The organism is Tsuneonella litorea (assembly GCF_025154015.1).
GTDB lineage: Bacteria > Pseudomonadota > Alphaproteobacteria > Sphingomonadales > Sphingomonadaceae > Tsuneonella > Tsuneonella litorea.
Genome location: NZ_JAOAMV010000003.1, coordinates 279,009 through 388,641 on the forward strand (window position 1 = coordinate 279,009; position 109,633 = coordinate 388,641).

General features: G+C 68.1%; 81 protein-coding genes and 1 tRNA gene (1 of these 82 running past the window's edge). 38 read left to right on the forward strand and 44 right to left on the reverse strand.

The genetic code is table 11. From position 1 onward, the window contains the following. A protein-coding gene (locus N0B51_RS07925; RefSeq protein ID WP_259961768.1) for an SPOR domain-containing protein crosses the window boundary here: on the forward strand, positions 1-1,028 show its 3' portion. Its footprint begins 346 nt before the window's first position; the window shows 1,028 of its 1,374 coding nt (coding positions 347-1,374); its start codon lies beyond the left edge, outside the window; the stop codon is at positions 1,026-1,028. Positions 1,029-1,233: 205 nt separating this feature from the next. Here the strand turns inward: N0B51_RS07925 and N0B51_RS07930 are convergent, their stop codons facing one another. Genes N0B51_RS07930 through N0B51_RS07940 form a run of 3 tightly spaced genes read right to left on the reverse strand, consistent with a single transcriptional unit; the run spans position 1,234 to position 4,017 of the window. Further along, positions 1,234-1,722 (reverse strand): VTT domain-containing protein, encoded by a 489-nt coding sequence (locus N0B51_RS07930; protein ID WP_259961769.1) that lies wholly within the window; start codon positions 1,720-1,722, stop codon positions 1,234-1,236. Positions 1,723-1,768: 46 nt separating this feature from the next. Beyond that, positions 1,769-2,986, reverse strand: coding sequence for a dihydroorotase (locus tag N0B51_RS07935; RefSeq protein ID WP_259961770.1), 1,218 nt, complete (start codon positions 2,984-2,986; stop codon positions 1,769-1,771). After that, positions 2,983-4,017 carry an aspartate carbamoyltransferase catalytic subunit gene (locus N0B51_RS07940; RefSeq protein WP_375545942.1) on the reverse strand — a complete coding sequence of 345 codons (1,035 nt, stop codon included), beginning with the start codon at positions 4,015-4,017 and terminating at the stop codon, positions 2,983-2,985. Before N0B51_RS07940 ends, N0B51_RS07935 begins: the two co-directional genes overlap by 4 nt. A gap of 106 nt (positions 4,018-4,123) precedes the next feature. Here N0B51_RS07940 and sppA point away from each other — a divergent pair, with 106 nt between their 5' ends. The 7 genes from sppA to N0B51_RS07975 all read left to right on the forward strand — a co-directional run bounded on the left by sppA (position 4,124) and on the right by N0B51_RS07975 (position 12,076). Then, positions 4,124-6,001 carry a signal peptide peptidase SppA gene (gene sppA, locus N0B51_RS07945; protein ID WP_259961771.1) on the forward strand — a complete coding sequence of 626 codons (1,878 nt, stop codon included), beginning with the start codon at positions 4,124-4,126 and terminating at the stop codon, positions 5,999-6,001. 76 nt (positions 6,002-6,077) lie between these two features. Further along, a tRNA-Val gene (locus N0B51_RS07950) sits at positions 6,078-6,152 on the forward strand. A gap of 340 nt (positions 6,153-6,492) precedes the next feature. Beyond that, on the forward strand, positions 6,493-8,106 hold the full coding sequence (locus N0B51_RS07955; RefSeq protein WP_259961772.1) for a sensor histidine kinase: 1,614 nt from the start codon (positions 6,493-6,495) through the stop codon (positions 8,104-8,106). A gap of 1 nt (position 8,107) precedes the next feature. Next, a complete protein-coding gene (locus N0B51_RS07960; RefSeq protein WP_259961773.1) occupies positions 8,108-8,722 on the forward strand; it encodes a response regulator in 615 nt (204 codons plus the stop codon). Positions 8,723-8,969: 247 nt separating this feature from the next. Then, positions 8,970-10,007 carry an N-acetyltransferase DgcN gene (dgcN, locus tag N0B51_RS07965; RefSeq protein ID WP_259961774.1) on the forward strand — a complete coding sequence of 346 codons (1,038 nt, stop codon included), beginning with the start codon at positions 8,970-8,972 and terminating at the stop codon, positions 10,005-10,007. Further along, a complete protein-coding gene (gene dgcA / locus N0B51_RS07970; RefSeq protein ID WP_259961775.1) occupies positions 9,965-10,948 on the forward strand; it encodes an N-acetyl-D-Glu racemase DgcA in 984 nt (327 codons plus the stop codon). The genes dgcN and dgcA overlap by 43 nt, the downstream gene beginning before the upstream one ends. A gap of 165 nt (positions 10,949-11,113) precedes the next feature. Continuing rightward, entirely contained in the window at positions 11,114-12,076 is a 963-nt protein-coding gene (locus N0B51_RS07975) for a transglutaminase-like cysteine peptidase (protein WP_259961776.1), read from the forward strand. Positions 12,077-12,094: 18 nt separating this feature from the next. On the opposite strand, the gene N0B51_RS07980 is transcribed toward N0B51_RS07975, so the two are convergent. The 6 genes from N0B51_RS07980 to N0B51_RS08005 are packed head-to-tail and all read right to left on the reverse strand — an operon-like array spanning position 12,095 to position 30,834. Beyond that, positions 12,095-13,357, reverse strand: coding sequence for an HlyD family type I secretion periplasmic adaptor subunit (locus tag N0B51_RS07980; protein WP_259961777.1), 1,263 nt, complete (start codon positions 13,355-13,357; stop codon positions 12,095-12,097). Next, on the reverse strand, positions 13,354-14,424 hold the full coding sequence (locus N0B51_RS07985) for a cell wall hydrolase (protein WP_259961778.1): 1,071 nt from the start codon (positions 14,422-14,424) through the stop codon (positions 13,354-13,356). Before N0B51_RS07985 ends, N0B51_RS07980 begins: the two co-directional genes overlap by 4 nt. Continuing rightward, the gene (locus N0B51_RS07990; RefSeq protein ID WP_259961779.1) at positions 14,421-16,556 is read right to left on the reverse strand and encodes an ATP-binding cassette domain-containing protein; all 2,136 of its coding nucleotides are present in this window, start codon (positions 16,554-16,556) and stop codon (positions 14,421-14,423) included. Before N0B51_RS07990 ends, N0B51_RS07985 begins: the two co-directional genes overlap by 4 nt. Before the next feature lie 28 nt (positions 16,557-16,584). After that, complete coding sequence (locus tag N0B51_RS07995) at positions 16,585-17,985, reverse strand: TolC family protein (protein WP_259961780.1); 1,401 nt, start codon at positions 17,983-17,985, stop codon at positions 16,585-16,587. 17 nt (positions 17,986-18,002) lie between these two features. Then, positions 18,003-18,707, reverse strand: coding sequence for an OmpA family protein (locus tag N0B51_RS08000; RefSeq protein ID WP_259961781.1), 705 nt, complete (start codon positions 18,705-18,707; stop codon positions 18,003-18,005). 22 nt (positions 18,708-18,729) lie between these two features. Next, positions 18,730-30,834: a DUF5801 repeats-in-toxin domain-containing protein gene (locus tag N0B51_RS08005; protein WP_259961782.1), complete on the reverse strand. Its 12,105-nt coding sequence runs from the start codon at positions 30,832-30,834 to the stop codon at positions 18,730-18,732. A 392-nt stretch (positions 30,835-31,226) separates the two neighbouring features. On the opposite strand from N0B51_RS08005, the gene N0B51_RS08010 reads away from it, so the two are divergent. Continuing rightward, complete coding sequence (locus N0B51_RS08010) at positions 31,227-31,937, forward strand: hypothetical protein (protein ID WP_259961783.1); 711 nt, start codon at positions 31,227-31,229, stop codon at positions 31,935-31,937. A 13-nt stretch (positions 31,938-31,950) separates the two neighbouring features. Here the strand turns inward: N0B51_RS08010 and N0B51_RS08015 are convergent, their stop codons facing one another. Next, a complete protein-coding gene (locus tag N0B51_RS08015; protein ID WP_259961784.1) occupies positions 31,951-33,195 on the reverse strand; it encodes a sulfotransferase family protein in 1,245 nt (414 codons plus the stop codon). A gap of 168 nt (positions 33,196-33,363) precedes the next feature. Between N0B51_RS08015 and serS the strand changes: the two genes are divergently transcribed. From serS to N0B51_RS08035, 4 genes are read left to right on the forward strand one after another with little or no spacing between them, the layout of a single operon-like run. Further along, positions 33,364-34,638: a serine--tRNA ligase gene (serS, locus tag N0B51_RS08020; RefSeq protein ID WP_259961785.1), complete on the forward strand. Its 1,275-nt coding sequence runs from the start codon at positions 33,364-33,366 to the stop codon at positions 34,636-34,638. Next, complete coding sequence (gene surE, locus N0B51_RS08025) at positions 34,638-35,399, forward strand: 5'/3'-nucleotidase SurE (RefSeq protein ID WP_259961786.1); 762 nt, start codon at positions 34,638-34,640, stop codon at positions 35,397-35,399. Before serS ends, surE begins: the two co-directional genes overlap by 1 nt. Beyond that, complete coding sequence (locus N0B51_RS08030; RefSeq protein ID WP_259961787.1) at positions 35,399-36,178, forward strand: M23 family metallopeptidase; 780 nt, start codon at positions 35,399-35,401, stop codon at positions 36,176-36,178. The genes surE and N0B51_RS08030 overlap by 1 nt, the downstream gene beginning before the upstream one ends. Beyond that, entirely contained in the window at positions 36,175-37,224 is a 1,050-nt protein-coding gene (locus tag N0B51_RS08035) for a potassium channel family protein (RefSeq protein ID WP_259961788.1), read from the forward strand. Before N0B51_RS08030 ends, N0B51_RS08035 begins: the two co-directional genes overlap by 4 nt. Here N0B51_RS08035 and N0B51_RS08040 read toward each other — a convergent pair. Then, positions 37,221-37,631 (reverse strand): DUF1761 domain-containing protein, encoded by a 411-nt coding sequence (locus N0B51_RS08040; protein WP_259961789.1) that lies wholly within the window; start codon positions 37,629-37,631, stop codon positions 37,221-37,223. The two genes, N0B51_RS08035 and N0B51_RS08040, sit on opposite strands and share 4 nt — an antisense overlap. 83 nt (positions 37,632-37,714) lie before the next feature. Between N0B51_RS08040 and rimO the strand changes: the two genes are divergently transcribed. Next, entirely contained in the window at positions 37,715-39,130 is a 1,416-nt protein-coding gene (gene rimO / locus N0B51_RS08045) for a 30S ribosomal protein S12 methylthiotransferase RimO (RefSeq protein WP_259961790.1), read from the forward strand. Here the strand turns inward: rimO and N0B51_RS08050 are convergent. The 4 genes from N0B51_RS08050 to hemC all read right to left on the reverse strand — a co-directional run bounded on the left by N0B51_RS08050 (position 39,084) and on the right by hemC (position 42,256). Next, entirely contained in the window at positions 39,084-39,659 is a 576-nt protein-coding gene (locus tag N0B51_RS08050) for an alpha-ketoglutarate-dependent dioxygenase AlkB (RefSeq protein WP_259961791.1), read from the reverse strand. The genes rimO and N0B51_RS08050 overlap by 47 nt on opposite strands. Positions 39,660-39,708: 49 nt before the next feature. Further along, positions 39,709-40,548, reverse strand: coding sequence for a mitofilin family membrane protein (locus tag N0B51_RS08055; protein WP_259961792.1), 840 nt, complete (start codon positions 40,546-40,548; stop codon positions 39,709-39,711). 104 nt (positions 40,549-40,652) lie between these two features. Continuing rightward, positions 40,653-41,330 (reverse strand): uroporphyrinogen-III synthase, encoded by a 678-nt coding sequence (locus tag N0B51_RS08060; RefSeq protein ID WP_259961793.1) that lies wholly within the window; start codon positions 41,328-41,330, stop codon positions 40,653-40,655. Next, positions 41,327-42,256, reverse strand: coding sequence for a hydroxymethylbilane synthase (gene hemC, locus N0B51_RS08065; RefSeq protein WP_259961794.1), 930 nt, complete (start codon positions 42,254-42,256; stop codon positions 41,327-41,329). Before hemC ends, N0B51_RS08060 begins: the two co-directional genes overlap by 4 nt. Positions 42,257-42,302: 46 nt before the next feature. On the opposite strand from hemC, the gene tsaD reads away from it, so the two are divergent. The 15 genes from tsaD (at position 42,303) to N0B51_RS08140 (ending at position 60,240) form a co-directional block, all read left to right on the forward strand. Continuing rightward, positions 42,303-43,340: a tRNA (adenosine(37)-N6)-threonylcarbamoyltransferase complex transferase subunit TsaD gene (gene tsaD, locus N0B51_RS08070; protein WP_259961795.1), complete on the forward strand. Its 1,038-nt coding sequence runs from the start codon at positions 42,303-42,305 to the stop codon at positions 43,338-43,340. After that, positions 43,337-44,320: an NAD(P)H-dependent glycerol-3-phosphate dehydrogenase gene (locus N0B51_RS08075; protein WP_259961796.1), complete on the forward strand. Its 984-nt coding sequence runs from the start codon at positions 43,337-43,339 to the stop codon at positions 44,318-44,320. The genes tsaD and N0B51_RS08075 overlap by 4 nt, the downstream gene beginning before the upstream one ends. Then, positions 44,317-45,846, forward strand: a complete 1,530-nt coding sequence (locus N0B51_RS08080; RefSeq protein WP_259961797.1) for a lipopolysaccharide biosynthesis protein — start codon at positions 44,317-44,319, stop codon at positions 45,844-45,846. Before N0B51_RS08075 ends, N0B51_RS08080 begins: the two co-directional genes overlap by 4 nt. Further along, the gene (locus N0B51_RS08085; protein ID WP_259961798.1) at positions 45,846-46,376 is read left to right on the forward strand and encodes a helix-hairpin-helix domain-containing protein; all 531 of its coding nucleotides are present in this window, start codon (positions 45,846-45,848) and stop codon (positions 46,374-46,376) included. Before N0B51_RS08080 ends, N0B51_RS08085 begins: the two co-directional genes overlap by 1 nt. 65 nt (positions 46,377-46,441) lie before the next feature. Further along, on the forward strand, positions 46,442-46,798 hold the full coding sequence (locus tag N0B51_RS08090) for a response regulator (RefSeq protein WP_259961799.1): 357 nt from the start codon (positions 46,442-46,444) through the stop codon (positions 46,796-46,798). Between the two features lie 59 nt (positions 46,799-46,857). After that, complete coding sequence (locus tag N0B51_RS08095; protein ID WP_259961800.1) at positions 46,858-48,033, forward strand: acyl-CoA dehydrogenase; 1,176 nt, start codon at positions 46,858-46,860, stop codon at positions 48,031-48,033. Positions 48,034-48,092: 59 nt separating this feature from the next. After that, entirely contained in the window at positions 48,093-48,734 is a 642-nt protein-coding gene (gene maiA, locus N0B51_RS08100) for a maleylacetoacetate isomerase (protein WP_259961801.1), read from the forward strand. A gap of 7 nt (positions 48,735-48,741) precedes the next feature. Next, positions 48,742-49,749 (forward strand): fumarylacetoacetate hydrolase family protein, encoded by a 1,008-nt coding sequence (locus N0B51_RS08105; RefSeq protein ID WP_259961802.1) that lies wholly within the window; start codon positions 48,742-48,744, stop codon positions 49,747-49,749. Between the two features lie 72 nt (positions 49,750-49,821). Next, on the forward strand, positions 49,822-50,589 hold the full coding sequence (locus N0B51_RS08110) for an SDR family NAD(P)-dependent oxidoreductase (protein WP_259961803.1): 768 nt from the start codon (positions 49,822-49,824) through the stop codon (positions 50,587-50,589). A gap of 76 nt (positions 50,590-50,665) precedes the next feature. Continuing rightward, positions 50,666-51,973: an acyl-CoA dehydrogenase family protein gene (locus N0B51_RS08115; protein ID WP_259961804.1), complete on the forward strand. Its 1,308-nt coding sequence runs from the start codon at positions 50,666-50,668 to the stop codon at positions 51,971-51,973. Between the two features lie 5 nt (positions 51,974-51,978). After that, the gene (locus N0B51_RS08120) at positions 51,979-53,460 is read left to right on the forward strand and encodes an MFS transporter (RefSeq protein WP_259961805.1); all 1,482 of its coding nucleotides are present in this window, start codon (positions 51,979-51,981) and stop codon (positions 53,458-53,460) included. Between the two features lie 19 nt (positions 53,461-53,479). Continuing rightward, a complete protein-coding gene (locus N0B51_RS08125; RefSeq protein WP_259961806.1) occupies positions 53,480-54,691 on the forward strand; it encodes an acyl-CoA dehydrogenase family protein in 1,212 nt (403 codons plus the stop codon). A gap of 27 nt (positions 54,692-54,718) precedes the next feature. Beyond that, positions 54,719-55,786 carry an acyl-CoA dehydrogenase family protein gene (locus N0B51_RS08130; RefSeq protein WP_259961807.1) on the forward strand — a complete coding sequence of 356 codons (1,068 nt, stop codon included), beginning with the start codon at positions 54,719-54,721 and terminating at the stop codon, positions 55,784-55,786. A gap of 77 nt (positions 55,787-55,863) precedes the next feature. Beyond that, the gene (locus N0B51_RS08135; RefSeq protein ID WP_259961808.1) at positions 55,864-57,096 is read left to right on the forward strand and encodes an MFS transporter; all 1,233 of its coding nucleotides are present in this window, start codon (positions 55,864-55,866) and stop codon (positions 57,094-57,096) included. 177 nt (positions 57,097-57,273) lie between these two features. Then, positions 57,274-60,240, forward strand: coding sequence for a TonB-dependent receptor domain-containing protein (locus tag N0B51_RS08140; protein WP_259961809.1), 2,967 nt, complete (start codon positions 57,274-57,276; stop codon positions 60,238-60,240). Between the two features lie 69 nt (positions 60,241-60,309). On the opposite strand, the gene N0B51_RS08145 is transcribed toward N0B51_RS08140, so the two are convergent. Together N0B51_RS08145 and N0B51_RS08150 are read right to left on the reverse strand one after the other, a co-directional pair. Continuing rightward, positions 60,310-61,563, reverse strand: a complete 1,254-nt coding sequence (locus tag N0B51_RS08145) for a TetR/AcrR family transcriptional regulator (protein WP_259961810.1) — start codon at positions 61,561-61,563, stop codon at positions 60,310-60,312. A 10-nt stretch (positions 61,564-61,573) separates the two neighbouring features. Next, positions 61,574-63,337, reverse strand: coding sequence for a class I adenylate-forming enzyme family protein (locus N0B51_RS08150; protein WP_259961811.1), 1,764 nt, complete (start codon positions 63,335-63,337; stop codon positions 61,574-61,576). Between the two features lie 179 nt (positions 63,338-63,516). Here N0B51_RS08150 and N0B51_RS08155 point away from each other — a divergent pair, with 179 nt between their 5' ends. The 4 genes from N0B51_RS08155 (at position 63,517) to acs (ending at position 70,480) form a co-directional block, all read left to right on the forward strand. Beyond that, positions 63,517-64,755: a serine hydrolase domain-containing protein gene (locus tag N0B51_RS08155; RefSeq protein WP_259961863.1), complete on the forward strand. Its 1,239-nt coding sequence runs from the start codon at positions 63,517-63,519 to the stop codon at positions 64,753-64,755. Between the two features lie 10 nt (positions 64,756-64,765). Next, complete coding sequence (locus N0B51_RS08160; protein ID WP_259961812.1) at positions 64,766-66,805, forward strand: 3-hydroxyacyl-CoA dehydrogenase NAD-binding domain-containing protein; 2,040 nt, start codon at positions 64,766-64,768, stop codon at positions 66,803-66,805. 136 nt (positions 66,806-66,941) lie between these two features. Further along, complete coding sequence (locus tag N0B51_RS08165) at positions 66,942-68,525, forward strand: TLP1 C-terminal extension domain-containing protein (protein WP_259961813.1); 1,584 nt, start codon at positions 66,942-66,944, stop codon at positions 68,523-68,525. Then, a complete protein-coding gene (gene acs / locus N0B51_RS08170) occupies positions 68,522-70,480 on the forward strand; it encodes an acetate--CoA ligase (protein WP_259961814.1) in 1,959 nt (652 codons plus the stop codon). Before N0B51_RS08165 ends, acs begins: the two co-directional genes overlap by 4 nt. On the opposite strand, the gene N0B51_RS08175 is transcribed toward acs, so the two are convergent. The 9 genes from N0B51_RS08175 to N0B51_RS08215 all read right to left on the reverse strand — a co-directional run bounded on the left by N0B51_RS08175 (position 70,477) and on the right by N0B51_RS08215 (position 84,886). Further along, on the reverse strand, positions 70,477-71,310 hold the full coding sequence (locus N0B51_RS08175) for an alpha/beta hydrolase (protein WP_259961815.1): 834 nt from the start codon (positions 71,308-71,310) through the stop codon (positions 70,477-70,479). The two genes, acs and N0B51_RS08175, sit on opposite strands and share 4 nt — an antisense overlap. 14 nt (positions 71,311-71,324) lie before the next feature. Then, positions 71,325-72,548, reverse strand: coding sequence for a kynureninase (kynU, locus tag N0B51_RS08180; RefSeq protein ID WP_259961816.1), 1,224 nt, complete (start codon positions 72,546-72,548; stop codon positions 71,325-71,327). Further along, positions 72,548-74,098 (reverse strand): acetolactate synthase large subunit, encoded by a 1,551-nt coding sequence (locus N0B51_RS08185; RefSeq protein WP_259961817.1) that lies wholly within the window; start codon positions 74,096-74,098, stop codon positions 72,548-72,550. The genes kynU and N0B51_RS08185 overlap by 1 nt, the downstream gene beginning before the upstream one ends. Positions 74,099-74,164: 66 nt before the next feature. Next, positions 74,165-75,964, reverse strand: a complete 1,800-nt coding sequence (gene glgX / locus N0B51_RS08190) for a glycogen debranching protein GlgX (RefSeq protein WP_259961818.1) — start codon at positions 75,962-75,964, stop codon at positions 74,165-74,167. 8 nt (positions 75,965-75,972) lie between these two features. Next, positions 75,973-77,604 carry an alpha-D-glucose phosphate-specific phosphoglucomutase gene (locus N0B51_RS08195; protein ID WP_259961819.1) on the reverse strand — a complete coding sequence of 544 codons (1,632 nt, stop codon included), beginning with the start codon at positions 77,602-77,604 and terminating at the stop codon, positions 75,973-75,975. Further along, positions 77,601-79,058 (reverse strand): glycogen synthase GlgA, encoded by a 1,458-nt coding sequence (glgA, locus tag N0B51_RS08200; RefSeq protein ID WP_259961820.1) that lies wholly within the window; start codon positions 79,056-79,058, stop codon positions 77,601-77,603. The genes N0B51_RS08195 and glgA overlap by 4 nt, the downstream gene beginning before the upstream one ends. Next, positions 79,055-80,317 (reverse strand): glucose-1-phosphate adenylyltransferase, encoded by a 1,263-nt coding sequence (gene glgC, locus N0B51_RS08205; protein ID WP_259961821.1) that lies wholly within the window; start codon positions 80,315-80,317, stop codon positions 79,055-79,057. Before glgC ends, glgA begins: the two co-directional genes overlap by 4 nt. Positions 80,318-80,342: 25 nt before the next feature. Further along, positions 80,343-82,508, reverse strand: a complete 2,166-nt coding sequence (gene glgB / locus N0B51_RS08210; RefSeq protein ID WP_259961822.1) for a 1,4-alpha-glucan branching protein GlgB — start codon at positions 82,506-82,508, stop codon at positions 80,343-80,345. Next, positions 82,505-84,886: a glycogen/starch/alpha-glucan phosphorylase gene (locus tag N0B51_RS08215; protein WP_259961823.1), complete on the reverse strand. Its 2,382-nt coding sequence runs from the start codon at positions 84,884-84,886 to the stop codon at positions 82,505-82,507. The genes glgB and N0B51_RS08215 overlap by 4 nt, the downstream gene beginning before the upstream one ends. A 253-nt stretch (positions 84,887-85,139) precedes the next feature. Between N0B51_RS08215 and malQ the strand changes: the two genes are divergently transcribed. Further along, on the forward strand, positions 85,140-86,984 hold the full coding sequence (gene malQ / locus N0B51_RS08220) for a 4-alpha-glucanotransferase (RefSeq protein WP_259961824.1): 1,845 nt from the start codon (positions 85,140-85,142) through the stop codon (positions 86,982-86,984). On the opposite strand, the gene N0B51_RS08225 is transcribed toward malQ, so the two are convergent. The 14 genes from N0B51_RS08225 to N0B51_RS08290 all read right to left on the reverse strand — a co-directional run bounded on the left by N0B51_RS08225 (position 86,981) and on the right by N0B51_RS08290 (position 100,979). Further along, positions 86,981-88,159 (reverse strand): molybdopterin molybdotransferase MoeA, encoded by a 1,179-nt coding sequence (locus N0B51_RS08225; RefSeq protein WP_259961825.1) that lies wholly within the window; start codon positions 88,157-88,159, stop codon positions 86,981-86,983. The genes malQ and N0B51_RS08225 overlap by 4 nt on opposite strands. Continuing rightward, positions 88,156-88,614 carry a molybdenum cofactor biosynthesis protein MoaE gene (locus tag N0B51_RS08230; protein WP_259961826.1) on the reverse strand — a complete coding sequence of 153 codons (459 nt, stop codon included), beginning with the start codon at positions 88,612-88,614 and terminating at the stop codon, positions 88,156-88,158. The genes N0B51_RS08225 and N0B51_RS08230 overlap by 4 nt, the downstream gene beginning before the upstream one ends. Next, a complete protein-coding gene (locus N0B51_RS08235) occupies positions 88,611-88,886 on the reverse strand; it encodes a MoaD/ThiS family protein (RefSeq protein WP_259961827.1) in 276 nt (91 codons plus the stop codon). The genes N0B51_RS08230 and N0B51_RS08235 overlap by 4 nt, the downstream gene beginning before the upstream one ends. Before the next feature lie 2 nt (positions 88,887-88,888). After that, positions 88,889-89,902: a GTP 3',8-cyclase MoaA gene (gene moaA, locus N0B51_RS08240; protein ID WP_259961828.1), complete on the reverse strand. Its 1,014-nt coding sequence runs from the start codon at positions 89,900-89,902 to the stop codon at positions 88,889-88,891. Positions 89,903-89,963: 61 nt separating this feature from the next. Continuing rightward, positions 89,964-91,211 carry an NRAMP family divalent metal transporter gene (locus tag N0B51_RS08245; RefSeq protein ID WP_259961829.1) on the reverse strand — a complete coding sequence of 416 codons (1,248 nt, stop codon included), beginning with the start codon at positions 91,209-91,211 and terminating at the stop codon, positions 89,964-89,966. 165 nt (positions 91,212-91,376) lie between these two features. Continuing rightward, positions 91,377-92,177 carry an SDR family NAD(P)-dependent oxidoreductase gene (locus N0B51_RS08250; RefSeq protein WP_259961830.1) on the reverse strand — a complete coding sequence of 267 codons (801 nt, stop codon included), beginning with the start codon at positions 92,175-92,177 and terminating at the stop codon, positions 91,377-91,379. Between the two features lies 1 nt (position 92,178). Further along, positions 92,179-92,742, reverse strand: a complete 564-nt coding sequence (locus N0B51_RS08255) for a YybH family protein (RefSeq protein ID WP_259961831.1) — start codon at positions 92,740-92,742, stop codon at positions 92,179-92,181. Positions 92,743-93,098: 356 nt separating this feature from the next. Continuing rightward, complete coding sequence (locus N0B51_RS08260) at positions 93,099-95,189, reverse strand: AfsR/SARP family transcriptional regulator (RefSeq protein WP_259961832.1); 2,091 nt, start codon at positions 95,187-95,189, stop codon at positions 93,099-93,101. Positions 95,190-95,395: 206 nt separating this feature from the next. Continuing rightward, positions 95,396-95,812, reverse strand: a complete 417-nt coding sequence (locus tag N0B51_RS08265) for a DUF6691 family protein (protein WP_259961833.1) — start codon at positions 95,810-95,812, stop codon at positions 95,396-95,398. After that, on the reverse strand, positions 95,809-96,258 hold the full coding sequence (locus N0B51_RS08270) for a YeeE/YedE family protein (RefSeq protein WP_259961834.1): 450 nt from the start codon (positions 96,256-96,258) through the stop codon (positions 95,809-95,811). Before N0B51_RS08270 ends, N0B51_RS08265 begins: the two co-directional genes overlap by 4 nt. Positions 96,259-96,331: 73 nt before the next feature. Then, a complete protein-coding gene (gene glpK, locus N0B51_RS08275) occupies positions 96,332-97,840 on the reverse strand; it encodes a glycerol kinase GlpK (RefSeq protein ID WP_259961835.1) in 1,509 nt (502 codons plus the stop codon). A gap of 36 nt (positions 97,841-97,876) precedes the next feature. Next, positions 97,877-99,448: an MDR family MFS transporter gene (locus N0B51_RS08280; protein WP_259961836.1), complete on the reverse strand. Its 1,572-nt coding sequence runs from the start codon at positions 99,446-99,448 to the stop codon at positions 97,877-97,879. A gap of 9 nt (positions 99,449-99,457) precedes the next feature. Beyond that, positions 99,458-100,543, reverse strand: coding sequence for an HlyD family secretion protein (locus tag N0B51_RS08285; protein WP_259961837.1), 1,086 nt, complete (start codon positions 100,541-100,543; stop codon positions 99,458-99,460). Next, positions 100,536-100,979: a MarR family winged helix-turn-helix transcriptional regulator gene (locus tag N0B51_RS08290; protein WP_259961838.1), complete on the reverse strand. Its 444-nt coding sequence runs from the start codon at positions 100,977-100,979 to the stop codon at positions 100,536-100,538. Before N0B51_RS08290 ends, N0B51_RS08285 begins: the two co-directional genes overlap by 8 nt. Positions 100,980-101,121: 142 nt before the next feature. Here N0B51_RS08290 and N0B51_RS08295 point away from each other — a divergent pair, with 142 nt between their 5' ends. Further along, positions 101,122-101,907 (forward strand): enoyl-CoA hydratase-related protein, encoded by a 786-nt coding sequence (locus N0B51_RS08295; protein ID WP_259961839.1) that lies wholly within the window; start codon positions 101,122-101,124, stop codon positions 101,905-101,907. A gap of 7 nt (positions 101,908-101,914) precedes the next feature. On the opposite strand, the gene N0B51_RS08300 is transcribed toward N0B51_RS08295, so the two are convergent. Further along, positions 101,915-103,018, reverse strand: a complete 1,104-nt coding sequence (locus N0B51_RS08300; protein ID WP_259961840.1) for a helix-turn-helix transcriptional regulator — start codon at positions 103,016-103,018, stop codon at positions 101,915-101,917. A gap of 44 nt (positions 103,019-103,062) precedes the next feature. Here N0B51_RS08300 and cysD point away from each other — a divergent pair, with 44 nt between their 5' ends. Genes cysD through N0B51_RS08315 form a run of 3 tightly spaced genes read left to right on the forward strand, consistent with a single transcriptional unit; the run spans position 103,063 to position 106,630 of the window. Next, entirely contained in the window at positions 103,063-103,974 is a 912-nt protein-coding gene (cysD, locus tag N0B51_RS08305) for a sulfate adenylyltransferase subunit CysD (RefSeq protein ID WP_259961841.1), read from the forward strand. Next, the gene (cysN, locus tag N0B51_RS08310; RefSeq protein WP_259961842.1) at positions 103,974-105,896 is read left to right on the forward strand and encodes a sulfate adenylyltransferase subunit CysN; all 1,923 of its coding nucleotides are present in this window, start codon (positions 103,974-103,976) and stop codon (positions 105,894-105,896) included. Before cysD ends, cysN begins: the two co-directional genes overlap by 1 nt. Continuing rightward, entirely contained in the window at positions 105,893-106,630 is a 738-nt protein-coding gene (locus tag N0B51_RS08315; protein ID WP_259961843.1) for a 3'(2'),5'-bisphosphate nucleotidase CysQ, read from the forward strand. The genes cysN and N0B51_RS08315 overlap by 4 nt, the downstream gene beginning before the upstream one ends. Here the strand turns inward: N0B51_RS08315 and fghA are convergent. The 3 genes from fghA to mmsB all read right to left on the reverse strand — a co-directional run bounded on the left by fghA (position 106,627) and on the right by mmsB (position 109,531). Next, on the reverse strand, positions 106,627-107,463 hold the full coding sequence (gene fghA / locus N0B51_RS08320) for an S-formylglutathione hydrolase (RefSeq protein WP_259961844.1): 837 nt from the start codon (positions 107,461-107,463) through the stop codon (positions 106,627-106,629). The two genes, N0B51_RS08315 and fghA, sit on opposite strands and share 4 nt — an antisense overlap. Then, entirely contained in the window at positions 107,463-108,575 is a 1,113-nt protein-coding gene (locus N0B51_RS08325) for an S-(hydroxymethyl)glutathione dehydrogenase/class III alcohol dehydrogenase (RefSeq protein ID WP_259961845.1), read from the reverse strand. The genes fghA and N0B51_RS08325 overlap by 1 nt, the downstream gene beginning before the upstream one ends. An 83-nt stretch (positions 108,576-108,658) precedes the next feature. Beyond that, entirely contained in the window at positions 108,659-109,531 is an 873-nt protein-coding gene (gene mmsB / locus N0B51_RS08330; RefSeq protein ID WP_259961846.1) for a 3-hydroxyisobutyrate dehydrogenase, read from the reverse strand. Positions 109,532-109,633: the final 102 nt, after the last annotated feature.

The following is a 109,633-nucleotide window of genomic DNA, read 5'->3' on the forward strand; positions in this document are numbered from 1 at the left end:
CCGGGGACCGCGGCTCGGCGATCGAGGTGCTCGATGACTGGCAGGACGACATTCCGGCCGGCGACCTCGGCCTCGCCTTCGCCCTCGCGGGAGATACCGCGCGCGGCGTGCAGATCCTCTCGAACGCGGTGCGGGGCGGCGACAATACGCCCAAGACCCGCCAGAACCTCGCCTATGCCCTCGCGCTGAACGGCAACTGGGCCGGCGCGCGGATCATGGCCGCTCAGGACGTCCCGGCCGACCAGCTCGACGCCCGGATCTCCCAATGGGCCGCGATGGCCCAACCCGAGGAAACGCAGGCGCGCGTAGCGTCGCTGCTCGGCACGCGCGCCGTGGCCGACGGCGGGCAGCCGGCGCAGCTGGCGCTGGCCAACACGCCGTCGCACCAGCAACTGGTTGCCGAGGCGGCCGCGCTCGCGGTGCCCGCGCCGGTGGAAACCAGGCCTGTTGCCGTCGCGAACGCTGTCGGCGAGCTTCCGCCGCTGCCCATCGACGATCCCGCCCCCGTCGGGTCTGCACCCGCAATCGCCGCGGCAGCGGTGCGCGCCGATGAGGCGCATGATTTCGAGGACGCCTTCGTACCCGCCGCGCCCACTGCGGCAACGCCGGCCCGGATGATGGCCGCCGCGGTCGAGTTCGTCTCGAAACCGGTGGTTCAGAGCACCGCGCCGCGCGCCGCCAAGGCAAGGCCGGTTGCGGGCCGATCCGCCAGCTCCGACGCCCACGCCCTTGCGGCGGGGAACCACCTGGTCCAGCTCGGCTCGTTCTCGTCCGAAGCGGCCGCTGAGCGCGCATGGGGAATCTATGCCAAGCGGTTTCCCCAGCTGTCCGAGCTCGAAATGGTGATCACCAAGGCCGTCGTTCGCGGAAAGACCTACTACCGGGTTTCGGCAGGCGGGCTTGCCCGCGCCGAGGCGGGCTCTTTCTGCTCCAGCGCCAGGCGCCAGGGCCAGGGCTGCTACGCCTGGGCCGAAGGCACCCCGATGCCCGGTGCGGTCGACGCCGGTGTGCGCATGGCCCGCCGCTAACCTTTTTTCACGAGCCATCGAGGAAGGCCTCTCCCGCACGCGGGAGGGGCCTTTTTCGCATCAGCGATAGAGTATGCCGGGCGCTACCGCAAAACTTCGGCGGGATCGGACAACGGGACAACAGACGCCATTGCAAGGCCCTCCTCCCTGCACGCGCAACCCGCCCGCCGTGTCTACTCCGATTGTGCTTCCTGAAAAGGGCGATTCAAAGCATAGCGCCCGCGATCGACGAAAGCGCGACGGCGGGGAGCACGCCGACGGCGGTCGCCAGGACATAGCGCCGCGCACCGACCGCGGCGAGCGCGCAAGCGGCCGTCACCGCAAGGTGCGGAAGACCCGCGAGGCGCAAGGCCACGAGCGGCAGTATGCCGCCGCGCTGCGCCCATCCGTCGAGCTTGGCGAGGTGGTGGCCGTACCTGGTCCGTAAGGCAGTGCGCGACCCGCGTTCGAGCACTCCGTAGAGGACGAGCGAACCGATCACCGCCCCCAGGCCCACCGCCAGGATTCCCAGCGCGCCCCCGAGGAGCGCGCCCGAGGAGAAGGAGATAGGCAGCAAGGTACCGGGCACGCCCGAGGCATAGACCGATGCGGCGAGCGCAAAGAAGCCCAGCGCGACCCAGACTTCACCGAACGGCGCAGCGAGCATCGCCTGAATCGAATCCAGCGGCAGCCAGTCCACGATCGCGCTTCCCATGCACACGTATCGCGCGAACGGCGCCGGGGTTCCCCGCGAGCAGGTTCTAGAGAGCCAGACCGCCCTTGAAGAGCGCCGTGACGCGGCCTTGCGTCGGCTGCCGGTCGAACGGCGTATTGCCCGCGCTCGCCTCCATCCGGGTCGCATCGACGATCCACGGGCGGTCCGGATCGATCAGCGCGATGTCCGCTTCGGCGCCCTCGGCAAGGACGCCGGCGTTCACCCCCAGCAGGCCCGCCGGATTGCGCGCCAGAAGGTCGAACGCGCGCGGCGTGTCGATCAGCCCGTCGCGCACCAGCGTCAGCGTCATCGCGAGCAGTGTCTCGGCCCCGGCCATTCCGGGCGCGGCATCGGCGAACGGCAGCCGCTTGTCTTCCGGGCCGCGCGGATCGTGGCCGCTGGCGATCACGTCGATCGTCCCGTCCGCGATCGCCTCGCGCACGGCCTGGCGGTCGTCCTCGCTGCGTAACGGGGGCGACAGGCGCGCGAAGGTGCGAAAATCCATCGTCGCGAGATCCGAGAGCATGAAGTGCGCCGGGGTAACCCCCGCGGTCACGCGCGCGCCTCGCGCCTTGGCCGCCCGCACAAGGTCGAGCGCGGCGCGGGTGGTGACCTGGCGCAAGTGGAGCCGGGCGCCGCTCATTTCGGCCAGCGCAATGTCGCGCGCGGCGGCAAGCGCCTCCGCTTCGGCCGGCGCGCTCGGCAGGCCAAGGCGGGTGGCCATTTCTCCGGCGGTCGCAACCGCGCTGCCGACGAGACCGGCATCCTCGGGGTGGCTGACGACCACGAGGTCGAGCATCGCGGCGTACTGCATCAGGCGCAGCATCACGCCGGAATCGGCGATCCAGCGCCGCCCGGTCGCGATCCCGCGCGCACCGGCGTCCTTCATCAGCGCGATCTCGGAGAGTTGCTCTCCGCCGAGGCCGACCGTCGCGGCGGCAAGCGGATGCAGCCACAGGTCGGGCTTGCCGCTTTTCGCGATGAAGTTGACCCGTGCCGGGTAATCGAGCGGCGGGTTCTGGTCGGGCATCAGCGCCGCTCGCGTGATTCCGCCGAAGCGGAAAGCAGGCTTGTCGACGGCAAAGACCCCCAGGTCGACAAGCCCCGGCGCGACCAGCTGGCCCTTCGCCTCGACGATCTCGTCGCCGTCGCGCGGCGCGTCGAACCCCGCGATCACGCCGCCCGCCAGCCGCACAGGGACGTCGCTGACGCCCCCCGGGGTGACGACCTTGCCGCCGACGATGGTGACCGGCCCGGGGTTCATGCCTTTTCCCCCCAACCCTCGACCCCGCGCCGACGGCGGGTCAGCACATCGAGGCAGGCCATGCGGATCGCGACGCCCATTTCGACCTGTCGGGTTATGATCGACCGGTCGAGCATGTCGGCAACGTCGCTGTCGATCTCGACCCCGCGGTTCATCGGCCCCGGATGCATGACGATCGCGTCCGGCGCCGCCTTCGCCAGCCGCGCGGCGGTAAGCCCGTACAGGTGATGGTATTCGCGCGGGCTCGGCACGAACTGCCCGCTCATTCGCTCGGTCTGCAGGCGCAGCATCATCGCGACGTCAGCACCCGCGAGCGCCTCGTCGAAATCAGTATAAGCGGCAGCGCCCATGGCCTCGACGTGGCTGGGCATGAGCGCGGGCGGCGAGCAGACCCGGACGCTGGCGCCCATGGCCTGGAGGCAAAGCACGTTCGAACGGGCGACCCGGCTGTGGAGGACGTCGCCGCAGATGGTCACCGTCAGGCCGGTGAAGTCCTCGGCCGCGTGGCCCCGTTCCCGCAGCGCATGGCGCAGGGCGAGTGCATCGAGCAGCGCCTGGGTCGGGTGCTCGTGCTGGCCGTCGCCCGCATTCAGAACCGGGCAATCGACTTCGTCGGCGATCAGCGCAGTCGCCCCGCTCGACCCGTGACGGATGACGATCGCGTCGGGCCGCATGGCATTGAGCGTGATCGCGGTGTCGATCAGCGTCTCGCCTTTCTTCACCGAACTTTGCGCGGCGTGCATGTTGACGACGTCGGCACCCAGCCGCTTTCCCGCGATCTCGAAGCTGAGCAACGTGCGCGTCGAGTTCTCGAAAAAGGCGTTGATCACGGTCAGGCCGGCCAGCAGGTCGACGTGCTTGGCGGCCCGCCGGTTCATTTCGACCCACTGTTCGGCCTCGTCGAGCAGGAACAGGATCTCGTGCCGTTCGAGCTGGCCGATCGCCAGCAGGTCGCGATGTGGGAACGCACGCGAGCCCGTGGGATAGCGCCCGGCCGCTCCATGATTTTCCGCCGATGTCATTGAAGCCATGCCCTTGGTCGAACCCCGTATGCCGGTCAAGTGCAATCGGGTGGCATTGCAGCCCCGCAATCCCTAGATCGGCGGCGACGGAATCTTCGAGGGGATCACCCAACCAATGTCGTTCGCCCGCAAGGTCTGGCACCTGATCGTCGCCGTGAAGGACGGCCTCAGCCTGGTGTTCATGCTGCTGTTCTTCTTCGCGCTCTATGCGCTGCTCACTGCGCGGCCCAGTCCCGCGGCGGTGCGCGATGGGGCGCTGCTGCTGAAGCTCGATGGTGTCGTGGTCGAGGAGAAGAGCCGCATCGATCCCCTTTCGGTGATCCTTTCGGGCACCGCGCCGACCGGCGAATACGATGTCCAGCAACTCGTCCATGCCATCAACGAGGCCGCGACCGACGACCGGATCAAGGCGGTCGTGCTCGACCTCGGCGGGTTCATGGGCGGCGGACAGGTCCACCTCCAGGACATCGGCGCCGCGCTCGACCGGGTGCGCGCGGCGGGCAAGCCGGTGCTCAGCTGGGCGACCGTCTACACCGACGATTCGCTGATGCTCGCCAGTCACGCGAGCGAGGTCTGGGTCGATCCGCTTGGCGGCGCGGTCGTGCTCGGCCCCGGCGGCAATCGCCTCTATTACGGCAGCCTGCTCGAAAAGCTCGACGTGAACGCGCGGGTCTACAAGGTCGGCACCTACAAGAGCGCGGTCGAACCCTGGATCCGCGACGGGATGTCCGATCCCGCGCGCGAGAACTACGCCCAGCTTTACGGATCGCTGTGGTCCGAATGGCAGGCCCATGTTCAGAAGGCCCGGCCGCAGGCCAAGCTCGCCCTGCCGAGCCAGCAGCCCGCGCAATGGCTCGCGGCCGCCGGGGGCGATGCGGCGACGGCCGCGAAGTCGGCGGGGCTCGTCGACACCCTCGGCGACCGGGTGGCGTTCGGCCGGCGCGTTGCCGAGATCGCCGGCGAAGACCGCTGGGACGACAAGCCCGGCGCCTTCGCCTTTACCGAGCTCGAACCCTGGCTCGCCGACAACCCGCTGCCCGACGACGGCGATGCCATCGGCGTTGTCACCATCGCGGGCGAGATCGTCGACGGCGAGGCGGGTCCGGGCACGGCTGGTGGGGACCGTATTGCCGAAGTGCTCGACAAGGCGCTGTCGGACAACCTCAAAGGGCTGGTGGTCCGCGTCGATTCGCCAGGCGGTTCGGTACTCGCGAGCGAGGAGATCCGCCGCGCGATCCTGCGGCACAAGGCGCGCAAGATTCCCGTCGCGATATCGATGGCCAACGTTGCCGCCAGCGGCGGCTACTGGGTTTCCACCCCGGCGGACCGGATCTTCGCCGAGCCCGAGACGATCACCGGGTCGATCGGCATCTTCGCGGTCATCCCGACCTTCGAGCGGGCGGCGGCGAACTGGGGCGTCAATGCCGATGGGGTCAAGACCACGCCGCTGTCGGGACAGCCCGACCTTATCGGCGGCTTGCCGCCCGAGGCGGATGCGGTGATGCAGTCGTACGTCGAGAACGGGTACGCCGACTTCATCCAGCGCGTCGCCCGGTCGCGCAAGATGACCCCGGCGCGGGTCGACGCGGTCGGCCAGGGACGGGTGTGGGATGGCGGCACGGCGCGCCAGATCGGCCTCGTCGACCAGTATGGCGGGCTCGAAGACGCGCTTGCGTGGGTGGCCGCACAGGCCAAGCTCGAACAAGGCGAATGGCACGCGCGGTTCCTCGGCGACGATTCAAGAACGGGCGACACCCTTCTGCGCAAGCTGCTGCTGGGCGACGAAGCCCGGCGTTCGTCGGGTCACGACCTGGCGGGCCTGTTCGCGCTTCGCCAGGATGCCATGGTGGCCCAGCTGACGAGCGATCTCGAGCGGCTGCTGGGGGTCAAGGGGATGCAGGCCTACTGCCTCGAATGCGCGCCGATCCAGCGCCAGGCGGCGCCGCGACGGACGCAAGGGTGGTTGGCCGGCCTTGTCCGGTTCTTCGAATGAAGGCGGCAACGCGCTTGCCAAGCGCCCGGCGCGGTGGCAAAGGCGCGCCGCTGTCCGCCCGCAAGGGACCAAGGACGGGCGCGTAGCTCAGCGGTAGAGCACACCCTTCACACGGGTGGGGTCACAGGTTCAATCCCTGTCGCGCCCACCATCCTTCCCGTCGATTGCCGGGCGGATGGAACTTCGTCATCCGATCAGGGTGCGCTGCAAGCAGGCCTGCGATGGCCCCTGCGGCTGCAGAGCGATCCTCCGGAAGGCTCGACTGTGCCGGGCAAGGTATCCCCGATCGAGGAGACGGCCGGCCGCGGGCGGGAACGGGAGGGGGGTAAGACGCCCGCCGATCGCACCGACCGGCTCCCGTCCTTGCAACGCACATCGCGCAAATCGCGTTCCCCGCTCGGTGCCGCGCAAACTCGCGCGCGCATCACGAACGATTGTGCATTTTCCGGTCAAGACGATATGAGAGAACCTGTTTGGGGGGGCGCCGATCAGTGCTGGCGAATTCGTTCCGGAACCGTATCGCCCGCGTCATCGCGGCGCTCAGGTTCGTTCTCGCTGCAGTCTTTCTTGTCGCGCTCGCCGCAGACCCGAGCCAGCCTACCCGGTACGTCCCGCTCGGCTACGCGCTGCTGATCGGATACGTCCTGACCTCTGCCATCCTGCTGCGCATCGCGTGGATCAGCTGGTGGCACGATTTTCGCCTGTCCGGCCCCGCGTTCGCGCTCGACGTGACGGTGTTTTCGCTGTCGGTCTGGTTCACCGAGAACCCGGCGATCAATTTCAACAGCCCGTTCACCGCCTTCTTCTTCTTCCTGATGTATGCTGCTGCGCTGCGCTGGAACTGGCGGATCACCGCGCTGTCGGCGGTCGTCACCGCCACTGCATACCTGCTTGCCGGGATAGCCTTGCAGATCCAGGGACAGGACATCGACATCCAGGTGTTCCTGCGCCGGTTGAGCTACATGGGCGTCATCGCGGTGGCGCTCATCCTGTTCGGGATGCAGTCTCGCTCGGGCCGCCGGGAACCGCCCTCCGGCGATCTCGTGAGGTTCGACCGGCTGGAAGCGGCGGCTCGCTATGTCGCCCGCCTGCTCGGCGCGCGTACCGTCGCGATCGTCTGGGAACCGAACGAGGAACCGGCCACTGCCGTGATCCTGCGCGAGGGGCTGCGCGAGACCCATCGCCTGGTCGAATTTCCGAGGCAAGATCAACCGCTCGTCCAGCTGTTCGAGCTTTCGCGCGGCCGGTGCCTGGCGCTGCAGTCCGACGATGGCCGCATCTCGGTTGGCAATCCGCCGCCTGATGACGGTCTCATGGCTCTCGCCGACGTCGACGAAGGTCTTTGCGCCGCGCTGCGATCGGGGCAGGGATCGCGCGGTCAGCTGATCGCCGGCGACATCGACGACCTGGCCGTCGACGATCTTTCCCGCTTTCACGAAATCGCCCGCGAGGTGGTGTCGCTCATCGAGGAACGCACCCTGGCTGAATTCGAACGCAACCGGGCGATAGTGCAGACGCGCGAAGCGCTCGCCCGGGACGTCCATGACAGCGTCGCCCAGGCCCTCGCCGGGGCTACTTTCGGGATCGAGGCGCTGCGCCTCACGATCCCCGAGGACGCGCAAGAATCCCGACGGCTGGCCGCCGACCTCAAGGCGACCCTGCGCGAAGAGCAGACCCATATCCGGGGGGTGATCGACCGCCTGCGGTCGGGTCCATCCGACACCCGGAAGACCGACCTTGCCGAAGAGCTGGCCAGCGCGGTGGAGGAATGCCGGGGGCGCTGGGGGGTCGAGATTCGCCTGGCGGACAGGGGAAAATCGATCATCGGCGCGCCGCTCGCGTTCGAATGCCGCCAGATCGTGCGCGAAGCCGTGTCGAACGCGGTGCGGCACGGCGGCGCGACCTGCATCGAGATCGAGGCCACCGCCGCCGACGGCCATCTGACGCTGGCGATCGCCAACGACGGGACCCCGTTCGGAGAAGACGAGGAAAAGGCCCAGCCCCGGACGATCCGCGAACGGGCGGAGCGCCTCGGTGGGCGGTTCGCGGTGCAAAGCGGAACTCCGGCTCGCATCCGCGTCGACTTGCCGCTAGGAAGATCGTGAGATGAAGATCCTGATTGCTGACGACCACCCGCTGATCCGTTCCGGTGTCTCGAGCGTGCTTGCGCTGGGGGGATATCCCGACGTCATTTCCGCCGCCGATGGAGAGGCCGCGCTCGCGGCGATCGGCGAGCACGCGCCGGACATCGCCATCCTCGATATCCGAATGCCCCAGGCCAGCGGCATCGATGTCCTGCGCGCCCTGCACGAGAGCGCAAGCCCGGTGCGGGTCGTGCTGCTCACCGCAGACATCATGGACGAGCAGCTTCTCGACGCCCTACGGTACGGGGTCTGTGGCATCCTCTTCAAGGACGGTGCCGAGGATCGGCTGATCGAGTGCATCGGCCAGGTGAGCGCCGGCCAGCGATACATCGACCGCGAACTGACCGAACGCGCGCTTTCGGCGTCGCTGCGGTCCCCCAGGGATTCGCTCACGGGGCTGACCCCGCGCGAACGCGAACTTGCCGGGCTGGTCGCCAAGGGCCTTCGCAATCGCGAGATCGCCGAAAGGATGGCGGTGACCGAAGGAACCGTGAAGGTATACCTCAACACCATCTACACCAAGCTCGGGATCGGGAATCGCACCGCGCTGGCGCTGCTGGTGACGGCCCAGGGATAGGTTGGCGCTCCCCCGGACACAGCCTCGCGATCCGCGGCGGCGCCCCGGCGACGGGCCCGCTGTACCGCATCGACGTTCGCGATGAACCTGCGCCACAGGACCGGCCGCCGATGGCACACGGGATCGATTTCCTCCGTGCGCTCGCAATACGGATCGAGGAAAGCTCGGACCGCCCATAACCCGGCGTTATTGCCGGCCATTCAAGCCGTATGCCGCAATCCGGACCTCCGGGCGTAAGGTGGGGACAATGACGATCCCGGGACCATACCTGCTGTATCTCGGCGACACGACCGATCCCGCGAGCATCAAGACCTCGCGCGGTTTGGCGGTGTTTCGCGGGGACGATTGCGTCGGGGAATACCGCCACGACGGTTGTCCGCTGACGGTCGGCCTGCCCCGCTTGACCATGGCGGAAGGCGCCGCTGCCGGCGCGCGGACGCTGGTGCTCGGCATCGCCAATCCGGGCGGGATCATGGAACCGGCGCTCATCGCCGACGCGCGCGCGGCGCTCGAGGCGGGCATGAACGTCGCCTCTGGCCTCCATCAGCGGCTCAATCACGTCCCGGCGCTCGTGGCGCTCGCAGGCGACAAGGGTCTTGCCCTGTTCGACGTCCGCGATCCCCCGGCTGACCTGCCGGTCGGCACCGGCCGCCCCCGCGCCGGGCGCCGGTTGCTGACCGTCGGCACCGACTGTTCCGTGGGCAAGATGTATGCCTCTCTCGCCCTGGTCGCGGGTTTGCGCGCGCGCGGGGCCCGGGCGGAGTTTCGCGCCACCGGCCAGACCGGTATTCTCATCGCCGGCAGCGGCGTGCCGGTAGACGCGGTCGTCGCGGATTTCATCTCGGGCGCAATCGAGCAACTCGCCCCCGCTCGCGACGACGACGGCTGGGACGTGATCGAGGGACAGGGTTCGCTGTTCCATCCCTCGTTCGCCGGCGTGTCGACGGGTCTGCTTCACGGCGCCCAGCCAGAGGCCCTGGTGCTGTGCCACGACCCGTCGCGGGCTGCGGTGCGCGGCCTGCCCGAGCGGCGGCTGCCCGGCCTCGCCGAATGCCTTGCCGCGAACCTTCAGGTCGCACGGCTGACGAGCCCGCGGGTTCGCGCAGCCGGCGTGTGCCTCAACACATCGCGCTTTGCCGAAAACGAAGCCCTTCGGCTTTGCCGCGAGGCCGAACAACTGCTCGGCCTGCCCTGCAGCGACCCTCACCGCTTCGGCGTGGAGGCCATCGTCGACGATCTGCTGTGCCACGAACGCTCCGCGCCCGCGCCGACCGCTTCGCGCTGAAGCGGCCCTTCCGCATTTCCCGCGGGACCAGGCTCGAGGCCGAGGTGGTGACGGTCGAGATCGCGCAAGGCGACGCAACCGGGCGCGGCGAAGGCGTGCCTTACCCCCGGTATGGAGAGAGCGCGGAAAGCGCGCTGGCAGAGATCGCGGCCGCGCGTGACCTGGTCGAGGCAGGTGCGACCCGAACGCAGCTGCTGACGGCGATGCGGGCGGGCGCCGCGCGCAACGCCATCGATTGCGCGCTCTGGGATCTCGAAGCGAAGACGACCGGCAGAAGCGTCGCCGCCATGATCGGCGCCCCTTCGCCCGCCCCGGTGACCACGGCGTTGACCGTGGGAATCGATACGCCCGAGGATATGGCCCGCGCCGCGGCGGCCATCTCCGCCGTCCCGCTCATCAAGGTGAAAGTCGATGCGAGCGATCCACTGGCGATGATCCGCGCGGTTCGCGGAGCGGCGCCGGAGGCTACAATGATCGTCGATCCCAACGAAAGCTGGGACGAGCCGCTCGTCCGCGCCGCGATGCCGGTACTGACCGAATGCCGGGTTGCCGTACTCGAGCAGCCGTGCCGGGCGGAGGACGACGACTGGCTGGCCGGTTTCCGCGGGTCGGTGCCGATCTGTGCCGACGAATCGGTGCACACCGCGGACGACCTCGACCGGGTGGCCGCGCGCTACCAGGCGATCAACGTCAAGCTCGACAAGACCGGCGGGCTAACCGAGGCGCTGGAACTCGCGAGGGACGCGCGCAACCGCGGGCTGAAGCTGATGAGCGGCTGCATGGTCTGCTCCTCGCTCGGCATCGCCCCTGCGTTCTTCATTGCCCAGACCGCCGACTGGGCCGACCTCGACGGGCCGCTCTGGCTGGCTCAGGACCGGCCGGGCGGGGTCGCCGAGAGAGGCGGATTTCTGCATCCCGCCGAGAGTGGATTCTGGGGCTGAGGCGCAGCCCGCGCCATTAGGGGTGCGGCCATGGAACCGTCGCTAACCGAGCGGGCTTTCGTCCCGTCAGGGCGCGTACCACCGCTCCAGCGCCCCCGTTCGTAACATCGTCGTTAACCCCGTTTCGAGACCGGACCCTTACGCCCGCCCATTATCCGGGGTGGCATGCGAAAGGGCCAGAACCTCCGCCTGCCATCCAGCCGCCGGGTCGTCGCCGGGCTGTCGGCGCTTGCCCTCGGCAGTCTCGCGGCACCGGCCCAGGCCGCGATTCCCGCGATCATGCTGCCGGCATTTGTCGACGGCCTGTCGGGGTGCCCGATCAGCGCGCAACCGCTTGCCCCTGCCCTGGCACCGCCGCCCGCGCTCACCAAGACGGCGGCGCTGCTTGGCGGGGCTCCGAGTGCGCTCGACGCGATCCGGGCGCAGCAAGCGGTCCTCGCCCCGGGGCCTGCAGCCCCGGCCACCCTGCTGGCCGATGCCACGATAGACCTGCCCGCACTGACCCCCGGGATCGACGCCTCGGCCCCGCTCTCGCCAGCCTGCGCGGGGCTCGTCGCCAGCCGCGCCTCGCCGCTTCCGGGACTGGGGGCGCCGCAAGCGACCGCGCCCGTCGGTCCGGACGATTTCCTCGCCAGCAAGCGGGTCCGGATCGGCCGCACCAATTTCGACAGGGACTGGAAGCGGGTGCGCGGCGAGACGATTTCGGCCGGACAGCTCAAGCGCACCCTGGGCGCCCTTCCGGCGAGCACGTCCGATTCGCTCGCGGCGGTCAATCGCTGGGTGAACCACCGCATCGCCTATACCGAGGATCGCGAGCAGTTCGGGGTCGCAGATTACTGGGCCGGTGCGCGCAAGACCCTCAAGTCCGGCAAGGGCGATTGCGAGGACATCGCGCTGACGAAGATGCAACTGCTCGCCGCCGCCGGCGTGCCGCGCGACGCGATGATCCTCACGATCGCACGCGACCTCGTGCGCAATGCGGACCACGCGGTGCTGATCGTGCGCACCGAAGCCGGGTATCGATTGCTCGACAACGCGACCGACGAGGTGCTCGATGCGGCCCCGCAGCACGATTACCGCGCGATCCTGAGCTTCGGCGACGAGGGCCGCTGGCTGCACGGGGTCTGACGTGCCGCACGCGGCGGATCACCGCTCGGTCAGCGCGGTGTCGAAGGCTTTCTCGATCGGTTTCAGCAGGTAGGTCAGAATGCTGCGGCGGCCGGTGATGATCTCGACGTCGCAGATCATGCCCGGCACGATCGGCAGCCGCTGCCCCCCCTTGGTGATGTAGGACCGGTCGGTTTCGATCAGTACCGTGTAATAGGCCTGCCGCTCCGCCTCGTCGAAGATGCTGTCGGCCGAAACCTGCTGCACCTTGCCCCGCAGACCCCCGAAGATCGAGAAATCGTAGGCCGTGACCTTCACGTTGGCGGTGTCGCCGACCTTTATGAAGGCGATGTCGCTGGGCGCAATGCGGGCCTCGACGAGCAGCTTGTCGCCCACCGGAATGACCTGCATGATCTTTTCGCCGGCGTTGACGAACCCGCCGACTGTGGTGATCTGCACGTCGTTGACGATCCCGTCGCTCGGCGCGCGCAGTTCATTGCGCTCCTGCCGGGCGGCCGCACCCCGTATTGTCTGCTCGTTGACCGCGATCCGGGTCTGCAACTCGCTGCGTTCGTTGAGCGCCTGCTGGCGAAAGTCGAGCCGCGCCGCGTTGAGGTCGGCCTGCGCCTGGCTGATCCCGGCGGCGGCGCGGGCAGCCGCCTGGCGCGCCGCAGAGAGCCGTCCCTGCGTGTCGACCAGGTCGCGCTGCGCCTGCAGCAGCTCCGTCTGCGGAACGATGCCCTTGGCGGCGAGCGGAGTGAGCATGTCGACCTGCTCGCGCGCCAGCCGGACGCTGTCCTGCAGCGACGCCGCGGTCGCCTGCGCCTCGCTGAGGTCGCGGCGGCGCTGTTCGACTGCCGCGGCCAGCGCGTTCTGGCGCGACCGCTGGGTGGCGATGCGGGCCTGCTGGAGCTGGCGTTCCTCCGCGCAATCCGCCCCTTCGCACCCGAGCGCGCCGCCGCCGGCCTCGCCCTGCAGGCGGTCGGCGCGGATCGCGAGCCGCTCGGTCTCGGCCTTGAGCTGGCCGAGTTCGGATTCCGACTGTGCGTCGTCGAGGCGAACGAGCAGTTGCCCCTTCTTCACCGACTGGCCGCCGCGCACGAGGATTTCCTCGATCACGGCGGGCGCGGCCGGCTGGACGAGCTGCGCCTTGCTCGACGGGATGACCTTGCCCATGCCGCGGGTCACCTGGTCGACCTGCGCGAACGCGGCCCATGCGACGACCAGCAGCAGTCCCACCGCGGAAATGAAGATCAGCCGCCTGCTCGCATCCCAGTTTGCATACCGTTCGCGCAGTGTCACGCAGCCGGTTCCTTCGCCGGGACGCTCTCGGCCACGCCCACCCCGGCGGCGTGCGGCGCGTTCGCCTGATTGGTGATCGTGCTCTTGTAGGAATTGCTGAGTTCCGACGGGTCGGGGATCGACATGCGCCACGCCGTCGTCGTGTCCAGCCGGCCGCCGACGTCGATCGGCGCGTGGCGGTCCTTCGCGTCGGGAACGACCGTCAGCCCCGGCACGAACGCCATCTCCGGCTCCGCCTCGATGCCGTCGACGCGCGCGTCCAGCGCGGCCCGAAGCCGGCCAAAGTCGAGCGCAGGGATCCGCTCGATGCCGGCCCAGTGGTCGCCGAACGCACCCGCGCTGCCAACCCTGCCCGGCAGACGGTAGAAAATATGGCGGCCGATCTTGGTCAGCTTGCCAAGGGTGAACGCCCAGCGCGGCACGACGTAATCGGCGTGGTAATTCGTCGCGGTCCCGACCTCGGGTTCAACCTGTCCGGCAAGCGCAGCGGCGGCCACACGCCGCGATTCCCCCCACTGCCGGGCCATGGGCGCGCGCAGCAGCGACCCGTCGCAGGTGAAGCTGAACTGGCACACCGGCGCGTTCGCGCCTTCGTAGACGACCCCGCACACCGAATTGGGATAGGCCGGGTGCCGCAGCCGGTTGATCACGACCTGGGCCACGGCGCGCTTGCCCGTTTCCGGCTCGTTCGCCGCCTCGTAGTAGATCGCCTGCGTCATGCACTTGAGCGCATTCGCATAGGCGGTCGAGCTCGTGCCGATCTCGGTAAAGGCCGGCAACCGCCCCACCGGCAAGTCGCTCGTGGGGATGAGCGCGTTTCGCTCGATCGCACTAACCCCGGTGACGACGGTCGCCTGGTCGGTGCCGGTCGACATCGTCGCGATCTGCCGGCGGACCGTGTCGCTGACGGGGACGGCGGCGCTCGCCGCCCGCTCCGGCGGCACGAAGGACGACGCACCCAGCGCGCCGGTGACCGCCAGAAGCGCCAGGACGACACGCGCGCCGATACGGCGCTGCGCCCTGCCTTCATCCGGCTCGAGGGCCGCATCGATGGTCTGCGCGTTCATGCCGGCTTCCCTGCAACGCCCGAGCGGGCGATCACGTCCTCTATCGGACCGTCGGCAACCACGCGCCCGTTGTCGAGTACGATCAGGCGCTGGCAGACCGCGAAAAGCGCCGGACGGTGGGTCGAAATGACCAGGGTCTGCCCGTCCGTCATGGATTGGGACAGACGCTCGACGAAAAGTTGCTCGGTCTGCGCGTCCATCGCCCCGGTGGGCTCGTCGAGGAACAGCAGTTCGCACGGCGTCACGAGCGCGCGCGCGAGCGACAGGAACGATCGCTGGCCGCCCGACAGGCGGCGCCCATTTTCGCCCACCGCCCGGTCGAACCCGCCCGCATCGCGCGACAGGAACTGGTCCGCGCCGGTCGATCGCAATGCGGCGACGAGCTGCTCGTCGCTCACGTCGCGGCGCCCCAGCGAGAGGTTGTCCTTGACCGAGCCGGTGAACAGCGCCCCGTCCTGCCCGACGAAGCGGAACGCCTCGCGCAGCTGCTGCGGGCGGTACTGGCGGCTGTCCACCCCGTCGACCAGCATCGCTCCGTCGGTCGGCGCGTAGAGGCCGCAGAGCACCCGTCCCAGCGTCGACTTGCCCGACGCGACCCGGCCCACCACCGCGATCTTCTCCCCCGGCTCGATCGTGATGTTCAGCCCGTCGAGCGCCGACCGCTCGGTTTCGGGATAGCGGAACGACAGGTTCTCGAGCTGGATGGTGGGCCGTTCGATCCGCCCCAGGGTGAGCGTTCCCGTTCGGCGGCGCTCGTCGTCGCCCTCGAACAGCCGCTCGATGCTGTCGAGCGTTTCCTGGGCCTGCCGGCCGCGGGTCAGCAGGAAGGCGATCTGGCCCGCCGGGGCGAGCGAGCGCGACGCGAGCATGACCACCGCAATGATCGCGCCCATCGTGATCTTGCCCGCCGCGAACAGGTAATACCCGCCGATCACCAGCGAGACGGTCGAAACCTGCTGGAAGGTCTGGGCAAGGCTGATCGCCAGCGTATTGATGTGCTTGAGGCGCTGCTGCGAATGAACGCCGACCTCGGCAAGTCGCCGCCAGCGTCCGATCATACCGCCCTCGCCCCCTAGGCTCTTGAGGGTTTCCATGCCGGTCAGCGATTCGACCAGCAGCGTCTGCTGCAGACCGACGTCGGCCTGGGCGTCCTGCGCGGCGTCGACGACGCGCTTCTGCAGCCTCCAGCCAGCGATCGCCATCGCGACGATGATCACCAGCGGCACCAGCGCCAGCCATCCGGCGATGATCGCGATCACCCCGACGAATACGAACAGGAAGAACACGTCCACGATCAGCACGATCGTGGTCGATGCGAAGAAATCGCGCACGGTCGCGTATTCTGACACCCGCGCGGCGAGCGCGCCGGTATGCCCCTTGCGGCTGTCGAGCGGGGCGGCGAGCAGGCGGGAAAAGATCTTCTGCGACAGCTTGAGGTCGAGCCGCCGCGACACTTCGTCGATCACCTCGGTCCGTGCGCGTCGCAGCATGAACTCCAGACCGAACGCGATCGCGACGCCGAGCGCCAGGACCCACAGCGTCGATTGCGCCCGATTGGGAATGACCCGGTCGTAGACGTTCATCGAGAACAGCGGCAGCGCCACCGCGAGCAGGTTGATCACCGCCGAGGCGACGAAGACGGGGGTGAAGGAGGGGAACTCCTTGCGCAATTCGCCCCAGAACCAGTGGCCGCGGCCCTTGGCGTGCCATGGAGCCTCGTCCTCGCGCTGCTTGTCGGGGTCGCCGTAGACCGAGATGAAGCGGGTGATCGGCACCGACTTGAGGTCGGCACGACGCTCCCAGGCTTCACCCGTGTAGGGACGCCAGAGAAGGACATCGCCTTCGCGCACGTCGAGCGCGACCGCGAACTCGCCGGGCGCGAACTCGACCAGCGCCGGGTATTCCGAAGCAAGCGCGGGCAGGCGTCGGCGCAAGTGCGGTTCGAACGCGAGGTCGGCGATCTCCAGCGCCGCATCGGCCTGGTGCCCGGGAAGACGCCCCGCCGCGTCACGCGGCAGGTAGTCGAGCCGCGTGACGTCGAGCGGCGGCCCGAGCCTCCGCGCGAGTTCGAGCACGCACTCGACCAGCGGGTCGGCGGTGGCGCCCTCGATCGATTCGCCTTCGATCATCATTCCTGTGTCCGTGCGACCGGTCCCGCCCCTAGTTCGGATAGACGCGGCGCTGCACTTCTGCGGGCGCCGGCGGGCCGAAGTCGAACCGGGTACGCTCATCCATGCCCGCCCCCGCGCCCGGAGCGATCTGGAGCGCGTCGAGCAGCGTGTTGGTGGCGGCAAGCGTCTGGTATTGCGCGAACAACTGCGAGAACCGCGAGGTTTCGAGCCGCACCTGCGTGTTGTAGCGGGTATTCTGCGCGTCCAGCACGTCGAGTAGCGAGCGGCGTCCGACGTTGAACTGGCTGCGATAGGACAGCAGCAGGTCGTCGCTGACCTGGCTCTGCCGCTCGACCTTGTTCACGATGTCTGACTGCGAATTCATCGTCGTCCAGGCGGTGCGCACGTCGGCTTCGGCATCGCGCTGCATCTCGTGCAGGCGATACCGGCTCTGGCTCGCCCGGCGGACCATTTCCTGGACCTTGGCCCGGTTGATGCCGCCGTCGAATATGTTCCAGCGCATCACCGCGCGCGCCTGCAAGTCGTTGGTCTCACCGCGGAAACCGTCGATGTCATCGCCATACCGGCCGCGCAGTTCGACCCCGATCGTGGGATAGAGATCGCCTTCGGCCGACTTGACCATCGCGGTCGCCGCATCGACGTCGGCCATCGCCTCGCGGACCTTCGGGTGACGGGTTCGCGCAAGGCCAACCGCCTGGTCCAGCGTGGCCGGCAGCGCCGCGGCGAGGTTGGGCGGCAGCGCGACCTGCGTGATGTCGAGCCCGGTCAGGCGCTGGAGATTGATCATCGCGTCCTGCAGGTCCTGCTGCGCCTCGATCTGGCGGACGAGCGCGGCCTGCAGCCGTTCTTCGGCCTGCTGCCGATCGGCGATGCTGATCGAACCTTGTTCGACCCCCTTGCCGAGATCTCCCACGAGCATCTGGTGGAACGTGACGTTATCTGCCGAAGCCGCCGCGACGCGTTGCTGCAGCAGCACGTCGAAGTACTGCCGCGCGATCTGCAGTGCGACGAATTCGGACCGCTCAACCACGCGCAGCGACGCGCCGTCGACGCGGGCAGCCTGCCGCAGCAGTTCGCCCCGCCGCCGGCCGAAGTCGATCAGCGTCCAGTCGACGACCCCGCCGACCTCGAGCGGGTAGAGCTCCTGATTGGCGATGCCGAGGTTGCGACGGGTCGCGTTCTCGAGCCGGCGAACGCCGGCAGACGCCTCCAAATCCACTCGCGGCGCATACAGCCCCTGCGCCTGCTTGCGCTCGAACTGGATCGCCTCGGTGTTCATCTGGGCCTGGATAATCTCCGGGTTGGCCTGCATCGCCACGGCGACGGCCTCCTGAAGCGTGGTCGGGCCGCCGGCTTCCTGCGCCAATGCCGCGGGGGCAGCCGACGCCAGCAGGATCGCGGTGGCGATCGATAGTGTAAGATTGCGCATAGTAACCCCTCGAACTGTTACCGGACACCGATTTCAACGCGGCGGTTTTGCGGATTGCGAACCCCGTCTTCGGTCGGGACTCGCGGCTCTTCCTCGCCGCGCGCCGCGGTCGTGATCGCGGATTGCGGCACCCCCATCGATGCCATCAGCGATGCGACGGCCTGGGCGCGGCGCTGGGACAGGCCCATGTTGTAGGCATTGCTGCCGGCCCGGTCGGTGTGCCCGACGACCTCGAACGCGGTCCAGCGGCACGCCGCAGCATTCTTCGAGACAAACTCGATGGTCTGCGTCGCGTCGGCTGGCGGAGTTGCGGAATCGAATTCGAAGAAGACGATCCCCGGAATTCTCTGATTGCAGATCTCGGCTGGCGGCCCCGCCACGACCGGAGGCGGAACGGGCGCCATCGGAGCCGGCACCCGGTTCATCATCCGGGCTGCAAGCTCACATTTCCCGATGCTCGTTTCATCGCGCGTAGATGATTTCAGAAAGCCCAGCGCGATGCCGCACTGCGCCTTTGCCTCATTCGCCCAGACGAACCGGGGATTGTTCGCCGACACGATCGCCGGGTCGCTCGAAAGTGCCAGCGCCGCGTCGTAGCGTTGCTGGATTTCGGCTCGCAGCGAGCCCAGGTCCAGTCCGGACAGCGAACCATCCTGCGCCTGGCCCGGCGCTGCGATCACCGCAATGGCTACCGCAGCCGTCGTTACTAGCGTCTTTCTCATCGTTACCCCCGTTCCTCGAAGTTCAGGCCTGCGCCGCCGCGAGCATGCTCGCGTCGTCGTGGGCGTCGGGTAGATTGATCATTGCGGCGAAGTCGGCACCGGAGCCGCCGATGCCCTGCATGAGCATGAAGGAGCCGGCATCGGCGATGGCACCGGCGTCCGCCCCCATCGGAATGGGTTGGCCGGCGGCGGCGAAGTGTTCGACGATACCGTCGACCAGCGCCTCTCCGCTGAAGTCCGACAGCGCACCCTCGAGCGCAGCCAGCGCGCTTCCCCCGGCTGCGTCGCCGGGAGAAGGCGCCTGGGGTGCGATCGACAGCAGCGCCTGCATCGTCCCTTCCGCGCCCATCCCGGCGAACAGGTCACCCGCAGCCTGCCCGGCCTGCGGACCCGGCGCGGCGGAAAGCCAGGCGGGGGCCGGCGCAAGATCATGGAACGCCGAGTCGTTGGCGATGAAGTGCGCGTCGCTTGTCTCACCGCCGCTCCGCTGGATCGAAGCGGAGATCGGAACCGCCTCGTGCGAGGCGAAGTCGCCAAGCGCAGGCCGCACCTGATCCGCCGCGACGGTCCCGTCCGGCAAAGGTTCGCTCCGGATCGAAAGCGGCTCGAAGACAGGCAGCGCATCGGCGTCCATTCCATCCGCCATCGCTGGCTGCGCGGCTACGGGCAGCGCGCTGACGGCAGCACCGGCCATCGCCGCGGTCGTGAGCAGCTCTGCCGTCCGCTGGGCAGACTTGGCCGCAGTTGCAAACGATGCGTCGGCCAGCGTCCCGGTCGTGCCGTCTGCACGCGTGAACGTAGAGGAGCCCGCAACGCTCACATCGCCCCCGGCGGCCTTGTACGACACGCCATCGGAAACCAGGTTGATCGACACGATGCCGAGTTCGCCGAGCGAATGAAACTCGCCTTCGTCCGCCAGCCCGTTGCCGTTCGCATCCTGCCAGACACCGAACTTGGCAAAATCCGCATCGGCAGCGTCAAGGGTATCGCCATATTGCGCCGCAAGCGCCTCGAGGTCGGTCAGGCCACCACCGCCGAACACGAATTCGGAAGCGTGGTCCGCGCTGCCGCTCGCGTTGTCGTCCCGCACGAGGATACCGTCGGCAGCATGTGCCCAGGCGGTCGCGACCGATCCGTTGCCGTAGTCGTATGCCACCCCGTCCGCGACCGAGAGGAACTGGACGCTGTCGCCGTTGAGGTCGAGTACGATCGGAGCGGGATTGAGCGTGACGGCGATGCCCGTTCCGCTGGCGACGTCTCCATCCGCGTCGACGATCTCGACCGGGATGGTGAAGTTCACCGGCGCGCTCGTCGGCACCGAGGCGCCGAAACCGGCAATCTTGAACGAGGTGCCGGGCGAGGCGTTCGAGACGATGAGGCTGTTGTAACCGTTGTCGGTGAAGACAGCGATTTCGGTCCCCGTCCCGGCGCTGCCCGATTCGCCCTCGATCCCCTTCACGTCGACCGTGCCGTCAGCGCGCAATGTCACCGTGAAGATGTGCCCGCTGATCGTGTAGTTCGTCGCGGTCGTCGTCGGCACGATGATCTGCGAACCGCTCATCGGATCGGTATAGGTGACACCGTAATACGTGATCGTGATCCCGGTGATCTGATCGAGCATGCCGTCACCGACGACGTTGTCGCTGTCGGTGTCGTCGTAGGCGGCGAAGTTGGCGACCACGTTCGTGGCGGTCGGCGAGTTGCCGCTTTCCTGGCTGAGCAGGACGCTCGCCCCGTTGACGTTGTAGTGGCTCGTGAACGTATGGTCGCGATTGGCCAGCGTCGCCGCCGCTCCGTCAGTGCCATACCCTCCATTGACCGACTTCGCCGGGTTGCCGCTCAGGTTGTTGACGAAGTCGATCCTTACACCCTCGCCGTTGTCCACCGCGTTGCCGCCGCCCACGCCCAGCAGGATGTTGCTGGTGTTGAGCGTCTGGTCGCCGGTGCCGGTCGGGGTCAGCAGGATGTCCGTCGGTCCGGCGCGGTCGAATCCCGCCCAGGGATCGTTGCCCCCCACGAACGACGCATCCGTCGGATCGAGCGACACCTTGGTCACCGAGTCCACCGAACCGCTCATCTGGATCGAGTACTGGTTGGTCGTCGGATCGATGACGACCATGAATACCTTGCCGGCCACCGGGTCGGTTCCCGTGTAGGCGACCAGGGTCAGGCCATCGGCTGACACGTCGTACTTGATCGGCGCCGCACCCGAGGTCAGACCGGTCGAGATCGTCTCGAGCGATTGCGAGAACCGCACGCTTCCCGGACCGTCAGCGCCGTAGTCGTTGGTCAGCCCGTCGATCGAGAGGTACCCGGTGTCGGATCCGGTCGCGTTGTTCGACAGCGATGCTGCCTCGGGCGAAATCGCCCGCGGCGTGTCGTCGTCGAACAGGACGTTGAGGGTGCCGGGCGCGATGCTGGGGTCGTTGTCCTGGTCGGTGATCTGGTAGGCGAGGTCGATGCTGGCGTCGTTCTCGGTGTCGTCGCCGGTCATCATGTCGAGCGTGTCGTGGAGCACCGGCTGCACCAGCGTCAGCGTGTAGGCGCCGGTCGTCTGGTCGGTGATCTCGACCGTGAACAGCGTGCCGGTCCGCCCCGTGGGCGAGCTCGTGATCGTCGCGGTCAGCAGCGCGCCGTCGGGCGATACCGTGTAGCTCACCGTCTCCTGCCCGACCATGGTCGCGGTCTGGGAGCTGAGGAACGTGAACGTGTTGGTCCCGTCGCCCAGCGTCCCGCCGAGCACGCCCTTGAACACCGCCTCGGTGCTCGCCTGGTCGAGGTCGGCGGTGCGGCCCGCAGGGGTGTTCGCGTCGATGTCGCCGGTCCCGCCGGGGTTGCCGTTCGCCAGCCCGTCGTCGTCCACCGTCGCCTGCGCGGTCCCCGCCACCGGGGTCAGGTTGCCGATCGAGATCGTCAGCGTCGCGGCGTCGAAGTCGCCGTCGGCGTCGGTCAGCGTGTAGCTGAACACGTCCTGTTCGCCGCCGCCCATGCCCGGGTCGCGGGTGTAGGTGTAGGCGCCCGTGTTCACGTTCACCACCAGCAGGCCGTACTCGCCCTGGATCGTGATCTCGTCGCCGGCGAGCGTGCCGGTGGTCCCGGCATCGGTGTTGCTCACCGCGGTGATCGAGGAACCGTCCGCACCGCGGTAGTCGTTGGCCAGCACGTTGCCCATGATCGGCGCGTAGCTGCCCGCCGCCACGCTGTTCGTGTCGAGCACCGCGTCGACCCCGTCGTCGCGGAACACGACGTTCGCCCCGATCGCCGCCGCGCCGCTCGCGGTGTCGCCGTCGTAGTCGGTCACCGTGATCCGCGCGCTCACCAGGCTCGCGCCGCCGGCCGTGCCGTCCGCGGTCAGGTACAAGGCGTCGTCGTAATCCGCCGCGGTATTGCCGTCCTGGACGTGCTCGAGCGCCACGAACTGGGTCAGCGTCAGCCCGCCATCCGGCCCGATGTCGAGCCGGAACGCGGTGTGCTCGACCATCGCGCTATCGGTATAGCGCCCCTCGATCGTGTCGCCGTCAACCGCGACCAGCGTCACCGGGTAGTCGCCCACCGCGGTCGCGAACGGCGTGGCCCCCATCGGTCCGGTGATCTCGATGCTGTAGGTCAGGCCCCCGCCCACCGCCGGGCCGTCCGCACCGAACGCCTCGGCGAACGTGATCGCAGCCCCCATCGATGTCGCCACGATCCCCGTGCCGAACCCCGCCGGCGGACCCGCCGTCGTCTCGTCGATGGTCACCCCGGCCGCCGCGGTCACGTCGCCCGACAGGCTCGGCCCGTCGTCGGCAAAGCGCAGGTTCGCGCCGATATCGATCGTCTCGCTGTCCGACGCGGTATCCCCGTCGCCGTCGGTCAGCGACGAACGCGCGGTCAGCGTGATCAGGTCGTCCGCCAGCGACGCGAACTGGTCGTCGAACGGCGCATCGGTCCCCGGAACCGGGCTCGCCTCGGGCACGTGGTCGATCTGCTGGTACTGCACCAGCGTCACCGTGCCGTCCGCCGCCACGCTCACCGAGAACACCGCCGTACCGTCGATCGACCCCGGGTTCGCCGCCGCGGTCGAGCCGACCACCGTCTCGTCGTCGAGCTGGTAAAGATAGATCGGCGCGCCCGCGCTCGACAGCCCCGACAGGCCGCCGTCGGTCTTGAGGTCCAGCACGTAGCTCAGCGTCGGCGTCGGGCCCCCGTCCGCGCCCTTCTGGAAGGTCAGGCCGAACACCCCGCCAAACGCCGCCGACACCATCCCCACCGTCGAGGTCGCGCTGTCGCTGGCGGTCGGATCGCCGTCGGTCTCGGCGTCCTGCGTGGTCAGCACCACCCCGCTCTCGGTCCCCGCCGTCACGTCGAGCGAGGGCACGTCGTCGCGCACCGTCACGTCGAAGCTCGCGGTCGTCTTGTCGCTGTCGTCACCGTCGGTGAACTGCAGCGTCACCCCCGACAGCGTCTCGGTGTCCTCGGTCCCCGCCGTCCCGTGCTTGACCGGCTGCGACAGCGTCGCCGCGTAGGTATAGGTCACCTCGCCCGGGTTCGGGCCCGCGGTCGCCCCGGTGATCGCGATCCGGATCACCTCGTCGCCGCCCACGCTGCGCCCGACCAGGTCGTCGCGCATCGTCGTCGTGTTGAACTCGAGCCCGAACGTCACGAAGTTGTCGTCGAGCGTCTTGAGCTGCGTGTCGTAACCCGCAAGGTCCACCAGCACCACCGAGCCCAGCAGATCGGCCGGCACGTCCTTGCCGTAGTCGACCACCACCGATCCGCTCAGGTCGCTCGCGCTGTTCGTCCCGGTCACTTCCGCCGGGTCGGTCTGCCCGTCGTCCGCGTTGGCCCCCGTCAGGCCGTCCTCGTCGAGCGCAAGGCCCGTCGGCGTCCCCGCCATCGGCTTGGAGTCCGGCTGCAGCGTCACGTTCACCGTCTTGGTCACGCTGTCGCCATCGGCGTCGGTCACCGTGAACGTGAAGCTGTCCGACGTGGCGCCGTCGCTCCCCGCGCCGCTCGCCGGCGTGTAGGTGAACGTGCCCGCACCGTCGTAGCTGATCGTCCCCTGCGCGGCCTGCGTGAACGTCACCCCGCTCGCCAGGTCCACCCCGTCCGCGCCCTCGAAGAAGTGCGTCCCCTCCACCAGCACAAAGTCGAACGCCGTGTTCTCGGCGCCTTGCGTCACCGTGATCGCATCCGGCGTCACCGTCGGCGTGTCGTCGTCGAACAGGACGTTGAGGGTGCCGGGCGCGATGCTGGGGTCGTTGTCCTGGTCGGTGATCTGGTAGGCGAGGTCGATGCTGGCGTCGTTCTCGGTGTCGTCGCCGGTCATCATGTCGAGCGTGTCGTGGAGCACCGGCTGCACCAGCGTCAGCGTGTAGGCGCCGGTCGTCTGGTCGGTGATCTCGACCGTGAACAGCGTGCCGGTCCGCCCCGTGGGCGAGCTCGTGATCGTCGCGGTCAGCAGCGCGCCGTCGGGCGATACCGTGTAGCTCACCGTCTCCTGCCCGACCATGGTCGCGGTCTGGGAGCTGAGGAACGTGAACGTGTTGGTCCCGTCGCCCAGCGTCCCGCCGAGCACGCCCTTGAACACCGCCTCGGTGCTCGCCTGGTCGAGGTCGGCGGTGCGGCCCGCAGGGGTGTTCGCGTCGATGTCGCCGGTCCCGCCGGGGTTGCCGTTCGCCAGCCCGTCGTCGTCCACCGTCGCCTGCGCGGTCCCCGCCACCGGGGTCAGGTTGCCGATCGAGATCGTCAGCGTCGCGGCGTCGAAGTCGCCGTCGGCGTCGGTCAGCGTGTAGCTGAACACGTCCTGTTCGCCGCCGCCCATGCCCGGGTCGCGGGTGTAGGTGTAGGCGCCCGTGTTCACGTTCACCACCAGCAGGCCGTACTCGCCCTGGATCGTGATCTCGTCGCCGGCGAGCGTGCCGGTGGTCCCGGCATCGGTGTTGCTCACCGCGGTGATCGAGGAACCGTCCGCACCGCGGTAGTCGTTGGCCAGCACGTTGCCCATGATCGGCGCGTAGCTGCCCGCCGCCACGCTGTTCGTGTCGAGCACCGCGTCGACCCCGTCGTCGCGGAACACGACGTTCGCCCCGATCGCCGCCGCGCCGCTCGCGGTGTCGCCGTCGTAGTCGGTCACCGTGATCCGCGCGCTCACCAGGCTCGCGCCGCCGGCCGTGCCGTCCGCGGTCAGGTACAAGGCGTCGTCGTAATCCGCCGCGGTATTGCCGTCCTGGACGTGCTCGAGCGCCACGAACTGGGTCAGCGTCAGCCCGCCATCCGGCCCGATGTCGAGCCGGAACGCGGTGTGCTCGACCATCGCGCTATCGGTATAGCGCCCCTCGATCGTGTCGCCGTCAACCGCGACCAGCGTCACCGGGTAGTCGCCCACCGCGGTCGCGAACGGCGTGGCCCCCATCGGTCCGGTGATCTCGATGCTGTAGGTCAGGCCCCCGCCCACCGCCGGGCCGTCCGCACCGAACGCCTCGGCGAACGTGATCGCAGCCCCCATCGATGTCGCCACGATCCCCGTGCCGAACCCCGCCGGCGGACCCGCCGTCGTCTCGTCGATGGTCACCCCGGCCGCCGCGGTCACGTCGCCCGACAGGCTCGGCCCGTCGTCGGCAAAGCGCAGGTTCGCGCCGATATCGATCGTCTCGCTGTCCGACGCGGTATCCCCGTCGCCGTCGGTCAGCGACGAACGCGCGGTCAGCGTGATCAGGTCGTCCGCCAGCGACGCGAACTGGTCGTCGAACGGCGCATCGGTCCCCGGAACCGGGCTCGCCTCGGGCACGTGGTCGATCTGCTGGTACTGCACCAGCGTCACCGTGCCGTCCGCCGCCACGCTCACCGAGAACACCGCCGTACCGTCGATCGACCCCGGGTTCGCCGCCGCGGTCGAGCCGACCACCGTCTCGTCGTCGAGCTGGTAAAGATAGATCGGCGCGCCCGCGCTCGACAGCCCCGACAGGCCGCCGTCGGTCTTGAGGTCCAGCACGTAGCTCAGCGTCGGCGTCGGGCCCCCGTCCGCGCCCTTCTGGAAGGTCAGGCCGAACACCCCGCCAAACGCCGCCGACACCATCCCCACCGTCGAGGTCGCGCTGTCGCTGGCGGTCGGATCGCCGTCGGTCTCGGCGTCCTGCGTGGTCAGCACCACCCCGCTCTCGGTCCCCGCCGTCACGTCGAGCGAGGGCACGTCGTCGCGCACCGTCACGTCGAAGCTCGCGGTCGTCTTGTCGCTGTCGTCACCGTCGGTGAACTGCAGCGTCACCCCCGACAGCGTCTCGGTGTCCTCGGTCCCCGCCGTCCCGTGCTTGACCGGCTGCGACAGCGTCGCCGCGTAGGTATAGGTCACCTCGCCCGGGTTCGGGCCCGCGGTCGCCCCGGTGATCGCGATCCGGATCACCTCGTCGCCGCCCACGCTGCGCCCGACCAGGTCGTCGCGCATCGTCGTCGTGTTGAACTCGAGCCCGAACGTCACGAAGTTGTCGTCGAGCGTCTTGAGCTGCGTGTCGTAACCCGCAAGGTCCACCAGCACCACCGAGCCCAGCAGATCGGCCGGCACGTCCTTGCCGTAGTCGACCACCACCGATCCGCTCAGGTCGCTCGCGCTGTTCGTCCCGGTCACTTCCGCCGGGTCGGTCTGCCCGTCGTCCGCGTTGGCCCCCGTCAGGCCGTCCTCGTCGAGCGCAAGGCCCGTCGGCGTCCCCGCCATCGGCTTGGAGTCCGGCTGCAGCGTCACGTTCACCGTCTTGGTCACGCTGTCGCCATCGGCGTCGGTCACCGTGAACGTGAAGCTGTCCGACGTGGCGCCGTCGCTCCCCGCGCCGCTCGCCGGCGTGTAGGTGAACGTGCCCGCACCGTCGTAGCTGATCGTCCCCTGCGCGGCCTGCGTGAACGTCACCCCGCTCGCCAGGTCCACCCCGTCCGCGCCCTCGAAGAAGTGCGTCCCCTCCACCAGCACAAAGTCGAACGCCGTGTTCTCGGCGCCTTGCGTCACCGTGATCGCATCCGGCGTCACCGTCGGCGTGTCGTCGTCGAAGTCGATCGTCAGCGTGCCCGTCTCGCTGTCGGCAACCGGATCGCTGTCGCTGACAATGAAGGTCAAGGCGACCGAGACGTTGTTCTCGGTATCGTCGCCTGCCTCTCCATCGAGCGTGGGATGCATGATCGGGTTGATGAGCCTGACCGTGTAGGCGCCGGTGTTCACGTCGGTGATCTGGACGGTGAACAGGACGGTGTTCGCCCGCGCCTCGCCTGCGGAAACCGTCGCCGTCAGGGTATGTGTCGCTTCGTCGTAGGTGAAGTCGACCGCCTCGGTGCCGACCATGCCGCTGCCCGCGGCCGGTGCCAGGCTGTAGGTCAGCGGCGCGTCGTTCGCCCCGGGCTGGACGGAAAGTGTCCCGGTCCAGACCGCCTCGCTGGTGGTGCCCGTACCGGTCTCGCCGGCGTTCTGGTCGTCGTCGGTACCACCGGGATTGCTGGCCGCATTGCCGGCCGGCAGGCCGTCGTCGTCGATCCGCGCAGTGGCGTCGTTCGCGACCGGAGCCGAGTCCGGCTGCAACGCGACGGTCACGGTGGCGGTGGCGGTATCGCCATCGCCGTCGACGACCGTGTAGGTGAAGCTGTCGCCAAGGCTGTCGCTGCCCGCCCCGGCAGCCGGCGTGTAGGTGAAGTGGCCCGCGCCGTCGTAGGTCACGGTCCCCTGCGCCGGCTGGGTCCACGTCACCTTGGACAGATCGACCCCGTCGGCGCCCGCGGCGTAGCTACCCGTGATGTCGACCAGGAACGCGGCGTTCTCCGCATCCTGCGTCACGGAAACAGCCGAGGCGGTCGGAGCGTCGTCGTCGAAAGTGATCGTCAGCGTCGCAGGAGCCGATGAGCCGTCGCTGTCGGTGACGGTGAAGCCGATCGAGGCCGTCGCATCGGTGCCGGCTGGATTTTCCTCGTTCGGGCCGCCGTCATGGAGAATGTTGCTCACCAGCGTGACGCGATAGGTCCCGGCGTTCGCATCGGTGATCTGAACGGTGAACAGCGTCGTTCCTGCGCGGTCCTGCGCGGTCCCCCCGGCATCCTGCGCGGCAACCGTCGCAGTCAGCGTGTCGCCCGAAACGGTGTATTGCACGCGCTCGGTCCCGACCATCGCGAAAGAACCGTCGACACCCGCCGCGAATGTGATCGTCGCAGGCGAATCGCCACCGTCGGTGAACGTCAGCGTGCCGGCGAAGGTCGATTCGTCATTGTCGGCGAGCGCATCTCCCGCGTCGGTTTCAAGGTCGAAGGTGGTGGAGGCGGGGTTGCCGCCGGCCAAACCGTCATCGTCGAGCGCCGCCTGCGCCAGGCCGCCGGTGGGTGCGTTGGCATCGGTGATCGCAAAGGTGATGCTGGCGGTCGCCGCATCCCCGTCGCCGTCGGTGACGGTGAAGCTGGCGACTGCGCCGACCGGGTTGTCGAGCGGGTCGGCGGCGGTGAACGCGTAGGTTCCGTCGGCCTTGACGATGATCGTGCCAACCGGGACTGTCCCGGTCGCATCGTAAAGCGTGATCGCCTGGCTATAGCCATCGGCACCGAAGATCAGAGTCGTGCCGTCGATTGCGGTCACGCCCGCACCATCGGCGCCGGCGACGAAATCGAGCGTGCCGGTGACGGTTGCGCCCTCGGCGAGCGAGCCGCCCGCCTCGTCGAGCGCGGTCGGAACGTCGTCGCCAACCGAAACCGAGAAGCTGCCCGTCGCCTTGTCGCCGTCGAGGTCGGTGACCTGGTAGGTGATGCCGCTCAGCGTGAGGAAGTCCTCTGTGCCGGCGGTGCCATGGAGGATCGGCTGTGAGAGCAAAGTCGCGTAGGTGTAGACGACCTCGCCCGGGTTCGGTCCCGCTGCTGCGCCGGTGATCGCGATCCGGATCACCTCTGCGCCGCCGCTGTCGCGGCCGACGAGCACGCCGCCCTCGACCGCGAAGGTGACGTCATTGCCGTCGAGCGTCTTCAACTGGCCGTCGTATGCCGGATCGTCGAGCAGTACGATCGATCCCGCCAGGTCTGAAGGAACGTCGCCCCCGAAATCGACCGTTACGCTGCCGCTGTCAGTCAGATTCCCGCCGGCATCGATTTCGGCCGGGTCGGCCTGCAAGGGGCTGGCGTCGACATTGGCGCTGGCGAAACCGTCCTCGTCGACCGACAGGTTCGGTCCTTCGCCGACGAGCGGCGCGGAATCGGGCACGAGCGCGATGGTGACGGTCGCGATCGAAGGATCCCCGTCGCCGTCGGTGATCGAGTAATCGAACGTGACCGGGCCGTTTTCGCCCGGCCCCGGGGTGTAGGTGAACGTGCCGTCGCCGTTGTTCACCAGCGTGCCGGTGCCGCTGAGCGTGCCGGCGACGAGCTGCACGGTCGAAGGCTGGACGCTGTCCGCCCCCTGCACGTCGTTGGCCAGCACGTTGACGCTGACGGGCGCGTTCTCGACCGTCTGGCTCGCCATGTCGTCTTTCGCCTGCGGCGAATCGTCCCGGATCGCGATGACGAACGTGCCGGGCGCGCTGTCGCCGTCGACGTCAGTGACCAGGATGTTGAAGGTCACGCTGGTATTGTCGCCGGACGTGTTGTCGGCGAGCGTGAAGGTGTAGGTCAGTTCGCCGGTTACCGGGTTGAATGTGTCGACCACGAGGGTGCCCACCCCGGGGACGTTGACCGTTGCACCCGGTACCGCCGCGACGCCGTTGATCGTCGCGGTGACCGGCCCGTCGCCGCCGGTGAAGGTGACCTTGCCGCTGGTCCTTTCGGTCGGCGCGGGGGCATTGGTTCCGGGCGCTTCGCCCGGACGCGAAGGAAGGCCGGATTCGAACACGAGCGTGCCCGCTTCGAAGACGCCGACCGGCGGAACCGAGGTGACGACGGGCTTTGCATCGCCGATCGAGATCGTCAGGGTCGCGGTCGAGGTCGAACCGTCGCCATCGGTCAGGGTATAGGTGAACGCGTCGGCAACACCGCCCGGCGTGCCGGCCGCGCGCGTGTAGGTGTAGCTGCCGTCCGCCTTTATCAGCAATTGGCCATACTGGCCGGCTACTTCGAGATTGCCTGACGAATCGAATGTCGTGTCGGCGTTGGCCGGCACGTTGCTGCTCACGATGCGGGAAACGGCCGCTCCGTCCGCTCCGGGCGTGTCGGCACCGACCGAACCGCTCGTCGTTCCTGCGGCGGTGATCACGTTGCCGCTTTCGGGCGCGTAGCTTCCAGCGGCGACCGCATCGGTGTCGTTGCGGGCGATCGGCGCGTCGTCGATCGCGCTGATCGTCAAGGTCGCCGTCGCAACGTCGCCATCGGGATCTGTGACCGACACGGAGAACGCGTCGGCGAGCGTCGCGTTCAGGAGGTTGTCGGTCAGGGTATAGGTGAAGCCGATCGTGCCGGCGACCGGATCGAAGCTGGTGATGGCCAGGTCGCCGCGCGGGCTGGAAATGACCTGTCCGACCCCGGTGAACGGCACGCCGTTGATCGTAATCGATGCCACGCCGTCGGGCGAGGCGAACACGATCGTGCCGCTGGTCGTCTCGGTCGTGGCGGCGGAATTGGTGCCCGCCGGTTCTCCATTGCGCGCCGGAAGTCCCGATTCGGCCACGGTGGCTGTCGCCGCCTGCACGCCGAGCGGCTGGTCGGCGGTGATGATGGTGATCGTCGGTTCGCGGTCGGGAATAGCCGGAATGATCTCCTGCTCTTCCGGCTGAGGGAAGTTCAGCTCCGTATAGGGCAGCAGGTCGCCGAGTCCGTATGCGGCCTGGATCGGCCCCACCGCGCTGGCGAAGTTGCCGCCCGAGCTCTGCGGATTGCCGGCCGCCGGCTGGGGTTCGTTGCCGACGAGAAGCGCCGCGAGGTTGAGCGGCGGTATCGCGACATCGCCGATGACGAGTTGCGGCACGATGATCGCGCCATCGGGGATCACATAGCGCACCCCGTCCGCGCCGACCACGACGAGATCGCGCCCTTCGATCTGGATGTCGCCCAGTTCGGTTCCAGCGGGAAGAACGACCACTCCGGCCGAATCAGCCGTCAGGACCCGCGTAACTCCGCTTCCTGCAACCGGCGAGGCGTTCCCGCTGTTCTGCAGTTCGGTCGTTTCGTCGTCACCGAACTTTTCGGGTCCGTTGTTCTGAAGATCCATGTCGTACCAACCTCGCATTGCGGGCGCGCGTTCGACACGCGGCAAGATTGGTCGGCCCAAGCGGCTTGGACGGGAGCGCACGCGCCCCGAGTGCCAAGTTGTCCAATCTTGCGGCCCTGATTATCGGTCGCCCGAGGCACGTTGATCTGCCTCACATCTGCGACGAGTCGTTCGTTAGGTGAAACAGAACAGGAATCTGACATCCTTTCAAGGAAATTAACCATCGACAGGGTCCGGCCCGCAAGCATCTGGTTTAACGACGCTTCTTCCGCGCGGGACCGCCGGACTCCCAAAACGGGACGTTTTCGCGGGCCATCCGCATACCGGTGACACCGCCGAAGAACCCTATTGCGCCGACCCGCGCTTTGGCGGAACCTTCATGGGGGCGCGCGATGCCGCCGCCAGGAACAGGTGACAGCCGTTTGATCGAGATCAAGGCGAAGACCGCGACGGGCCTCGGGATAGTGGCCCTTGCCGCCGGAATGGCGCTTGCGGCGGCCTGGGCGGTACGGGCGGGCGCCATGCCGGACTGGTCGGCTCCCCCCGGCGTCCGGGGCGCGGACTGGAAAGGGCCTGGCGCCGAACGCCCCTACCCGCTCAGGCTGGCGCTGCCGCCCCCGGTCGGAACCGATGCGCCACCTCAAGAGGCCCGCAACTTGAGCGAAGCCGCCGGGAAACCGCAAGGGCCGCAGATGCCCGGCCAGCCCGAAGCCGTGGAACCCGCTCGCGCTGTTCCGATCACCGGCACATCCGCGCGAGTCGCGAGCAGGTCGGAGCCCCAGCGGATTCCTGGTGGATTCGACATTCGCGACTTCGGCACCGGCGGAGCGTCAGACGGCAGCAATCTCGTAATGACGACGAAGCCCGTGATCCTGGGCGGCAGCCGCCTCGGCGCGATCGAACTTGCCGTAGGCCGCGGGGCTTCGGTTTCGCTGGATCGCAGGGCCTTGTCCGCGCTGCTCGCGGACCGGGCGCCGGAGCTCAGCGCTGCGCTGGATCGCGAGACGTCCGATCGCGTCACGCTCGACGCGCTGCGCACACGGGACGTGGCGATCCGTTACGATCCGCTGCGGGATGCGCTGGTGATCGAGACCCGCTCCTAGTCCGCTATTTCGGTCAGGCGCGCGCCCGCAGTCGTCGGCCGGGTTCGGCTCGCCCGCGCTCGATGGGAATGTCGAAACGGTCGATGTACCGCTCGAGCCGCTCGTAGACCTCGTCGCGTTCGAGCCCGAATTCGGCGAGGCTGTAGCGGTGGGGCTTGCGCTTGAGCGCGCGGCTGCGCTCGACGAACCGCTTCATGCCGGGAAGCGCGCTGTCCATGTCGAGGTCGAGAAAACGATAGACGCGCGCCATGGTCGATTGCCAGTCCCGGTCCATCGCATCGTACTGCACGTCGATCAGCCGGTCGGCCGCGATGGTCTTGCGCGCCTCCATCATCCGGGCCGTCATGACTTCGGTCTTGCGCAGCCACTCTCGCCCGATGTCCGCTGCCCTGGCATGGTCGGAATAGATGATGGTCTGGTTCCATGCGAGCGAGGCCGCGCTGCCCACCACCTGTTGCGGATCGCGATGGGTGAAGATCAGGCGGGCATCCGGAAACACCCGCAAAAGAGCTGGAAGATCAAGCATATGCTGCGGGGTCTTGAGAATCCATGGGCGCAGGGAGCTTTCGTGCTGCGACCATCCGGCGAGCCGCAGGAGGTTCGCCATGTGGCGGTACGCCGGGGTCGCGTCCTCGCCTTCACACCAGCGCCCGTAACTCGGGACGGTCCACTGTGCCTCGTGCTTCATGCCCCACATGCTGGCGACGAGCAGGCCAAGCTCCTCCTCCGGCTCGAACGGCCCGGTCGGATGGATCGAGAGCGTGCGCGGGTTTGCGAGCCTGGCAACGCGCAGGATGCGCCGTGCAAGCTTGGGCCGGAAATCCTCCGCCTTGCCGGCGAGAACCTCGTCGAAGCCCGGTCGCGGCACGGGGCTGATGGTCTCGAAGCTGCGCAGATGCGCGAACCGGCGGTCGGCCGCCAGCAGGCGGTGAAGTCGCGTGGTGCCCGATCGCATCGGCCCGACGATGACCACCGGATGCGGAATCGGCCGGGCAAGTATCTCGGGGTGCCGATCGAACCACATCTGCGCGTAGAGCCGGTCGCGCAGCACATGATGGAACTGCTTTTCGGCCGCCAGCGTCCCGGCATCGTTGAGCCTGGCTTCTCCGCGGACGGCTTCGAGGAGGACGTCCATCGGTCGTTCGAACCAGGGATCGCCGAAGTCTTCCAGCCCGGTCGCCTCGCGGGCCTGGGCCAGCAGCGCAGCCTTGCTCAGCTTCGCCGGGGCGATCGCTCCGATGCGCCGCCCGAAGCGCACCGCCCGATCGAGGATGTCTATGAACGGCGTGCGCCGCGGCGGGATGATGGTCGGCTGTTCCAGTTTTGGCCCCTGTTATTCGGCGCTTGCGCTTCCCAGCATTACCGCCGGAGGCGGCGCAGGTTCCCGCATTGCTCTCGCCACGACGGTCGGGCATAGGCCCCGGCCATGCACGACATACGGCTCATCCGTGAAGACCCCGCAGCCTTCGATGCAGCCCTCGCCCGGCGCGGCGTCGAACCGATGGCGGACAGGATACTGGCATTCGACGAAGTCCGCCGCGCGGCCGCGACCCGCGCGCAGGAAATGCTCGCCAGGCGCAACGAAGCGTCGAAGGCGATCGGCGCGGCGATGGGCCGGGGCGACAAGGACGCCGCCGAATCGCTCAAGGCCGAAGTCGCGCGGATCAAGGTCGATCTGCCTGCGGTCGAGGAGGAAGAACGCGCCGCCGCGCGCGCGCAGGACGAACTGCTCGCCGCGCTTCCCAACCTGCCCGCCGCCGACGTGCCCGAGGGCGAGGACGAGGACGGCAACGTCGAGGTGGCGACGTGGGGCGATCGCCGGGATTTCGCCTTCGCGCCGCAGGAACACGCCGACATCGGCCCCGCTCTCGGCCTCGATTTCGAAACCGGCGCAGCGATTGCCGGGGCGCGCTTCACGTTCCTGCGCGGACAGATGGCCCGCCTCCAGCGCGCGATTGCGCAGATGATGCTCGATGTGCAGACCGGCGAGAACGGCTACACCGAGTGCGCCACCCCGCTCCTCGTCCGCGAAGAGGCGATGTTCGGTACCGGCCAGCTTCCCAAGTTCGCCGAGGATTCGTTCGCGACCACCGACGGTCGCTGGCTGATCCCGACAAGCGAGGTCAGCCTGACCAACTCGGTGCGCGAGCGGATCGTCGATCTCGACGCGCCGATGCGGCTAACGGCGTTAACCCCCTGCTTCCGTTCCGAAGCCGGATCGGCCGGGCGCGACACCCGCGGCTACATTCGCCAGCACCAGTTCGACAAGGTCGAACTCGTCTCGATCTGCCGTCCCGAAGACGCCGAGGCCGAACACGAGCATATGCTGCGCAGCGCGCAAGCGATCCTCGAGCGGCTCGACCTGCCTTACCGCACGATGCTGCTGTGCGCGGGCGACATGGGCTTCGGCGCGAAGAAGACCTTCGACCTCGAGGTCTGGCTGCCCGGCCAGGGCGCCTACCGCGAGATCAGCTCGGTGAGCTGGTGCGGCGACTTCCAGGCGCGGCGCATGAACGCGCGCTACCGCGACGAGAACGGGAAGGCTGCCTTTCTCCACACGCTCAACGGATCGGGCCTTGCGGTCGGCCGCACGCTCGTCGCGGTGCTCGAGAACTACCAGCAGGCCGACGGTTCGGTGCGCGTGCCCGAGGCGCTGAAGCCGTTGGCGGGCGGGCTCGAAGCGCTGGAGCCGGCCGCCTGATGCGCATCCTCCTCACCAACGACGACGGCGTCCACGCGCCCGGCCTCGAAGTGCTCGAGGAGATCGCGCGCGCGTTCACCGACGACATATGGATCTGCGCGCCGAGCGAGGAACAGTCGGGCGCGGGTCACTCGCTCACCCTCACCCGCCCCGTACGGCTGCGCAAGCACGGCGAACGCCGGTTCTCGGTGACCGGCACGCCGACCGACGCCGTGACGCTTGGCCTGCGCAAGGTGATGGACGGGCCGCCCGACGTGATCCTCTCGGGCGTCAACCGCGGTGCCAACCTCGGCGACGACGTGACCTATTCGGGCACCGTGTCCGCCGCGATCGAAGGGGCGCTCGCAGGAATTCGCTCGATCGCATTGAGCCAGGTCTACGCGGCCGAGGGCATGGGCGATGCGGTCCCGTTCGACGCGGCCCGGGCGTGGGGGGCGAAGGTGCTCGCCCCGCTGCTCGACGCGCCGCTTCCCCGGCGCACGCTCGTCAACGTCAACTTTCCCGCGCTCGCAGCGGACAAAGTCAATGGAATCCGTGTCGTAAGGCAGGGATTTCATGACTATTCGAGGGGCAGCGTGGTCGAGGGGCGCGACCCGCGCGGCTATCCCTATTACTGGTTCGGGCTGGAAGCGATCGAGCACACGCTGGACCACGGAACCGACCTCGAGGCGATCGACGAGGGCTACGTCGCGGTCACGCCGCTCCAGCTCGACCTCACCCACCACTCCTCGCTTGGCGCTCTCGCGGAACGCTACGGCTGATGGCGTGGCGGCCGGTCCTTGCGCTTGCGGCGCTGCTCCTTTCGACCGGGGCTGCCGATCCGGGGACCGAAAACGTCCATGTCGTCGCCGAGGGCGAAACGCTTTCGGGGATCGCGGCACGCGCCGGGGTGCCCGCCCCTGTCATCGCGGAAGCGAACGGGCTTCGCGAACCCCATGTCGTCCGGGCGGGACAGACGCTCGCCATCCCCCGGCAGCGCACGCACAGCGTGAAGCCGGGCGAGACGGGCTACGCCATCGCCAGGCGTTATGGCGTGCCGTTCGACCGGATCGCCATCGCCAATGGCCTTGACGAAAAGGGAACGCTCAGGTCGGGGCAGAAGCTGATCATCCCCGCGATGGTCGAGGCGCCCGCGGCAGGTCCGCTCGCGGACGCGCCGCCGCAGCCGTATTTTCGCGCGCCGCACGACGGAAGCGTGCTGCTCGGATACGCCGTCCGCGCCGACGGAAAGGGACACGACGGGATCGATTACGCCGCCAACCCGCTCGACATGGTGCGCGCGGCGGCAAGCGGGACGGTGAGCGGGATTGCGGAACGCGACCCACGCTTAGGCCGGCTCGTCACCGTCGATCACGGCAACGGCTGGAAGTCCGCCTACGGACACCTCGCGAGGATCACGGTGGCGATGGGCGACGTAGTGAAGGCCGGCGAGCGCATCGGCCTCGCCGGCAATTCGGGCAGCGCAACCCGGACCGAGGTTCACTTCGCGATCCGCCGCAACGGCAAGCCGGTCGACCCGGCAGGCGTGCTCGCGCGATGAGCCAGCAGGCAAAAGGCCCGCGCCGCAACTACGTCGGCCCGCGGTTCCAGCCGCTGCGGCGGGCGGTCAAGGTGCCGGTCTGGGCCGACCTCGGCATCCGCCTCGGCCTCGCGCTGGGACTGGTGTTCATGGTGGTGATGATCCACTGGTGGGACCGCGAGGGCCTCGTCGACAACCTCGACGGACACGTGACGTTTCTTGACGTCGTCTATTTCACGATGATCTCGATCACCACCACGGGCTTCGGCGATATTGCGCCGATTTCCGACCGGGCGCGGCTGGTGGAAGCGGTGATCGTCACCCCGATCCGTTTCGCCGTGCTGTTCATCTTCGTTGGCGCGGCCTACGATTTCGTCATCCGGAGAAGCTGGGAGAAGTGGCGCATGGCGCGCATTCAGGAACGTCTCAGGGACCATATCGTGGTCCTGGGCTTCGGGATTTCCGGCTCGGAAGCGGTGCACGAACTGATCGAGCGCGGGACCGATCCTTCATGCATCGTGGTGATGGATCCATCCGCGGAAAGGCTCGCCGAGGCCGAGGCGCTCGGCTGCAACGTGATCGAGGCTGACGCCACCCGGGACGAAAACCTCAACGCGGTACGTATCGCGGAGGCTGCCACGGTGCTGGTGTCGGCTGGACGCGACGACAGCTCGATCCTGATCGTGCTCACCGTGCGCCACCTCGCCCCCAGGGTCCCGATCAGCGTCGTCGTGCGCGCGGCGGACAACGAGCTTCTCGCGCGCCAGGCGGGCGCGGACAACGTGATCAACCCGGTGCGCTTTACCGGCCTTCTCCTCGCCGGGAGCGCGCAAGGCACGCATATCGCCGATTACATGGCCGATCTCGCCTCCTATGGCGGGCGCGTGCAGCTCGTCGAACGGCCGGTCGCGCCGGAGGAAGTCGGCCAGCCGATCGACAACCTGGCGGGAGGCGGAAGGGGCCTGAGGGTCTATCGCGGAGACGAGGCCTGCGGGTACTGGGAATGCGGCCCGCTCCAGGCCGGCGACGTGATCGTCGAGATCCGCCCCACTCTCAACGGCGACTAGGCCAGCAGAAAGAAGACGAGGCCCATCGCCAGGTAGGCGGCCAGCCAGTACCCGGCGTCGATCAGCGCGACGCGGGTGGGGACGCGGATATGGCTGAAGCTGATCCACAACGCCGGTATGACGAAAGCGATCGCCAGTCCGCCGCTCATCATGAAGTAGAGCCAGGGCTTGGCCGCCAGGGTATCCGCCCCGGTACGGGCGAACAGATGGCCCATCATCGTCGCGGTGATGAGCAGCAGGATGGCCGACAAGGCCGCGATCCGTTCGGGACGGGAGCGGACCATCACCCGGTTGCCCGCGACCTTGCGTTTCTTTTCGCGCCCGAACAGCGGCCCGAACCAGGCGAGCGCGAGCCCGCCCGCGACGGCTGCTGCGGCAAAGACGGCGATCCAGTTGACCGGTCCCAACGGTGCGACCCTTTCCCCAAGCGGCGTGTTATCTTCGTGCGGTGTAGCGCAATCGCCGATTGAGGTGTAGGGGCGCGCCCGCAATGACGTCCCCCACCATCTCCACGATCCCCGACCAGAAGAAAGTCGGGATGGTCAGCCTCGGCTGTCCCAAGGCGCTCGTCGATTCCGAGCGCATCCTCACCTCGCTGCGCGCCGATGGCTACGCGATGAGCCCGGACTACGCCGGTGCCGACGTCGTGCTGGTGAATACCTGCGGTTTCCTCGACAGCGCTAAGGAAGAAAGCCTCGAGGCGATCGGAGAGGCGATCGCGGAGAACGGCCGGGTCATCGTGACCGGCTGCATGGGCGAGGAGGCCGATCTGATCCGCGCCCGCTTCCCGCAGGTGCTCGCGGTAACCGGCGCGCACCAGTACGAGGCCGTGGTCGAAGCCGTGCGCGAAGCCGCCCCGCCGAGCCAGGGGCCGTTCGTCGACCTGATCCCGCAGCCCGACGTCAAGCTGACCCCGCGCCACTACAGCTACCTCAAGATTTCCGAAGGCTGCAATCATTCGTGCGCCTTCTGCATCATCCCGCAGCTGCGCGGAAAGCTCGCCAGCCGCCGGATCGACGCGGTCCTGCGCGAAGCCGAAAAACTGGTTGCCGCCGGAACGAAAGAATTGCTGGTCATCAGCCAGGACACCAGCGCCTACGGCGTCGACATCCGGCACGAGCCGCGCCAGTTCCACGGGCGCGAGGTCCGCGCGCACATGACCGACCTCGCCCGCGAGCTCTGCCAGTTGCGCACGCCCGAGGGGGACACGCCGTGGGTCCGCCTGCACTACGTCTATCCCTACCCCCATGTCGACGCGGTGATCCCGCTGATGGCGGAGGGGCTGCTGACGCCCTACCTCGACATCCCCTTCCAGCACGCGAGCCCGAAGGTGCTGCGGGCGATGAAGCGTCCCGCGAACGAGGCGAAGGTGCTCGAGCGGGTAAAGGCCTGGCGCGCGATCGCACCCGACCTGACTATCCGGTCGAGCTTCGTGGTCGGCTTTCCCGGGGAAACCGAGGACGATTTCGCCTACCTGCTCGATTGGCTCGAGGAAGCCCAGCTCGACCGGGTCGGGGCCTTCCGCTTCGAGCCGGTGGCGGGCGCGCAGGCGAACGACCTGCCGGACCCCGTGCCCGAGGCGGTCAAGGAGGAACGCTATGCCCGGTTGATGGAAGTAACCGAGCGGATCAGCGCCGCCAGGCTCGCCGCCAAGGTCGGCCGCACCCTACCGGTGATCGTCGACGAAGTGGGCGAGCCGGACGAGGACGGCGACATCGGCGCCACCGCGCGCAGCCAGGCCGACGCGCCCGAGATCGACGGGCAGGTGTTCCTGCGCAACGTCCCCGCTTCGCTCAGGCAGGGTGATTTCGCGCAGGTCCTCGTCGAGGACGCCGACGCACATGACCTCTACGGAGTGGTCACGGGCCAGGGCGCATCGTCCGCAGGGTCACGCTCCGGCGGGTGACGTCCAGCGGCGCGATTGAGTGCTCCCACCCGTCGCGGACTTCCCCGCTCAGCAGGTAGAGCGAGCGACGCGGCAGATCGACGCGCCGCCGCTCGAAGCCCCCCTCGGGCAGTCTCCGCCGCAAGCGCAAAACGGCGGGTGCCGACAGCGACAGCCCCATGACCTCGCCGTATTGGGGCCGGTCGCGGTGCCAGCCGATGCCGGCGCCCGGATCATAGCGGATCAGCAGGCCCTGGACGAAGGCCGTGGCATCGCGACCGAGCAGCGGCGCGAGCCGGTCACGCAGGTTCTCGAGCCAATCGGGTAGCGGTTCGGCCGGCACGGGACGGGCGCGCTGGTAGTCGTAGGCCGACCCGTAGTTTGCGGTCAGCCGCTTGCCTTCCCATTGCCCGAACTGGAACGGCGCGAGCGGCGCGGCATCGACGTGCGCTTCGATCACACGCTCCTCGATCGCGTCAATCGCTTCCTCGACGACGACGAGACCGGGCACCACCGGCGGTGCTGCAAAGAGGCTGGGCTGCGCGACCATCAACGCCGCATATGGGGCCTGGCGCCGCTGGCGCCAGCGGCAAAGCGGATCAGGCCGGATCGGCGCTCTCGGCCGGCCCCGGCTGCTCGATCGCCCGCCCCTCGCCATCGCGCAGGCGCCGAGGCTCGCGCACCGCGGTCGTCTCGATCAGGTCGAGCGCGCGCTGCGCCCGCTCGTAACGGCGCGCATCGGCGAGCCACTTCTTGGCGTTGTCCGCCCCGGGCAGCTGCTCGACTTCGCCGATTGCCTTGTCCACCCGCCCGCTCTCGAGGAACATCCGCGCCCGTTCGAGCCGGCGCGAGGGCTGCGGCGACGGCGTGGTTTCGCGCCGGATCACGAACAGGCTCGCCAGCTCGTTACGCAGTCGTGCGAAAGTCGGCTGCTTGCTCGTCGCCTTGAGTTCAGGGGCGAGACCGTCGAGCCGCGCGAGCAGGACGTCGAGCGTGACGGGATCGCGGGCGAAGTCGATAACCGTCTGCACCGAATTGGGCTGCGCATCGCCGAAACGCAGGCGGAGCTGGTCGCCGAGATAGCCGAGCTCGGCTCCGCGTTCGATCGCGCGGCGCGTGGCAAAGGCGATCAGCAGCCCCTCGGCCCGCGCGGCGTTGCCGGCGGCGGCCTGTGCCTGGAGATCGAGCCGGGCAATACGCTGCTCGGCGGCGGCGAGGCGCTGGTCCAGCCCGCCCTGGGTCTGCTCGACCCGTTCGACCGCGGCGGCGGCCTTGGCGGATTCGCTCGCGCTGGGGGTCGGGCTGGGTTCGGGCGCCGCGCTTTCGAGCGCGACCGGACCATTGTCGAAATCGATTTCCACGGGATCGCTCGTGGCGAAATAGCCGCGCCACGACAGGTAACCCACCAGCGAGGCGCCGAGCAGGAACGACGCGAGCACCGCAAACAGGACCGGTTTGACGGAAGGGCGGGCCCGCCCCGTGGATGTGCTGTTTACCATTCGCTTCCCGTTGTCGGACCGGTGATCCCGGTGCCCCCGAGCGGTCAATGGCACATGTCGGCAGCCAAGGCCAGAAGGGCGGAATCGGTGTTCTCCGGCGCGACGCGGACCGCGCGCCATCCCGGTCCGGCGGCAACCGCGATGCGCGCCCCGAGCGCGGCGACCGCGACCAGGTCACGTGCAATGGCGAGGCGGTCGCACTCGCTTGCGAGATGCCGTGCGGCCTCAGCGGAATGGGCCAGCACCACCGCGCCGCCTCGCAGGATTCCCGCCGCGGCAGCGTCGAGCGGCAAGGGTACGGCCCGATAGACCACGCGTTCGACCAGCGCGACCCCCGCCGGGGGCGCAAGATCGACGTGGACCTCGCCCGCAAGGCGCAGCAGGGTCATCCCGGAAGCGGCCCCGGCGAGAAGCGACTGCAAGCCCCCTCGCCCGGTCCGCTCGACCGAAAAGCCCGCGTCCCGCGCGGCGGCGGCGGTCACATCGCCGACCGCCCAGACGGGCAGCGGGCGAACCGCGTCAAGCGCGCCTCCGCCGTGGCGGAACACGTTCGCGCTGCCGACAAGAAGTGCGTCAGCCGTATCTGCGTCGGGTGGGTTCCAGGCCACCGGCTCGATCGCGAACAGCGGCGCGCCGGTCGCTTCGAGGCCGCGTTCGCGGGCGGCAGCCAGCGTTTGCGAACAGCCCGGCTCGGGCCGCAGGATGACCAGCGGGCGGCTCATTCGCTCCCGGCGAACAGCGCGGCGACACCCGGTGTCGCCCGCGCGAGAAGGTCGGCGGCGAGCCGGGCCGGTCCGCGCGCATCCCCTGGCGCGAAGGTCGCTGTCCCCTCCACCTTCTCGGCCCCGTCGGCGCTGTAGAGCGCGGCGGTCAGCGCGATACTGGGGTCTTCGCCGCGGGTGAGGGTCGCAACGGGAGAATGGCAGTTACCGCCCAGCGCGGCGAGCAGCGCGCGCTCGGCCTCAACCGCCGCGCGGCTGGGCTCGTGATCGAGTGCCGCAAGCAGGCCGCGCACGCGCTCGTCCTCGGCGCGGCATTCGATCCCGATCGCCCCCTGCGATGGCGCCGGGAGCCATTCGTCGAGTTCGAGCGGAGTGCCGACGCCGCTTTCCCCCAGCCGGTCGAGCCCGGCCGCGGCGAGCAGGGTGACGTCTGCATCCCCCGCCGCAAGCTTGGCGATCCGGGTGGCGACATTGCCGCGGAAGGGCACGATGGTCACGTCTGGCCGGCGATGGAGCATCTGCGCGGCCCGGCGCGGCGCGCTGGTCCCGACGCGGGCACCGCGCGGGATGCCCGCGATGCTCGACGCGCCGACCAGCACGTCGCGCACGTCCGCCCGCGGAAGCACCGCGGCGATGGCGAGAAAATCCGGCCGATGTGTCTCGACATCCTTGAGCGAGTGGACCGCGGCGTCGATCCGGCCCTCGTCGAGCCAGGCGTCGAGTTCCTTGGTCCACAGCGCCTTGCCGCCGATCTCGGCCAGCGGGCGGTCCTGTATGCGGTCGCCGCTGGCGACGACCGGGACCAGTTCGACGGCGGATTCCGCCCACCCGTGCGCCGCGCATAGCCGGTCGCGCGCCTCCCTGGCCTGCGCCATGGCAAGCGGCGAGCGGCGGGTTCCGAGGCGAAGTTTGGGCGTGTCGGTCATCGGGCGGCGCTTGCCGTAGCCAAGCAAATCCCTAAGGGAAAGCGGGATGGGCGTGGTCCTGGGCATTGAATCGAGTTGCGACGAAACCGCGGCCGCGCTGGTCGCGGACGACCGCACGATCCTGGCGCAGCGCATTGCCAGCCAGGACGAGGCGCACGCGCCCTACGGTGGCGTCGTTCCCGAGATCGCGGCCCGCGCCCACGCCGAGCGGCTGGCGCCGATGATCGCGGCCGTGCTCGACGATGCCGGCGTCGCGCTCGGCGATCTCGATGCCGTCGCGGCGACCGCCGGGCCAGGGCTGATCGGCGGGGTCATGGTCGGACTGGTCAGCGCCAAGGCGCTGGCGATGGCGGGCGAGGTGCCGCTGCTCGCGATCAACCACCTCGAGGGGCACGCGCTTTCGCCCCGGCTGGCCGATCCGGACCTGGCCTTTCCCTATGCGCTGCTGCTGGTGTCGGGCGGGCATTGCCAGGTCCTGCTGGTCGAGGGCGTGGGACGATACCGCCGGCTCGCGACGACGATCGACGACGCGCTGGGCGAAGCCTTCGACAAGACCGCCAAGATCCTGGGCCTGGGCTTTCCGGGCGGTCCCGCGGTCGAGAGGCTGGCACGGGAAGGCGACCGCGCCGCCGTCCCCCTCCCCCGCCCACTGCTCGGCAGCGCCGAGCCCCATTTCAGCTTCGCGGGCCTCAAGAGCGCGGTGCTGCGCGCACACGAGAGCGGCAGGTACGCGCCGGCCGACATCGCGGCGAGTTTCCAGCAGGCCGCGATCGATTGCATCGTCGACCGGCTGACGCGCGCGCTCGACGGGATCGCACCGGTGCGTTCGCTGGTCGTCGCGGGCGGCGTCGCCGCCAATGCTTCGGTCCGCGCATCGCTCGAGGGTTTCGCAGAGGCACGCGGGCTGGCCTTCTCGGCGCCGCCGCCCGCACTCTGCACCGACAACGCGGCGATGATCGCGTGGGCCGGTCACGAGCGGCTGGCGGCGGGGATGGAGGCCGACCCGCTCGACGTCTCCGCTCGTCCGCGCTGGCCGCTCGACCCCGCCGCTGAGCCCGTGCGCGGCGCGGGAGTTAAGGCATGAGGCTCGGTGTGCTGGGCGCGGGAGCGTGGGGTACCGCGCTCGCCCAGATGCTCGCATCTGACGGGCGCGAAGTCCTGCTGTGGGCGCGCGAGCCCGAACTGGTCGACGAGATCAACGCCGCGCGCACCAACAGCCTGTTCCTCCCTTCGGCCGCGCTGGCGCCCTCGATCCGCGCGACCGGCGAACTGGCGGAAATGGCACCGCTCGACGGGTTGCTGGTGGTGACGCCCGCCCAGCACATGGGGGCAGTGCTCGCGGCGATGCCCGCCCACCCGCGCGACCTCGTCCTCTGTTCCAAGGGGATAGAGGCCGGAACCGGGCGCTTGATGAACCACGTGGCGCGCGCGGCAGCACCGGCCTCCGAAATCGCCGTGCTGTCCGGCCCGACGTTCGCGCACGAGGTCGCTCAGGGCCTGCCGACCGCGGTGACCCTCGCCTGCGGGGGCGGCGAAGCGCAGTGGGACCGGCTGTCCGCCGCCATCGCTCGCCCGGCCTTCCGGCCCTATTACTCGGACGACGTCACCGGCGCCGAGATCGGCGGGGCCGTCAAGAATGTCCTCGCCATCGCCTGCGGCGTGGTCGATGGCCTCGGCCTGGGCCAGAATGCCCGCGCGGCGCTTATCGCGCGCGGCTATGCCGAGATGATGCGTTTCGGCGAGGCGCTGGGGGCCGAACGCGACACCCTCGCCGGGCTATGCGGCCTCGGCGATCTCGTACTGACGTGCACGTCGACCTCCAGCCGCAATTTCAGCCTCGGCAAGGCGCTGGGCGAAGGCGGCGACCCGGAAGCTCTCATGGCCGATCGGCGCACGGTGGCCGAGGGCGCGCATACCGCGCCGGTGCTGACCGAACTCGCTGCCCGGCACGGCATCGCGATGCCGATCGTGACCGCCGTCTATCGCCTGCTGCACGGCGCACCCGCGCGCGAAATCGTCGCCGAACTGCTCGCCCGCCCCCTCGCCTCGGAAACCGACGCGTGAACACGGCAGCGCCGCGGTCGGATCAGGGCGACATCGCCGCCCTCGCCAAGGGCGGCCGCACCAACTTCTTCGGTTTTCTCATCCGCCTGGCGGGGATGCTTCCCTTCCTGTTCATCGCCGGGCGCCTCTACGGCGCGGCGGCGCTGGGTCGCTACGCTTCGGCGCTGGTCGTGGTCGAGATCATCGGTCTGGTCTGTTCGATGGGAGAGAAGCGCGGCCTCGCCCAGCGCCTGAGCGACGCGCCCGACACCCACCCCGCCAATGTCGTGTTCGACGGCATGATCGTTGCCGCTCTCGCCGGGCTGGCGGCGGGGGCGTTCTTCTGGCTCGTGCCCGCGCCGTTGTTCCCGAGCGGGCAGTATTCGGAACTCGACCTTCTGATCGTGCTCGCGATCCCGGGCTACGCGCTGACCGAAATCGTCCTGGCGGCGCAGGCCTATCGCTTCGACATCGGGACGACGGTGCGCGCGCGGTCGATCGTGCTTCCCTGGACGCTCTCGATATCGGCGGGGGCATTCTATTTCATCATTCCCGAATCGGGCCTGTCCATGGCCTATCTCGCCTCGATCTACGCGGGGTTGGCGACGGGACTGTGGTCGTTCCTCAGGACCTACGGACTGCCACGGCACTGGCGCCCCGACCTCAGGACCATGAGCCGGCTGACCGTGCGCGCCATGCCGTTGGCGACGGCCGACGCCATCGAATGGGGGACCCGGCGGCTCGACATTTTCATCCTCGGCCTGTTCGCCGTGCCGAGCGCGGTGGGCGTGTATTACGTCGCGCAGCAGGTCGCCTCGCTGCCGCAGAAGCTCAAGACCAGCTTCGAACCCATCCTGGGACCGGTGATCACGCGCAACCTGAAGGAAAGGAACTATCCCGCGATCGCCAGGCAGGTCTGCCAGGTGGGCTTCTGGATTGTCGCCGCGCAAGCCGGCATCGCCCTCGCGCTCGGCATCCCGGGCGAAGGCGTGATGGGGCTCGTCGGCCCGAACTTCGTCGGCGGCACCGGTGCGCTTGCGTTCCTGCTCGCGGCCGAGGTCGTCGCCGCGACCGCGGTCGTGTCCGAAGCGGCGCTGATCTATGTCGCACGGGTCAGGAACCTCGTCATCTCGGTCGCCACGATCGCCCTCCAGGGCGCGCTGACCGTCGCGGCCATGGTTGCAATCGAGCGGGTGGGCCTGGGCGAGAACTACAAGGCCGCCGGCGCGGCCGCAGCCCTGATGCTGGCGCTCGGCACCGCCTCGATCGTCAAGTCGCGCCTGCTTGCGCGGATACTCGGCGAACGGATCAATAACTGGCGCTGGGCGCTGGTCTGGGCTGCCGCGCCCGCGATCATCGTCGGCTGGGTCGCCGTTCAGCTGCCCGAATGGGCCGAACTCGCCTTCGGCATTCCGGCGATCCTCCTCGCCTATGGCGCGGTGATCTGGCGCTACGGGTTCGGCCCGGAAGACCGCGTACTGTTCCGCCGCAATCTCGAACAGCCGAACGAACCCATGGCGACCCCGAAACCCGAGGAACTCCGCTGATGAACGCATTCGTTTCCGCCAACTGGCCGCTGATCGTGGTCGGCGCGCTCATCGCGCTCGTCGTGCTGTGGTGGATCGTCATGGCGACGCGCCGCACCCGGGTCGCGGTCGATCGCCGCGACACGCTCGACGAAGGTGCCGCCCGGGCTGCGCGCAACCAGGCCCTGATCGACGCGCCGCCGGCCGCGACCTCGTCCGCCACCCCGCTGCCGCCCGCGACGCCCGATGCGATCGGCGGCGTCGGCGTAGCGGTGTCGGCCGCAGCGGAAGAGACGCAGATCGCCTCTGCCGGCGGCGACGACCTGACCCGGATCAAGGGCCTGGGGCCGAAGCTTGCGGCCACTCTGGGCGAACTGGGCGTGACACGCTTTGCCGAGATTGCGGCCTGGAGCGAGGCGGATATCGACCGAATCGATTCCCGGCTCGGCCGCTTCCAGGGACGCATCCGGCGCGATTCGTGGGTCGAACAGGCGAAGCTGCTCGCTGCGGGCGATCTCGAAGCGTTCGAGCGGCGCTTCGGAGCACGATAGCGGAACCTTTCACGCTAGCAAAAGTTAATCCCGGTCGCGTTCCGTGCCACCCGGAGATTTATCCCATGTCCCAGTGCGTTCTTGTTGCCGAAGACGAGCTGATCATCGGTTTCGACCTGTGCGATACGGTCGAGGAAGCGGGTTTCGAGGTCGAGGGGCCATACGACACGGCGCAATCGGCCAGCGAAGCGGTCGACCGGCGCAAGCCCGATCTCGCGATCCTCGACATCAAGCTCGACGATGGCGAAGTCTACCCGCTGGCGGAAAAGCTGATCGCGGCGAATGTCCCGGTCATCTTCCATTCGGGCAACGTCGGTCCGGACGAAGTGTCGGAGCGCTTCCCCCGCGCCCGGGCGCTCGCAAAGCCCTGCCCGCCCGATCGCATCATCGCCACCATGCAGGAAGCACTCGCGGCGGCCTGACCGGGCGGCACCTATCGCCGGGCTTGCGCCGCACGCGCAGCCCTGCGAAGGCAGCACGCATGACATCATTCGACTGGCAGGATCCGTTCGCCCTCGACGCTCAATTGAGCGAGGAGGAGCGCATGATCCGCGATGCCGCGCACGCCTTCGCGCAAGGTGAACTGCAACCTCGCGTGATCGAGGCGTTCGCCGAGGAAATCGACGCGCCCGAACTGTTCCCGCTGATGGGGCGCGCCGGGCTGCTCGGCGCAACGATTCCGGAAGAATACGGCGGGGCAGGTGCAAACTATGTCGCCTATGGGCTGATCGCCCGCGAGATCGAGCGGGTCGATTCGGGCTACCGCTCGATGGCGAGCGTGCAGTCGAGCCTCGTGATGTACCCGATCCACGCCTACGGATCGGAAGAACAGCGCAGGAAATACCTGCCCGGCCTCGCCAGCGGCGAGCTGATCGGCTGCTTCGGCCTGACCGAACCCGACGCCGGATCGGACCCCGGCTCAATGCGGACCTATGCCAAGAAGGACGGTGACGGGTATTCGCTGTCCGGTTCGAAGACATGGATCAGCAATTCGCCCTTCGCCGACGTGTTCGTGGTCTGGGCCAAGAGCGAGGCCCATGGCGACGGTATCCGCGGCTTCGTGCTCGAAAAGGGCATGGCCGGCCTTTCCGCCCCCAAGATCGACAACAAGCTTTCCCTGCGCGCCAGCACGACCGGCATGATCGTGATGGACGAGGTGAAGGTCGGCGCCGACGCGCTGCTGCCCGAGGTGCAGGGGCTGAAGGGTCCGTTCGGCTGCCTCAACCGCGCGCGGTACGGCATTTCGTGGGGCGCGATGGGCGCGGCCGAGTTCTGCCTCGAGGCCGCGCGCCAGTACGGGCTCGACCGCAACCAGTTCGGCGTTCCGCTCGCCTCCAAGCAACTCTACCAGCTCAAGCTCGCCGACATGATGAGCGAAATCGCGCTGGGTCTCCAGGCCAGCCTGCGTGTCGGCCGGCTGATGGACGCGCACGATTTCGCGCCCGAGATGATCTCGATCGTGAAGCGCAACAACGTCGGCAAGGCGCTCGATATCGCCCGCAAGGCGCGCGACATGCACGGCGGCAACGGGATCAGCGGTGAATACCAGGTGATCCGCCACATGGTGAACCTCGAAACGGTCAACACCTACGAGGGCACGCACGATGTCCACGCGCTGATCCTCGGCCGCGCGATCACCGGGATCCCGGCATTCTGAGGGACCGGCGCCGCCCGCGCGGGGTTGGTTTCACAAGCAACCGGCCATAGGGAGAGGCCATGCGGCTCCACGCCTACTTTCGCAGTTCGACCAGCTACCGGCTGCGCATCGCGCTCAACCTGAAGGGACTCGACTACGCGATCGAGCCGGTCAACCTGCTCAAGTCCGAGCAGCGCGGCGCGGCATACCGGGCGCGAAACCCCTTCGCCGGGGTGCCGATGCTGGAGGCCGCTGGCCGCGACCGCGCCCAGTCGCTTGCAATCCTCGAATGGCTCGACGAGGCCTATCCCGACCGGCCCTTGCTGCCGGCGGACACCGAGGACCGCTTCACGGTGCGCGAACTCGCCTACGGCATCGCCAGCGAGATCCACGCGGTGAACAACCTGCCGGTACTGAAGTACCTGAAGGACCCGCTCGGCCACTCGCAGGACGAGATCGACACCTGGTACCGTCACTGGCTCGCCAAGACCTTCGTGCCCGTCGAGCAGCGGCTCGCCCAGCTGGGGATCGGCGATTTCCTGTTCGATGCGCCGGGCCTGTTCGAAGTCGTGCTGGTCCCGCAGATGTACAACGCGCACCGGTTCGATTTCGATTTTTCCGCCTTTCCCCGCATGACCGCAATCGAGCGCGCGTGCCTGGCCCTCCCCGCCTTCGAGCGCGCGCACCCCGACAACCAGCCCGATACCCCCGAAGGGAGCTGATCCACCCATGAAACTCGCCAGCCTGAAGCACGGCCGCGACGGCAAGCTCGTCGTCGTCTCCAAGGACCTCACGCGCTACTGCGCGGCGGACAACATCGCGCCCACGATGCAGGCCGCGCTGGACGATTGGGAGCGCGTCGCGCCCTACCTCGAGGCGCTCTACCGCGATGTCGAGCACCAGGCCGTCCCCTGCCAGCGATTTCACGAACACGACGCGGCCTCGCCGCTACCGCGCGCCTATCAGTGGGCAGATGGCAGCGCCTACATCAACCATGTCGAGCTCGTACGGAAGGCGCGCGGTGCCGAGGTGCCCGAAAGCTTCTACCACGATCCGCTGATGTACCAGGGCGGCAGCGACGGATTCCTCGCGCCGCGCGACCCGATCCCGCTAAAGGACACCGCCTGGGGCTGCGACATGGAAGGCGAAATCGCCTGCATCGTCGACGACGTGCCCATGGGCGTCTCGAGCGAGGAGGCGGCGGGCCACATCAAGCTGCTGATGCTGGTCAACGACGTGTCCTTGCGCGGCCTGATTCCCGACGAGCTCGCCAAGGGTTTCGGGTTCTTCCAGTCCAAGCCAGCGAGCGCGTTCTCCCCCGTCGCGGTAACGCCTGACGAGTTGGGCGAAGCCTGGTCGAACAGCCTGATCCACCTGCCGCTGATGGTCGATTACAACGGCGAGCCGTTTGGCCGCGCGAACGCCGCGCAGGAGGCGACCTTCACCCTGGCCGACCTCGTCGCGCACGCGACGAAGACGCGCAACCTATGCGCCGGAACGATCATCGGCTCGGGCACGGTCAGCAACAAGGGCGAAGACGGCGGTGCGGGCAAGCCGGTCAGCGAAGGCGGGGCAGGGTATTCGTGCATCGCCGAAATCCGCATGATCGAGACGATCGCCGACGGTGCGCCGAAAACGCGCTTCATGCAGCCCGGCGACACCGTCTCGATCGAAATGCGCGACGCGGCTGGCCATACGGTGTTCGGCAAGATCGAACAGGAAGTGGTCGCCGCCTGAGCGGTCACGCCGGCGCTTGCATCGCCGCCTTTTCGAACACATGGTATCTCTCACGCACAGGGAGATACAGCCATGACCGATCCGTTCGACCTTTCCGGCAAGACTGCCGTCATCACCGGCTCGTCGAAGGGTATCGGGCGGGCGATAGCCGAACATCTCGCCCGGCGCGGCGCGAAAGTCGTCATTTCCAGCCGCAAGCAGGATGCCTGCGAGGAGGTCGCGCGGGCGATCAACGACGAATGCGGCGACGGATCGGCGGTGGCGATCGCGGCGAGCATTTCGTCCAAGGACGCGCTCAGGCAGCTCGTGGACCGGACGCACGATGCGTTCGGCCCGATCGACATCCTGGTCTGCAACGCCGCCTCCAACCCTCATTACGGCTCGCTCGACACGATCGAGGACGGGATGTTCGAGAAGACGCTGGCGAACAACGTGCTCTCCAACCACTGGCTGATCCAGATGGTGCTGCCCGATATGCGCGCGAAGCGCGACGGCGCGATCGTCGTCGTCAGCTCGATCGGGGGGCTGCGCGGGTCGACCGTGCTCGGCGCGTACACGATCTCGAAGGCCGCCGACATCCAGCTGGTGCGCAACTACGCGGTGGAGAACGGCAAGCACGGCATCCGCGTCAACGGCATCGCGCCGGGCCTTGTGAAGACCGATTTCGCACGCGCGCTCTACGAGAATCCCGAGGCCGAAAAGGCCGCCATCGCGCGCACGCCCATGGGCCGCCTGGGCGAGCCCGACGATATCGCCGGGCTGGCGGTCTTTCTGTCGAGTCCGGCGGCCAGCTGGATGACCGGCCAGACCGTGGTGGTCGACGGAGGCACCACGGTCTGAGTCTTGCCGCCTTTCCAAAAATGGGTATGCTCGATTCGCCGAGACGCCAGAAGGCGTCCGCGCGGGAGAGATCTGAATGGCGTGGGATTTCGAAACCGATCCCGACTTCCAGAAAAAACTCGACTGGATGGCGGAGTTCATCGAGGAAAAGGTCGAGCCGCTCGGCCACCTCGGCATCCACCCCTATGACGTGAAGAATCCGCGCCGCAACGCGCTCGTCCATCCGCTCCAGCAGGAGGTGAAGGACAAGGGGCTGTGGGCCTGCCATCTCAGCCCCGAGCTCGGCGGTCAGGGGTACGGCCAGGTCAAGCTCGGCCTGATGAACGAGCTGATCGGCGGGGCATCGTTCGCCCCGATCGTGTTCGGCTGCCAGGCGCCCGACACCGGCAACGCCGAAATCATCGCGCACTACGGTACGCCCGAGCAGAAGGAGCAGTATCTCCAGCCGCTGCTCGACAACAGGATCGTCAGCGCGTTCTCGATGACCGAGCCGCAGGGCGGTTCGGACCCGACCAATTTCGTCACCCGCGCCGAGCAGGACGGCAACCACTGGAAGATCAACGGCGAGAAATGGTTCTCGACCAACGGCAAGTGGGCCGACTTCCTGATCGTCATGGCGGTCACCGATCCCGACGCGCCGCGCCACGAGCGGATGAGCATGTTCATCGTTCCGGTCGACACCCCCGGCGTCGAGATCGTCCGCAACGTGGGCGTCTACGGCCAGGCGGACGGAAGCGAGAGCTACGTCCGCTACACCGACGTGCGCGTGCCCGCCGATCACCTGCTGGGGGAGCGCGGCGGCGCCTTCGCGATCTCGCAGACCCGCCTCGGCGGAGGGCGCGTCCACCACGCGATGCGCACGGTGGGCAATTGCCGCAAGCTGCTCGACAGGATGAGCCGCCGCGCGGTCAGCCGCACCACGCGCACCGGCACCCTCGCCGATTTCCAGGCCGTCCAGTTCGACATCGCCGACAGCTATATCGAGCTCGAGCAGTTCAAGCTCTTCGTGCTCAAGACCGCGTGGGCGATCGACAAGCACAACGACTACCGCAAGGTCCGCAAGGACATCGCGGCAATCAAGGCGCTGATGCCCAAGGTCTATGCCGACATCGCCAAGCGCTGCATCCACATCCACGGATCGCTCGGCGTGTCGAACGAAATGCCGTTCGTAGGCGGGCTGATCGCGGCAATGGTCATGGGCATCGCCGACGGCCCGACCGAGGTGCACAAGGTGACCGTCGCGAAGCAGCACCTGAAGGCCTATCGCGACGTGAGGGACCCGGTGTTCCCCGACTATTCGCTGCTCAGCCGCCGCGCACTGGCGCAGGAGCTCTACCCCGATCCGGTCGGCGAGATCGCCGACGCGGCGGAGGCCGTCGCTTGACTCCGGTGGATGCGCCCAAACTCGGGCTCGGCACGCGCATCGGCTACGGCGCCGGGGCGATGGCCAACGGGATCAAGACGGCCGCGTTCTCGAGCTACCTGATGCTCTACTTCAACCAGGTCGTCGGAGTGCCCGCGGCGATCGTCGGCACAGCGCTGGCGATGACCCTGCTGGTCGACGCGGTGGTCGATCCGTTCCTGGGCCGCTGGGCCGACGTCACCCGTTCGCGATGGGGACGGCGCCATCCGTTCATGTACGCGGCCGCGCTGCCGACGACGATCTTCTTCTTCCTCACCTGGTTCCCCCCCGACGGGCTCAGTCACGTCCAGCTCGGCTGGTGGATTTTCGCCTTCGCCGCCGCGACCCGCGCGTCGATCAGCGCGTTCGAGATCAACGCCGCGGCGATGAATCCCGAGCTGACACCGATATACACGGAGCGCACTAGGCTGTTCTCGCTGCGCTACTGGTTCGGCTACGCGGGCGCCTATGGCTTCACCTCGTTCAGCCTCGCGTTCATTTTCGTCGAGAGCGACGCGTACCCGCGAGGCCAACTCAATCCTGAAAGCTACGTGGGTTTCGCCTCACTCGGCGCAGCGTTGATATTCGTGGCGATCCTTGTCTGCGCGGCCTCCACGCACAACCGCATTCCCTATATGCGGCAGGCAGCCGGCCAGGCGGGCGATCCCCGGATGCCGCTGTCCCAGCACCTGCGCGAAATGCTCGCCGCCTTCCGCAACCGGGGGTTCCTGGCGATCTTCGGTTTCGGGGTGTTCAAGTATACCGCGATCGGGCTCTACAGCGCCACGACGCTCTATTTCGGCACCTACCTGTTCAAGCTCAATACCGGGCAGCTTGCCCTGCTCACGCTCGACAGCTTCGTCGCCGCCACGCTCGCCGCGCCGCTCGCGCCGGTCATGTCGAACTGGCTCGGCAAACGCGCCAGCTCGATGATCTTCGCGGTGCTCGGGGTATCGATCGGCCTGACCCCGTTGCTATTGTCCTATTTCGACCTGTTCTTCGTGCCCGGCGACGCGCTCCTGGTGCCTGTCCTGTTCCTGATCGGCGCGGTCTATGGCTCGATGGTCGCGATCTCGCTGATCAACACCAGCTCGATGCTGGCCGACGTCGTCGAGGACAGCGAGGTCGAAACCGGCACCCACTCGGCAGGCACCTTCTTTTCCGCCTCCAGCTTCATGCAGCAGTGCTCGAACGCGCTCGGGATCTTCGCCGCCGGCCAGGTGCTCGCCGCTTCGTCGTTCCCGGAAAAGGCCAATCCGGCGACGCTCGATCCCGCAGTGGTCGACAGCCTGCTGATCCACTATATCCCGACCTCGATCGGTCTGTGGACCATCGGCGCGCTGATCCTGCTGTTCTATCCGATCACGCGCGCCCGCCACGAGCGCAACGTGGAAATCCTGCGCGCCCGCGAGGCCGAAGCGCGCGAACAACAGCAGCGTGACGCTCCGCTGGGTGCGCCGGCGCGATGAACGACTGAGGAGAACGACGATGGCGACCCTTGCCGAACCGAAGGAAGCGAACGCCGACGAGGCCTTTCGCGAAGAAGTGCGCGCGTTCCTGGCCGAGAGCTTCCCGCCCGAACTGAAGGGCAAGGGCAACGCGCTCGCCAGTGTCGAGGGACCGACGAAGGAGACCGAGCTCCAGAAGAAATGGCGCGAGGCGATGGGCAGCCGCGGCTGGGGCACGCCGACCTGGCCGAAGGAATACGGCGGCGGCGGCCTGACCAAGAAGCAGGCGCGCATCCTCCAGGAGGAAATGGCCAAGGCGGGCGCCTACAACCCGATCGGCGGCATGGGCGTGATGATGTTCGGCCCCACCCTGCTCGAATACGGCAGCGAGGAGCAGAAGAAGGAGCACATCCCGCCGATCTGCCGCGGCGAGATCCGCTGGTGCCAGGGCTATTCCGAACCCAACGCAGGGTCCGACCTCGCCAACCTTCAGACCTTCGCCGAGGACAAGGGCGACCACTACCTCGTCAACGGCCAGAAGACCTGGACCAGCGGCGGCCAGTGGGCGGACAAGTGCTTCGCCATCGTCCGCACCGACAAGAGCGACAAGCACAAGGGCATCAGCTTCATGTTGATCGACATGGATTCGCCCGGCGTCGAAGTGCGCCCGATCCAGATGATCAGCGGGATGAGCCCGTTCTGCGAGACCTTCTTCACCGACGTGAAGGTGCCCAAGAAGAACCTCGTCGGGCAGGAAGGCCAGGGCTGGACGATCGGCAAGCGGCTGCTGCAGCACGAACGGACAAACCTGTCGGGCGGCGGCGGCCTCGCCTCGCTGATGGGATCGAGCCTCGCCGACATGGCCAAGAAGTACCTCGAGACCGACAGCGACGGGCGAATCGTCGATGCGGTGCTGCGCGACCGGATCGCCGACTTCGAGATACGCTGGCAGTCGTTCCTGCTCACCGCGCGCCGTGCGGTCGAGGAAAGCAAGGCGGCGGGCGGCGTAAGCGAGATCAGCTCGGTGCTGAAGAAGCTCGGCACCAAGCTCGGCCAGGAACGCGCCGAGCTGTCGATCGAGATCATGGGCCTCCAGGGCCTCGGCTGGGAAGGCGACGGCTTCACCGACACCGAACTCGCGGGCGTGCGCGCCTGGCTCTTCGGCAAGGCGACCACGATCTACGGCGGATCGACCGAGATCCAGAACAACATCATCGCCAAGCGCGTGCTCGGCATGCTGGACCACCAGTAAGACCGGCAGGACAAGGGAACGAGAAAAATGGCTGTCCTCAACGAAGAACAGGAAATGCTGCGCGACATGGCGCGCGACTGGGCGAGCAACGAGAGCCCGGTGGCCGCCTTCCGCAAGGTCCGTGCCGAGAAGCCCGCCGAGGGCTATTCGCCCGACGCCTTCCAGACGATGGCGCAGATGGGATGGGCCGGGATCGTCATTCCCGAGGAATACGGCGGCAGCGACTTCGGCTGGATGAGCGCCGGGCTCGTTGTCGAGGAACTCGGCAAGACGCTTACCGCCAGCCCGCTCGTCGCGACGACGCTTGCGGCGAGCGCGATCGTGCTGGGCGGAAGCGACGAGCAGAAGGCAAAGTGGTTGCCGAAACTGGCGAGCGGCGAAGTCGTCGGCACGCTGGCGATCGACGAATCCGCGCGCCACGACGGCAAAGTCGCGGCGAAGGTCGACGGCGGCAAGCTCAGCGGCACCAAGGCCTTCGTGCACGAGGCGCACGGCGCCTCGCTGTTCGTGGTGGCCGCAGCCGATGGGCTCTACCTCGTCGAAAAGGGCGACGGCGTGTCGCTGTCCGACCGCAAGCTGACCGACCAGCGCAGCCACGCCGAGGTGACGTTCGACGGCGCCGCGGCGGACAGGCTGGCCGGCGGCGGCGACGACCTGCTCGACAAGGTGCTCGACCGGGCGCGCATCCTCACTGCGGCCGAGATGCTCGGCATGGCGCAGCAGGTGTTCGACGTGACGCTCGACTACCTGAAGCAGCGCGTGCAGTTCAACCAGGTGCTGGCCAGCTTCCAGGCCCTGCAACACCGCATGGCGGACCTGTTCGGCGACCTCGCGATGATGCGCAGCGCGGTCGAGGGTGGGCTTGACGCGCTCGACGGCGGATACGGCATTCCGCGCGCCGCCTGCATCGCCAAGGCCGAAGCGAACCGGGTGCTCCACACGATGAGTCGCGAGGGCATCCAGCTTCACGGCGGCATCGGCATGACCGACGAATACGATGTCGGCTTCTACCTCAAGCGCGCCCGCGTGCTCGAGGCGAGTTGGGGTTCGAGCGGGTTCCTCAAGGACCGCTTCGCCCGGCTCGCGGGCTACTGAATTCGGTAGAGCCCATCCAGGACGACGCCCTCGCCGATCCCGGCGAGGGCGACTCCTTCGCGCGCCACGCACGCTTTGTGCAGGAAAACCTGCGACGAAACTATACCGCGAACCTCGTCCACGGCGTGCTCGGGATGACCGGGTTCCGGCTGATCTACGCGCCCACGATCATCCCCGCATACCTGCTGGCGATCACCGGCAGTCCGGCCGCGGTCGGCCTCGGCACCGCGCTGCTCCAGCTCGGGGCGACCGTCTCGCCGATCCTCAGCGGCGCGCGGATCGAGCATCGCAGCCACATCCTGCCCTACTCGATCCGAGTGGGATCGATGATGCGCGTCGCCATCCTCGGCCTCGCGATCGCCGGCTGGACGCTGACGGGCAGCGCGCTCGTATGGGTCACGCTGGGCCTGTTCCTGTTCCTCGGGTTCTTCAACGGCGCGCAGCGGGTCGCCTTCCAGATGCTCATGGCCAAGGTCATCCCGATCGACCGGCGCGGGCGGCTTCAGGGATATCGCAACCTCGCCGGAGGGCTGATCGCCGCGGCGCTGGCGTGGGTGGCGGGCCATTACTTCATTGACCGCGAGTGGCTCGGCAACGGCTATTCGACGACGTTCCTGTTCGCCTTCGTGCTGACCAGCGCGGGGCTGCTCGTGCTGCAGACCATGATCCGCGAGCCGGCCGCGCCCGCCTCGCGCCCGGTCATCCCCTTGCGCGAGCGGATCCGGCAGTTTCCGCAACTGCTCGAGGACAAGGACTTCGCGCGGTTCATCGGCACCCAGGCGCTCGCCACCGCGATCCGCATCGGCGGACCGTTCTGGACGGTCTATGCCGGCCAGCGCCTGGGCCTCAGCGGGGCGCTCATCGGGGGGCTCAGCCTCGCCTTTCTCGGCGCGGACACCGTCTCGAACCTGCTGTGGGGCGGCATGGGCGACCGCTTCGGCTTCCGGATCGTCTACATCCTGTCGCTGGCATCGGTGATCGCCGGGGTCGGCCTGCTCCTCGTTTCCGCCACCGCCGCGCCGATCTATTTTGCGTTCGTGCTCCTCGGTGCCGGAGGGTCGGGCTGGATGCTCGCCTCGACCACGATGGTGCTCGAATTCGGCGCGCACGAGGACATCCCCATGCGCCTCGCCTTCGTGACCACGGCCGAAGGGTTCGTCGCGGCTGCCGGGCCGGTGCTCGCGGGCCTTCTTGTGGCCGCCGCGGGCTTTACCCCCCTGTTCGCGCTGGTGCTTATCGCGCTCGTCGGAGCACTCGGCCTGATGACCTTCGCGGTGCGCGAACCGCGGACCCGCAAGAACTTTGGTTAGGGTTTCGCGGTTTGGTCGTTGCACAAATCCAACATTGGCGGATTATTGCCCGAATCCCGAGAGAAAACGGCCGATCCGCCTTGACAGCGGGCCGCCATTGTCATTCAATTTCGAGAAATGGGTATCCGCGCCAAACGCGGGAAGCGAACGCATATGTTCGGACAGGAGAGGAAACCGATGATCAAGACAGCTTTGCGCCACACCTGTGCCTGCCTCGCGCTTACTGCAGGCATGTATGGAAGTGCTGCCTTTGCCCAGGCGACCGATCCCGATCCGGGCGACGACGCCGGCACCGCCCCGCCCGCGCGCGAGATCGTGGTCACCGGCACGCTGATCAGGGGCACGCCGGAAGACGCCGCGCTGCCGGTCGACGTGTTCTCTTCCGATGACCTTGCCGAAAAGGGGGTCACCTCGCCGCTCCAGTTCATCAAGGAACTGCCCTCGGTCGGCTCGGTGCTGGGCGACACCAACCAGTTCTCCACCGCCGCGCAGGGTTTCCAGGGCAACGGCTCGATCAACCTTCGCGGCCTCGGCTTCACCCGCACGCTGGTTCTCCTCAACGGCAAGCGCACGATCCAGGCGCCGGGTGACGGGTTCGCCGATACCAACCTGATCCCGCTCTTCGCGCTCCAGCGGGTCGAGATCCTGAAGGACGGCGCTGCCGCGACCTACGGGTCCGACGCCATCGCGGGCGTCGCCAACTTCATCACCCGCGATCGGTTCGACGGGGTGGAAGTCGCCGGCGACTGGACCTTCATCAAGGGGTCGGACGGCAACTACAACGTAAGCGGGCTGATCGGGAAGAACTTCGGTTCGGCCAACATCATGGTCGGCGCGGGCTGGCAGCACCGGTCCGAACTGGCGACCACCGCGCGCGACTATACCCAGCAGAGCTATGACGTGAACGCGTCGGGCTATTCGGCCCTTGCGACGCCGGGCCTGTTCGCGGTGACCTACCTCAACCCCGGTCCCACCACTATCACGCGTCCCGACATGGGCTGCACCCAGCTCGGCGGCTACTTCACCAGCCCGGTGTGCCGTTTCACCTACATCCCCTACGACAACATCACCGAGGAAGAAGACCGCTACCAGGTCTACGGACAGGCATCGGTCGACATCACCGATTCCACCCGCTGGCACGCGAGCGCCCTGTGGGCCAAGACCGACCTCGAGAGCCTCAACTACTCGCCGTCGTTCCCGCCCACGCAGGGGCCGAACGGTTCGGGCTTCATCAGCGCCTTCACCACCTCGCCGAACAACCCGGGCGTGGCCGCCTTTCTTGCGCAGCAGGGCCTGCCGCCTTCCGGCGGCGCGAACGGCACGCTGTTCCGCATCACCAACGTCTACTACCGGCCGCTCGGCTTCCTCGGCAATCCGCTTGACCCCGAACGCGGCGCGGGTACCGGTTCGGCGAAGAACAACGCGTGGCGTGTGAATTCGGGCTTCGAGTTCGATCTTTCGCCCAGCCTCTCGCTGGCTGTCGACGGCACCTACTGGCGTTCGTCGCGTGAGTTCTACGCCCCCGACATCGTCGGTTCGCGGCTCCAGAACGCGCTCAACGGCTTCGGCGGTCCTAACTGCACCGGCACCACGCCGGGGGCCAACGGGTGCCTGTGGTTCAATCCGTTCGTGAACGCGGGGCCGAGCAACCCGGCCCTCGGCATTTCCAACCCGTTCTATGTCCCCGGCGCCGAGAACAGTCCGGAATTGCTGTCATGGCTGCAGGTTCCGGTCGGCACCTTCCAGCGCGAGGAACAGTTCGTGCTCGATGCGGTCATCTCGGGTGAAACGGGCTGGAGCCTGCCAGGCGGCGAAGTGGCCTTCGCGGTCGGCGCACAGTACCGTGAGAACAATTTCTCGAGCCGGCCGCTGAGCGACGTTTCCAACCTCAACGTCAATCCCTGCTTCAGGGAAGGCGACCGGAGCTGCGTCGGCACCGTCACCGAGGGCGTCGGGCCGTTCATCTTCCTTGGCGGTTCGCGTCCGATCCAGCTGTCGCAGGACGTTCGCGCGCTGTTCGCGGAAGTCCAGCTTCCGGTTCTCGACACGCTCGAGATTTCGGGGGCGGTGCGTTACGAGGATTATGGTAGCCCGATCGGTTCGACCATCAATCCCAAGGCGTCGTTCCGCTTCGAGGCGACCCCGTGGCTCACGCTGCGCGGCTCGATCGGCACGACCTTCCGCGGGCCTCTGGCGAGCAACGTCGACCCCAACTTTATCACCGCGCTGGCGGGTCTGACCGCCACCGGCGGCAACTACAAGTCGGTCGACCTCTACGGCAACCCCGGCCTCAATCCGGAAACGGCGCTGACCTATAACGTGGGTGCGATCGTGAAGACCGGCGGCCTCACCGCGAGCGTCGATTTCTGGAGCTTCGATTTCAAGGACCAGATCGTCGTCACGCCGGCCGATGCCATCGCTTCGTCGGTGGCGACCGGCGCCCTTACCGCCAACGGCACGCGCCTGATCAACTGCTCCGCCGAACTGCGCAATCTGATCACGTTCTCGGGCAACACCTGCTTCCAGGGCACCACGACCGGGCTCGACATCGCCCGCGTGCGCACCCAGTGGGTCAACGGGCCGGACGTCAAGGTGCAAGGCCTCGACTTCGCGCTCAACTACGATCTCGATGCGGGCTTCGGGGTCGTTTCGATCGGCGGCAACGCGACCTACAACCTGAAGTATCAGACCGATGACTTCTTTGTCGGGTCGGTCCTCGTGACCAGTGCCTATGATGCGGTCGGGTTCGGAAACTACTTCCGCGATCCGGGCACCCTGCCCGAATGGCGGGCCAACGGGTATCTCAACGTCAACACCGGCGGTTTGAACCTGCGTTACGGCGTGACCTACATCTCGAGCGTGTTCGACGAGCGCTGCGCGGGCAAGACGGGACTCTGCCAGCCGATCGCCGGCACTCCCAGCGGTGGCAGCGACTTCGGACGGAACAGCGGTTCGTACATGCAGCACGACCTGGTCGCGAACTACACCCTGCCGGTCACCTTCGCGCAGATCCAGCTTACCGCCGCGGTGCGCAACATCTTCGACGAAGAACCGGCCGACGCCTATCTGCCGCTGGGCTACAACCCGTTCATCGGCAACGCCATCGGCCGCAACTTCACCTTGGGCGCCAAGGTCAAGTTCTGATCCAGCAGGGGGCAGAAAAGGGGGCCGGGCGGGAAACCGCCCGGCCCTTTTCTCTTGCAAACTTGAAAATCAGCCGAGGTCGGGCGGGTCGGTGAAGACCCCGGCGCACAGGGTCCAGGCGTAGAGCCTGACCGCGCTCGCTGCATCGGGCTGGCGGGCCGCCCAGGCACGCGCCTCGTAGGCGCCGTTCAACGCGGGCATGATCATCTGGCTCGCCACCATCGGATCGACCGCGCGGACGCTGCCATCGGCGATGCCGTCGGCAATCATGCCGGCAAAACGGTTCGCGAGCCGGTTCGACCGCACGACGACGCTGCCACGCTCGTCGCTTGGCAGGGCCTGGAGCGCGGCAGTGCGCAACAGGGGCATCGCGTCGTTGAACTGCAGGTCAATCAGTTCCGCCAGCGCGCTGGCGATCTGCGTCCAGCCGCCTGCGTCCAGATCGCGCGCGGCGATCTGCGCGGCCGACAGGCGGTCGTAGCTCTTCTGGAAGCACTCGAAGACGAGATCGTCCTTGGCGTCGTGGTGGTGGTAGAAACTGCCCTTGGTAACATTGAGCGCCGCTGCAATCCGGTTGACCGAGGCCCCGCGGTAGCCGCGCTGGTTGATCATGACCGTCGCCGCGCGCAGGAACGCGTCACCGATCTCGGCGTCGCCATCGGCATTGCTGCGCCATGCGTCGTTGACCAGGGGCAGCGGCGACCAGTCGCCCGGCCGAGCCGCGAGTCCGTTGGCGAAAATGTCGAATATCCGCTCCTCGAGCCGTTCGAAGTCCCGGATCGAGTAGCGCAGCGACCATATGGGCCACCAGAACATCGTCTCGAGCAGGATGTGGGCCCGCGCGGTGTCCAGCGCGCGGCGGGCCCCGGTTCGGGAATCGCCGAAGAACCCGCGCACGCAGTCGACGATCCGGCCATACTGGGCCAGCAGCGGTGCCTGCGCCTCCTCGTCGAGGGTGCGAATCTCGCTCAGCGCGGTGATCAGTCCCTTTTCGCCCAGCCGGATGCGCCGCCGCAGTTCGACATGGGCGGCGATGAACGCGCGCAGGCGATCAGCTGGCTCGGATTCCTCTGCCGCATTCCTGGCCGCTTCCTCGAGCCAGTCCAGCGTCGCGGCAAACACCGCGACGACGAGCTTGTCCTTGCGGTCGAAGTAGTAGGTGATGCTGGTCGCGTTCAGCCCGACCGAGCGGGCAAGTTCGGCGAAGGTGGTACCCTTCACGCCGAGCTCGTTGATCAGCGCGGACGCCGCGTGGATGACGTCCTCGCGCCGGCGCCCGAAACGCGCGGTCTCGCTTCCCCGGGATGGCCTTGCCCCGCCCATCGCGAAACGCCTATCCCGCCTCGACGGGGTTGTCGAACAATGACTTGAGGTCCTTTTTCAATATCTTGCCGTTGGCGTTGCGGGGCAGCGTCTCCTCGGTGAACAGGATGCGCACCGGCACCTTGAACTTCGCCAGACGCTCGGCGACCCAGGCCTGCAATTCAGCCTCGGTGGCGTGCGCGCCGGGTGCCAGATGCACCACCGCGGCCGGCTCTTCGCCGAGGGTATGGTGCGGAATGCCGACCAGCGCGGCGTCGGTCACCGCGGGATGGTCGTAGAGCACGTTCTCGACCTCGGACGAGTAGATGTTCTCCCCTCCCCGCAGGATCATGTCCTTGGCGCGGTCGACGATGTAGCAGAAGCCCTCCTCGTCGAGCCGGGCGAGGTCGCCGGTGCGGACCCAGCCGTCGACGAAGGTCTCGGCAGTCGCCTCCGGCTTGTTCCAGTACCCCTTCACCACCATCGGACCGCGCGCCCACAGTTCGCCGACTTCGCCGACCGGCATTTCGCGGCTGCCATCCTCGCTCATGATCTTGAGGTCCGCGACCGCGACCGGCGGGCCGCAGCTCGTCGGGCGATTGAGGTAGTCCTCGCTCGAATGCCCCGTCACAGTCGCCATCGTCTCGGTCATGCCCCAGCCATTGCCCGGGAGCGCGCCGAAGACCTCGCGGATCTTGCGGACCAGCTCGGGCGCGGAAGGCGCGCCGCCATAGGCGATCGCCTCGAGACTGGAGAGGTCGTACTTGTCGCGGTCGGGATGCTCGATCAGCTGCCAGGCGATCGTCGGCACGCCGCCGGTCGCGTTGACCTTCTCGCGCTCGATGATCTCGAACGCCTTCACCGGGTCCCAGCGGCGCATGAAGATCGCGGTGTTCCCCGCCGCGACCATCCCCATCAGCCCGGCCGAACACGCGGTGACGTGGAACAGCGGAATGACGGTGAGCGATGTCTTGTGCGCGGGTTCGGGTGGTTGCTCGCCCCGGCGCAGCGCCGCAACGCACGCGTTGTAGCCGCTTGAGAAGATGTTGGTGACGAGGTTGCGGTGGGTACCGAGCGCGCCCTTGGGGTTCCCGGTCGTGCCGCTGGTGTAGAAGATCGTCGCGTCGTCATCGGGCGCGATGTCCTCGGCCGGGATTTCGGCATCGGGCAGACCGGCCCATGTCGGGGGCGCCCCGATCACGCTTTCGAGATGTTCGGCCGGTCCGGTCAACTCCCCGGGGGCACGCGAAACGAACACGTGTCGAAGCGAGGGTATGTCGGAAAGATGCGGCACGATGCGCTCCCAGCGCTCGTCGTCGCAGATCAGCAGCGTGGTGCCCGAATCGGCGAGGCCATAGGCCAGCTCGTGCCCGGTCCACCAAGCGTTGAGCGGGACGCAGATCGCCCCGATGGTAACGCAAGCGAAGAACGCGACCGGCCATTCGGGCAGGTTGCGCATGGCGAGCGCGACCCGGTCGCCCTTCCGGACGCCCCGATCGCGAAGCTCTTGCGCCAGCTTTGCCACGGCGCGGTGAAAGGCGGCGAAGGTGACCCGCTCGTCCTCGTAGATGAAGGCTTCCCGCTCGCCGTGGATCCGGGCGACCATCATCAGTGCGCGCAGGTTCGGCGGCGCGTTCTTCCACACCCGGGTGGGAATCCCGCGGATCTCGACCGTTTCCATCTCGAACCGCTCGCCCGGCGCCGTCAGCCGCGCCTGCGCCTCGCTGCGCGAGATTGCCGGCCAGCCGGCCGGAGGCGTCCAGCCGATCGCCTCGGCCAGGTTCGCTTCACCCATCACAAGCCCTCTTCCCAGTTCTGTTTTCGAAGCGCAGTTTACGGGTTCACGTATCATGCGCAAGCGCAGTTTCGGGTGAATGGTATGGTCGCCCGCGCATGATCGAGGTTGCCGTTCGCGGAAAGCCGGGTATGGCTGCAGGACACTTGGCTTCAGCGACCTTGGGAGAGAATCGCTTCATGCTCGACACCACGCAATCCGCCGCCTGCGGCTTCGATGCCGAACGGCTTGCCCGCATCGAGCCGTTCCTGCGCAGCGCCTACGTTGACGGGGGCCGCCTGCCGATGGCGCAGTTGATCGTCGCGCGCGACGGGACCCCGGTCTGTTCGATGCGCTGCGGCACCATGGGCGAAGGGCGCGAGGACCTGCGCGAGGATGCGCTGTTCCGCATCGCCAGCATGACGAAGCCGGTCACCTCGATCGCGTTCATGCAGCTCGTCGAGCAGTGCAAGGTCGCGCTGGAGGAGCCGGTTACCAAGGTTTTTCCCGAGTTCGCGAACCTGTCGATCTTTGCCGGCGGCGGCAGCGGGCAGGTGCCGTTCCATCCGGGCAAGCCGGCAGGGCCGATGCGCTTCGTCGACCTCCTGACGCACATGTCGGGCCTTACCTACGGCCTGCAGAACCGAACGAACGTCGACGCCGCCTATCGCGAGAGCAACTTCGATTTCGCCCGCGCGCACCTCGATTCCGACGAGTTCATCTCGCGCCTGTCCAAGCTCCCGCTCGAATTCTCTCCCGGCGAGCGGTGGAACTACTCGGTCTCGACCGACGTGCTCGGCGTCGCGGTCGAGCGGATCAGCGGGATGCGGCTGGGCGACTATTTCCGCCAGCACATCTTCGAGCCGCTCGGCATGACCGACACCGCTTTCGGCGTGGCGGAGGGGCAGGCGGACCGGCTGGTCGACGCCTATCAGTACGTTCCCGGTAAGCCCGCCCGGCTGATCGACGCCGGCCCCACCAGCAAGCTCGCCCTGCCCGGCAAGTTCGACAGCGGCGGCGGGGGCCTCGTGTCCACCGCGGCGGATTACCAGCGGTTCGTCACCATGCTGGTGAACGGCGGCGAACTCGACGGGGCGCGGATCGTCGCCCCCAAGACGCTGCACCTGATGACCGCCAACCACCTGCCCGGCGGACAGGACCTGACCCAGCTATCGCAAAGCCTGTTCTCCGAAAGCCAGAACGCGGGCGTCGGCTTCGGGCTCGGCTTTGCCACCGTGATCGACCCTGCCAAGACGCTGATGCCCGCCAGCAAGGGCGAATTCTACTGGGGCGGTGCCTATTCGACCGCCTTCTTCGTCGATCCGGTGGAGGGGATCACGATGGTCTTCATGACCCAGGTCTACCCGTCGAGCGCCTACCCCATTCGCCGCCAATTGAAGACCCTGATCTATTCCGCGCTGACCGACAGCCGCGCCTGAGGAGCCTGATATGTCCGACCCCATCTCATCCCGCCGCGACGGCGAAGTCCTGATCATCGTTTCCGACAACCCGCCGGTCAACGCGCTCGGCCAGGCGGTTCGCGCCGGCCTCAAGCGCGAGATCGAGGCAGGCCTCGCCGACGACGACGTCAAGGCGATGGTCATCCGCTGCGACGGGCGCACTTTCTTTGCCGGCGCCGACATCACCGAGTTCGGCAAGCCCCCGCAAGGCCCCAGCCTTCCCGAGACGCTCGACGCGATGGAGGCGAGCGACAAGCCGGTCGTCGCCGCGATACACGGCACGGCGCTGGGCGGCGGGTGCGAGGTCGCGCTCGCCTGCCATTACCGCGTCGCGGTACCGAGCGCGAAGCTCGGCCTGCCCGAAGTCAAGCTCGGCCTGATCCCCGGCGCCGCGGGCACCCAGCGGCTGCCGCGCCTCGTCGGGGCCGAAGCGGCACTGCCGATGGTCGTCGGCGGCGATCCGATCAGCGCGAAAAAGGCGCAAGCCATCGGCCTCGTCGACGCGATCGTCGGCGAGGACAGCCTCGAGGCCGACGCCGTCGCCTTCGCCCGGAGCAAGGTCGGCCAGCCGGTCCCGCGCGCCAGCGAAGGCTCCGCCAATCAGGACGGGGTCAAGAACCCGGCCATCTTCGACGAGTTCCGCCACAAGCAGGCGCGCAAGATCCGCGGGTTCGACGCGCCCAACGCCGGGATCGAGGCGGTCAAGGCGGCGGGCGAGCTGCCCTATGCCGAGGGGGTGAAGAAGGAACGCGAGCTGTTCATGAAGCTCATGACCGGCACCCAGTCGGCCGCGATGCGCCACTACTTCTTCGCCGAACGCGCCGCGAACAAGATCGACGACGTCCCCGCCGACACCCCGCTGATCCCGATCAGGAAGGTCGGCGTGATCGGCGCCGGCACGATGGGCGGCGGCATCTCGATGAATTTCCTGTCCGCCGGCATCCCGGTGACCATTCTCGAGATGCAGCAGGACGCGCTCGACCGCGGCACCGGCACGATGCGCAAGAACTACGAGAACACCGCCAAGCGCGGCCGCATGACCGAAGAACAGGTCGAGCAGGCGATGGGCCTGCTGACGCCAACGCTCGACTATGCCGACCTTGCCGACTGCGACCTCGTGATCGAGGCGGTCTACGAGAACATGGACGTCAAGAAGCAGGTTTTCGCCAGGCTCGACGAAGTGGTGAAACAGGGCGCGATCCTCGCCTCGAACACCAGCTACCTCAACGTCGACGAGATCGCGACTGCGACCCAGCGCCCCGGCTATGTCATCGGCCTGCACTTCTTCTCACCGGCCAACGTGATGAAGCTGCTCGAGATCGTGCGCGGCGCGAAGACCCGCGACGACGTGCTGGCGACCTCGATGAAGCTCGCCAAGAAGATCGGCAAGGTGGCGGTGGTCTCGGGCGTGTGCCCAGGGTTCATCGGCAACCGGATGCTCAGCCCGCGCCAGCAGCAGGCCAATGCCTTGCTGATGGAGGGCGCGAACTACTGGGAGATCGACGACGTCCTGCTCGAATTCGGCTTTCCGATGGGGCCGTTCCAGATGGGCGACCTCGCCGGCACCGACATCGGCTGGCACCGCGACCCGTCGAAGATCGAAACGATCCGCGATGCGCTGTGCGCCGCGGGGCGGTTCGGGCAGAAGGCGGGCAAGGGCTATTACGACTACGACGCCGCGCGCAACCGCACCCCTTCGGACGAGACCAAAAAGATCATCGCCGACTTCGCCGCGAAGGAAGGCAAGGAGCAGCGCGAGATCTCGAAGGACGAGATCCGCGAGCGGCTGCTTTACCCGATGGTCAACGAGGGCGCGAAGATTCTCGACGAGAAGATGGCCCAGCGCGCCAGCGACATCGATGTCGTGTGGATCAACGGCTACGGCTGGCCGCTCTACACCGGCGGGCCGATGTTCTGGGCCGACACGGTCGGGCTCGACACCGTTGTCGCGGGTCTGGAGAAGCACGGCCTGCCGGTGAGCGATTACCTGCGCCGGAAGGCCGAGGCGGGCGAGAAGTTCAACCGCTGAACGGGCGCTTTCCTACTGCCCGGACGATATGCGTTGGCGGGCCGATGACGCCCGCCACCGCTTCGCTCGCGCCCTTTCGTGAAGCAGGCGCGGGGCACGGCATTCTTCTCCGCCAGGACAGTGTGACAGGTGTGACATGGTTCAGCTGACCGCCGCCGAACCTGACGACATGACGCCCGTCATCGTCGGCGTCGGGCAGGTCGTCGAGCGAATCGGCGACCCGGGCTACGCGGAACGGTCCGCGGCCGACCTTGCCGCCTGGGCGGCGGAAACCGCGCTTGCCGATGCGTGCGCGGCGGTCTGCCTCAAGCCTCTTGTCGAGGTCGTCGGCGCGATCCGCACGTTCGAGGATTCGCGCGGCGCCCCCGCGCCGTTCGGAAAGCCGGACAAGTTTCCTCTCGCCGTCGCCCGCCGGCTCGGCATCGCTCCCACGCACGCAGTGCTCGAGCCGATCGGCGGCCAGTCGCCCGCGACCGCGGTCGTCGATATCGCCGAACGCATCCTCCACGGGGAAATCAGCGCCGGTCTCGTCTTCGGGGCCGAAGCGACCTCCACGATCCGCAGCATCCTTGCCCGCGGCGAGATCCGCGACTGGGCCGAACACGACGAGGGCGAGGTCGAATGGAAGGGTTCGGAGGACGGCGCGCTGCTGTCGCGCCGGTCGATCGCGCACGGCATTCACTCGCCTGCCCTGGCCTATGGCCTGATCGAAAACGCCCGCCGCGCGCGGACCGGCCTTACCCGCGCGGAATACCGCACCGAGATGGGCCGGCTGTTCGCGCCCTTCAGCGAGGTGGCGGCGGCCAATCCGCTGGCAGCCACGTTCGGCACCCCGGCGAGCGCCGCGGAGCTCGCCGAGATCACCCCGGCCAACCGCCTGATCGCCGACCCCTACCCGCGCAAGGTGATCTCGCGCGATCAGGTCAACATGGGCGCTGCCGCGCTGGTGATGTCGGTCGGCGCCGCGCGGGCAGCGGGGATTGACCGGGACAAGTGGGTCCATATCCACGGGGCGGCGAAGGTCGTCGATCCCGAACCCCTCGAACGCGCGGACCTTGCGCGCTTTCCGGGCGCCGAGGCGGTGCTCGACGCGGCGCTGGCGGCGTCGGGCAAGTCCCTCGAAGAGATAGACCATCTCGATTTCTACAGCTGCTTCCCCGCCGCGGTCTTCGCCACCGCGATCGATCACCTGGGCCTGTCGCCCGACGAGCCAAGGCGGCTGACGGCGACCGGCGGCCTTCCCTTCTTCGGCGGCCCGGGGAACGGGTATTCCGGCCATGCCATCGCCACCATGGCCGAACGGTTGCGTGCCGCGCCGGGCTCGTTCGGCCTGGTCGGCGCGCTCGGCGGATTCCAGTCGAAATATGCGGCCCTCGTGCTTTCGACCGATCCAGCGCCCGTGCCCAGCACCATGTGGCGCAATCCCGAAGTCGACCGGCCGCCGCCGCCCGTGATGACCGAACTGGCCGAGGGACGGGGCGTGATCGAGACCTACACGATCCAGTTCAGCCGAGACGGGCCGGACTTCGCCGTGGCGATCGGGCGACTGCCGGACGGCTCGCGCTTCATCGCGCGCAGCGGCGATCCCGGTACGCTCACGGCGATGGTCGAAACCGACCCGCTCGGCGCTGAAGTCAGCCTTTCGAACGATGGAGAATGCAACGCGTTCACCTGGACCGGGCGACCCGCTAGTGTCGCTGCCGAGAGGAGAGATCGATGACCGAGCAAGCCGCGCACATCCACGACGACGAATGGGTGCGCCGCCCGGCAGCCGCCGCCGAGGGCACGAACTGCACGCCCGAACAATACGAGGCGATGTACCGGCGCAGCATCGACGACGCAGACGCGTTCTGGCTCGAGCAGGCGGCCCGCCTCGAGTGGACGCGCAAGCCGACCACGGCCGGCGACTGGAGCTTCGACCCGGTCGATGTCAGGTGGTTCGCCGACGGCCAGCTCAACGTCTGCCACAACGCGGTCGACCGCCACGTGGCGGCGGGCAACGGCGAGCGCCTCGCGCTGATCTTCGAGCCCGACGACCCGCAGGGCCCGGTCCGCCGGATCACCTACGCCGAGCTGCAGGCCGAAGTGATCCGCATGGCGAACACGCTCAAGAAGATGGGCGTCGCGAAAGGCGACAGGGTCACGATCTACATGCCGATGGTGCCCGCGGGCGCTTTCGCGATGCTCGCCTGCGCGCGGATCGGCGCGGTGCATTCGGTGATCTTCGGCGGCTTCAGTCCCGAAGCGATCGCCGGCCGGATCGAGGACTGCGCGAGCACTTTCGTGATCTGCGCCGACGAGGGCTGGCGCGGGGGCAAGACCATCCCGCTCAAGCGCAACGTCGACGCCGCGCTCGAAAAGGTCGGCGTGAAGGCCGTTCTCGTCATCCGCCATACCGGCGGCGACGTCGCGATGAACGCGGGCCGCGACCACTGGTATCACGAACTCTCGGACGGAGTGGCAGCCGACTGCCCGTGCGAGCCGATGGCCGCCGAAGATCCGCTGTTCATCCTCTACACCAGCGGTTCGACCGGCAAGCCCAAGGGCGTGCTCCACACCGTCGGCGGCTACGCGGTGTGGACCGAGACGACCTTCCGCTACGTGTTCGATTACCGGCCGGGCGAGGTGTTCTGGTGCACCGCCGACATCGGCTGGGTCACCGGGCACAGCTACGTCGTCTATGGCCCCTTGCAGAACGGCGCGACCGCGCTGATGTTCGAAGGCGTGCCCAACTGGCCCGACCACGACCGCTTCTGGGCGACGGTCGCCAAGCACAAGGTCGCGATCTTCTACACCGCCCCCACCGCGATCCGCGCGCTGATGCGCGAGGGCACGGCGCCGGTCGAGCGGCACGACCTGTCCTCTCTCCGCCTGCTCGGCACCGTAGGGGAGCCGATCAATCCGGAAGCCTGGCGCTGGTATTCCGACACAGTCGGCAAAGGCAGGCTGCCGGTCGTCGACACATGGTGGCAGACCGAGACCGGCGGGGTGATGATCACCACCCTGCCCGGCGCGCATGACATGAAGCCGGGCAGCGCGGGCAAGCCGTTCTTCGGCGTCTGTCCCCAGCTGGTCGACGGAGATGGCAACGTCCTCGACGGTGCTACCGAGGGCAACCTGTGCATTGCGCGGTCGTGGCCCGGGCAGGCGCGCACCGTCTACGGCGACCACGACCGGTTCGTGCAGACCTACTTCAGTACCTACAAGGGCAAGTACTTCACCGGCGACGGCTGCCGCCGCGATGCCGACGGGTACTACTGGATCACCGGCCGCGTGGACGACGTGATCAACGTCTCGGGCCACCGGATGGGCACCGCCGAGGTCGAGAGCGCGCTCGTGCTGCACGACAAGGTCGCCGAGGCCGCGGTCGTCGGCTTCCCGCACGACATCAAGGGCCAGGGCATCTATTGCTACGTCACGCTGATGGAGGGCGAGGAGCCTTCAGACGACCTCGCGGCCGCATTGCGCCAGCAGGTGCGCAAGGAGATCGGCCCGATCGCGTCGCCCGACCACCTGCATTTCACCCCGGCACTGCCCAAGACCCGCTCGGGCAAGATCATGCGCCGCATCCTGCGCAAGATCGCCGAGAACGAGACGAGTTCGCTGGGCGACACCTCGACCCTCGCTGACCCGTCGGTGGTCGATACGCTGATCGAGGGGCGGCTGAACCGCTAGGGAGCGGGATGCGCCTCGAGCCACCGGGCAAGGTCGCCGATCACGGCGTCCTTTTCGGGCTCGTTGTAGATCTCGTGGTAGAGGCCGGGATAGGTGATCACGGTCTTGTCGGGCGCGCCGATCGTCGCGACAACCGGGCGCACGTCGTCCCACCGAACCAGCGCGTCGGCCTCGCCGTGCTGGACCAGCAGCGGGACGTTCATCGATGGAGCCTCGGCGCGGTACCCGGCGAGCGAGGTAAACATCTCGTGCGCGGTGCGCGCAGCGACCTTGCCGGTGGTGACCAGCGGATCGCTTGCATACGCCTCGACGACCGCCGGATCGCGGCTCACCGCCTCGGGCGGCAGCGCGATCATACCGGTGTTCGGGGCGACCGCAGACAAGAACGACAGCACCGCGCGCTGCACCGCCGGCACGCGCCCGCCAATGAGCGGACCGGAGAGGATCAGGCCCGTCAGGTCCTGCGGCCATGACAGGGCGTATCCGAACGCGACGTTGCCGCCCATCGAATGGCCGAGCAGCTTGACCGGCTGCCCGTGGTGGCGCGCCCTCACGCTGCGGACGAAGATGTGGAAGTCGTCGATCACCCACTTCATCCGGTCGACAAGCGCGCGAGTCCCTTCCGACTTGCCGTGCCCGCGATGGTCGAGCGCATACAGCGCGTATCCCATGGGCACGAGCCGCTCCACGAGGTTGCCGTATCGCCCGCCGTGCTCGGCATAGCCGTGCGAGATGGCAATCACGTCGCGCACCTCGCCATCGGGCACCCACCCTTGCGCGTAAAGCGCCAAGCCGCCGTGTCCTGTCAGGGTCCATTCGACGTGCCGCATCGTGTGCCCTCCCTTCAGGTTACCGCCGCGCGGACCTTGAACTCGGGCCGGTCCCACGCGCCCTCGTCCATAACCGCGGCGATGGTGTCGACCGCCGCCGCGATCTCGCCGAACGAGGTGTATAGGGGCGTCAGACCGAACCGCAGCACATCAGGTGCGCGAAAGTCTCCGACTACGCCGCGCGCGATCAGCGCCTGCACGATCGGATAGGCCTCGGGGTGAGCGTAGGAGATCTGGCTTCCGCGCTCCGCCGGATCAGCCGGGCTGGCGAGCATGAAGCCGTGCCGTTCGCACAGCGGCGCCATCCTGCGCGCGAACAATTCGCCCATCGCGACCGATTTCGACCTTACCTGCGCCATGTCGGCCTCGCGCATCAGGTCGACGCCGACTTCGAGCGCAGCAAGGCCAATGATCGGCGGCGTGCCGACGAGGAAGCGCGCGATCCCCGGCGCCGGGCGATAGGCATCATCGAAATCGAACGGGCGCGCGTGGCCGAACCAGCCCGACAGCGCGGGCATTGCCGTATCCTGGTGGCGCCTCGCGGCGAAAATGTAACCTGGCGCGCCGGGACCGCCGTTCAGGAACTTGTACCCGCAGCCGACCGCGAAATCGGCATTGGCGCCGCTCAGATCGGCCGGGATCGCGCCGGCGCTGTGGCTGAGGTCCCAGATGACCAGCGCACCCCTTGCCTGTGCGGCGGCAGTGGTCGCGACCATGTCGCGCACCCGGCCGGTGCGATAATGCACCTGCGTCAGCAGGACGACGGCGGTGTCGTCGTCGATCGCGTCCAGCACCGTCTCCCCGTCCACCAGACGGGCGGACACCCGGCGCCCCGTGAGCGCTTCGAGTCCCTGCATCATGTAGACGTCGGTCGGGAAATTGCCGCGCTCCGACAGGATTGTCGAGCGCCCGGGATTGGCCGAGAGCGCCGCGCACAGCGCCTTGAACACGTTGACCGAGGTGGAATCGCAGGCGACCACTTCGCCTTCCTCCGCGCCGACAAGCCGCGCGATCTTGTCCCCGACGCGCTGCGGCGCGTCGACCCAGCCCGCCACGTTCCAGGAACCGATCAGGTTCTGGCCCCAGTCCACATTCACCAATTCGGTGATTTTGGGCGCAGTCGCTTTAGGCAGGCATCCGAGCGAGTTGCCGTCGAGATAGATCGTGCCTTGGGGCAGCACGAAGCGATCGCGGAAAGGCCGCAGGAGGTCTGCCGCGTCGAGCAAAGCCGGGTCCATCAGTAGAGCTTCACCTCGATCAGCCGCGGCCCGGCCTCGCCGTTCGCGTCGAGGAGCGCCCTGGCGAGCCCCTCGGCGGAATCGACCTGGACGCCGGGCACACCCATCGACTTGCCCATTGCGATCCAGTCGATGGTCGGCCGGTCGATGTCGATCATCGTCAGAGCCGCGGCGCTCGGCCGGTCGCCCGCGCCCATGTTCGCATATTCGGCCTTGAGGATGTTGTAGGTGTTGTTGGCGAACACCACCGTGGTCACCGGCAACTGCTCGCGCGCCTGGGTCCACAGCGCCTGGATCGTGTACATCGCGCTGCCATCGCCGACGAGGCAGATCGTCCTCCGGTCAGGGCGCGCCAGCGCCGCGCCGGTCGCGACCGGCGGCGAATAGCCGATCGATCCGCCGAGGTTGTTGATCATGTCGTGAGGGGCCGCGCCCAGCGTGTAGCTCATCGATTCGCGCCCGCTGGTCAGGCTCTCGTCGACGACGATCGCGTTTTCCGGGATACCGGCGCACAGCGCGTGCGCAATCGAGATCGGATCGAGCTTGCCCGAAGGCATGACCTTTTCGGCGGCCTGCTGGTAGGCGGCCTGGGCGCTGCCGAGCCCGAGCTCCTCGACCAGCATCTGGAGCGCCAGCGTGCTGTCCTCGTCTGCCTCGCTCAACGTGTGCACTTGCGTGCCCGGCTCCTTGAGCAGGCTCGGCAGGCCCGGATAGCTGAAGAAGGCGACCGGTTCCTTCGTCTCGAGCGTGACGAGGTGTTTCGTGCCCTTGAGGAACTTGACCGCCGGCGCGACCGAATAGGGAATCCGCTCGAGCGGGACGCGGCCCGCCCCGCGCTCGATACGGTTGGTGAAGAACTGGCTGGCAAGCCGGCAACCAGTGCCGGCGGCGACTTTCCCGGCAAGCTCGAGCGGCTCGACGCGGCAGGCCTTGTTGGCGAGGATCAGCATCGTCGGCTCGCCCGATCGCAGGACCTTGGCGACCTCGGCGATGCGCGCCGGGTCGGGCGCCTTGCGGGTTGCCGGAGCGGGCGGCGGAGCAACCGCCTCGCCTGCGTCCTGCCAGGCGGTATCGCCCGGCAGGATCAGGGTCGCGATCTTGCCGGGATGCTCGCTCGCCTTTGCGATCGCGGCGGCGGTGTCCCACGCGATCGTCGCCGCGCTGTCGCCGCGCCGGACCCAGTGCGATAGCGGCCGGGCGAGGCCCTCGATGTCGCTGGTCAGCGGCGCGTCGTACTTGAGGTGCTTGGTCGCGTGCTCGCCCACGACGTTGACCATGCCCGAGGAGGCGCGGCGCGCGTTGTGGATGTTGGCGAGCCCGTTCGACAGGCCCGGGCCGAGATGCAGCAGCGTCGCCGCGGGCTTGTCGGCCATCCGGTAATAGCCGTCAGCCGCGCCGGTGCACACGCCTTCGAACAGGCACAGCACTCCCCGCATCCGCGGGTCCCCCAGCGCGGCGAGGAAATGCATTTCCGATGTCCCGGGGTTGGCGAAGCATACGTCGACGCCGTGGCCGACAAGCGTGGAAACAAGGCTTTGCGCGCCGTTCATGGACAGTGTTCGATCCTCTCAGCTTCTGCCCGCCCGGTTAGCGGCGGCGACGGGCAAAGCGAAGAGCTAATCCGGCAGTTGTCCGATGACTACCCGTCGCCGATCGCGGTCGACGGTAAATCCGGGGTGCATGGCACCGTCCGGCGGCCGATAGGCGAAGCCCGGAGTGCCGTGATAGCTCCATGCGCCCTCGTCCATCGGCTCGCCGTCAAGCCGCAGCCAGGTGCCGCCCTTGGGAAAACGCGCGAACCGGTCGCGCCGCTTTCGCGACAGTTCGGCAACGTGGTCCTCGATATCGGTGTCGCGCGCCGCCCAGTCGACCCAGCCGATCTCGTTGTCCTGGCAATAGGCATTGTTGTTGCCGCGCTGGGTGCGCCCGAACTCGTCGCCGGCGGTCAGCATGATCGTGCCGGTCGAGGCGAACAGGGTGCCGAGGATCGCGCGAATCGTCGCGCCGCGCGCCTCGATGATTGCCGGGTCGTCGGTTGGCCCCTCGGCCCCGTGGTTGTTGGAATAGTTCGCGCCGTGGCCATCGCGGTTGCCCTCGCCATTCGCCTCGTTGTGACGGTCGTTGTACATCACGCTGTCGGCGAGCGTGAAACCGTCGTGCGCGGCGACGAAGTTGACGCTGCGATAGTCCCTCCCGAACAGGTCGTCCGACCCCGCGAGCCGATGCGCCAGCGCGCTGTGATTGCCACCGCCGTCGTTCAGCGGACTGTTCCAGTACCGGCGCACGTCGTCGCGGAACCGGTCGTTCCATTCGAGCCATGTCGAGGGGAAATTGCCGAGCTGGTAGCCGCCCGGCCCTATGTCCCAGGGCTCGGCGATGAAGACACGGTCGTGAAGCCACTCGTCCTCGGCCATCGCCGCGAAGATCGGCGCGTCGGGGTCGAACCCTGGCGATCGGGCCATGATGGGCGCGAGGTCGAACCGGAACCCGTCGATCCCGCACCGCGCGACGAAGTGGCGCATGGTGTCGAGCGCGAGTTCGCGGATCCAGTCCTGCCCGAAATCGACGGTGTTGCCGCAACCGCTGTCGTTGACGAGGGCGCCGTCAGGAGCCCGCGCGTAAGCACTGTCGTCGAGCCCGCGCAGGCACACGATGTTCCCGCCCGCATCGCCTTCGCCGGTGTGGTTGAAAACAAGATCGAGCAGCACGCCGATGCCCGCGCCGTGCAGCGTTTCGACCGTTCGGGCGAGTTCGCGCACCCCGCCCGGGCACAGGCCGGGATCGAGCGCCATGAAAGCGACCGGGTTGTAGCCCCAAGCGTTGACCAGCCCGAGCGGGCCGAGATGCGGCTCGTTCATCCACGCGATCACCGGCATCAGTTCGACCGCGGTGACGCCGATCTTCTTCAGGTGCGCGACGACCGCCGGATGCCCGAGCGCGGCCACAGTTCCGCGCACCTCGTCCGGCACTTCGGGATGCCGCATCGTGAAGGCGCGGACATTGAGTTCGTAGACCAGTCCGCCGCGACGGAAGAGCGGCGCCTTCTTCGGAACCCGCTCGTATGCGCGCATCACGATCGCGCGCGGAACGAGGTGCGCGGTATCGACCCCGCGCTCGGTGAGCGCCCTGTCCGCGGTGAAGCGCCGGTCGAGCTGGGTCGCGTGCGGATCGACCAGCAGCTTTGCCTCGTCGAACCAGAGCCCCTCGGCGGGATTCCATTCCCCGCGCGCGCGATAGCCGTAGGCGCGGCCGGTGAGGTCTTCCGCGACCTCGACCAGCCAGTGCTCCGCGCCATCGCGCTCCATCGCGACGCGCTCCTCCCGACCTTGCGCGTCGAACAGGCACAGGAACAGCGCGTCTGCGCGCGGCGAGCGGACCTTGAACCGGGTTCTGCCGTCGCTGACGACGGCACCCATGTCGGCACTCAAGTCACGACGTCCGGTGCCGTGCGGCCAGTCAGGGCGGCAATCCCGGCAATCTCCTCGGCGGCGGCGGCAAGGCGTGCCAGCATTTCGGTCGTGTCGCCGTCGAGCCGGCCGTCCGCCGGCTCATAGCGTTCGAGGTAGAGCCGGATCGTCGCCCCTTCGGTACCCGTGCCCGACAGCCGCAGGACGAGCCTGGACCCGCCCTCGAAAGCGACCCGCAATCCCTGGTTCCGGCTGACCGAGCCGTCGACCGGATCGGTGTAGGCGAAGCTGTCGGCACTCGCGACCGTCATGCCCTGCACCCGGGTGCCGGGCAGTTCCTCCAGCTTGCCCTCTACGCGCTCCATCACGGCGCCCGCCTTGCCGGTCTCGACGTTCTCATAATCGTGCCGCGCGTAATAGTTGCGCCCGAACCGCGCCCAGTGCCCGTGCGCGATCTGCTGCACGCTCTTTCCCGTCGCGGCGAGGATGTTGAGCCAGAGCAATACCGCCCACAGCCCGTCCTTCTCGCGGACGTGGTCGCTGCCGGTGCCCGCGCTTTCCTCGCCGCAGATCGTTGCGAGCCCGGCGTCGAGCAGGGTGCCGAAGAACTTCCAGCCGGTGGGCGTCTCCCATGCCGGCACGCCGAGCGCCTCGGCCACCCGGTCCGCGGCGGCGCTGGTCGGCATCGAGCGGGCGATGCCCTTGAGGCCTGCCGCGTAGCCGGGTGCGAGATGCGCGTTCGCCGCGAGCATCGCCAGAGAGTCCGATGGCGTGATGAAGATGCCCCGCCCGATGATGAGGTTGCGATCGCCGTCCCCGTCGCTCGCCGCGCCGAGGTCGGGCGCGCTTTCGCCCATCATCGTGTCATGGAGCGCCCTGGCGTGAACGAGGTTGGGGTCCGGGTGGTGGCCGCCGAAATCCTCCAGCGGCGCGCCGCCCCGCACCGTGCCAGCGGCAAAGCCGAGCCGGTTTTCGAGAATCTCGCGCGCATAGGGTCCGGTTACCGCGTGCATCGCGTCGAACGCCATGGTCAGCCCGCTCGCGACCTTCTCGCGGATCAGGTCGAAGTCGAACAGCGTCTCCATCAGGTCGGCATAATCGGCGACCGGATCGATCACTTCGACCGTCATTTCGCCCACCTGCGCCTCGCCGAGCGCATCGAGGTCGATGTCCGGGGCGTCGACCGCATGCCAGCGATCGATCTTCTGCGTGCGCGCGTGGATCGCTTCGGTCACCGCCTCGGGGGCGGGGCCGCCGTTCGCGATGTTGTACTTGATCCCGAAGTCCTCATCCGGCCCGCCGGGGTTGTGGCTCGCCGAAAGGATCAGCCCGCCGCTCGCGCGGTACTTGCGGATCACGTGGCTCGCCGCGGGGGTGGACAGGATGCCGCCCTGCCCGACCAGCACGCGAGCGTAGCCGCTCGCCGCGGCGATGCGGATCGCCTGCTGGATGACGATGCGGTTGTGGTAGCGCCCGTCGCCGCCGATCACGAGCGTCGCGTGATCGGGCCGCTCTGCGACGTCGAACACGCTCTGCACGAAGTTCTCGGCATAGTTCGGCTGGGCGAACACGCGCACTTTCTTGCGCAGGCCCGACGTGCCGGGTTTCTGCCCCTCGAACGGGGTGGTGGGGTGGCTGATGATGATCATTCGGTGGTCCCGGTCAGCTGTCGGTACAGCGCGGCATAGGCGGCCCCGCTCGCGGCCCAGGTGAAGTCGGCCTTCATCCCGTTCTTCTGCAGCCGCCGCCATTGGGCCGGCTGCGCGAAAAGGTCTACCGCGCGGCTGATCGCGGCGGCGAGCGCGGGATAATCGACCGCGTTCATCTGCAGCCCCGTGGCGACCCCCGCCGCAAGCGCGGCGGGGTTGGCGTCGATCACCGTGTCGGCGAGCCCGCCGGTGCGCGAGACGATGGGCACGCAGCCATAGGCGAGGCCGTAGAGCTGGGTCAGCCCGCACGGTTCGAACCGGCTCGGCACCAGGATCGCGTCGCCTCCGCCCTGCATCCGGTGCGCGAGCGGCTCGTCGTAGCCGATGCGCACCCCGATCCGCCCCGGGTGGCGCGCGGCGGCTTCGTGCAGCCCCGCCTCGATAGCCGCGTCGCCTGAACCGAGCAGGGCGAGCCGCCCGCCGATCCCGACGAGGTGGTCGAGCACCTCGAGCAGCACGTCCATGCCCTTTTGCCAGGTCAGCCGGCTGACGACCACGAACAACGGGCCATCATCGCTTGCGAGGCCGAATTCCTGCTCCAGCGCGCGCTTGTTCCGCTTGCGGCGCCCAAGCTGGCCTGCGGTGTAGGTCTGCGCCAGGTGCGGATCCGTCTCCGGCGACCATTCGCGCGCGTCGATCCCGTTGAGGATGCCGGACACGCGATTTGACCGGGCAAGGACCACCCCTTCGAGACCCATGCCGAATTCAGGTGAGCGGATTTCGCGCGCGTAGGTTGGGCTGACCGTGGTGATCGCGTCGGCGGTCTGCATCCCGGCCTTGAGGAAACCGACACCGCCGTAGCTTTCGACGCCGTCGACCGACCACGCGGCGTCGGGCAGGCCCAGGCGGGGGAACGTATCTTGCGGGTAGAATCCCTGAAACGCCATGTTGTGGATCGTCAGCACGCTGGACACGGGGCGCGTACCCTTCGGCGGAGCGAACCGCATGTACGCGGGCGTCATCGCCGCCTGCCAGTCGTGTGCGTGGACGACGTCGAACGACCGGCCCTTCACCGCCCCCGCCCCGAAGTCGGCGGCGGCACGCGAAAGCGCGGCGAAACGGCGCCAGTTGTCGTCCCAGTCGCGCCCGGCCGGATCGGCATAGGGCCCGCCGGCGCGGGCGAACAAGCCCGGTGCGTCGAGCACCGCGAGCGGAAAGCCGGCGATCTCTCCTGCCAGCAGCCGGGCGGGTTCGCCCAGCAGCGAGGCCCACTTGTGCACCGCCCTGCCCCTTTGGACGCGCTCGACGACCGCCGGGTAGCCCGGCACCATCGTCGTCACCTCGACCCCGTGCGGCGCAAGCGCGGCGGGAAGCGCGCCGGCGACATCCGCCAGCCCCCCGGTCTTGACCAGCGGCACCGCTTCGGAGGCGACCGAGAGGACCTTCAGCGTCAAGCGAGGCGGGCCATCATGTCGCGCGTGACGAGCACCACCCCGCCGTCGCTCACGCGGAACCGGCGGGCGTCGAGTTCCGGGTCCTCGCCGATCACCATGCCTTCGGGAATCCGCACGCCGGAATCGACAATCACGCGGTTCAGCCGTGCCCCGCGGCCGACGTTGCAGTAAGGCAGGATGACCGCCTCGCGCGCACTGGAGAAGCTGCCCATCTTCACCCCGGTGAACAGCAGGCTGCGATTGACCTCGGCGCCGGACACGATGCAGTCGCCCGATACGAGCGAAGCGATCGCGCACCCCCTCCGGCCGTCCTCGTCGTGGACGAACTTCGCCGGCGCGGCGACCACCGCGTCGGTCCAGATCGGCCATTCGCGGTCGTAGAGGTTGAGCTTTGGCACCGTGTCGGTGAGGTCGAGATTGGCCTCGAAATAGGCGTCGACGGTGCCGACGTCGCGCCAGTATTCCTCGATCTCCTCCGCCGCGCGGATGCAGCTGTCGGTGAAGCGGTGCGCGACCGCCTTTCCGTGCTTGACGATGTAGGGGATGATGTCCCCGCCGAAGTCATGCTTGGAGTTCGGCTCGTCGGCGTCGCGGCGCAGCTGTTCGAACAGGAACCCGGTTTCGAACACGTAGATGCCCATGCTGGCGAGCGCCATGCCCTCGTTGCCGGGGATGCCCGGCGGGTCCTTCGGCTTCTCGACGAAGGCGGTGATGGTGTCGGTTTCGTCGACGTGCATCACCCCGAAGCCGGTCGCCTCCATCCGCGGCACGACAAGGCAGCCGACAGTGACGTCGGCGCCCGAGTTGACGTGCTGCTGCAGCATCAACTCGTAGTCCATCTTGTAGATGTGGTCGCCGGCCAGGATCACCATGTACTTCGGCGCGTGTGCCTCGATGATGTCGATGTTCTGGAACACCGCATCGGCGGTGCCTTCGTACCACTGGCTCTCCGAAACCCGCTGGCTGGCGGGGAGGATGTCGAAGCTCTCGTTGCGCTCGGGCCGCATGAAGTTCCACGCGCGCTGCATATGGCGGATGAGGCTGTGCGCCTTGTACTGCGTGGCGACGCCGATGCGGCGGATGCCCGAATTGATCGCGTTCGACAGCGCGAAGTCGATGATGCGGCTCTTGCCGCCGAAATAGACCGCTGGCTTGGCGCGCCGATCGGTCAGTTCCATCAGCCGGCTGCCGCGCCCGCCCGCAAGCACGTAGGCCATCGCGTCACGCGCCAGGGGGCGGGTTGTCTGTCGTTCCTGCATCGCCTCTCTCCTGCTCCCGTTCTGGTTATTCCTCGCAACGCAGCCAGACCGTCGCGAGCGGCGGCAGGTTGACGCGAGCCGCGCCCCCTTCCGCCATGACGGACCCCAGGTTGCCCTTCCCGCTGCCGCCGTAGCATTCCGCGTCGCTGTTCAGTACCTCGCTCCACCGCCCATCGCGAGGCAAGGGAACCCGGTAGTCAGCGTGCGGGGTCGGGGTCAGGTTGGCGATCATCGCAACCGGGTTCGCGCCGGGCGCCTTGCGCAGCCACGCGAAGACCGAGTTGGCGTTGTCGTCGCCGATCAGCCATTCGAACCCCTCCTCCTCGCAGTCGCGCGCGTAGAGCGCCGGTTCCGACCGGTAGAGCCGGTTGAGGTCGCCGACGAGGCGCCGGACCCCGGCATGGGCTGCCGCGTCGCACAGGTCCCAGTCGAGGCCGCGGTCTTCGCTCCATTCGCGGCGCTGGGCGAATTCCTGCCCCATGAACAGCAGCTTCTTGCCCGGATGCGCCCACATCAGGGCGTAGTACGCGCGCAGGTTGGCGAACTTCTGCCAGTCGTCGCCACTCATCTTGGTCAGCAGGCTGCCCTTGCCATGGACGACCTCGTCGTGGCTCAGCGGCAGGACGAAGTTCTCGCTGAAGGCGTAGTGCAGCCCGAAGGTAATCTCGTTGTGGTGGTAACGCCGATGCACGGGATCGCGGCTCATGTAGTGCAGCGTGTCGTGCATGAAGCCCATGTTCCACTTGAACCCGAATCCAAGGGCCGTGCGCGGGCCGTCGTCAAACGCCGGCGCGGAGACGCCCGGCCAGGCGGTCGATTCCTCGGCGATGGTCATCACGCCGGAATGCGTGCCGTAGAGCGCGCGGTTGGTCGCCCGCAGGAACTCGGCCGCCTCCCAGTTTTCCCGCCCGCCTTCGTGGTTCGGGATCCATTCGCCCGGCTCGCGGCTGTAGTCGCGGTAGAGCATCGAGGCGACGGCATCCACGCGCAGCCCGTCGACATGATATTTCTCGGCCCAGAACAACGCGTTGTTGACAAGGAAGCTGCGCACTTCGCGCCGGCCGAAATTATAGATCGCCGTGTTCCAGTCGGGATGAAAACCGAGCCGCGGGTCCTCGTGTTCGTAGAGCGCGGTCCCGTCGAACCAGGCCAGGCCGTGCTCGTCGACCGGGAAATGCGCGGGCACCCAGTCGATCAGCACGCCGACCCCGGCCCGGTGCGCGCCGTCGACGAAGCGGGCGAACCCCTCGACTTCGCCGAACCGCGCCGAGGGGGCGTAGAGCCCCGTCGTCTGGTAGCCCCAGCTGGGGTCGTAGGGATGTTCGCTGACCGGCAGGAACTCGATGTGGGTGAAGCCCATCTCGACGACGTAGGGGATCAGCCGTGCGGCCATCTCGTCCCAGCTCAGAAACCAGCCGTGCTCGTCGCGCTGCCAGGATCCCGGGTGAACCTCGTAGATCGAGATCGCCTCGCGCCGCGGATCGACCGATGACCAGTGGTCGCGGTGGTCGCTGTCACCCCACTCCGCCTTGCCCGGATGCGCGACGATCGACGCGGTCTTCGGCCGCAGTTCCGAGGCGAAGGCGAACGGATCGGCCTTGAGCGGCTGGACCACCCCGTCAGGACCGACGATGCGGTATTTGTAAGCGCGACCTTCCCCGATGTCGGGAATGAAGATCTCCCACACACCCACGTCGCGGCGAAGGCGCATCGGGTGACGCGCGCCGTCCCAGTCGTTGAAGTCGCCGACGAGGCTGACCTGCCGCGCATTGGGCGCCCAGACCGCGAAATGGACCCCGGCGCAGCCCTGGTGCTCGATCGGGTGCGCGCCCATCTTGTCGAACAGGCGAAAATGTGTGCCTTCGGCGACGAGCAGGTCGTCGAGCGGCCCCAGCACCGGCCCGAAGCTGTAGGGATCGGTGATCCACCATTCGTGCGCGCCCGCACGGCAGCGGTATTTCACCGGCTTGGGCTTGCCCCGCAGCTTCGCTTCGAACAGCCCGCGCGGATCGACCCGCTTCATCGTCCCGAGCCTGCCGCCCCTGAGCGAAAAGGCCTCTGCGCTTTCCGCCCCGGGAAGCAGCGCGCGGGCGAAGGTGCCCGCCGGCCCTTCGTGCGGGCCGAGTATCGCGAAAGGATCGGCGTGCTCGCCTCTGAGAAGTGCCTCGATCGCTTCAGGCGACGGGGTCAAGTCACGTTCCAGATGTCGCGGGCATATTCGGCGATCGTCCTGTCCGAAGAGAACCAGCCGACATTGGCGATGTTCCGTATCGCACTTGTGCGCCATGCCGCGCGGTTTCGCCAGCGTTCGTCGACCGCGCGCTGCGCGGCGGCATAGGAATCGAAATCGGCGGCGAGCATGAACCAGTCGCTGTCGAGCAGTCCGTCCATCAGCCCGGCAAAACGTCCCGGATCGTCGGGGCTGAAGACGCCGCTGGCGATCGAGTGGACCGCCTGGCAAAGTTCGCGCGAGCCCTCGATGATCGCGCGCGGGTCGTAGCCATTCTCGCGCCGCGCGGCCACCTCCTCGGCTGTCAGGCCGAAGATGAACATGTTGTCGTCGCCGACGCGCTCGAGAATCTCGATATTCGCCCCGTCGAGCGTGCCGATGGTCAGGGCCCCGTTCAGCGCGAACTTCATGTTGCCGGTGCCCGACGCTTCCATGCCGGCGGTACTGATCTGTTCCGACAAGTCGGCCGCCGGGATGATCCGTTCGGCCTGGCTGACGTTGTAGTTGGGCACGAACACCACCTTGAGCAGGTCGCCCACCGAAGGGTCGCCGTTCACGCGGCGCGCAATGTCGTTGGCGAGCTTTATGATCAGCTTGGCGTTGTGGTAGCTCGACGCCGCCTTGCCACCGAAGATCTTGACCCGCGGCACCCAGTCGCGTTCGGGATGGCTGCGCATCTCGTCGTAGAGTGCGACCGTCTCGATCAGGTTGAGAAGCTGCCGCTTGTACTCGTGGATGCGCTTCACCTGCACGTCGAACATCGCGTCCGGGTTGACCGTGATCCCCATCAGGTCCTTGATGTGTTTCGCCAGGTCGACCTTGTTGGCGCGCTTGACCGCGTCGATCCGCTCGCCAAGCGCCGCATCGCCCGCGTGCGCGTTCAGCGCCTCGAGCTTTTCCGCATCGTCGAGGAAGCCGTCACCGATCGTCTCGCGGATCAGCCCAGTCAGGCGCGGGTTGCACTGCTGCAGCCAGCGCCGGGGGGTGACGCCGTTCGTCTTGTTGTTGATCCGGCCCGGGTAAAGCGCGTGGAGGTCCTTGAAGACCGTTTCCTTCATCAGTTCGGTATGAAGCGCCGCGACGCCGTTGACGCTGTGCGAGCCGGCGAACGCGAGGTTCGCCATCCGCACCCGCCGCTCGCCGTGCTCGTCGATCAGCGAAATCGCCGCGATCGACTCGGGCGACAGGCCCGCCTCGCGCGCCTCTTTCAAAACCAGGCCATTGATCGCGTATACGATCTGCATGTGGCGCGGCAGCAGGCGCTCGAACAGCGGCTGCGGCCAGCTTTCGAGCGCCTCGGGCAGCAGCGTGTGGTTGGTGTAGCTGACAGTACGCCTGGTGATGTCCCACGCCTCGACGAAAGCCAGCCCGTGTTCATCGGTCAGCAGGCGCATCAGCTCGGCGACCGCGACAGAGGGGTGCGTGTCGTTCAATTGAATCGCCGCCTTTTCAGGCAGCGTGCGCACGTCGCCGTGATACTGCGCATGGCGCCGGACGATGTCCTGGATCGAGGCCGAGGAAAAGAAGAACTCCTGCCGCAGCCGCAGCTCCTGCCCCGCGGGCGAGCTGTCGGCGGGGTAGAGCACGCGAACCAGGCTGTCGGCGCGCATCTGGGCGGACAATGCGCCTATGTGGTCGCCGGCGTTGAAAGCATCGAGCCTGATCGGGTCGATCGCGTTGGCGGTCCACAGCCGCAGGGTATTCACCCGCTTTCCGCGCCACCCGACCACCGGCGTATCGACAGCATTCGCCTCGATCACCTCGGCCGGGTTCCAGGTGACGGTATCGCCCTCGCTTACCACTTCGCCCCCGAAGCCGACTTCATAGGCGCTTTCGGGCCGATCGAATTCCCAAGGGTTGCCGTGCGCAAGCCAGGTCTCGGGCAATTCGACCTGCCAGCCTTCGTCGATCCGCTGGCGGAACATCCCGTTCACGTAACGGATGCCGTAGCCATAGGCGGGGATGTCGAGCGTCGCGAGGCTTTCCATGAAACAGGCCGCAAGCCGGCCCAGACCCCCGTTGCCGAGTGCGGCGTCGGGCTCGAGTTCCTCGATCGCGGCAAGGTCGAGGCCGTGGGCCGCCAGCGCCGCGGTCATTTCGCCGGTCAGGTCCAGATTCGACATGGCATCGCGCAAGAGCCGGCCGATGAGGAATTCGAGGCTCAGGTAATAGACCCGCTTGCCCTTCGCCTCGTGCGTGCGGGTGGTGGATTCGATCCATGCGTCGATCACCTGATCACGCAGCGTGTAGACGGCCGCGTTGTACCAGTCGTGCGGCTTGGCGGCGTGCTCGTTCTTGCCGACGCGGTGCTTCAGGACGCTGACTATACGCTCTTCCATGCCCGTCCCTGTCGCCCCCTTGCTGGCGGATCGCCCCCGACGCGATGGCGAAGCGCCGCGTCAATGTCGAATCGCATACGACTGCACTCATGTTGCACTGCATCAAAAACAGTTGCCAGCGGCTGTTTCGCGGCCGAATGCATAAAGCTCGCAGCGATTTTTTTTCGAGGCCGCCATCGACTCGCTCCACGAACGCGCCGCAGCTTGCGGTATCGCCCGGCACTGGCGCGACGTCGACGGCCACGAACGCACCGTGCCGGACGATACGCTCGAAGCGATTCTCGGCGCGCTCGGTGACGACCCGGCCGGCGGGCAGGCCGGGCGATTGCCAGCGATGATCGTCGCCGACCCCGGCCAGACAATCGCGGCGGCGCACGGGCACCACAGCGCGGAAGCCACCGGGGAGGACGGACGCACCGTCAGGCTGGCGCACATAGGCGATGGGTTCGCCGCGCCGAGCGCACCGGGTTATTACAGCCTGGCGCTGGGTGAAGAGACGCTCGAACTGGCGGTCGCTCCCCCGCGGGCGCCGCAGATACCGCGCGGGGTCCGCCACTGGGGAGCCGCCGTGCAGATCTCCGCTCTTCGGGGGGCCGCCCCCTTCGGAACGTTCGGCGACCTCGCGAGGGCTTGCACGACATTCGCGAGCAAGGGCGCCGCATCGGTCGCGATCAACCCCGTGCACGCGCTGTTTCCGGGAGAAGGCCGCGATTTCAGCCCGTATTCCCCGTCGAGCCGGCTGTTCCTCAACGGTGCGATGGCCGATCCCGCGCTGGCTGGATTGCCGCCCATTCCGCCCGCCGAAGGGCCGCCGCTGATCGACTGGGAAGGGGCCATGCCCGCCCGCCTCGCGCAGCTTCGCGCAGGCTTCGACGCACTCGACCCAGGCACGCGCGCCCGCATCGCGCGCGATCCGGCGATGGCCGATGCAACCCTCGTCCGCCATGCGACGTTCGACGCCCTCTACGCGCGTTTCGCGCCAGCCGGTGCACGGGGGTGGCAGGACTGGCCGTCGGCCTATCGCGACCCGGCGGGACCCGCTGTCGCCCGCTTCGTGAGGGAGAACGCCGAGGAGATCGCGTTCCACCTCTTCGTACAGTGGCTCGCGCGAGAGGGGCTGATCGCAAGCCAGCGCGCCGCGCGGGAAGCGGGCATGGACATCGGCATCATCGCCGATCTGGCCGTGGGGGTCAGCACGGCGGGGAGCGATTGCTGGAGCCTGCGCGACGCGATGCTCGGCGGGCTTACCGTGGGCGCGCCGCCCGATCCGCTTGGGCCGCAGGGCCAGAACTGGCACCTGTCGACCTTTTCGCCCGCGGGCCTGCGCCGTACCGGCTACGCGCCGTTCATCGCCATGCTGAGGTCGGGCTTCGCCGCTGGCGGGGGCCTGCGCGTCGACCATGCCTTCGGGCTGGAACGGCTGTGGGTCATTCCCGAAGGCGCAAGTGCCACGGACGGGGCCTACCTGTCCTATCCGTTCCGCGACCTCCTGCGGCTCCTGGTGCTCGAAGCCCACCGGGCGGGAGCGATCGTCGTCGCGGAAAACCTCGGCACGAGCCCCTACGGGTTTGCCGAGGCGATCGCGGATCGCGGGCTGCACGGCATGGAAGTGCTGTGGTTTGCCCGCGCGGCGGACGCGGGCTTCCGCGGCGCGGACGACTACCGCCCGACGGCCGTCGCCATGACGGGCACCCACGACACCCCCACCGTTGCCGGATGGTGGAGCGGGCGCGACCTCGACTGGGCCGAGCGGTGCGGCCGCCTTGGCCCCCGCACGACGCGTGCCGAAGCGGAATCGGTGCGCGAATGGGACCGCGGGATGCTGTGGTCGACCATCGGGGGCGGCTTGCCCCGTCCCGCTCCGGAAGAACCGGAACCGGCGGTCGACGCCGCGATCGCGCACATTGCCCGGACGCCGTCGTCGCTGGCGATCGTGCCGCTCGAAGACCTGCTGGCGGAGCGCGAACAACCCAACCTGCCCGGGACGACCGACACCCATCCCAACTGGCGCAGGCGAAACCATGCCGCGCTCGATACCCTGCTCGCGGCCCCCGCGGTGGCGGAGCGAACCGCCGTCCTATCCCGCCGGGGAGGCTAGAACGCCAGCGCCATGACTTCAGTGCCGGCGGCGCGTTCGCCGTGATGCGGTGGGCAGCGCACCAGCCAGTCGGCGCGCGCCAGTGGCCCCTGTGCACCGCTGTCCTGGTTGCCGAGCGGCACGAGGCCCTCGGCCGCCCACCGCGCGCGGACGAACGTCTCGCGGTCCCCGGTCGCCGCGAGCGGTGCCGCCAGCGGCAGCCTGCGCCAGGCGTGATCCGCCCGAACGCCCTGCAGGCGGGCGAGTATCGGTTTGAGGAACAGGGTCGCGGTCACCATCGCGGAAGTCGGGTTGCCCGGCAGCCCCAGCACGACCTTGCCCCTTGCCAACCCGAGCCAGACGGGCTTGCCCGGCTTGATCGCCACTTTCGAGAACACCAGGTCGAGCCCGTGGGCCTCGAACATCGGCTTGGCGAAGTCGCGCTCGCCGACCGAAGCGCCGCCGGTCACGACCACGAGATCCGCCTGGTCGAGCGCGCGGCCCGCGTGCCTCGTCAGCGCGGCAAGCTCGTCGGCGGCCGCATCACGCGCCACTATGGTCCCTCCCTCCGCCTCGACCATCGCGGCGACGCCCAGGGTCACGCTCTCGGGCACGGCGTCGGGCTCGAGGTGGGCGCTGCCCGGAGCGGCCAGTTCGTCCCCCGTGCCAATCACGGCCACGCGCGGTCGCCGCGCAAGCCTGACCTCGGCCCGGTCGGCGGCGCCAGCGGTGACCAGCGCGCGCGGATCGAGCCGGGTTCCCGCGGCGAGCAGTACGTCTCCTGCCCGAAAGTCGCTGGCGGCCGGGCGAACGTGCGTTGCCGGGCCGTATCCTTCGACAAAACGCACCCGCTCCCCGTCGCGCTCTGCGTGTTCCTGGACGATCACCCGGTCAGCGCCCGCGGGCAGCCGCGCGCCGGTAAAGATGCGGACCGCCTCTCCCGGTTTGAGCGTCCGGTCGAACCCGCTTCCCGCGCGCGATTCGCCGACGACGGCAAACGTCTTCCCCGGCCGGGTCGCGGCGTCGATCACCGCATAGCCGTCCATCACCGACACCGCGTGCCGCGGGGAATCGCTCCGCGCGCATAAGTCCTCCGCGAGCGTGCGACCGGCGCTTTCGGCCAGAGGCACAGTCTCGGTCCCGAGCGGCACAACCCGGTCCGCGATCAACGCGAGGGCTTCGTCGAGGCCGATCACGCCCAGCGGCCCGCATCGGCCCTGTCGGCGTCGGTCGGTTCGATCCAGCGGCCGCCGCCGGGCCCTTCCTCGCGCTTCCAGAACACCGCCTCGGTCTTGAGCCGGTCCATCAGGTAGTCGGCCGCCTCGAATGCCGCCCGGCGATGGCGCGCAGCGGTGGCAACGAAGACGATCGCCTCGCCCGGCAGAATCGTCCCGTCGCGGTGGACCACCCGGCAGGACGCGATGTCGAACCGGTCCAGCGCTTCGGCGGCGATCGCCTCCATCGAGCGCAAGGTCACCCCGCGATAGCTTTCGAGCACGAGTGCGGCGACCGGCGCGCCCTCGCGGGCCTTGCCGCGGGCGAAGCCGGTGAAACTCACTACCGCGCCCACGTCGTCCGCGCCGCGGTGGAACGCCTCTAGCAGTTCTGCCGGATCGAACGCCCGGTGGACCAGGTCGACCTGGGCGCTCATCCGCCCGACACCGGCGGAAACAGCGCGACCCGATCGCCCGGACCAACGGCGGCCCCATCGGACACCACCACCTCGTTGATGCAGACCCTGACGCGTCCTTCGGCGACCATCGGGGCAAGCCCGTCTACCGCTTCGGCGGCCCGCGCCAGCACGATGCCCGCCGTGCATCCCTCGCCGGGGACGGAGAGCGCCAACAGGCGGCCATGAAGCTCTGCCAGCTTTCCGCACAGCTCGACCTCGATCGTAGCGGCTTCGGGGCCGTGGCGGGCCACGGTCAGCCTCCTATCGAGGCGAGGTGCGGGGTCGCGCCGCTGTCGCCCTCGTGCAGACGGTGTGCGGGAGCCTTGGTCGCGGTCAGCGCCCTGATCCGCGCGACGAGCGCGTCGTGCTGGCTGTCGTCCTGCAGCAGGGGCCGCAGGTCGAACCCGCCGTCGCCGAACAGGCACAGGTGCAGCCGGCCGTCCGCGCTGAGGCGAAGGCGGTTGCAGGTCGCGCAGAAGTCCTTCGAATACGGAGCGATTATGCCGATCCGGCCCACGGCGTCGGGATGGCCGAACTCGACCGCAGGGCCGGCTCCTGGCGCGCGCGGCAGGCGGTGCCAGCCGGCCCCTTCGAGTCGGGCGATCACCGCCTCGCCGGGGACGTGACGCTCGGCGAAGAACGCGGGATTGTCGTTGGTGCGCATGACCTCGATGAAGCGCAAAGAGATGTCGCGCAGGCGGACGAAGTCGATCATCGCCTCGAGCTCGTCGTCGTTGACCCCGCGCATCAGCACGGCGTTGAGCTTGACGCTGGCGAACCCCGCTTCGCGCGCCGCGTCGATCCCGGCGATCACCGCCGGCAGCCGGTCGTGCCCGGTGACCGCGGCAAACCTGGCGGGATCGAGCGAATCGACGCTGACGTTGACCGCGCTCACCCCCGCTGCGCGCCAGGCCCGCGCGTTCTCGGCGAGGCGCCAGCCGTTCGTCGTCATCGCCACGCGGCGCACGCCCGGAACGGCGGCGACCGCGCGCGCGACCGCGTCGAAGTCGCTGCGCACGGTCGGCTCGCCCCCGGTCAGGCGTACCTTCCACAGCCCGAGCGACGCGAAGGCACGAACCGCCCGCTCGATCTCGGGCAGCGTCAGCTCGCTCGGGCGGCCGGACCGCTTGATGTAGCCATCGGGCAGGCAATAGGTGCAGCGAAAGTTGCACACCTCGGTCAGCGACAACCGCAGATAGGCGAACCGCCGGCCGAGCCCGTCGGTCAGGCCATCGGGTTCGCCAGTTCGAGTGGTGTCGGATCGCATCGGGTCCAGCGACCCCTTCGCCAGCGCCGAGTCAAGCCTTTCCCGACGCAATCGGCAAGAATCACAGCAGGAAATACGCGACCGCAAGCGCCGCCATGATCGTGATGCCGGCAAGGTTGAGCGCGCGGATCGCGGGTCCCGGCCGGGCGTCCTCCGGCAGCGAGGCGCGGGTCACCACGAGGTGATTGACAGCGGCGATCACCGGAGCACCGACGAAAGCGGCGCTCGTCGCAAGATCGAGCATGGCCGTGAACGATGCCGTGAACAGAAACAGCACCGCACTGGCCGCAAGCCCCAGCAACGGCACCGCGCCGCGGTACACCCGGGTGAACGCCCGGTCGCCGCGGTGCATCAGTCCTTCCTCCCAGAACGTCGCGACGTAGCGTGCGCCGAGATCGATTGCGGCGAGGAGCGTGGTCAGCATGACAGACAGAGCCGCGACCGCGGCCAGCGCCGCCGCGCCTTCGCCAAGGGCGGCGCTGTAGAGCCCGATGACCTGCGCAGCGAAGCCTGGCGCGCTGGTTTCCGGGTCCACTCCGGCGGTATGCATGACGCCCGCCCCCATGATGCAGAAGCACACCGCCAGCACGGCGGTCATCATGTATCCCACAAGAAACGCATCGCGCGCATCGCGCAGGTCGCTGCGCTCACCCGGCGGCAGGCGCTTTTCCGCCTCGGCGGTCCACATCGACTGGCCCACCGATACGTCTAGCGGGTTGGGCATGAACCCGGCGAGCGCGATGACGAACAGGATCGCCTTGGGATCCCCGGTCCACGACAGGTCGGTCAGCGTTGCCCAATCGACCCGCGGCAGCACCATCGCGGTCGTTGCCAGGGTCGAGAGGACGAGGAACGCCAGCAGGACCCGGTTGATCCGGTCCAGCCAGTCGTAACCGCCCACGAGGAGGATCGCCGCGACGATTGCCAGCAGGGCCGAGCCGACCACCGGAACCGGAAGCGATGCACCCGTCACCGCGATCGCGATTCCCGCGGTCGCCGCCGCCAGCGCGGCGTGAACGATCGGGACGATGGCGATCGCGACGGCGGCGAACAGCAGCGGCGCCCACAGCCCGAGCTCGCGGTATCCCGCCATGATCGAGCGATGCCGTGCGTGGCCGTAGTCGACCCCGAACCGGTAGGCGGGGTACTTGAGGACATTTGCCAGCAGGATCACCCCGACCAGCCCCAGTCCGTACATCGCCCCTGCACGCGTCGACTGGACGAGATGCGACGTGCCGATGGCCGCGCCGGAAAACAGCAGCGCCGGACCGATCAGCCGCCAGACGGTCCGGCCGGCGCGCCCCTTCATCTTCGCGCGTGACGCCATTGCGCGGCCTCAGGCAACGACAATCGGGATGCTCGGGCCGGATCCGGACATCGTCTTCCCCCCTCTTGGCTCATATCACGGCGGAACCTGCGGCAGTCAGCCTGCGCTGGCGCGCATGGAGGATTCCGGTCGGAATGCAGATCGCGATCAGTGCGAGCATGAGGGGGCCGCGATCGAATACCCGCCGTCGACCGGCAGCATGACGCCGGTCACGAAGCGCGCGGCATCGCTGGCGAGGAAGATCGCGGCGCCGGCGCATTCGTCGGCATCGCCCCAGCGACCGGCGGGCGTACGCGCCATCAACATCGCGTGCATATCCGACCAGGCCGCGTCGTCCCGCACGACGGCGGTCATTTCGGTCGCGATCCATCCGGGGGCGATGGCGTTGACCTGGATTCCGAACGGCGCGAGTTCGACCGCCATCGCCTTGGTCAGCTGCACCACCCCTCCCTTCGCCGCACCGTAGCTCGGCAAGCTGCCGGCCCCGAAGATCGCGTACATGCTCGCGAGGTTCACGATCTTTCCGCCGCGGCGCTCCTTCATCGAGGACGCGGCGACCCGGGACAACAGCATCGTCGCCGTCAGGTGGATCGCGAGTGCGGCGTCCCAGGCTTCCTCGTCCTGACTGAGAATTCCGCCGCTGATGTCGGCGGTACCCGCGTTGTTGACCAGGATGTCGACCGGTCCCAGCGCTGCTTCGACGTGCTCCATCGCCGGACCAAGCGTGGACCGATCGGTCAAGTCGAGCGTGTCGGCGAAGGCGCGCTGGCCAAACGCCTCGAGTTCCTCTTCGACCGCCGCGTTGCGGTTTGCGTCGCGAGCGAGGATGGCGACCGACGCGCCCGCGCTGGCCAGTCCCAGTGCAATGCTCCGGCCGATACCGCGATTGCCGCCGGTAACGACTGCCACCCGTCCGGTGAGATCGAACGAGGGCGCCGCGAAGCCCACGTCAGCCTTCTTCCGGAAGGTCGGATACGATCGCCTTGTTCGCCTTCATGGTGCCATCGGGCTGCCGCCTGAACACGATGACCCAGTTCCCGGTTTCGCTCGCCGGACGGCCCGTCGCAGGATCGGTGAACCCGAAGCGGTATTTGGCGGCATAGACCGCCATGTCACCCGCTTCTGCCACGTCGACACTTTCGTCGGTAAGCGTCAGGCTGATCGCGGGGTCGGTGACCTGGGTGCGCGTCGTGATGCGCTCGTCGGCAAGGGTCCCGTTCGGCATCCCGTGGAACATGCTGACCAGATCGGGCGCGAACATCGCCAGCGCCTTGTGCGCATCGCGCGCGTTGAAGCCGGCGGCCGCGGAGTGGACGGCGACCAGGACTTGCTGTTTCGTGCTGCGCGCATCGGGGTTGGAGACTGCCCGCTGAGCCGGTGCCGGGTCATCGTCGCCGGACGCCGCCTGCGAGCACCCGGCAAGCGGCAGCATCAGCGCGGTAACGGTCGCGATCACAGTGACGGGCCGGAAGACGGTCGCGATGCCGGACGAAAGGTCGCGGCGCGCGGTCACATTGACTGCTCGATTGCGCGGGCGAGATCGACATATGGCCGTCGCTGCGGACGCGCCCCACGCCGCGGATCCGGGGTGCAGATCGATGCCATGCCGCCTCCCCTCGGGATCCCGCCGCCGGGACGCGGGTCGCAGAAGTCCCGGCGGCGAGAGCTTGGCGGAGCGGCCCACGCGCGCCCGTCGCCCCCTGCGACGGACGCGCGCCGCCGACTTTCGGAAGGGAACGCCCTTCGCCGAAAGTGGCCGACAACCGCCGTGTTTCGATTACCCGATGCTCGTAGCTTGGCGGCGCCCCGTCAACCGGGCCGTCCGTCAAAAAAACGTCAATTCGAGACCCGGCAGTACCTTGTGGACGTCTACGCAACGGGCGGACGCGGCAGCGAATCGGGCCAGCCGTATTTCTCCCACGCGGCGACCAGGCCAATCTCCTTCGCGAAACGCAGGAATTCGGGATGCTTGCGCGTGCGGTCGATCGGATTGACGTCGGCCCACAGGCTCATCAGAGCGTACATGTTGGCCGGATGGATCTGCTCCCGATAGATCTTCATCACGAGTTCCGCATGGCCCATCCAGATAGCCGGATGGATGATGCTCGCATCGTGCGGGTCGGGCATCGTCTCGTGCAGCCCGTCGAGCATCATGCAGTACGTCGCCCGCGCAACGGGATCGTTGCCGCACGTGCCCCTCGCCGCAATGGCCCAGTAGGCATCGCGCGCGGCGTCTGGCAGTGGATCGGTGCCGGCCGGCGGCTGGATGACGGTGTTCATCATCAGGCGCGCGTCGTAGTACGTCGCGGTGGCCGTCTCGTGGTCGCCCATCGCCGCCTGCACGATCGCCAGCCACATCGCCGGCATTCCAAGATCGACCGCGCGCCGCCCGGCGGCAAGCGCCTCGGCAAGATTGCCCAGGCTGAAGTGGGCCATCGACAGGATGACGTGATTCCGCCCGTAGACGGGGTCGAGTTCGACCCCCGCCTCGAGATACGGCAGGGCTTCGCGCGTGCGCCCGATATAGAGCAGGAACGAACCGAGGCGGATTACCACGTCGGCGTTGGTCGGCTCGAGCCGATAGGCGTCGAACGCGCGGTCGAGCGCCAGCACGGGACGCTGCCGGGTCCACTCGTGGATGCCCAGCAAGGCCCGCGGGTGACCGCGCCGCGGATCGAGCTCGATCGCCCGGGCAGCATAATGCGCCATCTTTCGCGATCGCTCGACCCGGTCGAGGCACGGCGTAAAGACGGCGACGTGGACGTGAGCCTCGGCAAGGGCGGTCCAGCACTCCGCGAAATCGGGATCGAGCGTCAGCGCCTGCTCGAGCAGTTCGACTGCCTTGTCGGCAACGCCTGGGGTGAGTGCGCGGAAGGTCAGCGCCCGCCCCTGCAGGAAAAGCGAATAGGCCTCGCGGCTGGCGGTCATGCGCCTTGCCGCGCCCGCCGGGACGTCAATATCGAGCGCCTTGCACAAGCTGGCAATCACGTGGCTGCCGATCATGTGCCGCATCGAGATCGCACTTTCGAGCGTGCCGTCCCACTGCTCGGACCAGACCTCGGTGCCGGTTGCGCCGTCAATCAGGCGCAGCGCGACGCGGACCGCGTCTGCGAAGCGGTGGACGGTACCTTCGACCAGGTGCGTCGCGCCCAGCGCCTCGGCGATCTCGGGAAGCGTGTGTGCACCGTCCGCCACGGCGGCGATCGAGGTTCGCCCGACGAGAGCGAGCCCGGGAATGGCACCAAGGCGCGCGCCGAGTTCCTCGACAACGCCTTCGGCCATGAAGAATTCACCCCCGATCGCGTCCAACTGTTCGAACGGAAGCACCGCGATCCGCTTGCGCTCGTCGGCCCTGCGCGCGGTGGCGCGCCCACTTGTCTGCCAGGCTTCCCGCAAGCGGTCGCGGGCGTCGTGATCTCCTGCCCGATCGGCCCCGGCAAGGGCCCGGTCGATCGCGATCGCGATCCGGCTTTCTACCCGTGTGCGCAGGGTTTCGCGCCACTTCGCGAACGCCTCGTCGAGAGCGAATGTGTCGAGCAGGGGGCGATTGCCGATCGCCGCCAGGAGTTCGCAGGCCGAATCGAGGCGGCCTTCGGCGAGCGCCCGTTCGAGGTCAGAGAGGTCGCTCGTCGCGCTGCCCGGCTTGAGCGCGACATGGCTGCGCGAGATTTCGACGATGTCGACGCCGGCGCCCCCCAGGGCCTTTTCAAGCGTGAGCAGACACTGCCGTAAGCTTGCCTTTGCCTGCGCCGAAAACCGGCCGGGCCACAGCAGGCGGCTGAGGTGGTCGCGATCGAGCGGCTCGTCAGGCGCGGCGAAGAGCATGGCAAGCAGCGCACGCGCTCGGCGATTGGTCAAGGCGATCTGGCGGCCCTGCGCGTCGCTCAGCAAAAACGCGCCGAACAGCGACGCCCTGGGCTGGGCGCTCCCGTCATTGCTAAGGGCGTCGTCTCTCGCCACGGCGTCAATCCCCCACGACTGCATAGGCAACCCGTCCGGGAAATGACAGCGGCCTGTTTTATCCGGCTAATCCGCCCGCGGGATGTCGATGCCGAGCGCCGGCACCGGCCGTGGGGACCCGGCGAACACCGATCCTTCCGCCCATGCGCCGCCCCATGCCGCGTGCATAGACGACCAAGACTGCCGCGCCCGTTACGCGCGACAGGTCAATCGCGGAAGACGAGCTTGTGCAGCGCCATTCCCAGGAGCAGCGCGCCAACGAACCAGACGCCCTTTGCCGGCGCGATCGCCAGCGACGCGAGACCCGGGCCGGGACACAGCCCGGCGATGCCCCAACCGGCGCCGAAGATGGTGGCGCCGGCGACCAGCGGCAGGGACACGTCGGACCGCTCGGGAAGCGCGAAGGCGGTTGCCAGCAACGGGTGGCGCAGTCGCTTCTGGATACGCCAGGCCGCTGCCATGACCAGCACCGCCCCGCCCATGACGAACGCCAGCGTCGGATCCCAATCCCCGAACAGGTCGAGGAAACTGCGCACCCGCGCGGGGTCGGTCATTCCGCCCAGCGCCAGGCCCGCACCGAACAGCGTTCCGGCTGCCAGCGGAAGTCCGATCCGCGCGATCATGGCAGAAGCCCCGGAAACACGGCATCGGCAAGCGCCACGGTGGCGATGCCGCTCGCCATGAAGACGACGGTCGCGACGAGCGAGCGCTGCGACCAGCGGCTGACGCCGCAAACCCCGTGGCCGCTGGTGCACCCGCTGCCAAGCCGCGTACCGAAACCGACCAGCAGCCCCGCGACGACCAGCGGGACCGGCCCCGGAAAGCTCCCGACACCTTGCCCGGTCGCAAGCGCCACCGTTGCGGCGCCCAGGGGGAGGCCCAGCACGAACGACCACGCCGAGGCGCGCGGCAGTGTTCCGCCCGAAAGGCCGACGGCGCGCGCCAGTACGCCGGAAACCCCTGCAATCCGGCCGATGCCAAGGAGCATCAGGGCCGCGGCAAGCCCGATGAGGACGCCACCGGCAAGCCCGGCAAGGGAAGCAGCGTCAGGAAACCCCGGCAACGTCATGCGCGCGCGACCACTTCGCGAAGGGACGGATGGATCATCATATCAGAGTTATCTAATATGCAGCATCCGCAAGTCAATCCGCCCGGTCCCTCGCGGTCGTCCGCGTCTTGGCGACGGCGGCCCGCCATCCCTCGCGCAGGCGCGCGCGGCGTTCGGCCGGCATCGCTGGCGAAAACCGCCGGCTGCAGCGCCACGTGGCCGACAGCGCATCGAGGTCGGCCCAGAACCCGGTCGCTAGCCCGGCGAGGAACGCGGCGCCGAGCGCGGTCGTCTCGATGTTGGCCGGCCGCTCCACCTCGACGCCCAGAATATCGGCAAGGAACTGGCATAGCCAGTCGTTGGCCGCCATCCCTCCGTCGACGCGGATCGCCCCGAGGTCGTCGGCGCCGTCGGCCACCATCGCCTCGACGAGGTCCATCGTCTGGAATGCGACCGATTCGAGCGTCGCGCGGGTGATGTGGGCCTTGCCCGCGTCGAGCGTCAGTCCGAAGATCGCCCCGCGCGCATCCGGGTCCCAGTGGGGCGCGCCGAGTCCGACGAAGGCCGGAACCAGGGTGACACCGTGGTCGTCGCCCACGCTTTCGGCGAGCCGGGCGGTATCGCTTGCCGAGTCGATCACGCCGATCCCGTCGCGCAGCCACTTGATCGCCGCGCCGGCAACGAAGATCGACCCCTCGACCGCGTAGGTCATCCGCCCGCCCAGGCGGTAGGCGGGCGTGGTCAGCAACCGGTGCTTCGATGCAATCGCCTCGGACCCGGTGTTGAGCAGCATGAAGCAGCCGGTCCCGTAGGTCGACTTGGCCATCCCCGGTTCGAAACAGGCCTGGCCGAACAGCGCCGCCTGCTGATCGCCCGCCATTCCCGCGATCGGGATCGGCGCATCGAGCAGGCCCTCGGCCGTCGTGCCGAACAGGTGGCTGTTGTCGTGCACCGCGGGCAGCATCGCCATCGGTACGCGGAACAGCGCACACAGGTCCTCGTCCCAGCGCTGGGCATGGATGTCGAACAGCAGCGTCCGGCCCGCGTTGGTGACGTCGGTCGCGTGGGCCTTCCCGCCGGTCAGCCGCCAGAGCAGGAAACTGTCGATCGTGCCGAACGCGAGGTCGCCCGCCTCGGCCCGCGCGCGCGCGCCTTTCACGTTGTCGAGGATCCACGCGACCTTGGTGGCGGAGAAGTAGGGGTCGAGCAGCAGCCCCGTCCTGGCGCTGACGAGCGCCTCGTGGCCGGCAGCGTGGAGGTCGGCGCAGGTCTGGGCGGTCCGGCGATCCTGCCACACGATGGCGCGGTGGATCGGCGCGCCTGTCTCGCGGTCCCAGACCACCACCGTCTCGCGCTGGTTGGTGATGCCCATCGCGGCAAAGCGGTCCGCCGCGACGCCGCTGCCCGCGATCGCCTCGCGCAGCGTCGCGAGGGTATCCCGCCAGATGTCCTCGGGATCGTGTTCCACCCAGCCGCCTTGCGGGTAGTGCTGCGCGAATTCCCGCTGAGCGGTCGCGACCGGGCGCGCTTGCGCATCGAACGCGATCGTCCGCGTCGACGTGGTCCCCTGATCGATTGCCAGAACGTGCGTCGGCTGCGCCATGTGCCCCTGTCCCCTCCCCCGTTTGCGGCCGAGTTCCTAGCCGGGCCCGCGTCGGGCCGGGCGCATAAGCAGGATCAGCGGCAAGGCCGCCGCGCTGACCCACATCATCAGATAGAAATCATCGACGTAGGCAATCATAGCCGCTTGCCGGTTGATTTCCACATCGAGCGCGCTGAGCGCGGTGGACCCCAGGGCCTGGAAGCGGTCGATCGTGGACACGTCCATGACCGCCGTCGACGAAGCGGTCACGTGGCTCGCAAGGTCCGCGTGGCTCGCCTGGATGTTCCGGGCGAGAAATGTCGTCGTCACCGAGATCCCGATCGAGGCTCCCAGCGAACGCATGAGGATGAGCAGGCTCGATCCCTCGGTCCGCAGGTCGGGTGCCAGCGTGGCGAACGCCGCGTTGTTGAGCGAGATGAACACCAAGCCCATGCCGAGACCCTGCAGGAATCCCGTCACCACGATCGTCTGCTGGTCGATTCCCAGCGACCACCCGGACATGTGCCAGAAGGACAGTGTCGTGAGAACGAACCCGCTGAAGATGAGGTAGCGCGGATCGAACCCGCGGCGGGTCAACTGCCCGGCGATCTGCATGCTGATGAGCGTGCCGATCCCGCGCGGCATCAGCACCCATCCGGTGTCGATTACCGAATACCCGAACAGCCGTTGCAACATCGGCGGAAGGAGCGCCATCGTGGCAAAGACGCCGACCCCGATCGCTCCCATGAAGACAAGCGCGACCACGTAATTGCGGTCGGCGAACAGTGCCCGGTTGAACAACGTTCCCTTCTTGTTGGTCGCGAGATGCACGACGCTGATCCAGCCGCAGCTGACGATGGCCACGGCATAGATCCAGATCTCGGGCGATTCGAACCAGTCTTCCTGCGCCCCCCGGTCGAGCATCATCTGCAGCGCGGCGATGGCGATGGCGATCATCGAGAATCCGAACAGGTCGAAGCGCCGGCGACTGACCTTGCGCGACGGAAGTTCGGCGAGCAGGATCGCCAGCGCGATCGCGCCGATCGGCACGTTCACGTAGAACACCCAGCGCCAGTTCCAGTTTTCGGTCAGCCATCCCCCCAGAAGCGGGCCGAGGATCGGCCCGACCATGATTCCCATGGCCCACACGCCCATCATCTGCGCCTGACGCGACGGCTTGTTGACGTCGAGCATGGCCGCCTGGCTCAGCGGACCGATGAAGGCGCCCGTCACGCCCTGAAGGGCGCGGAACAGGACCATCTCGGTGATGTTCTGGGCCATTCCGCACATCATCGAGGAAAGCACGAACCCCGCCGTCGAGGCGATGAACAGACGGCGCGAACCGACCCGGTCCGCGAGCCAGCCGGTGATCGGCATCGCGACTGCGCTGGCGACAATGTAGCTGGTCAGGACCCAGCTGATCTCGTCCGGCGTCGCGCCGAGTGCGGCCTGCATGTGCGGGATGGCGACGTTCGCGATCGTCGTGTCAAGGATCTGCAGCAGCGAGGCGGTCATGATGCCGAACACCACCAGCCAGGTGTTTCTCACCGGCAGCGCGGCGACATCCGCCACCGGGCCGACGGCCGGCCCGCCGGCCACACCGGCAGGGCGATGTGCTGCGGTCGCCAAGGCGGTTTCCTAGTGCTTCCTGCCGTCGGTGAAGACGGTGACTCCGGTCGACAGGCCGGCGATCAGCGGGCGCGGGCTCTTGCTGTCGATCACGATCCTGACCGGCACGCGCTGCGTCACCTTGACCCAGTTGCCCGTCGCGTTCTGCGCAGGCAGGATCGAGAACTCGCTTCCCGTCCCCGCGCCGATAGCCTCGACGTGGCCCTTGAGCTTGACGTCCGGATAGGCGTCGAAGGTGATTTCCGCTGGCTGGCCTATCGCCATGCGGGCCAGCTGTGTCTCCTTGAAGTTCGCCTCGATATAGCTCGTGCCGGTCGCGACGATCGTCGCCACCGGCACCCCGCTGATAAGCTGCTGGCCCTTCTGAAGCCGATCGGCCTGGGTGACCCGCCCAGCGATCGGCGCGCGCACCTCGGTCCGCGCCAGGTTGAGCTGCGCCGCCTCGCGCTGCGCCCTTGCGGCAGCGATTGCTGGAAGCTCGCCCGGCACCTGCGCGCCCTGCGACAGCTTGGCGGCCGCCTCTGTCCGCTTCGCTTCGGCGCTGCGCAACGCCTCGCGCGCCTGCGCGACCCGGTGCTGCGCCGCCTCGAAATCCGCCTTCGTAGTGAAGCCCTTGCTCCACAGCGCGGCCTGCCGGTCGTAACTCGCCTGCGCGAAGGCGATGTCCTCGCGGGCAGCGGCAATGTCGGATCCCGAAAGCGCCGAGGCGTTCCGGAGCGCAGTCGCATTCGCCTGCGCGGTGGCGATCGCCGCATCGGCCTGCGCGATCTGGATCCGGTACGGGGCGGGATCGATCCGGAACATCAGGTCGCCAGCCTTCACGAAATCGTCGTCGTCGACCAGCACCTCGACGATCTGGCCGCCCACTTCGGCGGTCACGGAAACCTTGTCCTGGCGGACGTACGCGTTGTCGGTGAAAACCTTGCCCTGAAGGCTGAGCCAGTACCCTCCGGCGCCGGCGATCACCAGCAGGGGAACCCCTGCCATGAGCACGAGCTTGTTCCAGCGTGACGGTGCAGGTGCCGCTTCCGGTGCCAAATCTCGGGCAGCCGGGGCCGCTTCGTCGATCTCGATCTGGGGGTCGCGGTCAGCCATTGGCGGCGATGCCCTCGGCGACGCGCCGCGAAAGGTTCTCGCGGATGCGCTCGAGCAGATCGCGCAGCACTTCGCGCTCGGCGCCGTTGAGCCCGTCGAGCGCATCCTCGATCATGGCATCCGCGAGGGGCCGCAACTGGTCGAGCAGGCTGCGCGCCCGGTCGGTGAGAAAGAGCCGCCAGCTGCGCCGATCCGCCGGGTCGGCGCGCCGTTCGACGAGGCCGGCATCCTGCAGGCGGTCGACCATGCGGCACACGGTGATCGGTTCGACGTCGAGCCGCTCGGCGAGGCCGCCCTGGTTGACGCCCTCGTGCCGCGCCAGGTTGACGAGGACGAGCCACTGCTGGCGGGTCACGCCGATGTCGCGCGCGCGCGCATCGAAGCTGCGCCGCATGAGGCGTGAGGTGTCGGCCAGAATGGAGGCGATGTTATCCATAAGGGCGCTATTTATAACTATGCTTATGATTGTCAATCGGTGAGGTCCGAGCCTTCGGCGGACGAAGAGGATCGGTTGCAATCGCGCACCCGCTCGCCCACACGAAGCGGGAAGAGAACAATGTTCGGGGAGAACACATGCCATGAGCGAATTCGAGTCGATCAAGGTCGCCCGCGAGGGATCGGTGCTGACGATAACCCTCGCCCGTCCCGAACGGCTCAACGCCTGCTCTCCGCAGATGGCCGACGAAATCTTCGCCGCGATCCGCGCGGTCGGCGACGCGCGCGCGGTGCTGATTCGGGGCGAAGGACGCGCCTTCTGCTCTGGGGCCGACCTCGCGGCCAGTTCCGGGGTCGCGATGCCCGGCGGCGATCGCGCCTTCACCTCGCTCAGCAGGCACTACAACCCGCTGATCGAGGTGCTTGCGAGCGTGCCGGTTCCGGTGGTCTGCGCGGTCCAGGGACCCGCGGCGGGGGTCGGATGCTCGATCGCTCTCGCTGCCGACTTCGTCATCGCCGGCAAGAGTGGTTATTTCCTGCAGGCCTTCGTCAACATCGGCCTCGTGCCGGACGGCGGATCGAGCTGGATGCTGCCGCGCCTCGTCGGCACGGCGCAGGCGACCCGGATGATGATGCTGGGCGAGAAGATCCATGCCGAGGAAGCAGAGCGCATCGGCCTCATCTACAAGTGCGTCGAGGACGAGGCGCTCGCCGGCGAGGCGGAGGCGCTTGCCGCCCGGCTCGCCGCCGGACCGACAGTCGCGCTCGGCCTGATGAAGCAGACCTTGCGCGAAGGCCTCCAGTCGGACCTCTCGACGGTGCTCGCGGCAGAGGCGCGCACCCAGCGGATCGCCGGCGGCACCCGCGATGCCGGCGAAGGCGCGGCGGCGTTCCTTTCGAAGCGCAAGGCGGAGTTTTCGGGCAGCTGAGCGCCTTTCAGGCGAGCGCCAGAACCCCGGTGAGGATGTGCCGGACGAGATCGACCTGCCCGCGGGCGCCGGTCTTGGCGTAGATCTTCTTCGAGTAGTTGCGAGCGGTCTCGACCGTCAGACCGCAGGTGGCGGCGCCTTCGGCGATCGACATCCCCTGCGACAGCGCCCAGGCCAGCCGCGCTTCGGACGGCGTCAGGCCGAACAGCCCCACCAGCTGGTCCTGGCGGTCGGCCCGCGAGGAGCGGTCGCCCCGCAGGTAGACAGCGGCCACCGCATTGGTGCGTCCGGCCAGCGAATCGATCCGCAGCGGCGCAACGAGGATGTCGGTCCACGGGTCGCGGCTGAGATTGACCGCGCGCGGGCCGATCCTTGGGTTGGCCGCGCATTCGCGGACATGGGCGGTGAGCAGGCGGTCCACCTCCGCCGCCGTCGGCGTCAGCCGGTCGTAGTGCGCACGGCGCAGTACCCCCGATCGCTGGAGAAAACGCTCGGCCTGCGCATCGCAGTCGACGATCCGGCAGCGGGCGTCGAGGGCGATCCACCCGAAGTTCATGCGGGAGATGGCCTCGGCGTTGACCTCGGAACGCGCCCGTTCACGCTCGATTGCCGCGAATGTGCGCTGGGCAACGCGCAGGTGAGGCGAGAGCGCGACCAGCAGATTGGCGACGTCGGGCCCGATCCGCGCGGCTCCGGCGAGCAGCAGGACCGCCTCGATCCCGCCCGGATCGACGAGCCGCATCGCGGCGAAGCCGCTCGCCCGCGAGCCGCGCATGGCTGCGAGCTCGGGCCGGCCCTGGACCAGCTCCTCCAGCGAATGCACCCGCCCTTCGCGCATCGCCGCGAACAGGCGTCCCTCGCCCCCTGGCCAGTGCGCCAGAACGCTGGTCACATCCTCGGGAAGGACGCCGTTGGAAAGGGTCAGCCGGGTCGGATCGCCATCCGGGCTCGCGCCGATAATCAGCGCCGCGTAATCCGTCCCGCTGACCCGCCGCAACCGCGACAGGAAGGTTTGCCACATCGGCTGTTCGAACAAGCCGTCATGCAGCGGCACCAGCAGATCCGTCTCGCCGAGGTTGGGTACGCGCATACGCGCCCATATCACTCCCATTTGGGAGGTCCAACACCGATTTGCGGCCCTATGTGTCGGCGCCGATGACCGAGCTTCCCACCCTTACCCATCTCCAGCGCCTCGAAGCCGAGGCGATTCACGTCATGCGCGAGGTCGTCGCCGAGGCCGAACGCCCGGTGATGCTCTATTCGATGGGCAAGGACAGCGCGGTGATGCTCCACGTCGCGCGCAAGGCGTTCTACCCCTCACCCCCGCCCTTCCCGCTGTTGCACGTCGACACCACGTGGAAATTCAAGGCGATGTACGAACTGCGCGACCGCGCCGCCGCGGAAGCGGGCATGGACTTGCTCGTCCATCGCAATCTCGAGGCACAGGAGCGCGGGATCAACCCGTTCGATCATGGGCCGCTCCACACCGACATGTGGAAGACCGAGGGGTTGAAGCAGGCACTCGACCAATACGGCTTCGACGCCGCGTTCGGCGGCGCCCGCCGCGACGAGGAGAAGAGCCGGGCCAAAGAGCGAATCTTCAGCTTCCGCACCGCCAGCCACGGCTGGGACCCAAAGAACCAGCGGCCCGAACTGTGGAACCTCTACAATGCCCGCAAGCGCAAGGGCGAGAGCATTCGCGTGTTCCCGCTGTCGAACTGGACCGAGCTCGACATCTGGCAATACATCCACCTCGAGGGCATCGAGATCGTCCCGCTCTATTTCAGCGCGCCGCGTCCCACGGTCGAGCGCGAAGGAATGCTGCTGATGGTCGACGACGATCGTTTTCCGCTCGCGCCCGGCGAAGAGCCGGTCATGCGTTCGATCCGCTTCCGCACCCTGGGTTGCTACCCGTTGACCGGCGCGGTCGAGAGCGAAGCGGCGACGCTGCCCGAGGTGATCCAGGAAATGCTGCTGACCACCACCTCCGAGCGGCAGGGACGCGCGATCGACAAGGACGAGGGCGGTGCCGGAATGGAAGTGAAGAAGCAGCAGGGGTATTTCTGATGGCCGATACCGCCAACACCCCCGCCTACGAGAGCGACGCGCTGATCGCGCAGGACATCGACGCCTACCTTGAGGCGCACCAGCACAAGACGATGCTCCGCTTCATCACCTGCGGCAGCGTCGACGACGGCAAGTCGACGCTGATCGGCCGGCTGCTCTACGACAGCAAGATGATCTTCGAGGATCAGCTCGCCGCGCTCGAAAGCGACAGCCGGCGGATCGGCACCCAGGGGCAGGAAATCGACTTCGCGCTTCTCGTCGACGGGCTTGCCGCCGAGCGCGAACAGGGCATCACGATCGACGTCGCCTACCGCTTCTTCTCGACCGAGAAACGCAAGTTCATCGTCGCCGATTGCCCGGGTCACGAACAGTACACCCGCAACATGGTCACCGGCGCGAGCACGGCGGACCTCGCGGTGATTCTCGTCGATGCGAGGAAGGGCGTTCTCGTCCAGACCCGGCGGCACAGCTTCCTGTGCCACCAGCTCGGTATCCGCAGCGTCGTCCTCGCGGTGAACAAGATGGACCTCGTGGGCTACGACCGCGCGGTGTTCGAGCGCATCGTCGCCGACTACCGCGATTTTGCCGCGACCATCGGGATCGAGAATTTTACCGCGATCCCGATCTCGGGCTTCAAGGGCGACAACATCACCGCGGCGCCGAGCGCGAACACGCCGTGGTACGATGGGCCTAGCCTGATCGATCACCTCGAATCCGTCGAGGTGCTCTCCGCCGCCGACGCCGGCAAGCCGTTCCGGATGCCGGTTCAGTGGGTGAACCGTCCCGACCTCGACTTCCGCGGCTTTTCCGGCCTGATCGCCTCGGGGACGATCGCGTCGGGCGACGCCGTTCGCGTCCTTCCCTCGGGCCGGACGAGCAGTGTCGCATCGGTCGTGACCTTCGACGGGGACCTCGACCGCGCAATCGCCGGCCAGTCGGTCACGCTGACGCTGGCCGACGAAATCGACTGCTCGCGCGGCAACGTGATCGCCGCCGCAGATGATCCGCCGCAGGTCGCCGACCAGTTCGAGGCGACGGTCGTTTGGCTGGCCGACGAGGATCTTCACGTCGGGCGCGGCTACTGGCTCAAGCTGGCGACGCAGACCGTGTCGGCGACGGTGCAGGAGCCCAAGTACCGGATCGACGTCAACACGATGGAGCGGCTCGCGGCGAAGACGCTCTCGCTCAACGACATCGGCGTGGCCGAGGTGTTCGCCGACAAGCCTCTCGTGTTCGAGCCCTACGCCACGAACCGGACGCTCGGCGGGTTCATCCTGATCGACAAGGCGACCAACGCCACGGTCGCCGCGGGGATGCTCCACTTCAGCCTGCGCCGCAGCCAGAACGTCCACTGGCAGGCGACCGACATCACCCGCGAGCATCATGCCGCCCTGAAGAACCAGACCCCCCGCGTCCTCTGGTTCACCGGCCTGTCGGGTTCAGGCAAGTCGACCATCGCCAACGAGGTCGAAAAACAGCTCGCGCTGATGAACCGGCACACCTTCCTGCTCGACGGCGACAACGTGCGCCACGGGCTCAACAAGGACCTGGGCTTCACCGAGGCCGACCGGATCGAGAACATCCGCCGCATCGGCGAGGTCGCCAAGCTGATGGCCGACGCGGGGCTGATCGTGCTCACCGCGTTCATCAGCCCGTTTCGCGCCGAACGCCAGATGGTGCGCGACATGCTGGCGGAAAATGAGTTCATCGAGATTTTCGTCGACACCCCACTCGAAGTCGCCGAAGCACGCGACGTGAAGGGCCTCTACAGGAAGGCGCGGGAGGGCAAGCTGAAGAACTTTACCGGCATCGACAGTCCCTACGAACCGCCCGAGAACCCCGACATCGTGGTGAACACGGTCGACATGACGCCCGAAGAGGCGGCGCAATACATCATCCGCCGGATCCTGCCGCTCAAATGAGCATGACCGACGCCGGGCTTGCCGCTCACCTCGCGCAGGTCGCGGGGCGCCTCCTGCTCGAAGTCCGCGCCTCCGGAATGTTCGAAGGCAAGGCGCTGGGGAAGGCGGGCGACGAGACCGCGAACCAGTTCCTCGTCCACGCGCTGCGCCACCAACGGCCCGACGACGGACTGCTGTCGGAGGAAAGCACCGACACCGCAGAGCGGCTTTCGAAACGCCGGGTGTGGATCGTCGACCCGGTCGATGGCACGCGCGAATACGGCGAGGAGCGGACCGACTGGGCGGTGCACGTCGGCCTCGCAATCGACGGCGCGGCGCGCGTCGGTGCCGTGGCGCTGCCGGGCCTCGATCTCGTCCTGCGGAGCGACGCGCCGGCAGCGCTCCCCCGCCCGCACGAACGGCCCCGGATGGTAGTCAGCCGCACGCGGCCCGCGGCCGAGGCGACGTCCGTGGCAGAGCGGATCGGGGCGGAGCTCGTCCCCATGGGCAGCGCCGGCGCGAAGGCCATGGCGGTCGTGCGCGGCGAGGCCGACATCTACCTCCACTCCGGCGGCCAGCACGAATGGGACAACTGCGCCCCCGTCGCCGTGGCACAGGCGCACGGCCTGCACTGCTCGCGGATCGACGGCTCGCCGCTGGTCTACAACCAGGCCGATACGTTCGTGCCCGATCTGCTGATCTGCCGCCGCGAATATGCCGAACGGGTTCTCGGCGCGATCGCCGCGCTGGACTAGGCCTTCAACCGCTTCGCGTGCCAGGCGACGTGATCGGCCATGAAGGTCGAGATGAAGTAGTAGGAGTGGTCGTAGCCCTCCTGCATCCGGATCGTTGCCGGGATGCCCGCCGCCTCGCAGGCATCCACGAGGAGCGAGGTCTTGAGTTGCTCGACAAGAAACTGGTCTGCGGTCCCCTGGTCGACCAGCAGGTCGGGTAGCCGTGCACCGTCCGCGATCAGCGCACAGGCATCGTAGTCGCGCCGCGCTTCCCGGTCCTCTCCGAGATAGCCGCCGAGCGCCTTCTCGCCCCACGGGCAGTTCAGCGGGCTGGCGATTGGTGAAAACGCGCTGACCGAGCGGAAGCGGCCGGGGTCGCGCAGCGCGATGGTCAGCGCGCCGTGCCCGCCCATCGAGTGACCGGTGATCCCTTGCCGGGTCATATCCGCCATCGTGAATTCCGCGGCGACGAGTTCGGGCAGCTCGCTCTCGATGTAGCTGCGCATCCGGAAGTTCGCCGCCCACGGCGCCTCGGTCGCATCGACGTAGAACCCTGCGCCTTGGCCGAAATCGTAGCCCTCGTGGTCGGGCACCGTGTCGCCGCGCGGGCTGGTGTCGGGCGCGACGAAGATGATCCCGTGCTCGGCGCACGCCGCGCGGTACTCACCCTTCTCGGTCACGTTGGCGTGGGTGCAGGTGAGACCCGAGAGATACCACAGCACCGGCAGCTTCGCGCCGGGTGCGTGGTCGGGAACGAAGACCGAGAACGTCATCTCCGTCCCCGTCTCGCGCGAGGCATGCCGGTAGACGCCCTGCGTGCCGCCGTGGCTCCTGTTCGCCGAAACCTGCTCCATCAATAGACCACGACCGAGCGGATGCTCTCGCCCGCGTGCATCAGGTCGAAGCCCTTGTTGATTTCCTCGAGGCTGAGGACATGGCTGATCATCGGGTCGATCGCAATCTGGCCGTCCATGTACATATCGACGATCCTGGGCACGTCGGTGCGGCCCTTGGCCCCGCCGAACGCGGTGCCGCGCCAGTTGCGCCCGGTGACGAGCTGGAACGGGCGGGTCGCGATCTCCTTGCCCGCCTCGGCCACGCCGATGATGATCGAGGTGCCCCAGCCGCGGTGGCAGCATTCGAGCGCGGTGCGCATGACCTCGACATTGCCCGTGCAATCGAAGCTGTAGTCGGCCCCGCCGTCGGTGATCTCGGCGATCCTGGCGATCGTCTCCTCTCGAGAGAGGCCCCTGGTGTTGAGGAAGTCGGTCATGCCGAACTGCCTGCCCCATGCCTCGCGCTCGGGGTTGATGTCGATACCGACGATCTTGCCCGCACCCGCGAGCTTCGCGCCCTGGATCACGTTGAGCCCGATCCCGCCGAGGCCGAACACCACGACATTGTCGCCCGGCTCGACCTTGGCCGTGTTGAGCACCGCGCCCACCCCGGTGGTCACCCCGCAGCCGATGTAGCAGCTGGTCTGGAACGGCGCGTCCTCGCGGATCTTCGCCACGGCGATCTCGGGCAGGACGGTGAAGTTCGAGAAGGTCGAGCAGCCCATATAGTGGTAGATCGGCTGGCCCTTGTACGAAAACCGCGTGGTTCCGTCGGGCATCAGCCCCTTGCCCTGCGTCGCGCGGATCGCGGTGCACAGGTTCGACTTGCCCGACAGGCAGGTTTTGCACTGGCCGCATTCGGGCGTGTAGAGCGGGATCACGTGGTCGCCCGGCTTGACCGAGGTCACCCCGGCACCGACTTCGCGCACCACGCCTGCGCCTTCGTGGCCGAGGACGCTGGGGAAGATCCCCTCGCTGTCGAACCCGTCCAGAGTGTAGGCGTCGGTGTGACAGATGCCGGTCGCCATGATCTCGACCAGCACTTCGCCCGCCTTCGGTCCTTCGAGGTCGAGCTCGACGATCTCGAGCGGCTTTCTGGCTTCGAAGGCGACGGCGGCGCGGGTCTTCATGGGTCTGCTCCTGGCGGGACGGATCGGTTGCCCTGCCCGTTACGGCATGGGCGCCGCCTGTCCAATGCCCGCGTGCACAAACCCTATTTCAGCGTGCGGATGATCCCGCTGAAATCCACCTCGGCGTTGCCCGCGCCGACGTAGTCCTCGTAGAGCGCCCGCGCGCGCTGGGCGAGCGGGACCGCGGCGTTGACGTCTTCGGCCGCATCCATGGCGAGGCGCAGGTCCTTGAGCATGAGGCCGGCCGCAAAGCCGCCCTGATAGCCGTTGTCGGCCGGGGTCGTCGGGCCGACACCGGGCACGGGGCAATAGCTCGTCATCGACCAGCACTGGCCGCTGCTGACGCTCGAGATGTCGTAGAAGGTCTGCGGATCGAGGCCCAGCTTCTGCGCCATGGCAAAAGCCTCGCAGGTGCCGATCATGTGGATGCCGAGCAGCATGTTGTTGCATATCTTGGCCGCCTGCCCGTTGCCGGCGGCGCCTGCGTGGATCACCGCCTTGCCCATCCCCTCGAGGATCGGCTTCGCGCGCTCGAACGCCTCGCCCGAACCGCCGACCATGAACGTCAGGGTGCCCCCGTTCGCCGCGGCGATCCCGCCGCTTACCGGTGCATCGACCATGTCGTAGCCCGCGCCCTCCGCAGCCGCGATCACCGCGCGCGCGGTGGCGACGTCGATCGTCGAACAGTCGAGCAGGATCGCGCCCTCCGGCGCCCGTCCGATCACGCTGCCCTCATAGACCGACTGCACGATCTGCCCGTTCGGCAGCATGGTGACCACCGCTTCCACACCGTCGCATGCGGCGGCCGCGTCGGTGAAGGTTGCGCAGCCGTGCTCCTTCGCCGCGTCGAGCGCGGCTTCGGAAAGGTCGAACGCGTTGACCGCGTGCCCCGCCTTGACGAGGTTCGCGGCCATCCCGCCGCCCATGTTGCCGAGGCCGATAAACGCGATCTTCATGTGCATCTTCTCCTGTTCGTCCCGGTCATTGCCGGAGCATGTCCCGGCCGACGATCATGCGCATGACCTGGTTGGTTCCTTCTAGGATCGAGTGGACGCGCA

Coding starts and splice junctions, on each gene's coding strand:
- N0B51_RS07930 (WP_259961769.1), bottom strand. CDS start 1,722: ATGGGAAGCGCGATCGTGGACTGGCTGCCGCTGGATTCGATTCAGGCG.
- N0B51_RS07935 (WP_259961770.1), bottom strand. CDS start 2,986: ATGAACCCCGGGCCGGTCACCATCGTCGGCGGCAAGGTCGTCACCCCG.
- N0B51_RS07940 (WP_375545942.1), bottom strand. CDS start 4,017: ATGGCTTCAATGACATCGGCGGAAAATCATGGAGCGGCCGGGCGCTAT.
- sppA (WP_259961771.1), top strand. CDS start 4,124: ATGTCGTTCGCCCGCAAGGTCTGGCACCTGATCGTCGCCGTGAAGGAC.
- N0B51_RS07960 (WP_259961773.1), top strand. CDS start 8,108: ATGAAGATCCTGATTGCTGACGACCACCCGCTGATCCGTTCCGGTGTC.
- dgcN (WP_259961774.1), top strand. CDS start 8,970: ATGACGATCCCGGGACCATACCTGCTGTATCTCGGCGACACGACCGAT.
- N0B51_RS07975 (WP_259961776.1), top strand. CDS start 11,114: ATGCGAAAGGGCCAGAACCTCCGCCTGCCATCCAGCCGCCGGGTCGTC.
- N0B51_RS07985 (WP_259961778.1), bottom strand. CDS start 14,424: ATGAACGCGCAGACCATCGATGCGGCCCTCGAGCCGGATGAAGGCAGG.
- N0B51_RS07990 (WP_259961779.1), bottom strand. CDS start 16,556: ATGATGATCGAAGGCGAATCGATCGAGGGCGCCACCGCCGACCCGCTG.
- N0B51_RS07995 (WP_259961780.1), bottom strand. CDS start 17,985: ATGCGCAATCTTACACTATCGATCGCCACCGCGATCCTGCTGGCGTCG.
- N0B51_RS08000 (WP_259961781.1), bottom strand. CDS start 18,707: ATGAGAAAGACGCTAGTAACGACGGCTGCGGTAGCCATTGCGGTGATC.
- N0B51_RS08005 (WP_259961782.1), bottom strand. CDS start 30,834: ATGGATCTTCAGAACAACGGACCCGAAAAGTTCGGTGACGACGAAACG.
- N0B51_RS08010 (WP_259961783.1), top strand. CDS start 31,227: ATGCCGCCGCCAGGAACAGGTGACAGCCGTTTGATCGAGATCAAGGCG.
- serS (WP_259961785.1), top strand. CDS start 33,364: ATGCACGACATACGGCTCATCCGTGAAGACCCCGCAGCCTTCGATGCA.
- surE (WP_259961786.1), top strand. CDS start 34,638: ATGCGCATCCTCCTCACCAACGACGACGGCGTCCACGCGCCCGGCCTC.
- N0B51_RS08030 (WP_259961787.1), top strand. CDS start 35,399: ATGGCGTGGCGGCCGGTCCTTGCGCTTGCGGCGCTGCTCCTTTCGACC.
- N0B51_RS08035 (WP_259961788.1), top strand. CDS start 36,175: ATGAGCCAGCAGGCAAAAGGCCCGCGCCGCAACTACGTCGGCCCGCGG.
- rimO (WP_259961790.1), top strand. CDS start 37,715: ATGACGTCCCCCACCATCTCCACGATCCCCGACCAGAAGAAAGTCGGG.
- N0B51_RS08050 (WP_259961791.1), bottom strand. CDS start 39,659: ATGGTCGCGCAGCCCAGCCTCTTTGCAGCACCGCCGGTGGTGCCCGGT.
- N0B51_RS08060 (WP_259961793.1), bottom strand. CDS start 41,330: ATGAGCCGCCCGCTGGTCATCCTGCGGCCCGAGCCGGGCTGTTCGCAA.
- hemC (WP_259961794.1), bottom strand. CDS start 42,256: ATGACCGACACGCCCAAACTTCGCCTCGGAACCCGCCGCTCGCCGCTT.
- tsaD (WP_259961795.1), top strand. CDS start 42,303: ATGGGCGTGGTCCTGGGCATTGAATCGAGTTGCGACGAAACCGCGGCC.
- N0B51_RS08075 (WP_259961796.1), top strand. CDS start 43,337: ATGAGGCTCGGTGTGCTGGGCGCGGGAGCGTGGGGTACCGCGCTCGCC.
- N0B51_RS08085 (WP_259961798.1), top strand. CDS start 45,846: ATGAACGCATTCGTTTCCGCCAACTGGCCGCTGATCGTGGTCGGCGCG.
- N0B51_RS08090 (WP_259961799.1), top strand. CDS start 46,442: ATGTCCCAGTGCGTTCTTGTTGCCGAAGACGAGCTGATCATCGGTTTC.
- N0B51_RS08095 (WP_259961800.1), top strand. CDS start 46,858: ATGACATCATTCGACTGGCAGGATCCGTTCGCCCTCGACGCTCAATTG.
- maiA (WP_259961801.1), top strand. CDS start 48,093: ATGCGGCTCCACGCCTACTTTCGCAGTTCGACCAGCTACCGGCTGCGC.
- N0B51_RS08105 (WP_259961802.1), top strand. CDS start 48,742: ATGAAACTCGCCAGCCTGAAGCACGGCCGCGACGGCAAGCTCGTCGTC.
- N0B51_RS08110 (WP_259961803.1), top strand. CDS start 49,822: ATGACCGATCCGTTCGACCTTTCCGGCAAGACTGCCGTCATCACCGGC.
- N0B51_RS08115 (WP_259961804.1), top strand. CDS start 50,666: ATGGCGTGGGATTTCGAAACCGATCCCGACTTCCAGAAAAAACTCGAC.
- N0B51_RS08125 (WP_259961806.1), top strand. CDS start 53,480: ATGGCGACCCTTGCCGAACCGAAGGAAGCGAACGCCGACGAGGCCTTT.
- N0B51_RS08130 (WP_259961807.1), top strand. CDS start 54,719: ATGGCTGTCCTCAACGAAGAACAGGAAATGCTGCGCGACATGGCGCGC.
- N0B51_RS08140 (WP_259961809.1), top strand. CDS start 57,274: ATGATCAAGACAGCTTTGCGCCACACCTGTGCCTGCCTCGCGCTTACT.
- N0B51_RS08145 (WP_259961810.1), bottom strand. CDS start 61,563: ATGGGCGGGGCAAGGCCATCCCGGGGAAGCGAGACCGCGCGTTTCGGG.
- N0B51_RS08150 (WP_259961811.1), bottom strand. CDS start 63,337: ATGGGTGAAGCGAACCTGGCCGAGGCGATCGGCTGGACGCCTCCGGCC.
- N0B51_RS08155 (WP_259961863.1), top strand. CDS start 63,517: ATGCTCGACACCACGCAATCCGCCGCCTGCGGCTTCGATGCCGAACGG.
- N0B51_RS08160 (WP_259961812.1), top strand. CDS start 64,766: ATGTCCGACCCCATCTCATCCCGCCGCGACGGCGAAGTCCTGATCATC.
- N0B51_RS08165 (WP_259961813.1), top strand. CDS start 66,942: ATGGTTCAGCTGACCGCCGCCGAACCTGACGACATGACGCCCGTCATC.
- acs (WP_259961814.1), top strand. CDS start 68,522: ATGACCGAGCAAGCCGCGCACATCCACGACGACGAATGGGTGCGCCGC.
- N0B51_RS08175 (WP_259961815.1), bottom strand. CDS start 71,310: ATGCGGCACGTCGAATGGACCCTGACAGGACACGGCGGCTTGGCGCTT.
- kynU (WP_259961816.1), bottom strand. CDS start 72,548: ATGGACCCGGCTTTGCTCGACGCGGCAGACCTCCTGCGGCCTTTCCGC.
- N0B51_RS08185 (WP_259961817.1), bottom strand. CDS start 74,098: ATGAACGGCGCGCAAAGCCTTGTTTCCACGCTTGTCGGCCACGGCGTC.
- glgX (WP_259961818.1), bottom strand. CDS start 75,964: ATGGGTGCCGTCGTCAGCGACGGCAGAACCCGGTTCAAGGTCCGCTCG.
- N0B51_RS08195 (WP_259961819.1), bottom strand. CDS start 77,604: ATGATCATCATCAGCCACCCCACCACCCCGTTCGAGGGGCAGAAACCC.
- glgC (WP_259961821.1), bottom strand. CDS start 80,317: ATGCAGGAACGACAGACAACCCGCCCCCTGGCGCGTGACGCGATGGCC.
- N0B51_RS08215 (WP_259961823.1), bottom strand. CDS start 84,886: ATGGAAGAGCGTATAGTCAGCGTCCTGAAGCACCGCGTCGGCAAGAAC.
- N0B51_RS08230 (WP_259961826.1), bottom strand. CDS start 88,614: ATGAGCGCCCAGGTCGACCTGGTCCACCGGGCGTTCGATCCGGCAGAA.
- moaA (WP_259961828.1), bottom strand. CDS start 89,902: ATGCGATCCGACACCACTCGAACTGGCGAACCCGATGGCCTGACCGAC.
- N0B51_RS08245 (WP_259961829.1), bottom strand. CDS start 91,211: ATGAAGGGGCGCGCCGGCCGGACCGTCTGGCGGCTGATCGGTCCGGCG.
- N0B51_RS08265 (WP_259961833.1), bottom strand. CDS start 95,812: ATGATCGCGCGGATCGGACTTCCGCTGGCAGCCGGAACGCTGTTCGGT.
- N0B51_RS08270 (WP_259961834.1), bottom strand. CDS start 96,258: ATGACGTTGCCGGGGTTTCCTGACGCTGCTTCCCTTGCCGGGCTTGCC.
- glpK (WP_259961835.1), bottom strand. CDS start 97,840: ATGGCGCAGCCGACGCACGTTCTGGCAATCGATCAGGGGACCACGTCG.
- N0B51_RS08285 (WP_259961837.1), bottom strand. CDS start 100,543: ATGGCTGACCGCGACCCCCAGATCGAGATCGACGAAGCGGCCCCGGCT.
- N0B51_RS08290 (WP_259961838.1), bottom strand. CDS start 100,979: ATGGATAACATCGCCTCCATTCTGGCCGACACCTCACGCCTCATGCGG.
- N0B51_RS08295 (WP_259961839.1), top strand. CDS start 101,122: ATGAGCGAATTCGAGTCGATCAAGGTCGCCCGCGAGGGATCGGTGCTG.
- N0B51_RS08300 (WP_259961840.1), bottom strand. CDS start 103,018: ATGGGAGTGATATGGGCGCGTATGCGCGTACCCAACCTCGGCGAGACG.
- cysD (WP_259961841.1), top strand. CDS start 103,063: ATGACCGAGCTTCCCACCCTTACCCATCTCCAGCGCCTCGAAGCCGAG.
- cysN (WP_259961842.1), top strand. CDS start 103,974: ATGGCCGATACCGCCAACACCCCCGCCTACGAGAGCGACGCGCTGATC.
- N0B51_RS08315 (WP_259961843.1), top strand. CDS start 105,893: ATGAGCATGACCGACGCCGGGCTTGCCGCTCACCTCGCGCAGGTCGCG.
- fghA (WP_259961844.1), bottom strand. CDS start 107,463: ATGGAGCAGGTTTCGGCGAACAGGAGCCACGGCGGCACGCAGGGCGTC.
- N0B51_RS08325 (WP_259961845.1), bottom strand. CDS start 108,575: ATGAAGACCCGCGCCGCCGTCGCCTTCGAAGCCAGAAAGCCGCTCGAG.
- mmsB (WP_259961846.1), bottom strand. CDS start 109,531: ATGAAGATCGCGTTTATCGGCCTCGGCAACATGGGCGGCGGGATGGCC.